Origin of the sequence: Salegentibacter sp. Hel_I_6 (assembly GCF_000745315.1) — a bacterium.
GTDB lineage: Bacteria > Bacteroidota > Bacteroidia > Flavobacteriales > Flavobacteriaceae > Salegentibacter.
The window spans coordinates 3,632,755-3,748,097 of the sequence record NZ_JQNQ01000001.1; the positions used below are offsets into that span (position 1 = coordinate 3,632,755).

At 35.1% G+C, this 115,343-nt stretch carries 93 protein-coding genes (2 of these 93 only partly in view); 71 read left to right on the forward strand and 22 right to left on the reverse strand.

The window, feature by feature from the left end; translation table 11 throughout:
- Nucleotides 1–537, reverse strand: partial view of an NRAMP family divalent metal transporter gene (locus FG27_RS16055; RefSeq protein ID WP_037320894.1) — the 5' end (the start) only. 732 nt of this gene lie to the left of the window's left edge; 537 of the gene's 1,269 nt are visible here — the first part of the coding sequence; its start codon is at nucleotides 535–537; its stop codon lies beyond the left edge, outside the window.
- Nucleotides 538–683: 146 nt separating this feature from the next.
- Nucleotides 684–1,322: an alpha/beta hydrolase gene (locus FG27_RS16060; RefSeq protein ID WP_037320896.1), complete on the reverse strand. Its 639-nt coding sequence runs from the start codon at nucleotides 1,320–1,322 to the stop codon at nucleotides 684–686.
- Between the two features lie 197 nt (nucleotides 1,323–1,519).
- Here FG27_RS16060 and FG27_RS18775 point away from each other — a divergent pair, with 197 nt between their 5' ends.
- The 6 genes from FG27_RS18775 (at nucleotide 1,520) to FG27_RS16090 (ending at nucleotide 8,563) form a co-directional block, all read left to right on the forward strand.
- Nucleotides 1,520–3,364 carry a hypothetical protein gene (locus FG27_RS18775; protein ID WP_051935896.1) on the forward strand — a complete coding sequence of 615 codons (1,845 nt, stop codon included), beginning with the start codon at nucleotides 1,520–1,522 and terminating at the stop codon, nucleotides 3,362–3,364.
- Nucleotides 3,365–3,647: 283 nt separating this feature from the next.
- A complete protein-coding gene (locus tag FG27_RS16070) occupies nucleotides 3,648–4,067 on the forward strand; it encodes a PaaI family thioesterase (protein ID WP_037322385.1) in 420 nt (139 codons plus the stop codon).
- Between the two features lie 3 nt (nucleotides 4,068–4,070).
- Entirely contained in the window at nucleotides 4,071–5,207 is a 1,137-nt protein-coding gene (locus tag FG27_RS16075) for a chorismate-binding protein (RefSeq protein WP_037320897.1), read from the forward strand.
- A 257-nt stretch (nucleotides 5,208–5,464) separates the two neighbouring features.
- Nucleotides 5,465–7,198 (forward strand): 2-succinyl-5-enolpyruvyl-6-hydroxy-3-cyclohexene-1-carboxylic-acid synthase, encoded by a 1,734-nt coding sequence (gene menD, locus FG27_RS16080; protein ID WP_037322386.1) that lies wholly within the window; start codon nucleotides 5,465–5,467, stop codon nucleotides 7,196–7,198.
- 68 nt (nucleotides 7,199–7,266) lie between these two features.
- Entirely contained in the window at nucleotides 7,267–7,611 is a 345-nt protein-coding gene (locus FG27_RS16085) for a DUF2853 family protein (RefSeq protein WP_037320900.1), read from the forward strand.
- 115 nt (nucleotides 7,612–7,726) lie between these two features.
- Entirely contained in the window at nucleotides 7,727–8,563 is an 837-nt protein-coding gene (locus tag FG27_RS16090; protein ID WP_037322388.1) for a S1 RNA-binding domain-containing protein, read from the forward strand.
- Here FG27_RS16090 and FG27_RS16095 read toward each other — a convergent pair.
- Nucleotides 8,560–9,054, reverse strand: coding sequence for a hypothetical protein (locus tag FG27_RS16095; protein WP_037320902.1), 495 nt, complete (start codon nucleotides 9,052–9,054; stop codon nucleotides 8,560–8,562). The genes FG27_RS16090 and FG27_RS16095 overlap by 4 nt on opposite strands.
- 106 nt (nucleotides 9,055–9,160) lie before the next feature.
- Here FG27_RS16095 and FG27_RS16100 point away from each other — a divergent pair, with 106 nt between their 5' ends.
- From FG27_RS16100 to FG27_RS16110, 3 genes are read left to right on the forward strand one after another with little or no spacing between them, the layout of a single operon-like run.
- Nucleotides 9,161–10,000, forward strand: coding sequence for a 1,4-dihydroxy-2-naphthoyl-CoA synthase (locus FG27_RS16100; RefSeq protein WP_037320904.1), 840 nt, complete (start codon nucleotides 9,161–9,163; stop codon nucleotides 9,998–10,000).
- Entirely contained in the window at nucleotides 9,988–10,515 is a 528-nt protein-coding gene (locus FG27_RS16105) for a PH domain-containing protein (protein WP_051935897.1), read from the forward strand. Before FG27_RS16100 ends, FG27_RS16105 begins: the two co-directional genes overlap by 13 nt.
- Nucleotides 10,505–12,022 (forward strand): PH domain-containing protein, encoded by a 1,518-nt coding sequence (locus tag FG27_RS16110; protein ID WP_037320906.1) that lies wholly within the window; start codon nucleotides 10,505–10,507, stop codon nucleotides 12,020–12,022. The genes FG27_RS16105 and FG27_RS16110 overlap by 11 nt, the downstream gene beginning before the upstream one ends.
- Before the next feature lie 76 nt (nucleotides 12,023–12,098).
- On the opposite strand, the gene FG27_RS16115 is transcribed toward FG27_RS16110, so the two are convergent.
- From FG27_RS16115 to uvrA, 4 genes are all read right to left on the reverse strand, one after another.
- Entirely contained in the window at nucleotides 12,099–14,504 is a 2,406-nt protein-coding gene (locus FG27_RS16115) for a thiamine pyrophosphate-dependent enzyme (protein ID WP_037320907.1), read from the reverse strand.
- Nucleotides 14,505–14,709: 205 nt separating this feature from the next.
- Nucleotides 14,710–17,523, reverse strand: a complete 2,814-nt coding sequence (locus FG27_RS16120; RefSeq protein ID WP_051935898.1) for a metalloprotease — start codon at nucleotides 17,521–17,523, stop codon at nucleotides 14,710–14,712.
- 73 nt (nucleotides 17,524–17,596) lie between these two features.
- Nucleotides 17,597–18,289, reverse strand: a complete 693-nt coding sequence (locus FG27_RS16125; RefSeq protein ID WP_037320909.1) for a TIGR00730 family Rossman fold protein — start codon at nucleotides 18,287–18,289, stop codon at nucleotides 17,597–17,599.
- A gap of 17 nt (nucleotides 18,290–18,306) precedes the next feature.
- A complete protein-coding gene (gene uvrA, locus FG27_RS16130) occupies nucleotides 18,307–21,138 on the reverse strand; it encodes an excinuclease ABC subunit UvrA (RefSeq protein ID WP_037320911.1) in 2,832 nt (943 codons plus the stop codon).
- A 505-nt stretch (nucleotides 21,139–21,643) separates the two neighbouring features.
- Between uvrA and FG27_RS16135 the strand changes: the two genes are divergently transcribed.
- The 5 genes from FG27_RS16135 (at nucleotide 21,644) to FG27_RS16155 (ending at nucleotide 28,519) form a co-directional block, all read left to right on the forward strand.
- A complete protein-coding gene (locus FG27_RS16135) occupies nucleotides 21,644–22,660 on the forward strand; it encodes a LuxR C-terminal-related transcriptional regulator (RefSeq protein WP_037320913.1) in 1,017 nt (338 codons plus the stop codon).
- A 233-nt stretch (nucleotides 22,661–22,893) separates the two neighbouring features.
- Nucleotides 22,894–24,255, forward strand: coding sequence for a hypothetical protein (locus FG27_RS16140; protein ID WP_037320915.1), 1,362 nt, complete (start codon nucleotides 22,894–22,896; stop codon nucleotides 24,253–24,255).
- 70 nt (nucleotides 24,256–24,325) lie between these two features.
- Nucleotides 24,326–25,339 carry a hypothetical protein gene (locus FG27_RS16145; protein ID WP_037320918.1) on the forward strand — a complete coding sequence of 338 codons (1,014 nt, stop codon included), beginning with the start codon at nucleotides 24,326–24,328 and terminating at the stop codon, nucleotides 25,337–25,339.
- 174 nt (nucleotides 25,340–25,513) lie between these two features.
- Nucleotides 25,514–27,082 carry a thrombospondin type 3 repeat-containing protein gene (locus tag FG27_RS19610; RefSeq protein ID WP_037320920.1) on the forward strand — a complete coding sequence of 523 codons (1,569 nt, stop codon included), beginning with the start codon at nucleotides 25,514–25,516 and terminating at the stop codon, nucleotides 27,080–27,082.
- Between the two features lie 414 nt (nucleotides 27,083–27,496).
- A complete protein-coding gene (locus tag FG27_RS16155) occupies nucleotides 27,497–28,519 on the forward strand; it encodes a M12 family metallopeptidase (RefSeq protein ID WP_037320923.1) in 1,023 nt (340 codons plus the stop codon).
- Nucleotides 28,520–28,651: 132 nt separating this feature from the next.
- Here the strand turns inward: FG27_RS16155 and FG27_RS16160 are convergent, their stop codons facing one another.
- Nucleotides 28,652–29,251, reverse strand: coding sequence for an ACP phosphodiesterase (locus FG27_RS16160; RefSeq protein ID WP_037320925.1), 600 nt, complete (start codon nucleotides 29,249–29,251; stop codon nucleotides 28,652–28,654).
- Between the two features lie 130 nt (nucleotides 29,252–29,381).
- Here FG27_RS16160 and glmM point away from each other — a divergent pair, with 130 nt between their 5' ends.
- Nucleotides 29,382–30,767, forward strand: coding sequence for a phosphoglucosamine mutase (gene glmM, locus FG27_RS16165; protein ID WP_037320927.1), 1,386 nt, complete (start codon nucleotides 29,382–29,384; stop codon nucleotides 30,765–30,767).
- On the opposite strand, the gene FG27_RS16170 is transcribed toward glmM, so the two are convergent.
- On the reverse strand, nucleotides 30,764–31,666 hold the full coding sequence (locus FG27_RS16170; protein WP_037320929.1) for a lysophospholipid acyltransferase family protein: 903 nt from the start codon (nucleotides 31,664–31,666) through the stop codon (nucleotides 30,764–30,766). The genes glmM and FG27_RS16170 overlap by 4 nt on opposite strands.
- A 52-nt stretch (nucleotides 31,667–31,718) precedes the next feature.
- On the opposite strand from FG27_RS16170, the gene FG27_RS16175 reads away from it, so the two are divergent.
- Nucleotides 31,719–32,366 carry a rhomboid family intramembrane serine protease gene (locus tag FG27_RS16175; RefSeq protein WP_037320931.1) on the forward strand — a complete coding sequence of 216 codons (648 nt, stop codon included), beginning with the start codon at nucleotides 31,719–31,721 and terminating at the stop codon, nucleotides 32,364–32,366.
- A gap of 48 nt (nucleotides 32,367–32,414) precedes the next feature.
- The gene (locus FG27_RS16180) at nucleotides 32,415–33,104 is read left to right on the forward strand and encodes an SIMPL domain-containing protein (protein WP_037320934.1); all 690 of its coding nucleotides are present in this window, start codon (nucleotides 32,415–32,417) and stop codon (nucleotides 33,102–33,104) included.
- Nucleotides 33,105–33,259: 155 nt separating this feature from the next.
- On the opposite strand, the gene FG27_RS16185 is transcribed toward FG27_RS16180, so the two are convergent.
- The gene (locus tag FG27_RS16185; protein ID WP_037320936.1) at nucleotides 33,260–34,378 is read right to left on the reverse strand and encodes a TlpA disulfide reductase family protein; all 1,119 of its coding nucleotides are present in this window, start codon (nucleotides 34,376–34,378) and stop codon (nucleotides 33,260–33,262) included.
- A gap of 135 nt (nucleotides 34,379–34,513) precedes the next feature.
- Here FG27_RS16185 and FG27_RS16190 point away from each other — a divergent pair, with 135 nt between their 5' ends.
- Nucleotides 34,514–36,883 carry a GAF domain-containing protein gene (locus FG27_RS16190; RefSeq protein ID WP_037320938.1) on the forward strand — a complete coding sequence of 790 codons (2,370 nt, stop codon included), beginning with the start codon at nucleotides 34,514–34,516 and terminating at the stop codon, nucleotides 36,881–36,883.
- Here the strand turns inward: FG27_RS16190 and FG27_RS16195 are convergent.
- Nucleotides 36,875–38,059, reverse strand: a complete 1,185-nt coding sequence (locus FG27_RS16195; RefSeq protein WP_037320940.1) for a Pycsar system effector family protein — start codon at nucleotides 38,057–38,059, stop codon at nucleotides 36,875–36,877. The genes FG27_RS16190 and FG27_RS16195 overlap by 9 nt on opposite strands.
- A gap of 54 nt (nucleotides 38,060–38,113) precedes the next feature.
- Between FG27_RS16195 and FG27_RS16200 the strand changes: the two genes are divergently transcribed.
- On the forward strand, nucleotides 38,114–41,833 hold the full coding sequence (locus FG27_RS16200) for a metallophosphoesterase (RefSeq protein WP_037320942.1): 3,720 nt from the start codon (nucleotides 38,114–38,116) through the stop codon (nucleotides 41,831–41,833).
- Between the two features lie 561 nt (nucleotides 41,834–42,394).
- On the opposite strand, the gene FG27_RS16205 is transcribed toward FG27_RS16200, so the two are convergent.
- From FG27_RS16205 to FG27_RS16220, 4 genes are all read right to left on the reverse strand, one after another.
- Nucleotides 42,395–43,276, reverse strand: a complete 882-nt coding sequence (locus tag FG27_RS16205; protein ID WP_037320945.1) for a mechanosensitive ion channel family protein — start codon at nucleotides 43,274–43,276, stop codon at nucleotides 42,395–42,397.
- Nucleotides 43,277–43,286: 10 nt separating this feature from the next.
- A complete protein-coding gene (locus tag FG27_RS16210) occupies nucleotides 43,287–43,778 on the reverse strand; it encodes a Dps family protein (RefSeq protein WP_037320948.1) in 492 nt (163 codons plus the stop codon).
- A gap of 98 nt (nucleotides 43,779–43,876) precedes the next feature.
- On the reverse strand, nucleotides 43,877–44,197 hold the full coding sequence (locus tag FG27_RS16215; protein WP_037320951.1) for a hypothetical protein: 321 nt from the start codon (nucleotides 44,195–44,197) through the stop codon (nucleotides 43,877–43,879).
- A gap of 341 nt (nucleotides 44,198–44,538) precedes the next feature.
- Nucleotides 44,539–45,006 (reverse strand): thiol-disulfide oxidoreductase DCC family protein, encoded by a 468-nt coding sequence (locus FG27_RS16220; RefSeq protein ID WP_037320954.1) that lies wholly within the window; start codon nucleotides 45,004–45,006, stop codon nucleotides 44,539–44,541.
- Between the two features lie 253 nt (nucleotides 45,007–45,259).
- On the opposite strand from FG27_RS16220, the gene FG27_RS16225 reads away from it, so the two are divergent.
- Nucleotides 45,260–46,267: a LacI family DNA-binding transcriptional regulator gene (locus FG27_RS16225; RefSeq protein WP_037320957.1), complete on the forward strand. Its 1,008-nt coding sequence runs from the start codon at nucleotides 45,260–45,262 to the stop codon at nucleotides 46,265–46,267.
- 48 nt (nucleotides 46,268–46,315) lie between these two features.
- Nucleotides 46,316–47,386, forward strand: a complete 1,071-nt coding sequence (gene rfbB, locus FG27_RS16230) for a dTDP-glucose 4,6-dehydratase (protein WP_037320959.1) — start codon at nucleotides 46,316–46,318, stop codon at nucleotides 47,384–47,386.
- Here rfbB and FG27_RS16235 read toward each other — a convergent pair.
- The gene (locus tag FG27_RS16235; protein ID WP_037320962.1) at nucleotides 47,383–48,378 is read right to left on the reverse strand and encodes a glycosyltransferase family 10 domain-containing protein; all 996 of its coding nucleotides are present in this window, start codon (nucleotides 48,376–48,378) and stop codon (nucleotides 47,383–47,385) included. The two genes, rfbB and FG27_RS16235, sit on opposite strands and share 4 nt — an antisense overlap.
- 121 nt (nucleotides 48,379–48,499) lie before the next feature.
- On the opposite strand from FG27_RS16235, the gene rfbA reads away from it, so the two are divergent.
- From rfbA to FG27_RS16370, 27 genes are all read left to right on the forward strand, one after another.
- The gene (gene rfbA / locus FG27_RS16240; protein ID WP_037320965.1) at nucleotides 48,500–49,372 is read left to right on the forward strand and encodes a glucose-1-phosphate thymidylyltransferase RfbA; all 873 of its coding nucleotides are present in this window, start codon (nucleotides 48,500–48,502) and stop codon (nucleotides 49,370–49,372) included.
- Nucleotides 49,373–49,652: 280 nt separating this feature from the next.
- A complete protein-coding gene (cysQ, locus tag FG27_RS16245) occupies nucleotides 49,653–50,474 on the forward strand; it encodes a 3'(2'),5'-bisphosphate nucleotidase CysQ (protein ID WP_051935899.1) in 822 nt (273 codons plus the stop codon).
- Between the two features lie 124 nt (nucleotides 50,475–50,598).
- Complete coding sequence (gene cysC, locus FG27_RS16250; protein ID WP_037320967.1) at nucleotides 50,599–51,201, forward strand: adenylyl-sulfate kinase; 603 nt, start codon at nucleotides 50,599–50,601, stop codon at nucleotides 51,199–51,201.
- A 1-nt stretch (nucleotide 51,202) separates the two neighbouring features.
- Nucleotides 51,203–52,108 (forward strand): sulfate adenylyltransferase subunit CysD, encoded by a 906-nt coding sequence (gene cysD / locus FG27_RS16255; protein WP_037320970.1) that lies wholly within the window; start codon nucleotides 51,203–51,205, stop codon nucleotides 52,106–52,108.
- Between the two features lie 76 nt (nucleotides 52,109–52,184).
- A complete protein-coding gene (locus tag FG27_RS16260) occupies nucleotides 52,185–53,441 on the forward strand; it encodes a sulfate adenylyltransferase subunit 1 (protein ID WP_037322395.1) in 1,257 nt (418 codons plus the stop codon).
- A 232-nt stretch (nucleotides 53,442–53,673) separates the two neighbouring features.
- Nucleotides 53,674–54,669: an SDR family oxidoreductase gene (locus FG27_RS16265; RefSeq protein WP_037320973.1), complete on the forward strand. Its 996-nt coding sequence runs from the start codon at nucleotides 53,674–53,676 to the stop codon at nucleotides 54,667–54,669.
- Nucleotides 54,670–54,687: 18 nt separating this feature from the next.
- Nucleotides 54,688–55,401 (forward strand): GNAT family N-acetyltransferase, encoded by a 714-nt coding sequence (locus FG27_RS18780; RefSeq protein WP_051935900.1) that lies wholly within the window; start codon nucleotides 54,688–54,690, stop codon nucleotides 55,399–55,401.
- Entirely contained in the window at nucleotides 55,402–56,556 is a 1,155-nt protein-coding gene (rffA, locus tag FG27_RS16275; protein WP_037320976.1) for a dTDP-4-amino-4,6-dideoxygalactose transaminase, read from the forward strand.
- A gap of 39 nt (nucleotides 56,557–56,595) precedes the next feature.
- Nucleotides 56,596–57,882, forward strand: a complete 1,287-nt coding sequence (locus FG27_RS16280) for a nucleotide sugar dehydrogenase (protein WP_037320979.1) — start codon at nucleotides 56,596–56,598, stop codon at nucleotides 57,880–57,882.
- 92 nt (nucleotides 57,883–57,974) lie between these two features.
- The gene (locus FG27_RS16285) at nucleotides 57,975–59,369 is read left to right on the forward strand and encodes a UDP-glucose 6-dehydrogenase (protein ID WP_037320982.1); all 1,395 of its coding nucleotides are present in this window, start codon (nucleotides 57,975–57,977) and stop codon (nucleotides 59,367–59,369) included.
- A gap of 25 nt (nucleotides 59,370–59,394) precedes the next feature.
- A complete protein-coding gene (pseB, locus tag FG27_RS16290) occupies nucleotides 59,395–60,405 on the forward strand; it encodes a UDP-N-acetylglucosamine 4,6-dehydratase (inverting) (RefSeq protein WP_037320984.1) in 1,011 nt (336 codons plus the stop codon).
- 3 nt (nucleotides 60,406–60,408) lie between these two features.
- Entirely contained in the window at nucleotides 60,409–61,623 is a 1,215-nt protein-coding gene (pseC, locus tag FG27_RS16295) for a UDP-4-amino-4,6-dideoxy-N-acetyl-beta-L-altrosamine transaminase (RefSeq protein WP_037320987.1), read from the forward strand.
- Complete coding sequence (locus tag FG27_RS16300; RefSeq protein WP_037320991.1) at nucleotides 61,613–62,449, forward strand: aldo/keto reductase; 837 nt, start codon at nucleotides 61,613–61,615, stop codon at nucleotides 62,447–62,449. The genes pseC and FG27_RS16300 overlap by 11 nt, the downstream gene beginning before the upstream one ends.
- Nucleotides 62,450–62,455: 6 nt before the next feature.
- Nucleotides 62,456–63,235 carry an SDR family oxidoreductase gene (locus FG27_RS16305; RefSeq protein ID WP_037320993.1) on the forward strand — a complete coding sequence of 260 codons (780 nt, stop codon included), beginning with the start codon at nucleotides 62,456–62,458 and terminating at the stop codon, nucleotides 63,233–63,235.
- A complete protein-coding gene (locus tag FG27_RS16310) occupies nucleotides 63,213–64,052 on the forward strand; it encodes a cytidylyltransferase domain-containing protein (RefSeq protein WP_051935901.1) in 840 nt (279 codons plus the stop codon). Before FG27_RS16305 ends, FG27_RS16310 begins: the two co-directional genes overlap by 23 nt.
- On the forward strand, nucleotides 64,045–65,049 hold the full coding sequence (locus tag FG27_RS19025; RefSeq protein ID WP_081912637.1) for a GNAT family N-acetyltransferase: 1,005 nt from the start codon (nucleotides 64,045–64,047) through the stop codon (nucleotides 65,047–65,049). The genes FG27_RS16310 and FG27_RS19025 overlap by 8 nt, the downstream gene beginning before the upstream one ends.
- Nucleotides 65,046–66,071, forward strand: a complete 1,026-nt coding sequence (gene pseI / locus FG27_RS16320; RefSeq protein WP_051935902.1) for a pseudaminic acid synthase — start codon at nucleotides 65,046–65,048, stop codon at nucleotides 66,069–66,071. Before FG27_RS19025 ends, pseI begins: the two co-directional genes overlap by 4 nt.
- Before the next feature lie 16 nt (nucleotides 66,072–66,087).
- The gene (locus FG27_RS16325; RefSeq protein WP_037320996.1) at nucleotides 66,088–67,197 is read left to right on the forward strand and encodes a hypothetical protein; all 1,110 of its coding nucleotides are present in this window, start codon (nucleotides 66,088–66,090) and stop codon (nucleotides 67,195–67,197) included.
- A gap of 238 nt (nucleotides 67,198–67,435) precedes the next feature.
- Nucleotides 67,436–68,881 (forward strand): lipopolysaccharide biosynthesis protein, encoded by a 1,446-nt coding sequence (locus FG27_RS16330; RefSeq protein WP_037320999.1) that lies wholly within the window; start codon nucleotides 67,436–67,438, stop codon nucleotides 68,879–68,881.
- Nucleotides 68,882–69,033: 152 nt separating this feature from the next.
- Nucleotides 69,034–69,876, forward strand: a complete 843-nt coding sequence (locus FG27_RS16335) for a polysaccharide deacetylase family protein (protein ID WP_037321003.1) — start codon at nucleotides 69,034–69,036, stop codon at nucleotides 69,874–69,876.
- Nucleotides 69,873–70,979 (forward strand): glycosyltransferase family 4 protein, encoded by a 1,107-nt coding sequence (locus tag FG27_RS16340; protein WP_037321006.1) that lies wholly within the window; start codon nucleotides 69,873–69,875, stop codon nucleotides 70,977–70,979. Before FG27_RS16335 ends, FG27_RS16340 begins: the two co-directional genes overlap by 4 nt.
- Entirely contained in the window at nucleotides 70,973–71,836 is an 864-nt protein-coding gene (locus FG27_RS18785; protein ID WP_051935903.1) for a GNAT family N-acetyltransferase, read from the forward strand. Before FG27_RS16340 ends, FG27_RS18785 begins: the two co-directional genes overlap by 7 nt.
- Nucleotides 71,837–71,843: 7 nt before the next feature.
- Complete coding sequence (locus FG27_RS16350; protein WP_037321009.1) at nucleotides 71,844–72,920, forward strand: glycosyltransferase; 1,077 nt, start codon at nucleotides 71,844–71,846, stop codon at nucleotides 72,918–72,920.
- Between the two features lie 89 nt (nucleotides 72,921–73,009).
- Nucleotides 73,010–74,116 (forward strand): glycosyltransferase, encoded by a 1,107-nt coding sequence (locus tag FG27_RS16355; protein WP_037321013.1) that lies wholly within the window; start codon nucleotides 73,010–73,012, stop codon nucleotides 74,114–74,116.
- Between the two features lie 458 nt (nucleotides 74,117–74,574).
- Nucleotides 74,575–75,498: a GNAT family N-acetyltransferase gene (locus tag FG27_RS16360; protein WP_037321015.1), complete on the forward strand. Its 924-nt coding sequence runs from the start codon at nucleotides 74,575–74,577 to the stop codon at nucleotides 75,496–75,498.
- Nucleotides 75,499–76,701, forward strand: a complete 1,203-nt coding sequence (locus FG27_RS16365) for a hypothetical protein (protein ID WP_037321017.1) — start codon at nucleotides 75,499–75,501, stop codon at nucleotides 76,699–76,701. It begins immediately after the preceding gene.
- 481 nt (nucleotides 76,702–77,182) lie between these two features.
- A complete protein-coding gene (locus FG27_RS16370; RefSeq protein WP_037321020.1) occupies nucleotides 77,183–78,157 on the forward strand; it encodes a polysaccharide deacetylase family protein in 975 nt (324 codons plus the stop codon).
- Here FG27_RS16370 and FG27_RS16375 read toward each other — a convergent pair.
- The gene (locus FG27_RS16375) at nucleotides 78,125–79,084 is read right to left on the reverse strand and encodes a glycosyltransferase (RefSeq protein WP_051935904.1); all 960 of its coding nucleotides are present in this window, start codon (nucleotides 79,082–79,084) and stop codon (nucleotides 78,125–78,127) included. The genes FG27_RS16370 and FG27_RS16375 overlap by 33 nt on opposite strands.
- A 217-nt stretch (nucleotides 79,085–79,301) precedes the next feature.
- Here FG27_RS16375 and FG27_RS16380 point away from each other — a divergent pair, with 217 nt between their 5' ends.
- The 13 genes from FG27_RS16380 to FG27_RS16440 all read left to right on the forward strand — a co-directional run bounded on the left by FG27_RS16380 (nucleotide 79,302) and on the right by FG27_RS16440 (nucleotide 94,612).
- Nucleotides 79,302–81,014: an ABC transporter ATP-binding protein gene (locus FG27_RS16380; protein ID WP_231563341.1), complete on the forward strand. Its 1,713-nt coding sequence runs from the start codon at nucleotides 79,302–79,304 to the stop codon at nucleotides 81,012–81,014.
- Between the two features lie 108 nt (nucleotides 81,015–81,122).
- The gene (locus FG27_RS16385) at nucleotides 81,123–82,646 is read left to right on the forward strand and encodes an aldolase catalytic domain-containing protein (RefSeq protein ID WP_037321024.1); all 1,524 of its coding nucleotides are present in this window, start codon (nucleotides 81,123–81,125) and stop codon (nucleotides 82,644–82,646) included.
- Nucleotides 82,646–83,332, forward strand: coding sequence for a cytidylyltransferase domain-containing protein (locus tag FG27_RS16390; RefSeq protein WP_037321026.1), 687 nt, complete (start codon nucleotides 82,646–82,648; stop codon nucleotides 83,330–83,332). The genes FG27_RS16385 and FG27_RS16390 overlap by 1 nt, the downstream gene beginning before the upstream one ends.
- Nucleotides 83,313–83,936, forward strand: a complete 624-nt coding sequence (locus FG27_RS16395; protein ID WP_037321029.1) for an HAD family hydrolase — start codon at nucleotides 83,313–83,315, stop codon at nucleotides 83,934–83,936. The genes FG27_RS16390 and FG27_RS16395 overlap by 20 nt, the downstream gene beginning before the upstream one ends.
- Nucleotides 83,933–84,652 carry a glycosyltransferase family 29 protein gene (locus tag FG27_RS16400; protein ID WP_037321032.1) on the forward strand — a complete coding sequence of 240 codons (720 nt, stop codon included), beginning with the start codon at nucleotides 83,933–83,935 and terminating at the stop codon, nucleotides 84,650–84,652. Before FG27_RS16395 ends, FG27_RS16400 begins: the two co-directional genes overlap by 4 nt.
- Nucleotides 84,653–84,665: 13 nt before the next feature.
- Nucleotides 84,666–85,826, forward strand: a complete 1,161-nt coding sequence (locus FG27_RS16405; RefSeq protein WP_037321035.1) for a glycosyltransferase family 4 protein — start codon at nucleotides 84,666–84,668, stop codon at nucleotides 85,824–85,826.
- Between the two features lie 26 nt (nucleotides 85,827–85,852).
- On the forward strand, nucleotides 85,853–87,016 hold the full coding sequence (locus FG27_RS16410) for a glycosyltransferase family 4 protein (protein WP_037321037.1): 1,164 nt from the start codon (nucleotides 85,853–85,855) through the stop codon (nucleotides 87,014–87,016).
- A 45-nt stretch (nucleotides 87,017–87,061) separates the two neighbouring features.
- Complete coding sequence (locus FG27_RS16415; RefSeq protein ID WP_037321040.1) at nucleotides 87,062–87,667, forward strand: sugar transferase; 606 nt, start codon at nucleotides 87,062–87,064, stop codon at nucleotides 87,665–87,667.
- 2 nt (nucleotides 87,668–87,669) lie between these two features.
- On the forward strand, nucleotides 87,670–88,272 hold the full coding sequence (locus FG27_RS16420; protein ID WP_037321042.1) for an acetyltransferase: 603 nt from the start codon (nucleotides 87,670–87,672) through the stop codon (nucleotides 88,270–88,272).
- Complete coding sequence (locus FG27_RS16425; RefSeq protein WP_037321044.1) at nucleotides 88,265–89,419, forward strand: DegT/DnrJ/EryC1/StrS aminotransferase family protein; 1,155 nt, start codon at nucleotides 88,265–88,267, stop codon at nucleotides 89,417–89,419. Before FG27_RS16420 ends, FG27_RS16425 begins: the two co-directional genes overlap by 8 nt.
- Before the next feature lie 14 nt (nucleotides 89,420–89,433).
- Complete coding sequence (locus FG27_RS16430; RefSeq protein ID WP_037321046.1) at nucleotides 89,434–91,410, forward strand: nucleoside-diphosphate sugar epimerase/dehydratase; 1,977 nt, start codon at nucleotides 89,434–89,436, stop codon at nucleotides 91,408–91,410.
- Between the two features lie 10 nt (nucleotides 91,411–91,420).
- The gene (locus FG27_RS16435) at nucleotides 91,421–92,206 is read left to right on the forward strand and encodes a polysaccharide biosynthesis/export family protein (protein WP_037322404.1); all 786 of its coding nucleotides are present in this window, start codon (nucleotides 91,421–91,423) and stop codon (nucleotides 92,204–92,206) included.
- Nucleotides 92,207–94,612, forward strand: a complete 2,406-nt coding sequence (locus tag FG27_RS16440) for a tyrosine-protein kinase family protein (RefSeq protein WP_037321048.1) — start codon at nucleotides 92,207–92,209, stop codon at nucleotides 94,610–94,612. It begins immediately after the preceding gene.
- 40 nt (nucleotides 94,613–94,652) lie between these two features.
- On the opposite strand, the gene FG27_RS16445 is transcribed toward FG27_RS16440, so the two are convergent.
- Nucleotides 94,653–95,384 (reverse strand): tyrosine-protein phosphatase, encoded by a 732-nt coding sequence (locus tag FG27_RS16445; protein ID WP_037321050.1) that lies wholly within the window; start codon nucleotides 95,382–95,384, stop codon nucleotides 94,653–94,655.
- Between the two features lie 172 nt (nucleotides 95,385–95,556).
- Between FG27_RS16445 and FG27_RS16450 the strand changes: the two genes are divergently transcribed.
- Genes FG27_RS16450 through FG27_RS16470 form a run of 4 tightly spaced genes read left to right on the forward strand, consistent with a single transcriptional unit; the run spans nucleotide 95,557 to nucleotide 101,260 of the window.
- A complete protein-coding gene (locus FG27_RS16450; protein WP_231563343.1) occupies nucleotides 95,557–96,819 on the forward strand; it encodes a capsule assembly Wzi family protein in 1,263 nt (420 codons plus the stop codon).
- 28 nt (nucleotides 96,820–96,847) lie between these two features.
- On the forward strand, nucleotides 96,848–99,019 hold the full coding sequence (locus FG27_RS18790; RefSeq protein ID WP_051935905.1) for a PAS domain S-box protein: 2,172 nt from the start codon (nucleotides 96,848–96,850) through the stop codon (nucleotides 99,017–99,019).
- A gap of 52 nt (nucleotides 99,020–99,071) precedes the next feature.
- Nucleotides 99,072–100,826 (forward strand): PAS domain S-box protein, encoded by a 1,755-nt coding sequence (locus FG27_RS18795; protein ID WP_051935906.1) that lies wholly within the window; start codon nucleotides 99,072–99,074, stop codon nucleotides 100,824–100,826.
- Nucleotides 100,827–100,849: 23 nt separating this feature from the next.
- Nucleotides 100,850–101,260: a response regulator gene (locus tag FG27_RS16470; protein WP_037321054.1), complete on the forward strand. Its 411-nt coding sequence runs from the start codon at nucleotides 100,850–100,852 to the stop codon at nucleotides 101,258–101,260.
- Here FG27_RS16470 and FG27_RS16475 read toward each other — a convergent pair.
- Together FG27_RS16475 and FG27_RS16480 are read right to left on the reverse strand one after the other, a co-directional pair.
- Complete coding sequence (locus tag FG27_RS16475; protein WP_037321055.1) at nucleotides 101,257–102,333, reverse strand: endonuclease/exonuclease/phosphatase family protein; 1,077 nt, start codon at nucleotides 102,331–102,333, stop codon at nucleotides 101,257–101,259. The two genes, FG27_RS16470 and FG27_RS16475, sit on opposite strands and share 4 nt — an antisense overlap.
- Nucleotides 102,334–102,344: 11 nt before the next feature.
- Nucleotides 102,345–103,160: a phosphatase PAP2 family protein gene (locus FG27_RS16480; protein WP_037321056.1), complete on the reverse strand. Its 816-nt coding sequence runs from the start codon at nucleotides 103,158–103,160 to the stop codon at nucleotides 102,345–102,347.
- A 185-nt stretch (nucleotides 103,161–103,345) separates the two neighbouring features.
- On the opposite strand from FG27_RS16480, the gene FG27_RS16485 reads away from it, so the two are divergent.
- The 5 genes from FG27_RS16485 to thrC all read left to right on the forward strand — a co-directional run bounded on the left by FG27_RS16485 (nucleotide 103,346) and on the right by thrC (nucleotide 111,220).
- Nucleotides 103,346–104,476 (forward strand): VWA domain-containing protein, encoded by a 1,131-nt coding sequence (locus tag FG27_RS16485; RefSeq protein WP_037321058.1) that lies wholly within the window; start codon nucleotides 103,346–103,348, stop codon nucleotides 104,474–104,476.
- 186 nt (nucleotides 104,477–104,662) lie between these two features.
- Entirely contained in the window at nucleotides 104,663–106,126 is a 1,464-nt protein-coding gene (locus FG27_RS16490) for a magnesium chelatase (RefSeq protein ID WP_037321060.1), read from the forward strand.
- A 332-nt stretch (nucleotides 106,127–106,458) separates the two neighbouring features.
- Nucleotides 106,459–108,906, forward strand: coding sequence for a bifunctional aspartate kinase/homoserine dehydrogenase I (gene thrA, locus FG27_RS16495; RefSeq protein WP_037321061.1), 2,448 nt, complete (start codon nucleotides 106,459–106,461; stop codon nucleotides 108,904–108,906).
- Nucleotides 108,907–108,909: 3 nt separating this feature from the next.
- The gene (locus FG27_RS16500; protein ID WP_037321063.1) at nucleotides 108,910–109,833 is read left to right on the forward strand and encodes a homoserine kinase; all 924 of its coding nucleotides are present in this window, start codon (nucleotides 108,910–108,912) and stop codon (nucleotides 109,831–109,833) included.
- Between the two features lie 91 nt (nucleotides 109,834–109,924).
- Complete coding sequence (thrC, locus tag FG27_RS16505) at nucleotides 109,925–111,220, forward strand: threonine synthase (RefSeq protein WP_037321065.1); 1,296 nt, start codon at nucleotides 109,925–109,927, stop codon at nucleotides 111,218–111,220.
- A 141-nt stretch (nucleotides 111,221–111,361) separates the two neighbouring features.
- Here thrC and FG27_RS16510 read toward each other — a convergent pair whose 3' ends face one another.
- Both FG27_RS16510 and FG27_RS16515 read right to left on the reverse strand, forming a co-directional pair.
- Nucleotides 111,362–112,846 (reverse strand): S10 family peptidase, encoded by a 1,485-nt coding sequence (locus FG27_RS16510; RefSeq protein ID WP_037321067.1) that lies wholly within the window; start codon nucleotides 112,844–112,846, stop codon nucleotides 111,362–111,364.
- 57 nt (nucleotides 112,847–112,903) lie between these two features.
- Nucleotides 112,904–114,574 carry an AarF/ABC1/UbiB kinase family protein gene (locus tag FG27_RS16515; protein WP_037321070.1) on the reverse strand — a complete coding sequence of 557 codons (1,671 nt, stop codon included), beginning with the start codon at nucleotides 114,572–114,574 and terminating at the stop codon, nucleotides 112,904–112,906.
- Between the two features lie 189 nt (nucleotides 114,575–114,763).
- On the opposite strand from FG27_RS16515, the gene FG27_RS16520 reads away from it, so the two are divergent.
- Nucleotides 114,764–115,343, forward strand: partial view of a bifunctional SulP family inorganic anion transporter/carbonic anhydrase gene (locus FG27_RS16520; protein WP_051935907.1) — the 5' portion only. Its footprint extends 1,652 nt past the window's final position; 580 of the gene's 2,232 nt are visible here — the first part of the coding sequence; it begins with the start codon at nucleotides 114,764–114,766; its stop codon lies off the right edge, out of view.

The window sequence follows — 115,343 nt, forward strand, 5'->3', positions numbered from 1 at the left end:
GGTAACTGCATCTTTTACCGTTCCCGCACCAAAAGCCATAATTACTGCAGCAAGTGTAGCCAACGTCAATAAAGTAACGATGACTTTCATACTTTTATCCAGGCCGGGATATTTTCCTATTAAAAGCAAAGCGATACAGGCAATGAGGATGATGCCACTCCATAGAAACGGGGACCACCCAAAATTGAATAGTCGCTCGGCTAAACCAGCGGTAACAATAGTCACTGCGGCCTGGATAATAAACATACTGCCTAAAGTGATTAAAATATAGATCCAATAAGGAAATTTACCCAGTTTTTTATAGCCGGTAATGAGGTGATTGCCGGTACCTGCGGCAAACCTGGGGCCAAATTCCAAAAAAGGATATTTTGAAATACAAGCCACGATTAAAACCCAAATTAAGATAAATCCATAATCGGCACCGGCACGTGTTGCCTGTACTAAATGAGAAACTCCAATGGCTGCTCCAGCCAGTAAAAATCCGGGGCCAATACTTTTTAAAATGGATTTTTTAGAAGAAGTAATTTTTTGTTTCATTCTAAAGTTTGGACTTTTTAAAAACTTGTTACATCGAGCCTAGTCGAAAAGTCAATTTATGCAAATTACCTAACAGCAGGCCAACGAGACATTAAAATGGGTAAATTTTTAGATTTTGCGATAAGCCTTGTAGCATTAAAACTCGATTATCGAGCAAATTCAGCAATAAGGTCGGTATTAACCTCGTGGCCGCCTTTATAGGTTTTGATTTTAAAGTTCTTTGGAAATAAATCTTTCAATCGCATTTCTTCTACTTTAATAATTCCATTTTTCAGGTATTCATCTTCAGTCCCGTAAATAAAAGTAAAGTTTGTGTTTTCTAGAAACTGAAAATCCTCAGTCTTTAATTCCGCAGGTACTTTTCCCGAATGCATAATCAATTCATCACACTTAATTCTTCGTTTGGCAATCCATCTAGTTGCAACCGAAACTCCTTGCGAATATCCTAAAATAATTAGTTTTGGTGCATTTTTGAGATTTTCGGCTTTGTAAACTTCATCTAAATACTTGAGTACATTTTCGATTTCCTCCTCGGTGCGTTCTTTGGTAAGCCAGGAAGCGCCTACGTGTTTATATTCGTTATTTAGGTAATATTTAGACTGAGCCTGCGGAGCGATAATATAGTTTTCTTTTGAATCTAAGTGATTGAAATGTCTCAGGAAATACCGGCTTAAATAACCAATTCCGTGGCAAACCAGCCAAACGGTTTTTGTTTTTTCAGTAAAATCGTTTAAAACGCTATAGGTGTTGCTGATTCGGTAAGAAAGCTGCTTTTCGGTACTCATTTAATCTAATATTTGTGGTTTAGGTGTTTGGTTTTGAAGGGATTTCCCTTATGGGATTTATGGAAATTTACTTGTAATTTGCTAACATCTTCGAAGATAATAATTATTAGACGAAATCTATTTATTGCAACTACCTGCCTCATTCATTTGCAATAAAATAATACCTACTAACTACCAAACTAATCAAATTTTAAATTATGAAAATTTTTAAAAGAATTTTATTCTTATCAGTTTTGATGAGTCTCTTCTTCATTTCTTGTAGTGAAGATGAGAATCCTGGAGTTGGGCAACAAGTTTCAGATGGTGTAGCAGAGCTTTACTTAGGTCCTGTACTTGATGCTGAGATAAGAAAAGCTCTCCAAAAACAGGAGGCTGACCTTCCTGAATGTTCAGAAGATGCGCCAGCTTATGCACAAATTTCATTGGTATATGGTGATGCTGATACTCCTGTAGATGTTATTGTTCCCATTATAATTGATGGAAATGATTTGTTTACGGACTATGATGAAGCTCTGGAAATTCCTGTAGCTTCCGGCGAAACAACAGTTTCCGTTACCTTAAACGATTTTCTTGTATGGAATGATGATGGCGGTGCTCCAGGAGAAGTAATATGGGCAGCTCCCAAGGCTGGAAGCGATTTTGCTGGTATCGTTTCTCAATCTCTTCCTTTTAGCTGGGATTTAAGAGCGGGATCTAAAACTTATACCGATGTTGAGGTATTATGCTTTGATGACCGAGATGTGAATCTTTACGGCTATCAATTCTTTGATATTATACCTGTAGAAATTTATGAATTCTGCGTATTTGCTAATTACTGTAACGATGCAGGAAGACATTTTACCGCTAATTATACATTTGATATAACTTATATAGGTGATGATAACAATATACCTTTATATACCGGTGAAATGCCAATGACAGGGAATACAGAAGATGACGATTCTGGCGACTGGTATGCCGATCCTTTATGTTTAGCTATTCCAGCTCCTATATATGGAGAGGGACCCGATACTGATTATATTAGGGTTACTGCTACCCTGGTCAATTGGGATGCTAATTATCCTGCACCCGGAGCTGTAGCTCCTATTTCTGAAGATTTAAGCTGGAACGAGGTACAGAGTTTCTTTGTAGATGATGATAACATGAATTACTGGCATATATTCTTTAATTGCGAAGATGATGATGGTGGGCAAAACGGCTCAGACGATGATGGGGATGGTGTGCCTAATGATATTGACGAATGTCCAGATACAGATCCCGGCGTAGAAGTGGATGAATTTGGTTGTGAAAGTATCACCGTTCCTGGACGAGATATAGTGGTTTTGAATGACGCCAATATATTTGATGATCAGGCTATGCAGGATCCTGATAATATTAGATTTGTTCAAAACCTGGTTAATTTCACAACTAGTGGGATTCGTAACAGCGGAACTACTTTTATGTTTGATACAGGGCGGAATACAGCCTGTGCACAATGTATTGGAATTTGGGGAGATATGAGATCAGTAATTACTAATGAAGGTTACAGTATTATGGATATATCTTCTCCATCAGATGATTTAACTAACATACCTTCAGATGTGAAAATTATTATGCTTGTAATGCCAATGTTTCAATATACGGTTGAAGAAATAAACTCTTTAAAGCTATTTGCCGCTCAAGGTGGGAGAATAATTTTTATGGGAGAGTGGGATGATTATTACGGATCTGGAATTGATTTGGAAAATCAATTCCTGCTAAATATGGGAGCAGTATTGAAGAATACTGGAGGTGCCTTAGATTGTAATGCATATTTCCAGGCACCGCCAAATACGGATGTAATACATCCTATAATGGAAGGAGTTGGGGAAATCTCGATAGCTTGCGCCTCTGTAATTGAACCGGGAGAGGGAGATTTTGCTCTTTTCTATGACACTACCAATACTTCCGTATTAGGAGGGGTTGCTAAAATTGATACTACTCCAATTTCTGAATTAAAACAACAGAATCGAAATCAGAAATGGCAGCAAACTTCAAATTCCAGTTCTTTAATAGGAAATTAAGAAGCTAATATTATTAATTACGAAAGGAGTTGCTTAAACGGCAACTCCTTTTTTATTGAAATCACAAAATTAATTAAGACAAACGCAATTCAATTCTATAAAACGGTATTAGTTTTTCGTAAAGTCTCTTAAGAAAACTACTTTTTCTGAGGCTGTTTTGTATTTTTACTCCGTAATCGAGATTTAAATAATCCGAAGCTTACATCGAAATAAAAATTTTTCTTTTTAAAGTGTCTCTCGGAATTCTCTGGAGATGGTTTACAAAGAAACTAATCTTATTGATATGACCCAGGAAGAACTGCTGGAGCTTTCCAAAAAAGTGTGTAAAAACACCCTTATGGAAACGCTGGAAATTGAATTTACTGAAGTTGGAGATGATTATTTGATAGCTAAAATGCCGGTAACTCCTAGAGTGCATCAGCCAGACGGTGTTTTACATGGGGGAGCAAGCGTGGCTTTGGCTGAAAGTGTTGGTAGTTTGGCTAGTTATGTTTTTTTGGATACTGAGGAGTTTTTTATCCGTGGAATTGAAATTTCCGCCAATCATTTAAAAAGTATTGCTGAAGGTTTTGTGTTTGCGCGCGCTTCGTTTATTCATAAAGGGCGCACTACCCAACTTTGGGAGATTAGGATTACCGATGAATTTGAAAACCTGATTTCTATCGTAAAACTCACCACCATAGCATTACCTAAAAAGAAGTAGAAGATGAATTTTGAAGATTTTTTCTCAAGATTAGAAACACAAATTCAAGGCGGAAATCCTTTTGTGGCCTATAGAAATCCCAACATAAATAATGTAAAAGCTTTACTCCAGAATGATTCTAAAACATATAAAAATTTAGAATTCAGCGAAAGTGGATTTATTTTCGCCCCTTTTAAAAATGAAAAAAATACGCTAATTATTCCTTCAGAAAATGCTGTAAATATTTCTGCGGAATATACTGCCGAAAATTCTTCTGAAATTAAAAAGGAAAGTCAGGAATTTCCGCCTGTATTTACCAATAGTGAAGCAAAAATACAGCATGAAGAACTTATTCAAAAGGGACTTGAAGCTATTCATCGGAATGAGTTTAAGAAAGTAGTACTTTCCAGGAAGGAAAGTGTTGCAACACAACTTAAGGCTATAGAGATTTTTAAGAATTTGCTTAAAAATTATAAATCGGCTTTTGTGTATTACTGGTTTCATCCTGAAACCGGAATTTGGCTGGGTGCAACTCCGGAAACTCTTTTAAATGTAGAGCGCGATAAGTTTAAAACCATGTCTCTAGCTGGGACCCAGTCTTTTCAAGGCACAAGCAATGTGAATTGGGGAGAAAAAGAAATTGAGGAACAGCAAATAGTCACCGATTCGATTTTAGAAAATTTGAAAGACAAAGTTTCCGGTGCTATTCATAAATCTGAACCATACACCACCAGGGCTGGGAATTTATTGCACTTGCAAACCGATATCCAGGGAATGCTGAATACGAAATCCAGGCTTAAAAACTTACTTTTAGCCTTACACCCAACGCCAGCGGTTTGTGGGCTTCCAAAGGAAAAAGCCAAAAAATTCATTTTAGAAAATGAAAATTACGATCGCGAATTTTATTCTGGATTTTTAGGCGAATTGAATATGAAAAAGGAGATAAAGCGAAATAGCAATCCTAGAAATCAGGAGAATCAGGCCTACGCCAGTATTCTTAAACAAACTTCTTTATTCGTAAACCTACGTTGCATGAAACTGGAAGCGGGAAAAGCCTCCTTATTTATCGGCGGCGGAATTACCAAAGATTCAAATGCGGCAGATGAATGGCAGGAAACCGTAAATAAATCACAGACTATAAAAGCGGTACTTGTTAAATAAGGGCAAAACCTGGGCTGGATATACTTTTGAAATTGTAATTTTGAGTTGATTAAAAATTAACTAATAAGGTCGTAAAATCTACTAATTCTAATTTGAGATTTCACTTAATTCTGTCCCTATCTTTCGGGATTAATTCAGAATATACGTTGTTATCCAGTTTAGAACCTGAAACAAATTCAGGTTGACGTGATTAAAAATAAAGACTTTGAAGATTTTTAAAATCTATGAGGTCTGGTTACCACTACAAAATAAACTTTGTGAAATACTCTAAAATACCTGTTGCTCGATCTATTGTTGCACTTTGCGTTGCTAAAAATATAAATCACGTGGTGATTTCTCCCGGTTCGAGGAACGCACCGTTAACCATTGGGTTTACACATGTCCCCGATATTCGGGCTTATAGCATCGTAGACGAGCGTTGCGCGGCCTTTTACGCATTGGGAATGGCACAGCAATTACAAAAACCGGTGGCGCTAGTTTGTACTTCGGGATCGGCCTTGTTAAATTACTATCCGGCGATTGCTGAAGCTTTTTACAGTGATATCCCATTGGTGATCATTTCTGCTGACCGGCCGATAGAGCGTATTGATATAGGAGACGGACAAACCATTAGGCAGAAAAACGTTTTTGAGAACCATATTTTATATTCGGCGAATTTACACTCTGAATTAGTTTTGGATACTGCGGCTACCGATAAAAAGCTTCAGCAAAAACAATTTGAATCACAAAAACATAACGAGCGGGAAGTAAATCTTGCTTTAAATAAAGCGATAGAAGGAAAAGGACCTGTGCATATAAATGTTCCGTTTTATGAACCTTTGTATGATCTCGTGGAGAATGTTGAGGTAAATCCGTTGCAGATCTTGCCAGAAATTAAAGAACGCATTTATACCAAAAACCAGTTAAATAGCTATGCTGATCTTTGGAATAAAGCAAAGCGTAAAATGGTAATTGTTGGAGTGGCGCAACCTAATGTGGTTGAGCATGAATTCCTGGAGAAACTCGCCCAGGATGAGTCCGTTATAGTTTTGACGGAAACCACTTCAAATTTAAACCATCCCGAATTTTTTACAAGGATAGATACTTTAATTGGTCCTATTGAAAAAGATGAAAATAGCGACGAATTATTTAAAAAGCTTCAGCCAGAAATTCTACTCACTTTTGGAGGAATGATCGTCTCAAAAAAGATCAAGGCTTTTTTAAGAAACTACCAACCGCAACAACACTGGCATATTGACCCTAAAAAAGCGTACAACACTTTCTTCTGTTTAAATAAGCATTTTGAAACCACGGTGAATTCGTTCTTCAGTCATTTCTTTCCACTTGTGGAAAATGGTAAAAGTGATTATGAAATCTATTGGAAAGAAGTTAAAAGCAAACGGCAAATTCGTCATGAAGAATATATGGACGAAATCCCGTATTCTGATCTGAAAGCGATGCAGGAAATTGTTCCCACAGTTCCTGAAAATTATATTGTTCACCTGGGAAATAGTTCAACAATTAGGTATGCACAATTATTTAAATGGAAAGAAAGTTTACGTATTTTTTGTAATCGTGGTACCAGCGGAATTGATGGCAGTATTTCAACCGCAGTGGGAGCAGCTTGTGTAAATGGTGAACCTACACTAATGATTTCGGGAGATTTAAGTTTCTTTTACGATAGCAATGCGCTTTGGAATAACTATATCCCGAAGAATTTCAGAATAATAATTTTGAATAATAATGGTGGCGGAATTTTTAGAATTCTACCTGGGAATAAAAACACAGAGAATTTTGAAACTTATTTTGAAACTACACATCAACTCCAGGCGAAATCCTTAAGCGAAATGTACGGATTTCAGTATTATGCAGCTAAAACTTCAGAAGAGATAAAAAGTAATTTAAAAGAATTCTTCGATGACTCTAAAAGTCCAAAGGTATTAGAGATTTTTACACCAAGAAAAGTGAATGATGAAGTGCTGCTGGAATATTTTAATTTTATGAAATCTTAAGATTTTAAATTCGTAAAAAAACACTCATTTAAGTAACTTGGTAGGAAATAAACCAAAAAACTTGAATTATGAGTACAAAAACCGATGAAAAAGTAGGGAAATACATCCAGGATGTGAAAGATAAAACAGGCGAGGAACCCGATGTAGATTTGCTTAGAAAAGTAACTGAATCTTGCGGCCCAAGTATTTTTAGAAGCGATGCTGAAACTGTTTCCAGTTCCTCTAAATCAGAGATTGAAACCGTAAAGCGTAATTTTCTTATCAAAAAATTAGGTTTAAAAGATGATGAAAAGCTAGATGTTGGATTGAATGCGGTTATGGAAAAATACGGAAAATCTAATCGCAATAAATATCGTGCTGTAGTATATTATCTACTCACTAAATATTTTAAAAAGGAAAGTGTTTTCAAATAAGCTTTGATTTTTAATACTATACATAAATCCGTTTTTCAAGTATGGAAAACGGATTTTTTTGTTTTATAGAAAAGCCGTAAAATATAAAGTATCTTTGCACCTCAAAATAAAGATTATGCTTAGAATTGGCGAAAATCATACCCTTAATATTGTAAGGGAAACCGAACCTGGACTTTTTTTAACAGATGCTGAAGGAAATGAAGTTTTGCTTCCAAATAAATATATTCCGGAGACTTTTGAAATTGGAGATGAGATAGATGTTTTTGTATATCTTGATCACGAAGAAAGACCGGTTTCAACAACCTTAGAGCCTCTTGTGAAACTTGATGAATTCGCTTTCCTAAAATGTGCAGAAACCACTGAATTTGGTGCTTTTTTAGATTGGGGACTTGAAAAACATTTATTTGTCCCGTTTAAAGAGCAGGCATATCCCATGAAAAAGGGTGGGCGTTACCTAATTTTTTGCTATTTAGATGAAGAAACCGATAGGTTGGTGGCTTCAAGTAAAGTGCATGCATTCTTAGATAATTCTGAGTTAACCATAGAACCTTTTGAAGAGGTAGATCTTATTATCAGTAATAAAAGTGATCTAGGTTATAATGTGATTATTAATCAGTTGCATTTAGGCTTAATCTATCATGACGATGTTTTCCAGGAAATAAATGTAGGCGATGAAATGCGCGGATTTATTACTAAAACCCGTCCCGATGGAAAAATTGACGTGAGTTTACAAAGACCCGGGTACCGAAGTATTGAGCCTAATGCTGAATTAATTTTGGATAAATTAAAGAAAAATGAAGGTTACCTAAACCTTACCGATAAATCGTCTCCAGAAGCAATTCACAGCCAGTTAGGAATTAGTAAAAAGAGTTTTAAACGTGCTGCCGGTAATCTATATAAGCAGAGAAAAATAGATATTAAAGACGACGGCCTTTACCTAAAAGTAGATTAGTAGAAATAGTTCCCTCGCGGTGTATAATAGGAAGAACCGTAGTACATTCTGCGTTGGGTTTGCCTATGAAGCGCATTTTGATAAATTCGCTGATTTTGATAATAAGGGTTTGAATTAAGAGCGTCGTTATAGACGTCATCACTATCTCTTAATCTATAGTTATCAGAAATTTCGAATGCTTTCTTTTTCTGTTGTGTGGTTGTTGGTAGTGGAGTGCCAATGTCTACAGTACGTTTTTTCATATTGCGTTGGCTTTCAAGAATTCCAATCATATCTACGCTGGCGCGTTTCCCATTGTCAACATTTATAAATTCACCACTTGGGAGATCAAAATTACCTTTAAAGAATTGTTGTCCAAAACTAAGATCACTCCAGGCAGGTTCAATGCTGTAATTGCTAATTTCAAAATCTTCAATATCCCAATATTCCTGGGCAGAAACCGAAGAAATTCCGAACAAAAACAAACTAAGAAAGAGGAAGCTAAATTTCATTTTTTGGGCTTTTGTCTTTAATATAGCAAAAACAATGCAAATCTATTTGAAGCACAAAGATATTAAGATAAATTGAAAAGCTTATTTTTGGATAAAATAACTACTTATGAGTGAAATTAACTGGAAAACTGTAAAAGAATACGAAGATATAACTTATAAAAAATCGGGAGGTGTGGCAAGAATAGCTTTTAATCGTCCCGATGTTAGGAATGCCTTTAGACCTAAAACTACTTCAGAACTTTTAGATGCATTTCATAATGCCCATGAAGATACCGAAATTGGTTGTGTTTTACTCTCTGCTGAAGGGCCCTCATCAAAAGACGGTAAATGGGCGTTTTGTAGCGGTGGCGATCAAAAAGCACGTGGTCACCAGGGTTACGTGGGAGAAGATGGTTACCATAGATTAAATATTTTAGAAGTTCAAAGATTAATACGATTTATGCCGAAGGCCGTTATTTGTGTGGTTCCCGGCTGGGCTGTAGGAGGTGGGCATAGTTTGCACGTAGTTTGCGATCTCACGCTTGCCAGTAAGGAACACGCTATTTTTAAACAAACCGATGCCGATGTAACGAGTTTTGATGCCGGTTATGGTTCAGCGTATTTAGCAAAAATGGTAGGGCAGAAGAAAGCGCGTGAAATCTTTTTCCTCGGAAGAAATTATTCAGCGCAAGAAGCTTATGAAATGGGAATGGTAAATGCGGTAATTCCGCACGATGAGCTTGAAGATACTGCTTATGAATGGGCACAGGAAATTATGGCAAAATCACCAACTTCTATCAAAATGCTGAAATTCGCCATGAATATGACTGATGACGGGATGGTAGGCCAGCAGGTTTTTGCGGGGGAAGTAACCCGACTCGCTTATATGACCGATGAAGCTAAAGAAGGTAGGGATGCATTTCTGGAAAAAAGAAAACCTAATTTTGATAAAAAATGGATCCCATAGCTGAGCATTTCCAAAACGAACAGATTGATATATCTACTTTACCAAAATTGGAATCGGTAGATTTTTCTTCAGTTTCGCCTCAATACCTTATAAAAATGAATATTCAGACGGGTGTTTTTATGCTCGTCTTGCTTATTTTTCTTGGTGGGTTTTGGTTCTTTCAGCTTAATCATTTGCAATCAGGACTTATTTTCTCAGGCCTCTTAATTGCTTTTATATTTAGATTTTGGAATAACTTTAAATTATTAAAAAGTCTTGGATATGCGCTTCGGGAGAAAGACATCATTTATAAAAGGGGCTTTATTTTTTCTAAAACCACAGTTATTCCATTTAATAGAGTGCAACACGCCTCAATATCACGAGGAGTTTGGGATAAAATTTTAGGAATTTCCAGTCTTAATGTTTTTACCGCAGGCGGCAGCGGCAGCGATATCGCTATTCCCGGTTTAGAGCCAGGACAGGCGCTTCAGTTAAAAGAAGCCATTGCGGTTAAGATTTCTAAAGATGAAGCCTAATACATATAATGCCGCCCAACGCCAATCTATAGCTGGTGTTCTTCTTATTTTCTTTTCCAGCCTCTATAAATTATTTAGAATGTTTTGGGCACTTGGCGCTTATCTGCTTTTCAGCGGGCCAAGTAAGACTACTTTGATTTATACAGCAATAGGCTTATTTGTAGTAACAGGGTTAACTTTAATCTATAGTTATTTATATTACCGAAAGTTCATTTTTTATATCGATTATGACCGAGAAGAATTCGTGTTGGAAAAAGGAATTTTTTCTACAGAAAATACGGCTATTCCTTTTGATAAAATTCAGCAGGTTTATTTTAAGCGCTCTATCCTTCAGCGAGTGATCAATGTTTACAGCCTGGTAGTAGACACTGCTGGAAGCAATGAAAAAGAAGTAGAGATAAAAGCAATTTCAGAAGAAGATGCCAATAGACTTTCAGAAATTCTCTTGAGAGTTAAGTCAGAAAAAATAGAAAAAGAACACCCAGAGCAAGATGATTTAGTAGAAGAAAGTAAAGAAGTCTGGACTCATAAAGTTGGTATTCTTACCCTGCTAAAAATTGGGATTAGCACCAACTATCTTCGCGGACTTTCTCTAGTCTTTGCTTTTATAATGACGGTTTATAACAGAATTAATACATATTTTAAAGATAGAATTGATGATTTTGAAAACTATTTTAGTCAGTTTTCAGGAGTTTTACAATCTTTTGGCTACCTCGCTATAATTTTTGGGTTGCTGCTGCTTTTGAGTATAAGTATTACCATTATTGAAGTATTTATAAAATATTACGGACTAAAAATCAAGCAGAATAATGATAAGCTGGAAGTAGAAATGGGTTTAAAGACCAATACCAAGGTTTCACTGCAACCCAGAAGGCTTCAATTAATGCGAATTAAGACGAATCCTATTCAACAACGAATTAATCTTTATGAAGCGCAAATTTCTCTGGCAAGCAGTGAAAATGAGCTTCAGAAGAATAAAATAAAAATTCCAGGATTAGGAAAAGAGATCGTAAAAAAGATAAAATCTTTTCTCTATAGCGAAGATTCAAAATCTCGATTTAGAACCACCTTTAGGCCTGATAAATTGTTGTTATTTAGAAAGCTGTCTTTTGCACTGATACCAATTTTAATCTTTCTTAGTTTTTGGAATTTCACCGAAATTATAAACTTTCAGGTTTGGTTAATTGTACTACTGCTAAGCTTATACTTTATTACCGCGTTAACTTTACAAATACTTTCCTTTAAAGCCCGGAAATTAATAATTACCGAAGAATTTCTACAGAAGAAAAAAGGCTTCTGGAATAAGACCGAAGAAACCCTAGAGTTGTTTAAGATTCAATCTATAAGTGTAAAGCAACCTATTTGGTACCGAAGAAAAAACCTGGTTAATTTAGTTTTTCATACTGCCGGGGGAGACCTTAGATTTTACGCAGTAAATAATGATATTTTGCAGTATATAAATTATGTGCTATATAAAGCGGAAGTTACTTCTAAGAATTGGATGTAGAAGAATTGTGTTGTTTAAAAATAATCCCCAATCTAAAGTAAGATCGGGGATTATTTCAATTAAAAATTAACAAAATTTATCTTATCGCAGGATATTCTTCAGGGTTTACTTCATTGAAGATGGCGTAAACTTTTTCAAAAATATCTTCTGCTGATGGCTTACTGAAATAATCACCATCGGTGCCATAAGCAGGACGGTGTTCTTTAGCGGTAAGCGTTTGCGGCTTACTGTCTAGGTATCTCCACGCATTTTGTTCGTTTAATACTTTATCCAAAATATAGGCTGAAGCTCCTCCCGGAACATCTTCGTCTATGATGAGAAGTCGGTTTGTTTTTTCTACACTCTTTACAATATCGTGATCTAAATCGAAAGGAAGTAAAGATTGCGCATCAATCACTTCGGCATTAATTCCAAATTCGCTTAGCTCCTCTGCAGTTTGAGCTACAATTCTTAAAGTAGAACCGTAAGAAACTAAAGTAATATCATTACCCTCTCTAAATGTTTCCACTTTACCGATAGGAGTTCTAAGTTCAGCCAGGTTTGTAGGTTTCTTCTCTTTAAGACGGTAACCGTTTAAACATTCAACCAGTAGGGCGGGAGTATCCTGCTCCAGCAAGGTGTTGTAAAAACCAGCTGCTTTGGTCATATTTCTTGGTACGAGTACGTGCATACCACGCACCAGGTTTAAGATGCCACCCATTTGCGAACCACTATGCCAAATACCTTCTAAACGGTGGCCACGGGTTCTTATAATTAGCGGTGCTTTTTGTTTTCCTTTAGTTCGGTATTGTAAAGTAGCGAGATCATCGCTCATTCCCTGTAATGCATACATTACATAATCCAGGTATTGAATTTCGGCAATAGGTCTCAAGCCTCTCATCGCCATTCCAATTCCCTGGCCTAAAATGGTGGCTTCACGAATACCTACATCGGCTACGCGAAGCTTTCCGTATTTAGCCTGGAGCCCTTCCAATCCCTGATTAACATCTCCAATTTCTCCGGCATCCTCACCAAAGATTAAAGTTTCTGGCTTGTTGCCAAAGATTTGATCGAAGTTATCCCGAAGAATAATTCGCCCATCAACTTCAGTCGAGTCATCGTCGTATTCAGGTAAAACTTCAGTTTGAAGTGTAGCATTAGATTCTATAAATAAATGACTGTTATAATCAGCAGCAGCAGATTTATCAAAATCTTTTAGCCAATCGAGAAGCTTAGATTTTTCTTCAGAATTTTCTTTCCTAATTAGTCTTAAAGTCTTTCTCGCAGTAACCGCAAGATCTTTTTTAAGCGGTTCTTTATTTCCGTTTAAGTCTTTAGCCAATTTTATTACTTCTTCCTTTTCGTCAGTATTTTTGGCTAATTTAGAAAGTACGGCAAGTAATTCTTTTTGCTTTGTTTTTGTAGGCTCCAGGTAATTATTCCAGGCAGCTTTTTTGCCTTCTCTTACCTCACGTTTAATTTCTTTTTCAATATCCTGTAGCTCTTCATCTGTACTAATATTGTTCTCCAGAATCCATTCCCTTAACTTAACGTTGCAATCAAACTCTCGTTCCCAGGATAAACGTTGCTCATTCTTATATCGTTCGTGCGAGCCAGAAGTAGAGTGACCTTGCGGTTGTGTAAGTTCTACCACGTGAATAAGGACCGGGCAATGTTCTTCCCTGGCAATTTTCTCAGCTTTTTCGTAGGCTTCGGTAAGGGCTACATAGTCCCAACCATTAACCACAATAATTTCGTATCCTTTATTATTTTCATCCCTTTGGAAACCTTTTACAATTTCAGAGATACTTTCTTTTGTAGTTTGATGTCTTGCATGTACCGAAATTCCGTATTCGTCATCCCAAACACTCAATACCATAGGTACTTGCAGTACACCGGCGGCGTTTAAGGTTTCCCAAAAATGACCTTCACTGGTACTGGCATTACCAATAGTTCCCCAGGCAATTTCATTCCCATTTTCAGAAAAATTCTCTGAGGCTATACCTTCTACATTCCTATATATTTTCGAGGCCTGTGCAAGACCTAAAAGTCTTGGCATTTGGCCGGCGGTAGGGGATATATCGGAACTGGAATTTTTTTGTTCTGTAAGGTTTCTCCAGGTTCCATCTTCGTTGAGACTGTGGGTGGTAAAATGTCCTCCCATTTGTCTTCCACCAGACATAGGTTCATTTTCCAAATTGGTATCGGCGTATAAACCGGCAAAAAACTGTTCTATGCTAAATTGATTGATGGCCATCATAAAGGTTTGATCACGATAGTAACCAGACCTAAAATCGCCATTCTTAAAAGCTTTAGCCATGGCGAGCTGTGGTACTTCTTTCCCATCTCCAAAAATTCCGAATTTAGCTTTTCCTGTAAGAACTTCTCGTCTTCCTAAAAGGCTGCATTCCCGGCTGGTAACAGCAATCTTGTAATCTGCCAATACCTGTACCTTAAAATCTTCAAATGAAATTGAATCTTTAATTTCTGTTTCGCTTTGCATGAACGTTGTTTATGAATAATAACAAATGTAACGAAAACTTAGATTGTACACAATTCATTAAAATCAAAATATTTTAAGAAAAGTGTATTTTAAAGTATTTTTATTGTATTTACTGGAATGAAATCATAAAAATTATAAAAAATGCTGAGTTTAATGTAATTCAAATGAAGATTGCTAAGAATTAGTTATTGGAATTAAATGTTTGTTAATACCAACGGCGTGTGAAAAGTCTTATTAAAGTATTGAGATCCAGGGAAACGATAAATCGAATTTTTTCATCATAGTTCTCCTGGGCTACTTCCCAACCCAAATTTGAATATACAGGGAAGAATAACTCAAAATAATCATCTACTAAACTCAGCCTAACCCCAGAATCATATAAAAATTGAGCATTTTCGTGCTGATTCTTTACCAAACCTACATCGCCATAAATAAAGAACCATTTATAGAGATTTGTACTTCCGTTTAAAGTAGTTATCCATTGGTTTGCGTATTCGGGTTGAAGTTGAGATTTGAAACCACCTTCAGCAACAATGATTTGCTGACTGAATAGACCAGATCCCTGGCTTCTTCCGTAGTAATTATAATCAAAAAGATAATCTGTAGGACGGTCTAAGGCGAAACTGAAATAATCTGACTCCATATTATCGCTGTATAAAAACGTTCCGGTGAAGAACCTAAGATTGATCTGCCTGTTATTTCTAAATAATTTTCGATATTCCAGGCTCATAGAAATCTTACTGAATTTCTCTGCTAATTGAAAGTCGAACGAAGCCGAATAATAATCTACCAAATGTGGTTTACTGTAGCGATAATTAATGTTAAATACATTGTAATTGGGTTCTTCTACAGCTTCGGCAGGATCAATATCTCGTCTAACATTTATATTTCTTATTAGAAGATTTTGCCGCTCATTGTCTCTTAAATATTTATTTCTGAAAGAAAAATTCAAAAACGGGGTGTATTTCTCATAGAAAAGGTTGTAGCCATAAGAATAGCGTGTACCTCCCAATCCGTAAGAAATGGAGTAAAGCTCTTTGTTTTCAAATTGATGTACATTGCTAAATGAAGCCGAACCAACTATGGTTTCACTGTTAAATCCATATTTTGGAGAAATATTAAAATTGAAAGTTTTTGACAGCACTGTTTTATTATACAATTTTGGACCAATAGAAATCCCATCGTATAAGTTATAATTGAATTCAGGCATAAAAAATAACTGCGAGTATCGAGGATCTTCAATATCCTGAAGTAGTCTAAATTGTAGCGGTTTATTGAAGAGTTTAGTAACGGCTTTGTAATTATCACGCTGGTTGAATTCTGGGATCTTTTGCTCATAATTTAAAGCAAGTCTATCTACTCCCTGTCTCGCAATTTCAATAGTTTTTGTCTTGTCAATATTTTCTACCCATTTTTTGAAGACAATTTCACCATCTTTTAGACCATATAAAGAAACCGGAAAGTCAGTTCTTCTTTTATTCTTAATAGTTACACTTAATGAATCTTTAGTTTTACGGAGATTCTGAATAGTGAAATCTATCTTTTTATTGGAATCTACATAATCATTAAAAAACCAGGAAATATCTTTGGTAGCATGCTTTTGTAGAATTTGTTCAAAATCTTCTGCTGAAGTTGGACGCATATTATGATTACTGTAAAATTCTTTAACGGCGTCTTTAACCGTACCATTCCCCAGGTAATCTTCAACATATTTAAGTCCTACACCTGCTTTATATGAATTGGCTATATTTTTATTGAATTTAACCAGTGAATCCTGAGCTGAACTTAACGGCTGATCTAAATTCATCCTAGCCATATTCATGTAAAGGAATTGATATTGATCGTTAAACTCTAAATCGGCAGCGTGAAACCAGCGTACACCAATAATATTGCTTAGATTACCCAGTAATTTCATATTTGGGTAATGCTCATTCACATAATCAATCATTAAAGAAACCAAAATAGCATCGTGTACCCATTGTTCCTTTCTGGGATTAATATGTATTGAGTTTTTCAGCAAATAATTAGTAATGGTTTTAAACTGTTTGATGTCGTACTGAAATCCGTCGGGAAAAGGCCGAATAAATCCAGGTAATTGATTTAAACCATAGATAGGATTAATTAAATAATCATCACGCGTTATAAAAATATTGCGATGAGGATATTCACCAACTCTTTCGTTGTAATACTTTAAAATACGATTTAGAAGAATTCTTTTAATTTCCGGCTGGAGATCATCATCATCTACATTGGTAAGTATTTCGTGATTTTCGGTCTGTATAGATTCAAAAATAAAGGATTTAGCAAGGTAAAGTTTGGTATCTAATTGGTCTTTTCCTGTAAGCTTTACAGTTTTAAAACCATTATTTGTACTTACACTTTTAAAATTAAGTGGAGAGCCTACATAATACTGTGGGGGAGTGGTGAGTTGTATCTCTATATCGTGAAGGGCGTTGTATTGATCTCCCAGGTTTTTATGGCTAAAAACTTCCCAATTTCCGTTTTTATACACCCCCGGGGTAATGTACCAGTATCTAAGCTTGTAATTGTTTTCTGAATCTACCCCGTATCGTGTAAATTTATCTATAGGAATTTTCACCTGGTAATCTAAGTTCAACGTGACACTTTTATCTGGTAATAAGGGTTTGTAGAGTTTAACTTTAATTAAATCCTGAGCTTCTTCAGGCCGCTCCCATATAAATCTCTCATCTTCAGCATTAGTGATTTCACTTATATAAGTACCACCCCGCTCTTCATCTTTTGCAAATCTAAAACGGCGTGCAAATTCTTCGGCAAATCGTTTTGCCAGTGGAGTGTTCTTTGCGCTAAAAGCATTCGCCCAATCATTGAGAAAAATATAGTTTAGTGTATCACTACTTGTGTTAGTATAAACTAATTCCTGCTCAATAGAAAAAGTGTGGGTAATATCGTTTAATTGAGCGTTTAATGAGATAGAGTTTTGCGCAAAACTCCATCCAATTCCCACGAAAAAAAGTAATAAAATAAAATAAAATCTCAAGGGGAATATTTTTAGCGTAATACAGAATTCGATCTAAATATAATCAAAGTTTTTATCCCTGCTTAAGATTTGTTTAAAAGTTAGGACTAAGGTTATATTCTCCATAGAATTCGTTTAATATATCGATAACTTCGTCTTCGGTATCTACTACCTGAACCAAATCCATATCTGGCGCACTTATATTCTGAAAGTCATCTAAAAGAGCTTTTTGAATCCAATCTACCAAACCACCCCAAAAATCTCTTCCCACTAGAATAATAGGAAATTTATCTATTTTATGAGTCTGAATAAGCGTAATTGCTTCAAAAAGTTCATCTAAAGTTCCAAAACCACCAGGCATAACTACGAAGCCCTGTGAATATTTAACAAACATTACTTTTCTAACGAAGAAATAATCAAAATCCAGGCTTTTATCATTATCAATATATGGGTTGTCGTGTTGTTCAAAAGGAAGATCAATATTTAAACCTACAGAAGTACCGCCGCCAAGGTGTGCGCCTTTATTTCCGGCTTCCATAATTCCGGGACCACCGCCGGTAATAACTCCATAGCCGTTTTCGACAATTTTTTTCGCTATTTTTTCTGCGAGTTTATAATATTTTTGATCGGGTTTGGTTCGGGCTGAACCAAATATAGAGACACAAGGACCAATTTGACTTAGCTTTTCGTAGCCATTTACAAATTCGCCCATAATTTTAAAAATAGCCCAGGAATCGTTTGTTTTTATCTCATTCCAGGCTTTATTCTTAAGGTTGTTATTCTTCATATTATTAGTTAGTATTTTTAATGTAATTCTTTTTTAAGGAATTCAGCTGTATAGCTTTTTTTCGATTTTGCCACTTCTTCGGGTGTGCCTTTGGCGATTACTTTTCCACCATTTTTTCCACCTTCAGGACCAATATCAAATATATAATCGGCCATTTTTATAACGTCCATATTATGTTCTATAATAAGGACGGTGTTTCCTTTATTGGTTAATTCATTTAAAACATCCATCAACACACGAATGTCTTCAAAATGTAGGCCTGTGGTTGGTTCGTCTAATATATAAAAAGTATTGCCGGTATCTCTTTTAGAAAGCTCGGTAGCCAGTTTTATTCGCTGCGCCTCCCCACCAGAAAGGGTGGTACTTTGCTGGCCCAAGGTAATATATCCCAAACCAACATCTTTAATAGTTTTTAGTTTTCGATATATTTTGGGAATGGGTTCAAAAAAACTTGTTGCTTCATTAATAGTCATTTCCAAAACATCAGCGATCGATTTTCCTTTATATCGAATTTCTAAAGTTTCACGATTAAAACGTTTTCCCTGGCAGGTTTCGCATTCTACGTAAACATCTGGTAGGAAATTCATTTCAATAACTCTTAATCCGCCACCTCTACAGGTTTCACATCGTCCACCTTTTACGTTAAAACTGAATCTTCCTGGTTTATACCCACGAATAAGCGACTCAGGTGTTTTCGCAAAAAGACTCCTAATTTCTGAAAATACCCCGGTATAGGTAGCCGGGTTAGATCTTGGAGTTCTACCAATTGGTGTTTGGTTAATATCAATAACCTTATCGGCATTATCTAGGCCTTTAATGGTTTTATAAGATTTTGGTTCTTTTACCCCATTAAAATAATGAGCATTCATAATAGGGTAGAGGGTCTCGTTTATTAAAGTAGATTTTCCACTTCCTGAAACCCCGGTAACCGCGATCATTTTCCCTAAAGGAATTTTAATAGAAACGTTTTTAAGATTATTTCCGGTAGCTCCTTTTAGCTCAATATTTTTTCCGTTTCCTTTTCGTCTTTCCTTGGGAATTTCAATTTCTTTCTTTCCGTTTAAATAGGAAGCGGTAAGAGTATCGTGTTTTCTTAATTCTGAAGGAGTACCCTCACTAATTATTTCTCCACCGTATTTACCAGCTCTTGGGCCAATATCTATAACATAATCGGCACGTTCTATCATATCTTTATCATGTTCAACCACAATAACAGAATTGCCGATATCGCGTAAAGAGATTAAAGAATTGATAAGTTTCTCATTATCCCGCTGATGTAAACCAATACTGGGCTCATCTAAAATATAAAGTACACCCACCAATTGCGAACCAATTTGTGTAGCCAGCCGAATTCGTTGCGCTTCGCCACCCGAAAGGGATTTTGAACCACGATTGAGCGAAAGATAGGTAAGGCCAACATCTACTAGGAAACCTATTCTTGTTCTAATTTCTTTGATAACCTCAGCGGCAATTTGGTTTTGTTTCTCGCTGAGTTTCTTTTCTAATCCTTTGAACCATTTCGCCAAATCCTCAATGTCCATGGAAGAAAGTTCGGCTATATTTTTATCATTAATTCTAAAATAAAGCGATTCCTTTCTAAGTCTGCTACTCTGGCAATCGGGACAATCTACTTTGTCCATATATTCTTTTGCCCAGCGCCTTAGTGAAGTAGAGTCGTTATTATTAAAAGTGGTTTCAATAAAAGTGGCTACACCTTCAAAATTGATCTTAAACTCACGGTTTACTCCCAGGCTTTTAGACTCTTTAGTAAATGTTTCTTTCCCGCCGTGAAGAATAAACTTCATTGCAGCTTCGGGAATTTTAGAAACAGGATCTGTTAGTTTAAAATCCCATCTTTCTGCAATTAATTCTAGTTGAGAAAATACCCAGTTTTTCTTTTGAGGTCCGTGAGGAGCCAAAGCTCCATTTTTAATCGACTTGGAATGATCTGGAATAATTTTATCCAGGTTTACCTGGTATAAAGTTCCTATTCCATTACAGCTAGGGCAAGCTCCTTTAGGGGAGTTAAATGAAAAGGTATTTGGCTCAGGGTTGGGGTAGGAAATACCGGTAGTAGGACACATTAAATTTCTACTGAAGTAACGTACTTTTTCGGTTTCCTGATCCAGGATCATAAGAGTATCGCTCCCATGATACATAGCCGTTTTGATACTTTCATCTAAACGTTTTTGGGCATCGGTCTTATCGTCAATTTTTAAGCGGTCAATTACAATTTCAATATCATGGGTTTTGTACCGGTCCAGTTTCATTCCTTTCACCAGGTCCCGAACTTCCCCATCTACCCTTGCTTTTATAAAACCCTGCTTAGCAATTTGCTCAAATAACTCTCTATAATGGCCTTTTCTGGATTTAATTACCGGTGCGAGTACACTAACCTTTTGACCCTGGAAATCTTTTAAAATAAGGTCTTTAATCTGGCTATCGGTATAGCTTACCATTTTCTCGCCGGTTTTATAACTGTAAGCATCTCCAGCACGCGCAAAAAGTAAACGAAGAAAGTCATAAATCTCGGTAATAGTCCCAACCGTACTACGAGGATTTTTACTGGTAGTTTTTTGCTCAATAGCAATAACTGGCGATAGACCTTCAATTTTATCTACATCTGGCCGCTCCAGGCCACCAAGAAATTGCCGGGCGTAAGCTGAAAATGTTTCTATATATCTTCGTTGTCCCTCAGCATAAATAGTATCGAAAGCAAGAGAGGATTTTCCCGAACCTGAAAGTCCTGTAATCACCACTAGTTTTTCTCTAGGGATTTTAACATCAATATTTTTAAGATTATGGACGCGAGCCCCTAATACTTCTATATTATCTTCGGTTTTAGCCATATTTTTTATCAAGGGGGTAAAGGTACTTAAAGTGTTGCTAACTAAAAAGAAAGGAAGATTCTGCTAATGTTAATTAAGCTGTAAAGTTTTTTTAATAAAATAAAATCAGGATCAAAATATTCTTTCTAAGATTATTAAGTCTTTTCTTACAAACTTGATTAAAAACTAAATTTGACGTTATTGCGCTAACTTTTAACCGGGGTTTAGTTCGCTGTATGTCAGTATAATATTACTTTGTTTTTTGCAAAAATTAAGGTTAATCCCCTATATTTGAAATACCAAATCTACTCGACTAATTTCTCTCCCCCCGAAGAATAAAATTAATTCTACTTTATAGGTGAACTATAAGGCCCCTATCAATTTTGCCCCTTTTGTTTTTTTAAATTACTGAATTGATTTTAGAAATTCTGGATGTATAATCTAGAGATTTTCAACTTTCAATTTCTTGATGTGATTTAGCCCTAGTTTTTATTAACTGGCGTAATAGCCATTAAATTGTTGCACTATGATAACAAACAAAAAACAGTTGTTGCTTATTACGAACAAGCAAAGTATGGTAGATTGTGTTCAGGAAGGGGTTAGTATGCAATTTGAGTTAGCTCATGCTAATTCTTTGCATACCGGTTTTAACATTGCACTAAACTTATTGCCAGATGTAATTCTATTAGATTATTCATCTTTTAGATCAGGCAGGAATTTTAAGAATATTGCTAATTTCAAATCAAATCATTTTCTTACAAAGGCGTGGCTTGTTGTGTATGCTGAAGAGCGTTTTAGGGCAGAGGCAGAGAGTAGGTTTAGAAAAGTAGTAGATGAGTTTGTTTATTCTCCTACTATAGAAGCGCTTTGTGGTAAAATTATTAAAATGGTTTATACTAACCGTTCACTTTCAAATTTTTGGAAAGATGCCTTTATGGGAATGTTTAATCTTATTTCAAAACCTGTATTGCTGCTGGACCAAAATGAAATTATAGCCATGAATGATGCTTTTAAGCAAAGCTTCAGAACATCAGAAACTAAGGGTTTAAAACTCACAGATTTTGTAAAATGTGAGAATGTTCAAAAAGTAAAAGATAGTTTAAGAAATTTTGCACGCGGAAAACACATAAAGGCATCTACGAAAACTACACTACTATTGAGGAATGAAAAGGTAAGAAATGCTCGTATCAATTTTTCAAAATTGAATAAAAACTTTGGGCATCAGTTCGTTATGTTCATAGATTTTGTTGAAGAAAATGAAGTTCTTAATAATGAAATTGGTTCGGCTTCTAAAGATGTTGAGCAATGTTTTGAAGAGAATAGCAAATTAACCGAGTTTAAATTCACCAATAGAGAGAAGGAAATTATAGAGCTACTTATTAAAGGATATAAAACTAAAGATATATCTGAAGCTTTATTCATTTCTCCTAAAACGATAGAAAAGCATCGTTCAAATATTATAAAGAGAACCAATTCTGATACGATCCTGGAAAGTATTATTTATGCTATTAGTCATGACCTTATAGATTACCAAAAAGTTTAGTTATTGACCTTTTTAGGTGAAATAGGAGAGAAAACCCCTATAGCCTCGTAGGTGAGAAAAGAATTACATTTATCCTATTAAATTAGTAGTCACCCCACTTCACTACTTACAAGTAAACCTATAATTTTTAGCCCCCCACAGTAATATTGATATATCAAGATGCTCTTAATCGAGTCATATTATATATATGTTTTAACCATTCTAAATATTTATTAACCAAAAACTTTAGCGTTATGAAAAACCTAAAAATTTACTATGCATGTATCGCAATTGTAGCGATGCTATTTACTTCCTGTACTCAGGAAGAATCAACACCTAGAGCAGGTGAAGATGGCGATGTAGCAAGTATTTCCCTTGGAGCAGTTTTAAGCGATCTCGATAGGCAGGGATTATTGAAACAGGCAATTCCTGAATGTTCGGAAGATGCTCCGGCTTACGCCAGAATAGTGTTAACCCACGATTTAGGAGCAGTAGATGTAGTAATTCCTATTAATTTTGATGGAACTACATTCTTTACAGATTATGATGATGAACTGGAGATTCCAATTCCGGCTGGGGAAACAACTACCTCCGTTAGCCTAACTGATTTCTGGGTATATGCAGAAGAACCAGGTGAAACTACAATGCCTATTTGGGTAGCTCCAAAAGAAGGAAGTGATTATGAAAACTTTGTTAATGATGCATTACCACTTAATTTCGAACTTCGAGCAGGTTCAAAGAAATATGTAGATGTGGAAGTTTTATGCTTTGATGATAGAGACGTAAACCTATATGGCTATCAATTCTTTGACCTTATACCAGTTCCACTAATTAAATTCTGTTTATTTGGAAACTTCTGTCCTTCAGAAGATGGTAGACACTATGTTGCTGGCTACAGCGTGACCGTATGGGAAGGTGATGCTCCAGAAGGAGATCCAATTTATACCGATGTAACCAATGATGTAAGCATGGATGAAGGAACCGGAGATTACTACTCTGATCCATTATGTTTCTTCCTTCCTGATACTGAAGGTACAGATACTTACTATTTTGAAATCAGTATTGCGAGCACCGATGAATACGAAGCTGACAATGCAGGAGAAGTTATTCTTGAAGGTTCGATTACCGATGATGAAATTAAATTGTTCTACAACGAGGAAACTGGAGCGATGGATTATTACCACTTCAGCTATGGATGTGGGGACGATAACCCACCACCATTTACCGATCCTAATGATACCGTAGAAAGGTATAAGGCTTGTTTAAAGGAGATTGGTGATTCCGATGCCTTTGGATTCTCTTACCTAAGTTTAATTGGAAATGAATTCACCGCTCAAACCTGGGTGCCTTTTATGGAACCTAACGCTACCACACCACAACATATCCATGAAAATGCAAGTTGTGACGATGCCGGAGGAGTTGTTTGGCCACTTGATCTAGAAGGTGGTGGTTACCCTGTATCTGATGGAAGTGGTTCACTTTTTTATTCAAGGACCTGGACACTAACAGCAGCTCAGATAGCCACTCTGGGTAATCTGGAAAACCGAACTATTAATTTACACGAAGATGCCGAGGGATTACCGGTAATTTCCTGTGGAGAGTATGACAGTTATTAAATAAACGGAAAGGTGTCCCACTTAAATGGGGCACCTTTTTTTAACTATCCAGTATCAAAAAATATAAATTATGAAGACATTAATTAAATATTCAATAGCATCATTAACTCTTGTTCTTTTTCTTTTTACCTCGTGTTCCCAGGATGAACCAGTTGGAAAAGAAGTACTTGATCAAAATATGGCGGTAATAGAAATCGCCCCACTTTTAAATGACTTCTTGAACCGGCAGGCCTTGGGTGATATTCCAGCCTGCTCAGATGAAACTCCTGCATATGCCCATATTATGTTAACTCACGAAATGGGTAGTGTTGATGTAGTGGTTCCTATTCTCAGTGATGAGTCTGGTTTATTCACCGATTATGATGATGAACTTGAAATCCCTATTCCGGATGGAGAAACCACGACGGAGGTTAGCCTGACAGATTTCATGGTTTATGCAGAAGAGCCTGGAGATGATACCATGCCGATTTGGGTAGCACCAAAAGAAGGTAGTGATTTTGAAAACTTTGTTAGTGATCCACTACCGATTGTATTCGATCTACGTGCGGGTTCAAAAAAATACGTTGCAGTTGAAGTGCTTTGCTTTGAAGACAGAGAGGTGAACCAATATGGATATCAATTCTTTGACCTAATTCCAACGGCGCTTTATGAATTCTGTGTATTTGCGAATTATTGTACAGATGAAGGAAGACACTACACCGCAAATTACCAATTAGATATTGATTATCTATTGGATGATGAAGTTATTAGCTTGTATACAGGTATGTCTCCCTCAACCGGAAACACGGAAGAGGATAACTCAGGGGACTGGTATGCAGATCCACTATGTTTAGCTATTCCTGCTCCTATGTACGATGAGGCTGAATCAGATATCTATCTACGTGTTACTGTTACTTTAACTGACTGGGATGATAACTACGGTGATCCAGAAGGTGAGTATTCTGAGGTTGTCTACTTAAGCTGGAATGATGTTGAAGCCTATTTCGGTGATGATGATACTATAGACTACGAGCATATTTTCTTCAATTGTGGGGACGACGATGACGACAACGATGATGATGACGATAATGATGATGAGGTCTAAATGAAAGGATAGGAAAATAATGCCTTTACCTTAAAAAAGTTCCAAGTGTGGCTTTAATATTTTTGAATCTTCAGGCACACTGGAAAGATGAGGTTTCAAGCTACCAGGATCTGTAAAAAATCCTGGTAGTTTTTCGATAAGCATTTTAAAAAATTAAAACCAAAAATTCTAATTATGAAAGCATTAAAAAGATATATGGCATTTATTGCTGTGTTCTCACTTCTTTTTACCTCGTGTAGCGAAGAGGAGAATACTATTGTAGATGATACCATTGCTGAAAATTTCGCTGAACTCAGTTTAGGTGCGAGCCTTAACGATTTTGTGAATAGAGCGGTAACTAAACAAAGCCTTCCTGAGTGCTCATCAGACGCACCAGCTTATGCTCACGTTGAACTAACCCATAATATGGGTACAGTCCTGGAAGGAACTATTGAAATAAATGTTCCTATTTTAGAGGATGACGGAAATTATTATACCGACTATGATGAAAGTTTGAAAATACCGGTGGCAAACAGTGAATCTAATATAGCAACAGTTTCTTTAACCTCATTTTTAGTATTTGATGGGGATCCGGATGATGAAGGTTCAAGCTTGATTTGGGCAACACCTACCACCGCAAGTGATTATGGTGGCCTGGTAACAAATAGCCTGCCTTTTGATTTTACAATTCGAGCAGGTTCAAAAAAATATGTTGATATAGAGGTGTTATGCTTTGATGATCGCGATGTAAATTTATATGGATATCAATTCTTTGATTTAGTCCCAGAAGTACTTCATAAGGTTTGTATTTTTGCAAACTACTGTGATGAAAATGGAAGACATTTCACGGCTAATTATAATCTTGAGGTTGTTTATACTGGAGGAAGTGAAGATATGGTTTTATATGAAACGATGAATCTTCCCGAAGATAATTATGGTTTTGATGCTGATACCGATGATTATTATGCAGATCCATTTTGTTTTGCTGTACCAGCTCCAATGTTCGGAGAAGCTACCACTACAGATTATATTAGAATCACAGCAACATTAGCTGATTGGGAGGGCAATTATCCAGATCCGGCCGATAAAGAGATCATACTTGATCTTTCCTGGGCAGATATTATGGAAAGCGTTCAGGAAGATGGAACTATCGATTACTTCCATTTATTTTTTAACTGTGTAGAAGGTGATCCTGGAAATGGTAACGGTGAAGAATGTGATCCTAATAATCCTAATGACGATTGTGATGGTGATGGTATTCTAAATGGAGTAGATAATTGCCCAACTATACCTAATGCTAACCAGGCTGACTTAGATGAAGATGGAGTAGGTGATGTTTGTGATCCAGATATTGATGGTGATGGTATCTTAAATGTTGATGAACCTGAAGGATGTGTAAGAAATCCAGATCCAGACTGTGGAGAAACTATTATAGATCCTTGTTTACCATCTGCAACCGGTGATTGTGAATCTACAGAAGTTACAAATATCAACCTAAATAATGCAGGTCCCCTCGTAACAAATGTATTGTACGGAGATTGGACAGTTCAATTGGTTGAGGGAGGACTATTTGTTGGTGTTACGCCAATAATTCCTTATGAAATTTCAGATATTGAAGTTGTTGTATTACAAAGTGCAACTTGTGGTACAGCTGTTCCTGATGAAGGAGGATCTGTAACTATTGCTGGAATTACAGAAGCTGATTTACCGCTTTCAATAAATGTAAGGGCAAATATCTGTGATGTTTCTGGAGAACCACAATAGGGATAAAACAAAAGAAACTCAGCTAATTATAACCGGGGGGTGACTAAGAAGCTGAGTAGTTTTTATTTCTCTCCAACCTTGGTAGAGATATAAAAGGAGGCTGTGCGAAACTATCGCACAGCTTTTTTTAATTGGATTGTTTACTACTGCCTATATGACTTTCAAATCTACATAAATATTTCTGAATCAAACTTCACGGAATAAGATAAAAAAAGGAGCTTTTTAAAATAAAAGGGTTACTCATAGTTAGTCAAAAATGTTTCATAAAGGGCTTATTTAATTTAATCTTTTTAATTTTTGTAGGAATCTGACTATTAAAATTTTAGCTACTTTATTTTAGCTTTTTTTGGAATGACCTTTGTAAATCCAGATTGAAATTTTAACTAAATATTTTTAAAAAAGAAACCCCTACTTATGAGAAAAAGTAAATTTTTGTTACTACCTGTTCTGGCGATTCTGGCTTGTAGTAAAGATCCAATTTCAGAAGATGTAGAATCAGAAACGCAATTAAAACCTGAGGAAATTTTAGAACAACAAACAGAAGTTGCCTATCCCGATCAATCAGGTGCCGTCTCAGAGATATATTATGCAGGCCAAAAAATGCCTGTAGAATCACAAGACGGTAATTATGTCTACCAGGGGGATATCCTGATCCCGGTAAATCAAACCAGCAAATCGCCCCAGGACCTTATTTTAGATAAGGATGAAACTCCTCAAAAGAGTACCGGGAGAACAAAAGGTATGTGGCCCGATAATACTGTTTATTATGCTATAGATAGTAAATTATCTAACAAAGGTCGCGTACATGATGCGATAGAGCACTGGGAATCCAATACCTCCCTTAAATTTGTGCAAAGATCCGGTCAATCCAATTATATTTATTTCACTTCTGGATCTGGATGCTCTTCTTACGTTGGTATGATAGGAGGACGCCAGAACATTACGCTGGCAGGAGCCTGTACAACCGGTAATACGATCCACGAGATCGGACACGCGGTTGGCCTCTGGCACGAACAGAGCAGGGTAGACCGTAATAATTATATCGATGTTAACTTCGAAAATGTTCAAAGTGGTACTGAACATAATTTCCATACCTATGAAGCAAGTGGGTTTGACGGCGATGAGTATACCAGTAGTTTAGACTTTGGATCAATAATGATGTATGGTGCTTATTCCTTCTCCAAGAATGGAAAGCCTACCATCACCAGGGCTAATGGCAGTACTTATCAAATTCAAAGAAATGAGCTTTCTTCCGGAGACATCCAGGGAATTAAAAGTATGTATCCTGACGGCGGTGGTACTCCCACTTATACTAATGGTGAATATTACACGATCAGTGGGGTTACAGTGCTTAGAGCTAACGATCTTTGGTACTTCTGGACGAAATACGGATTTAAAAGGGTCGAATTAAAGAATGACCGTTGGTACTGGATTTAATCCCCCATTTTTGTACAAGTTTGAAAAACCCAGGCAATTTGGTCTGGGTTTATTTATGGGGAAAAATTGGGAAAAATTTATCTACACCTTGTGGAGAACTTTCACATAACATTAACTGAAAAGGAAAGGAGATTATTCCTCTTGTTTTTTCTTTAAATTAAGCTCAACTTTAACATAAACCCGTAGTTCCTCAAAAAACATCCTAAATTCATTTTCAAATTCCTCATAAAACTCACGTAATTCCTCTACAGCTAAATGCATTTTAGCACGAAATTTAATTCTTCGGTTCATTTGAAAAAGAATTTTCTCTATACCGTCAATTTTTCGATAATTATAGAGCCAATTATCGGCAATCATATAAGGAAGAAAATTTTGAACTGGTTTTGGGAGTACTTTAAAATTTTCCTGGAGTAAACTATAGAATTCTTCAGTATAATTTTTCAAAGGGATTTCACTGTAATCCTTCCAGTTGGCTGCCAGAAAATGGTCATATAGAATATCTACTATAACCCGGCTATAATGCCCGTATCGCTCAAATAATCTTTGTACACTTTTACTAACTATGGGATGAGTATCGGTAAAAGTATCTATTGCGCGATGCAGCACTATTCCTTTTTGAATTTCGTCTGGAAAATTCAGGTATTGCTTTCCCTTAACAGAATCAGCGATAAAATTGCCGATTTTTAATTCATCACTATCGCCAGAAAGATATATATGTGCAAGGAAATTCATCTGTGAAAGTTACGTAAATCCGCTAGTTTCCTGTTTAATTTTTGTTAAGTTTTAGCGCTAGCTATATACACCATGTATATTTGTTAAAATTTAATTTTCAAGAACGATTTATTCAATATAAAATAAACTTATGAGTCTAATTAAATCAATTTCAGGAATTCGCGGAACTATTGGTGGGCGAACCGGAGACAACTTAACTCCAATAGATACGGTTAAATTTGCCGCCGCTTATGGTACCTGGTTAAAAAATAATTTAGAAGATAAGAAATTAACAGTAGTGGTAGGCCGTGATGCAAGAATTTCAGGCAAAATGGTTCAGGACTTAACTATGAATACCTTAACCGGATTAGGGATAAATGTTATAGATATAGATCTTTCTACTACACCAACTGTAGAAATTGCCGTGCCTTTAGAAAATGCCGATGGTGGAATTATCCTTACTGCAAGCCATAATCCAAAGCAATGGAATGCTCTCAAATTATTAAATAGTAAAGGCGAATTTTTAGATGCGGCAGAGGGTGCTAAAATTTTAGAGTATGCAGAGAAGGACAATTTTGATTTCTCTGAAGTTGATGATCTTGGTATTATTACCAGGAAAGATAATTATATGGATCTTCATATAGAAGAAGTTTTGAAACTTAAACTCGTGGACGCCGAGAAAATTAAAAAAGCCGGTTTTAAAGTTGTAGTAGATGCTGTAAATTCTACCGGCGGAATTGTAATTCCTGCATTATTAAAAAAATTAGGAGTTGAGGTAATAGAATTGTATTGTGAACCCAATGGTCACTTTCCACATAATCCAGAACCGCTTAAAGAGCACCTTAAAGATATTTGCGAATTGGTGAAGAAAGAAAATGCCGATTTTGGTATTGTGGTAGATCCAGATGTAGACCGTTTGGCTTTTATTGATGAAAACGGTGAAATGTTTGGAGAGGAATATACACTTGTAGCTTGCGCCGATTACGTGCTTTCTAAAACCTCAGGAAATACAGTTAGTAATTTATCTTCTTCCCGGGCACTTAGTGATGTGACCAAAAAACACGGTGGCGAATATAATGCGAGTGCGGTAGGTGAGGTGAATGTAGTGCAACTTATGAAAGATTCTAATGCGGTAATTGGAGGTGAAGGAAACGGCGGAATTATCTATCCTGAATCTCATTATGGACGCGACAGTTTAGTGGGAGTGGGATTGTTTTTAACACATTTAGCCGAAAAAAATATAAGTGTTTCTCAATTGCGAAAAGAATACACGGCTTATTATATGAGTAAGAATAAAATCCAGTTGACGCCAGAAATTAATGTTGATGAGATTTTAAAAACAATGGAAGAGAAATATCAAAATGAAGAAATCTCAACCGTTGACGGAGTGAAAATAGATTTTCCGGAAAATTGGGTGCATTTAAGAAAGTCGAATACGGAACCTATTATTAGAATTTACACCGAAGCAAAAAGTCAGGAAAAAGCAGATCAACTTGCCCAGGAGATGATAGCGGAAATTAAAAAGATTGTAGGTTAACGTACTACAGCATTTTTAGGAATTTCTTTTCCCATGTGCTTCCAGCGTTTGTGTGTCCAGAGATAAAGCTCTGGTTTTTCACGAATTTGTTTTTCTAAAAGCTTAATGTAAGTTAGGGTAATTTCATTGCCTTCAGTTTCAGCGGGATTATCAGCAATATTAATTAAAGAGGCCTTATAATGGCCTCTTTTTACTTTTTCTACGTACAGGTAAAGGACTACCATATCAAATTCCTTAGCCATTCTTTCTGATCCTGTATAAAAAGGAACTTTCTTTCCCATAAAATCGGTCCAGAATTTATAATTCGCAGTTTTAGGAGATTGATCGGCTATCATTGCGTAGGCACCTCGCAGTCCTGCATTTTCATTTCGAGTAATTCGCAAATTAGCTTTAGAATTCTGGATTAGCTCTGCACCAAATCTTTTTCTAATGTCATTTATTAATTTGTCAAATCCGGGATTTCTAATTTTCTTATAAATTCCGAAAGCGCCATGTTTTAAATCGTGGAGCTGAAGTGCAAAAAGCCATTCAAAACTGGCATAATGACCACACATAAGCATGATGCTTTTATCTAATTTTTCAATTCGTCTTATTTCTTCAATGTTTTTATATACAAATCGCTTTTTCAGTTCTTCTTCAGAAATAGAAATACTTTTTATCATTTCAAGAAACATATCGCACATATGCGAGTAGAATTTCTTTCTAATTTTAATGATTTCTGCTGAAGATTTTTCAGGAAACACTAGTTTAAGATTATTGGTCACCGTTTTTTTCCGGTAACCAATCAAGTGGTAAACTATAAAATAAACCACCTCTGAAACCATGTAAAAAAGAGGAAATGGGAGGATAGAAATGAGCCAAAGCAACGGATAAATCAACCAAAAAACTACAGACTGCATAAAATAAATTTCAGCAAATATATGGTATATTTGGCACTAAACTAAAGTAGATATGGGAGAATTAGACCTGGTTACCCTTATAATTATTGGCGTAAACGTATTGGTTTCATTCAAAGGATTTAAAGACGATTCTTTTTTTCAAAAATATAAATTCAATATTGCCGATATAAATCGCGGTGCCAAATATCAAATTCTTACTTCAGGATTTTTGCACGTTAATACCACACACCTTTTGGTGAATATGCTTACGCTTTATTTTTTTGCAAATTCTGTAATTTACTTTCTGGGAACCATAGGTTTTGTTTTGGTGTACCTCGCCAGTTTGGTTCTGGGAAATCTTCTATCTTATTATTTTCATAAAAAAGATATGCATTATACCGCCGTAGGAGCTAGTGGTGCCGTAATGGGCGTACTTTATTCTGCAATTTTATTAAGACCAGACATGATGCTTGGTTTGTTTTTTATTATTCCCATACCGGCATATATATTTGGTATAGGTTACCTGTTTTACACCATTTACGGAATGAAGCGCCAACTGGGCAATATTGGGCATGATGCCCATTTTGGAGGAGCAGTAGGTGGATATTTGCTCACACTTCTGCTGGCTAGTTGGGTTTTTGAAGAACATTTGCTAATGGTGATTTTACTGGCGCTACCAATTGTTTTTTTATTTGTTCTTCAAAAAATGGGAAAAATCTAAATTGGTACTCTTATTGTTTATAGCTTTCCCAAACATAAAAACAGAATTATGAAAAAATTAATTTTACTTATAGCTTTAACTGCCGGTTTCGGTATGATGGCGCAAAACAATGCTAATAATCAGGGGATTCACGTTACCGGAAAAGGTATAGTTAAAGTGGCGCCAGATAAAGTTACCGTTAGGTCACAAATTGAACACGAGGGCCAAAGTGCCACCTCGGTAAAATCTCAGAATGATGAGGTGGTTGATAAAGTGATTAAATATTTGAAATCTGAAGGGATTGCTGAAAAAAATATCAATACCGATTATATCAACCTAAATAAACGCTATAACTATAACGATAAAACCTATACTTATGTAGCGAACCAGGCAATTTCCATTACGCTAGAGAACATTAGCAAATATGAAGAAATAATGAAAGGCTTATTGGAAAATGGTTTAAACGGAATAAATGGCGTTCAATTTGAATCTTCTGATATTGAAAAACATAAAGCTGAGGCCAGAACTAAAGCTGTGCTCAATGCAAAAGAAAAAGCTGAAGCTCTAGCAGCGCCGTTAAACCAGCAGGTTGGAAGCGCTTTTATGATTTCCGAAGGGAATAATAATAACCACCAGCCAGTTTATAGAGTAATGGAAATGAAAGCTAGTGATAGTTCTGGAAATCAAGAGACTATTGCTCCTGGAGAAATGGAAGTAAGTGTAGAAGTGAATGTAGCTTTTATACTTTTGATGGAGTAAACAAAATTAGGGGAGTTGGGAATTATTTTATCAATTCAAACTGAATTCAGTTTAAAATTTCGAAATAATAAATTAAAGTTTTTGATTAGAAAATTTAATAACAGAGAAGTAAAGAGTTGAGCAAGGAGCGGGCTTAAATTTAGATGATTAAAATATTACTTGTTAAGTAATTCTCCAATTTTCCTATCCAAAGCATCACCTCTAAGATCTCGGGCTACAATGGTACCATTTTCATCTAAAACAAAGGCAGCAGGAATTGCTTTAATATCATAAAGTTGAGCCACGGGCTCCTGCCAAAATTTAAGGTTAGAAACCTGGTGCCAGGGTAAACCATCTTGTTCTATAGCTTCCAGCCAACGATCTTTTTGGCCGGGACGGTCTAAAGAAACTCCAATAACACTTAAGCCATCGTCTTTGTATTTGTTATAAGTTTTAACCAAATTGGGGTTTTCGACACGGCATGGTTTACACCATGCCGCCCAAAAATCTATTATTGTTACTTTTCCCATCACATCTTTTAGGGCAAGTTTATCACCCTCTGGAGTGGGAGCTGTGAAGTTTGGCGCTTTACTGCCTACAGCCACTTTATCATTATTTTCAAGACTTTTAGCAATCTGTTTCCCAATTGCTGTGTTTTTTACTTCTTCTGAAAGAGAATCAAACATCTCCTGGATCTCATTTATAGGATAAGATTGCATTCTTAGCATGTCGCTTATTACCATTATGGAAACAAAAGAATCTGGATTTTCTTCAACGACCTTTTTCTTAAAGACTTTATCGTTGTCCATAAGTTCTTTTTCATTTTCCTGAAGTGTGGCAAGTTTTGTGCTATCCTGTGCCTGATAAGCAGAACGCATAGAATTTCTGCCTTCCATTACTTTCTCGTTTACTTCTTTCAAATGGCCTAAATAATCGTAGAGTAACTTATTTTCCTTTCCTCCTTTTACTTCAGAAGTACGTAAACTATCCTTGTAAATTTTAAAGTTTATTTTTTCATTTTCAGAAATAAAAATTACGTTTCCATTAGTATTTTCGAATTCTAGAAAGCTTAAATTAGGACTTTCCACATCTTCCATATCAAATTCAAAACGACCATCTTCAATAGTAGTAGAATCTACTCTGCTTGGCCGGTTGGTATTTTCGTCAATTTCTGAAACATATACCATGTTTCCATCTTCCATTTCTGAGGCATCTCCAGAGATAAAATAACCTTTGTCTTCCTGGCAGGAAGTGAATGCTGCCGCAATGGCAAGCATAACTATTTTTTTACGCATAAACTTGTTTTGTTTAAGACAAAAATAAGCATCTGGGGTGGTAATACCGGCCTAATTTTATAAAAAATTGTTAATTTAAACGGTGTAAATTTGTAAGCCTTGCGGAATATGTAATTTTAACTGATATTACTTTTTATGAAAGAACAAAGAGAAGATTTACCGTTTGAGATTCAAATTAGTTTTCATAAAGTTGTTGAGCAATATAAGAAACAACTGGAGCATGAAGAAAGCGAAGTTGCCAGCAATTATATTAAAAGTATTCTTGAACATGTAAAATCTTTTCCAGCCCTAATTAATGGTATTGCGAACTTTGATGAGCTTAAAAAATATAGAGAACCAATAAGGGTTTTGCTAGATGATCTTTTTCCCAGCGTACTTACCAATAATGAAATAAAAGCCGCGTCAATTCCATTTGAAAACTTCCTGTTTAATAGATCCAGGCGCTTAAGAAAAATAATGGAGAATGCGCCAGATGATTTTGAACTTGAAATAAGAAACCTGGATAATAAAACTATTTATGTACAGGAATGTATAAATATCCTTAACGACTATTACGGTTACAAAATAGATTACTCCAGGCCTTTATATTTTGATATTCCAGATGAACAAGGTATAATAAGAAGATACCGTATTGCTTTAAATGGAGATTTTATTGATATTTTCCCAAAGGATAAAGCCAGGAAAATTACCGATGACGATGTAGATGAATTGCTGCAAAATGTAGAAAACATTGATTTATGGAAAGAAAAATTCCCTCCTCAAAGTTGGGTTTTTAAAGGTTTTACCATTGTAAACCTTACCGATGTAACTATAGATGACGCTATATCTGAACTTAAAACAGCCTTACTTTTTGAAAAATCTTCAGAAAAAGATGAACTGCTAAAACTGGAAGAAATATTTAGATCTATCTATAAAATTCCAGATTTGCGAGTTGGTTTTACGGTGTATAATCCGCAGGATGAGATTTTCGAAAAAATGGAATATAGAGAGGCAAACAGTTATATTCTAAACGAAGAGTTGGTGAGTGAATGTAGAAAAGGGGTTTGTGAAGAAGGTTTCAACAATATTTTTAAAGAACATAGTTTTTTTAGTATTGCCAATGTAGATGAATATGCAAAAAAGACTAAGAACAATATACTTTCCCGGCGTTTAAAGGAGAGCAATGTAAAAAGTTGTATTCTGGCTCCAGTGGTGAAAAATAATAGATTACTGGGTGTCTTGGAATTGGTAGCTTTAAGAAAGAATGAACTTAATAGTATAAACACTATTAAGCTGGATGAAATCTTACCTTACATTGCCACTGCAGTAGATAGAAACCGAAGTGATTTTGAGAATAGGGTTAAGGCGGTAATTCAAAGTGAATGTACCTCTATTCATCCCAGTGTTTTATGGGTTTTTGAAAAGGAAGCGAAAAAATATATAAGAGATTATGATGATGACGGCCTGGCTTCATTTAAGGATATTGTTTTTAAAGATATTTATCCGCTTTACGGCCAGATTGACGTAGTTGCTTCTTCTGATGCTCGAAATGAAGCTATTCAAAAAGATTTACTGCATCAATTACAAGAAATTCAATCTATAATTGATAAAGCTTATGAAATAGACGAACTTCCTATTTACGAACAGGTAAAGTTTCGAATTTCCGATTTTATGGAAGATCTGGAAAGTAGCTTAAATGCTTCTAGCGAGCAAAAAGTTTTTAATTTGCTTCAGAAGGAAGTAAATCCTATCATGAGTCATTTAAGTAAACAGTCTTCAGAATTAAAGAAATTGGTAGAGGAGTACCAGGATCAACTTAATCCTGAAACAGGCATAATTTATAATCATCGCAAGCATTATGATGAAACGGTTCAACAAATAAACCGCACCATGTCCAGATTTCTTGACAGAAAGCAAATCGCTGCTCAAAAGATCTATCCACATTACTTTGAACGTTACAAAACCGATGGCGTAGATCACAATATTTATATAGGCGCCTCTATGGTTAAAGATCGGCCTTTTAATAAAGTGTATTTATATAATTTGAGGCTTTGGCAGCTGAGTACCATGTGTGAAATGGAGAATAAGTTTTACCAATTACAGCAAACCACGCCAATTAAACTTGATGCCGCTTCGCTAATATTGGTCTATAATTCTACAATGTCTATTAGATACAGAATGGACGAGAAAAAATTTGATGTAGATGGAACTTATAATGCTCGTTATGAGATAATTAAAAAAAGAATAGATAAGTCTTTTATTAAAGGAACCGAAGAACGCATTACCCAAAAAGGGAAAATTGCCATAGTTTATAGTCAACGGGCAGACGAAAAGGAATATCTAAGATATATTAAATACTTACAAACAAAGAAATATGTGGGTGAAGAGGTTGAATTATTAGAACTGGAAGATGTTCAGGGAGTAATAGGGCTCAAGGCTATTCGAGTAAAAGTGTTATACACTCCAGATAGCAATGAACCCGACAGAACTATTACTTATGAAAATCTTATGGAAGAATTACATTAGGTAAAAAGCCCCCACAAAAGCAATTACTGAAACAATAATACCTATCATAAAAACGGTATAGGTAATTCTAAGTATTTTGTATTTTCTATGTAAGACTTTTCCCAGCAAGTGAAGATCTAGCATCAGGGATTCGTAAACATAATCTTTATCCTTTATAATTTCTTTCATTCCCCATTTAAACTGCTCAAATGGCATTTTGTGGCTGTTACCAAAGAAAAGTAGGTTAACTTCTCTATTCTTAACCTGCTCTTTTGTGAATTCACCACTTGTAACTTGAGGTCGTGTAGATAAAACCGAAAGTATAATTGATGCGACGCTAAAGAGAATAAGGATCAAAGTAGGAATTAGTAAGTGTTTATTGCTTGCCGCATCTAATTTAGGAATCATATTAGCAAGAGCCAGGGAAATAATTATCGCATTTACCGAAAGTAAAATATTGGCCTTGGTATCGGCAATATCACTAAGCTTTATGTGGTTTCTAAGCGTTACCCTAAAAAGGGTCTGAATACTTCTCTCTGGGTTGTCATTTTTATAACGCGCCTTCATTCGCGCTTTGGCTTCTTCTTTTTTTAGCTTTTTAGCTTGTTTATTCTTTGCTGCAATAAGCTCAAGCAGGTTTTCTTCTTTTTTCGCACTCCATTCTTGAGCAGCATAATTTGTGTAAAATTTATGTTTTTCCGTAAAAACCCTTATATTTTCCTGAACCCATTCTCCTGCAGTGAAATTTTTAATATTGTGCAATTCGAGCTCCTGACGTAAAAGTTCGCTGGTTTCTTCGAAATAATCTTTGGCAAAATGAGAAGAGTCAGCATCTTTTATAATTTTTTCAGGAAGGCTTTCCGGGATTGAATCAAACTTTGTTGCTTCAATATTATTTAACACGTCTTTAATTAATTCAGGGGTCGCATTATTTTGTTCTAAAAACTCTTCTGCAATTTTCTTGCTTTCATCTTCATGCCCTTTAAATGTTCGGGTATAGCCGGTATCGTGAAGCCATGCGGCGAGCAATAGCGCTTCTTCTTGTTTAACATTAATTTCAGAATTGGTAATTAATTCTTTAGTACTTTTAACCACCCGTTCTGTATGCTTGTAATTATGGTATATATACGTGTTCGGTAATTTTTCTTTGAAAAGATTCAAAACAAAATCATCTGCTTTCTCAATGAGATTATTCATATATTTTTAGCTGTTTTTGTTAAGCCAAAGTACAAAAAATGTTCAATACCCCTTATGAAAAAAACTAACATCTTTATATCACTAGCAGCCCTGTTAGTGATTTTTTCTTGTGTCTCATCAGACCCCAAATACCTCGAAGGAGAACTTACTTCTAATTTTGGATATCCAGCAGATAAGGAAATAGAAAAATCATTTTACTTATTAGGCGATGGTGGCTATTCCCCAATGGGCGGAAGCTCTAAAGGGCTAATAGCTTTTAAAAGTTATTTAGATTCGGTAAAACAATCAGATAACTATACCATCTTTTTAGGCGATAATATTTATCCCGATGGAATGCCAGATAAAGATGCGCCAGATAGAGAAGCGGCTGAATATAGAATTGACGCACAGCTTGATGCCATAGAAGGTTACGATGGGAATGTGCTTTTTATCCCCGGGAATCATGACTGGTATAACGAGCGTATTCCTGGCCTGGAAAGAGAAGAAGAATATTTAAAAGAGAAGTTTGGCGATGATCTTATTTGGAGCCCAAAAACCGGCTGCGGATTGGAAATTATGGATATTGGGGAAGAAATTACTTTAATTGTTATCGACTCCCAGTGGTATCTTGAAGATTGGAATAAAAGCCCGACAATAAACGACGACTGTGCAGAAATAAAAACCCGTGAGGCTTTGCTTTTGGAAATAGAAACCGAATTCAAAAAAAGCCAGAACAAGACAATTATTGTAGCCATGCACCATCCTTTATTTACAAATGGAATTCACGGTGGGCAATACAATTTTAACCGACACATTTATCCAACACAGAAAAAAATACCTGTACCTATTTTAGGCTCTTTAGCTACCTTAATTAGAACAACCGGTGGAGTTTCTATCCAGGATGCGCAAAATGAGCGTTATAAATCTATGGTAAAACGCCTGGAAACTTTAGGTCAAAAATCAGATAGGCTAATTTTTGTAAGTGGTCATGAGCATTCATTACAATTAATAAAACATGGGAAGATTAATCAAATTGTTTCCGGTTCTACTTCAAAAGCTACCTATGCTACTTTAAGCAACGATGGAATTTTCGCTTATCCTGAACAGGGATTTGTAGTTTATGATGTGTTTAAAGATGGTTCCTCCTGGGCGAGTTTTTATGGAAATGAGAACAATAAACCTAAACTTTTATTTCAGAAAGAGATTTTTGAAGCACCCAGAGAATTTGATGTATCTGAATTTCCGGATGAATTTGATGAAACTATTACCACCTCGGTATATCCAAAAGAAGAAACCGATAAAGGTTCTGTTCATAGAACAGTTTGGGGCCAGAGGTACCGTGAACTTTACGGAACTGAAATAGATGTGGAAATAGCAGATCTTAATAAGTTATATGGCGGCTTAACGCCTATGCGAAAAGGGGGCGGCCACCAAACGATTTCTATTAGAATGAAAGATAGTATGGATCGTGAGTATAACTTTAGAAGGTTAAAAAAGAAAGCCGTTCAGTTCTTGCAAACCGTTGCTTTTAAAGATACACCTATAGAGACCCAGTTGGAGAATACTGTGGCCGAAGACATTATTTCAGATTTTTATACTGCGGCGCATCCTTATGCATTTTTGGCTATTCCAACTATGGCAGATGCAGTTGGAGTTTTTCATACTAATCCTGAGATATATTATCTACCCAAACAACCAAAGTTGGGGAAATATAATGATGAGCATGGGGACGCTATTTATATGATAGAAGAACGGCCTGAAGATCACTGGTTAGGTGCAGAGAGTTTTGGTTCTCCAAATCACGATATACAGAGTACCGCAGGAATGTTTGATCGTTTAAGAAGAGATGAAAAATATTCTTTAGATGAAGAAGCTTATGTAAAAGCGAGAATATTTGATATGCTTATTGGCGACTGGGACAGGCACCAGGACCAATGGCGTTGGGCTGAAATTGAAGATGAAGAAGGGAATCGTGTTTTTAAACCTATTCCCAGGGATAGAGACCAGGTATTTTCAAATTTTGATGGTGCTTTTTTCGGAACCTTGCGAGCTTTAACCGGTTTTGCATCTCAATTTGCTGTTTATGGTGAAGACATTAATGATGTAGAATGGTTTAATGTATCGGCAACAGGTCTGGATAGATCTTTACTTCAAAATGTAGGAAAAGAGACCTGGAAAGCTCAGGCAGAATTCATCCAGGAAAATATGACTGATGAAGTTATTGAAGAAGCTTTCAAAAAACTTCCAAAAGAAACTTACAATCAAACCACCAAAGATTTAATAGAAAAAGTTAAAGCTAGGAGAGACAATATTCTAGATATTTCAATGCGCTATTACGATCATCTTGCTGAACTTGCCATAGTAACCGGCACAGATAAAGACGATTTTGTAGATGTTACCCGAATGAAAGATGGAAAAACCAGGATTAAAATTTCAAGAAATAAAGGTGGTGAGCGTGCAGAAGTTTTAAGTGATAAGGTTTATCATAAAGACGAGACCAATGAGATCTGGCTTTATGCTTTAGATGATGATGATGAAATTTTAGTTGAAGGTGACGGAGACGACAACATTTTTCTAAGAATAATTGGAGGGCAAAATAATGACATTTATACCATTAAGAATAGTAAGCGTCTTAAAATTTACGATCATAAATCTAAACCCAATACGGTTAAGGAAGATGGTGGCGCTAAATTTAGATTTAGAGATGATTATGAAATAAATACCTACGATAAAGATAAAAAGACCTTTACCGCAGGTGCTATTTTGCCAGGATTCGGATTTAATCCTGATGATGGTTTTAAAGTAGGTCTTGAGGTAGTAAATACTATCAACGGATTTAAACGAAACCCCTTTACGGCGCAGCATACCTTTGGTGGTGGATATTATTTTGCGACTAATGGTTTTGATCTTTATTATGAAGGAGAATTTGCCAATATTTTAGGGAATTACAATCTAAAAGTAGGTGCAGATTATACCAGCCCAAATTTTGCGAGAAACTTTTTTGGCTTCGGAAATCAGACACCAAATTTTGACGATGATCTAGACTTCGACTATAACCGGGTTAAAATTAGCAGATTTAGTGCTAAAGCAGGTTTTGAAAACAAAACTCCGTTTGGTAGTATGTTTAGGTTTATGGCCAATTTTGAAGGAAATAAAGTTGAAGCAACAGAGGGAAGATTTATTACTGAAGATTTTGAAACCGATGATCCAGATTTTTTCAGTAGAAAATATTTTGCTGGCTTAGATGCATTATATCGTTACGAAAGTTATGATAATAATCTGAATCCTACCAGGGGAATGAAGTTTGAACTTAATCTTGGAGGGCAAATGAATACTGCTAATACAAGCCAGGCTTATGGATACTTTAAACCATATTGGGGCTTTTATAATTCACTTACCAGGAATAGAAAGCTGGTTTTAAAGACCAAAGCACAGGCTCAATTAAATATGGGAGATGATTATGAATTTTACCAGGCGGCACAACTTGGAGGTAATACCGGCCTGAGAGGTTATCGTTTACAGCGTTTCACTGGTAAAAGCTCTTTCGCCACCGGTGGTGATCTTAGATATAGCTTTGACCAATTTACCACTAAATTTTTACCATTACAAATTGGTGTTTTTGGTGGCTATGACTTAGGTAGGGTATGGAACGATTTTGAAGACAGTAATCAATGGCATGATAGTTATGGTGTAGGTTTCTGGGTAACCAGCGCTGAAGCCATAAATGGAACTTTTAGCCTATTTAGAAGTGATGACGGGTACCGATTTTCATTCGGGTTTGGATTCCAGTTCTAAAGTTAACTACAGTATAGCATTAAGAACCGCCGAGAAACTAATTTCCCGGCGGTTTTTTTGTGGGTAAATTTGAAAAACTCATCATATAATTTCCAGACTTTTTCTTGATTTTATTCTAGGAGGATAAATTCCCCGAGGCACGCCTCGTTAGTAAATGTTATAAAGTTTGAAAACGTGTTCTAATAAAATGCATCGTGGGCTTGCCGCGATGAAATTTGCTAACGCTAAAATATGATTTATTTATATCCTTATAGTGAATAATCTTTCTTTAGAATGGATAGAGTAATTAGCCTTAAACTCAATTCATACTTAAGAAATCGAAGACCCTAGAAAAGTAGAAAATATAGCTTCGAAATTTTATTTTTAAAGCCAGATAAAAGTTCTTTAAAATAGCCTCTAAATTCGATTTAGGATAACAGGGAAGAAGCTTTTTTGATTGGTTATCAAGTATTGATTTCAGCTCAACATCTAAGCAAGAGAACTGAAACAACAGTAATTGACATAACCTTGAAAATTGACTACTACAAAAGACTTAGCCAATAGAAAAAACTCAGGAATTTATTATTCCGGTTTCTTCATATTTAAAGTATTGGAGAAATCGATAGTTCGAATTGGGAATGGGATGTTGATACCATTTTTATCGAAAGTTTTCTTGATTTCAATAATAGCAGTATCCCTGGCTATTAAAAGATCCCTATTTTTAGTAGCATCGGTCCAGAAACGAACAACGAAGTTAATTGAGCTGTCCCCAAATTCGGTAAACATAAACTCAACCTGTTCATTTCCGCGAGAAGGGAAATGTTCAGCAATGGTTTCTATAGTAATTTCTTTAACTTTTTCAAGGGGAGAAGAGTATCCCACTCCGCAGTTTAGCATAACTCGAGAGCGGTTGGTTCTTGAAAAGTTTTTAAAGGGTTCTTCCACAATTTTAGAATTAGGAATTACCACATAATTATTATCGGCTTGTTTAATTACAATATTCCGAAGATTAATTTCGGTGACCTCACCGGCATAGGAATTTGTTTCTATCCAATCTCCAATTTGAAGTTCGGGTAAAAAACTTAAAATAATCCCTGAAAATGTATTATTTAAGGTGCCCTGTAAGGCTAAACCAATTGCTAAACCTACAACACCGGCACCGGCTAGAACCGAGGTAAGAATTTTGTTGAGATCAAGAATACCAAGGGCAATAAAAAAACCGATAAGGATCACAATTGCCTTGCTCACCTTAACGGTTATTTGTCTAATGGAATCTTGTTTAACCCTATTTCCCAGTATTTTATGTAGTAACTGACCAACGTATTTGGCAAGAAATACAAATAATATAAAAACTAGAATTGCTAATAAGAAGTTTGGTAGATTCAGTATTAGTGCATCTAGCCAGCTTATTAATTTTCCGGTAATTCCTTCCAGGGAATCTTTAAGGTTAAATTCTTCTTCCAAGATCTATTTCTTAACTGGATTTATGAGAATCTGTAGTTTTCATTTTCCAGGCATCTAACATCCAGCTTGTCTTTTCAAGTTCTCTAATGTAAGCTCCAATAAGATCTATGGTACCTTCATCACCTGCTTTATCTGCTGTCTCTACAACAGAACGCATTTGCTTCAGTAAAATTCCGTGATCTTTTAGCAGGGTTTCAATCATTTCATAATCGGTTAAATCTGCTTTAGATTCTTTGATACTTGAAGCTTCAAGATAATCGGTTAAATTACTAATTGGGGTATATCTTAAAGTAAGAATACGCTCCGCAATTTCATCAACCTTTAATTTTGCTTCATCATAAAGCTCTTCAAATTTTTCATGAAGATCAAAAAAGTTCTTTCCAATTACGTTCCAGTGAAAATTTCTAAGTTTCTGGTAGTACAAGTGATAGTCTGCAAGAAGAACATTTAGCTCATCTACAGTAGTTTTTGTTTTTTCTTTATCGAGTCCTAAATAGCTCATAGTTTTAATTTATTATTTTTTAAAATTCAATACAAAAATATAATAGTTGGTGTGTTCCACAAATAATTTCGGCTGGTTTAATAGAAGTTTAACGACACCTAATTAATTGGACGATTATCTTTCAAATCGAGTTTCTTAATCATTTCTTTCGAAACCTGACCGCTAGAAATTCCGTAGCCATCAACTAAAACTCCCTTATAGCCTTCCGAAGTGGTAATAGCGTAGAGAATTGCATTATCATCTGGATTGCTCATTCCTTCAAAGCGGAGTACTTTATCAACATCAAAATCTTCAACTCCAAAGGTTTCATCTTTAGATTTAAGTTCTATTTCTTCATCAAGAAGGTTGAAATCGTGTTCGTAACCTTCTTCCAGTTTTAATTTGTTTATCGCTTGAGAAAGCGTTCCGTAATCTTTCATCTTAATTTATTTGACTGATTTATAATGTTAAATTACGTTGACAAGCCCTGATATGCAAATATTGAAACTTGTTTAGGATAAGTTTAACTCCTTAAGAAGCCTTATTTTAAAAGGCCTGGGGAGATTTTTAGAAATTTCAGTCCAGAAGTTAATCCTTCTTATTATTATTGTTTCTGAAATTGAAAAGACCCAATGGAAAAACCAGTAAAAAGAAAACATACCATCCAGTTACGAGGCCTATAATGGTAATAATGCCCGCAATTATATAAAACCAATAAGATTTTTGAAATTTCATACTTTACACCTGAAGTTGGTAAACAAATGTACTAATATGAAGCTCTCTAAAAAACGATAATCAATAAAAGAAAAATTATAGCAAGATAAATTAGCCAGAAAGGCTTAAGGTTTTTTGGATTACTACCAAAACAGATCTTTGTCAGTTTGAAATAAAAACTGCGGTTTTTGGCGATATGGTTATAACCGTTTTTGCTAATAATTTTAAACCAGGTATACTTATTAAAGTGTAGATGCCATTTTTTATTTCCGGAATGATATAAACTCCTGTATGCAGAGTCTGGGCCGCTATACACTTTACCGTCAGGTTCAATTAACCTGCTGGCTTTTTTAAATTCTTTGAGAGGAATATCAGGAAAATTTTGTGCCTTCTCCTGGTAGGTTTCAAAAAATACTTTTCCCCGGGTTTTACTTTCCCAATTAGTTTTCCAAAATTTACAAAAACCGCAAGTTCCATCCCAGATTAGCGTTGGTCTTTTTGGCGGGTTTTCGGTTCTTTTAATTTCAGTGTACATGTAAAACTAATTGATCTTTTTTATATTTGAACGTGTAAGCTTCTGGAGACATTTAGTATGCCGAAGTCTATTAACTCGATAATTTATTAGATATTTGCAAATTAGCAATTTCAGTAAAATAAAATAAGTGAAAAGCATTCAATTATTAAGAATTCGGCAGGCGTCATACGTTCACCATTTTGAGAAAATTAATGCTATCTCGGTTGGTTATTTGTAACCCGGGATTAATTATTTAGGGATTAAACGATAAAATATGAAAAACAAAATCACTTTAAAGGAACTTGCAAAATTGCTTAATGTTTCAGTTTCTACGGTTTCCAAAGCATTGCACGATAGTCCTGAAATTAGTCCCAAAACTGTTGAGCGGGTTAAAGAACTTGCAAAACTTCATAATTATCGGCCAAATCCGGTAGCGGTAAATTTAAAAAGCAGTAAAAGCGGCACAATAGGAGTGATTATTCCCAATATTTCGAATACTTTTTTTGCTAATGTATTATCTGGAATTGAAGCTACAGCGCAAAAAGCCGGTTTGCAGGTAATCACTTATATTTCTAATGAAAGCTTAGAACGGGAACAACAAATTGCCGAGATGTTAACTTCCGGTTTTGTAGATGGTGTACTTATCGCTATTTCTGAAGAAACACAACGTAAGAAAGAATATGACCATTTGTTTAACCTGGTAGATTATGATATTCCTGTGGTTTTATATGACAGGATTAACATTGATCTTCCAGTGGATAAAATTGGAGTAGATGATGAACATAGTTTTGAAGAAGCTACTCGGTTATTGCAAGCCCGCGGAATTAAGAAAATTGGAATCGCAACTTCTATCCATCATTTAGGAGTTGGGAAATTGAGAATTGCCGGTTATAGAAATGCTTTAAAAAACGAAAAAGATTTTTATATAGCAAACTCCTCTAAACCCGATACTTTAAGAGAGAAAACCAAAAAGTTATTAGTAGAAGATAAAGTTGAAGCTATACTTTGCAGCGATTTTGAAAGTACCATGTTGGTTTATAGAATGGCCTATGAGAATAAAATAAATATTCCGAAAGATTTAAAAGTTATCGGATTTATAAATGGAGATGTGGCGCGCTATTTAACTCCGTCAATTAGCTATGTGGAACAATTTCCCGGCGAGATAGGGCAGCAGGCTGTAGATTTATTAGTAGACCGGATAGAGAATCGTGTTGCTGGAAAACTACCATTAAATAAGACTATACACACTAAACTTATGCAGTTGGAATCTACGGCGTTTTAAAAAAGATTCCAGGTTTTTAAATTTAATTATCAATTAGAGAAATTTTAGATGAAAGAGAAATATTCAGAAAAGAAAATTCTGATTACCGGTGGTGCGGGTTTTATAGGTTCTCACGTAATCCGACTTTTTGTAACTAAATATCCAAATTATCAAATCTTTAATTTAGATGCCCTAACCTATGCAGGCAATCTTGAAAATATTAAAGATATTGAGAATGCCGAAAATTATCATTTTCTAAAAGCTGATATTACTGATGCTGGTTTAATAAAGGCTTTATTTCAAAAACATCAATTTGATCATATAATTCACTTAGCTGCAGAATCACATGTAGATCGTTCTATTTCTAATCCTAAAATTTTTGTAGATACCAACGTTACCGGAACGCTTAATTTAATGGAAGCGGCCCTTGAAATATGGCAGGGTAATTTTGAGAATAAATTATTCTACCATATTAGTACAGATGAAGTTTATGGAACTTTAGGGGAAACAGGGTTATTTACCGAAACCACCGCATATTCTCCTAACTCACCCTATTCGGCTTCAAAGGCGGCATCAGACCATTTTGTGCGGGCCTATGGCGAAACCTATGATTTGCCTTATGTAATTTCAAATTGTTCAAATAACTACGGTCCTAACCAATTTCCTGAGAAATTAATTCCTTTATTTATCAATAATATAATTGAAGGTAAAACTTTACCGGTTTATGGCGATGGAAAATATAATCGCGATTGGCTGTATGTGTTAGATCATGCGAAGGCCATAGATTTAGTATTTCATAAAGGGAAAAATAAATCGACTTACAACATCGGCGGATTTAATGAGTGGCAAAATATAGATTTAATTAAGTTGCTCTGTAAAATAATGGATAAAAAACTCGCTAGGAAAGAAGGCAAATCTGAAGCGCTCATCACCTTCATTAAAGACCGCCCGGGCCATGATAAACGCTATGCGATAGATGCTAGTAAAATCAATGCGGAACTTGGCTGGAAACCATCGGTAACTTTTGAAGAAGGTTTGAAAAAAACTGTAGATTGGTATTTACAGAATCCCGGTTGGATAGAAGCCGTGGTTTCCGGAAGTTATAAAGAATATTATAAAGAGCAGTATAATGGAATTTAATTGAATCTTTTTTTTAAATTATGTTTTATAATTTGAAGTCTACTCTTTCTAAAATTTAAGTTAAAAAGTTTTTTTTCAAATCTTTCTATATAACCGTATTTAGGTCTTCTGAATGCTTCTTCTTTTTTCTGATTAAAGATAACCTTAAAAAAGTCAAGTAGTTTGTTTTGAGATAAATGATAAGGAATAGTGTTATCTATTAATGCAGGAGCGTTCAACATGTCTAGATATAGAGTATCGTTATTATCTAACTCTTTCACTCGCTTTAGAATGTCTTCAAGTGATTTATAGTCGTGACAATTAATAAATGAGTTTGGATTAAAATCTTTGGTTACTTCAGGATTACCCCAGTAAATAGGAATTGTATTAGAAATAAAGGCATGTAAAATTTTCTCAGTGGTATAGCCTGGACAAAATGAATTTTCAAAGGCAATTGTGAATTTACATTTTGATTGAAAATCCAGTTTAGAGTACATCCAATCTTTTGTATATCTACCCCCCACATCAAATTCATAATTTCTAAGATGAGTCCCTACAGAGTGTACCATTTTATACTCATTTAGAAAATGATAAAAATTATCCCGAAAAGGATTGGCGTTGGCATTAGAATAGATATAATTACAAAAAAAAGATTTTTCTTTTAGGGTTTCTATTGTATTTGTGCGGGATAGCAAAACCTCTTTAAACTGGTCTTCCATTATAGCAAATAGAGGAAATCTTAGATATCTATCATTAAAATCCAAAAAATGAAAACCAATCCCGTAATCACATAAATTAAAATCAGGGAGCACATTTTCGCCTGAATAATATATTCTTATAGCATCTTTGTAATTTAAGAAATCGTAACCAAATGAAGAAAAAATAAGATAATCGGGATTATTTTCATCAAAGATTAATTTATAATCTTTGCTAAGAAGTATTGTTAAGTAATTATTTTTGGGATTTATATCGTTGGTGAAATCTGAAAACCAAATCTTAATCTCTTTTTTCATAGTACAGCTTAATTTTCAAAGGTATAAAATTCATTAGAATTATCGTTTTAATTTCTTATACCTAAATTCTGCGGAAGTTAATTATATTAGCACTTAAGGTTATTTAAATATTTTTTATTAAATGAAAGGAATAATTCTAGCCGGTGGCACTGGCTCCCGTTTATATCCACTTACCAGGAGTGTTTCGAAACAATTACTGGCGGTTTATGACAAACCTATGATCTATTATCCGCTATCTGTTTTAATGTTAGCTGGGATAAGGGAGATTCTAATTATTTCAACCCCTAAAGATCTTCCTAATTTTCAAAAATTATTGGGCGATGGAGAAGCCTGGGGATTAAATTTGTCTTATGCTGAACAACCTAAACCCAACGGACTTGCCGAAGCTTTTATTATAGGGGAAGATTTTATTAAAAATGATGATGTATGCCTGGTGTTGGGAGATAATATTTTCTATGGTCAGGGTTTTAGTAATTTACTTGAAAGTGCAGTAAGGAATTGTAAGAATAGTAACGAAGCTACTGTATTTGGCTATTATGTAAATGAACCAAAACGTTATGGAGTTGTAGATTTTGATGAAAGTGGAAACGCATTGAGTATAGAAGAGAAACCGGAAAAACCTAAAAGTCACTATGCAGTGACCGGACTTTACTTTTATCCAAATTCAGTAATTGAAATTGCTAAAAACTGTAGACCTAGTGCAAGGGGAGAGTTGGAAATAACCAGTATTAACCAGGAATATTTAATTAAAAAACAGTTAAAAGTGGAAATTATGGGACGTGGTTATGCCTGGTTGGATACCGGCACGCACGATTCTATGTTGGAGGCTTCTAATTTTGTACAAACCATAGAGAAAAGACAGGGGTTAAAAATCGCCTGTCCTGAAGAGATAGCTTTTCGGAAAAATTATATTCAGAAAGATCAATTACAAAAATTAGCTACTGATTTAGAAAAAAGTGAGTATGGAAAGTATTTGATGAATTTGATTAGATAAATAGTATTTCTTTTTAATTACTGTTTTTTTTGTAGTCATTTCTTCATATATATAAGTGTCATCTATTTCTTAAGGTTTCTAAATTACCTTTCAGGAATTTTTTTAGAATATTCTTAATTTCTTTTGTTCTCGAAGCTAATTCTAGCACATTTTATAAAAAAAGTTAATCTCCTTTAACAACCTCAAAAAACTAACATATTAATACCCTATTAATTCGATAGACTAATAGGAAATATTATATTTGCCAAGTATCTCTATATTGTCAAAAATTGAAAATTGTATGGAAAATGAAATTCAGAATAAAATTCAGCAAGATTACCTGGTGGCAATACAAGCATCGGTTGAGGCGGGTTTAGAGATTTTAAGAATCTACGAAAATGGAGATTTTCAGGTAGAATTAAAGGAGGATGATTCGCCGGTAACGCTGGCAGATAAAATGGCAAATAAAATCATTATAAACTATCTACAGCCTACCGGAATCCCAATTATTAGTGAAGAAAATATAGAAATTGAATATTCTGAAAGAAAAAAATGGGGTTCCTGTTGGATTGTTGATCCTCTGGATGGTACTAAAGAATTTATAAAAAAAAGTGGTGAGTTTACAGTGAATATTGCCCTCGTAAAAAATAATAAGCCAATTTTCGGGGTTATCTATATTCCTGTGAGTAAAGAGCTGTATTTTGGTGATGTAATGGAGGGTAAGTCTTTTAAAATCATCGTTGATAATAAAATTGATGAAGGGGATTTATTAAAGAATGCAGAAGAGATATTTCCAGGGAATGTTGGTAGAATAATACATATTGCAGGTAGTCGCTCGCATATTAATGAACAAACCCTCAGATTTATAGAGGGAATCAAGGAAAAATACTCTCAAGAGGTGAAAGTCATTCCAAAGGGAAGTTCTCTCAAATTTTGCCTCATGGCAGAAGGGTGCATTGATGTATATCCAAGGCTGGGACCAACTATGGAGTGGGACACCGCTGCAGGTCATGCTATTTGTAAAGCCGTTGGGTTGAAAGTAATGGATAAGGAAACCAAAAGTGAAATAGTTTATAACAGAAGAAACTTGTTAAACAACTCTTTTGTTGTTTCTAATCTTTAGTGATTTAATTAGCATTACCTTACAACATAGGGCTTGAGATAAGGAAAACTTGGTTTATTTAAAGTTGTAACAAAATTGGGTTTATATTATATTCTTGAAAATATATTAAAATTCAATCTAATAAATGAGTCAAATAGATAATATCACAACATTTAATTTTTCCCTGGGAAGGGAAGAACGAAATAAATTAAATGCACATAGCTCATTTGTAGTGTGGTTTACCGGCCTATCGGGTTCGGGGAAATCCAGTCTCGCAAATATGGTAGAGAAATTACTTTATGAGCAAAAAGTTAGAACCTTTGTTTTAGATGGTGATAGTTTAAGGAAGGGCCTAAACAAAGAATTAACTTTTAGCCTTAAAGAGAGAGAAGAGAATTTAAGAGTAGCTGCAGAAGTTGCAAAGATTTTGATTTCATCAGGCTCCGTGGTATTGGCTTCTTTTATTTCTCCGAAGCAGGCCAATAGGAATATGGTGAGAAAAATCATCGGAGAGCAGGATTTTATTGAAGTTTTTGTAAATACCAGTCTGGAGACTTGTGAAAAAAGGGATGTCAAAGGTTTATATAAAAAAGTAAGAGCTGGGGAGATTAAAAATTTTACGGGAATTGATTCACCTTACGAAAAACCAATTAATCCAGATATTGAAATAGAAACTGAAAAAGAAAATTTAGAAGAAGCAGCTAGCAGAATTTTAAAACTGCTTCAAAAGAAACTTGAATTAAAGTAAAATGAGCAAGTATTATTTAAATTATTTGGACGAATTAGAATCGGAAGCGATCTATATTTTACGTGAAGTATGGGCGCAATTCGAGAATCCTGTGATTCTTTTTTCAGGAGGGAAAGATTCTATTCTGGTAACCCATTTAGCGAAGAAAGCGTTTTATCCCAGTAAAATACCGTTTGCGCTAATGCACGTAGATACTGGTCATAATTTCCCGGAAACTATTCATTTCAGAAATGATTTAGTTGAGCAACTTGGTGTAAAATTAATTGTAGGTTCAGTGCAGGAATCTATAGATAATGGCCGTGTGGCCGAGGAGAAAGGGAAGAATGCTACCAGAAATGCTTTACAAATTACCACGCTTCTTGATGCGATTGAAACAAATAAAATAGATTGTGCTATTGGCGGCGGAAGAAGGGATGAAGAAAAGGCCCGGGCCAAAGAACGCTTCTTTAGCCATCGTGATGATTTTGGGCAATGGGATCCTAAAAATCAACGACCGGAGTTGTGGAACATTTTAAACGGAAAACATTTTGAGGGAGAGCATTTTAGAGCATTTCCAATAAGTAACTGGACCGAAATGGATGTTTGGAATTATATTAAAAGAGAAAATTTAAGTATTCCTTCTCTTTATTTTGCTCACGAGAGAGAGGTTGTTTTTCGTAGTAATTCCTGGATACCGGTTTCAGAATACCTAAAACTAGAAGAAGGAGAAGAAGTTCAGAATAAAAAAATAAGATTCAGAACCTTAGGGGATATTACCATCACCGGTGGTATAGAATCTGAAGCAGATTCTTTAGCGAAAATAGTCAAAGAAGTTGCGGCAATGCGTAAAACCGAAAGGGGAGATCGCTCTGATGATAAGCGAAGTGAAACTGCGATGGAAGATCGTAAGAAGCAAGGCTACTTCTAGAGAACGTCATCCTGAACCTGTTTCAGGATCTAACACGAAAACAAGTTTGATGTGGCTTCCACAAACAAAATTCAATATGGAAATAACTAACAACCAACTACTAAGATTTACCACCGCCGGGAGTGTAGATGATGGGAAAAGTACTTTAATAGGAAGACTTTTATATGATTCGAAATCTATTTTTGAAGATCAATTAGATTCGGTGAGTAAAACCAGTGAAAAGAAGGGACACAACGGCGTAGATTTGGCTCTTTTTACCGATGGTTTAAAGGACGAACGAGAGCAGGGCATTACTATTGATGTGGCATATCGCTATTTTACCACGCCTAAGCGTAAATTTATAATTGCCGATACACCAGGCCATATTCAGTACACTAGGAATATGGTTACCGGAGCTTCTACGGCCAATGCCGCGGTTATTTTAATCGATGCCCGTCACGGAGTTATTGAGCAAACAAAAAGGCATTCGTTTATAGCTTCTTTACTAAACATTCCTCATCTAATTGTTTGTATTAACAAAATGGACCTGGTAGATTTTTCAGAAGAAGTGTATAACAATATTGTAACCCAGTTTGAAGAATTCTCTTCTAAACTTTTGATGAAAGATGTTCGGTTTATTCCTATAAGCGCTCTTCTTGGAGACAATGTGGTAAATCGTTCAAAAAATACAGATTGGTACCAGGATGGGACTTTATTAAGTACGTTGGAAACCTTACATATTAGTAGCGACATTAATAAGATAGATGCCCGTTTTGCTGTGCAAACCGTTTTACGACCTCAGAGCAAGGAATTTAGAGATTACCGCGGTTATGCCGGGAGAATTGCCAGTGGAATTTATCGGGTAGGGGATGAGGTGGCTGTTTTACCCTCCGGTTTTCAGTCTAAGATCAAGTCGATCAATACCGGGGAGCAGGAAGTCCAGGAAGCTTATGCGCCAATGAGCATTTCAATAACGCTTGAAGATGATATTGATGTAAGCAGGGGAAATATGATTGTGCGGAAAAACAATCAGCCTGAAATGGAACAGGAGTTTGACGTAATGTTATGCTGGTTGGCGAATGAAGCTGCTAAACCCAGAGCCAAATATACAGTTGTGCATACTTCCCATGAGGAGCGCGCCATAATTAAGGAAGTGGTTTATAAAATGGACATCAATACTTTTGAAAGAGACAGCGAAGATTCTAGTTTAAGTATGAATGATATCGCCAGGGTGAAAATAAGAACCACACGACGGATGATGTTAGACGCTTATAGGGATAACCGTAATACCGGTAGTATTATCCTTATAGACGAAAATACAAATGAAACCGTGGCAGCAGGGATGGTGGTGTAATTAAGCCATAAGCAGTAGGTTTAAGCTTTAAGCTAAAAGCCTACTGCTTAAAGCTTAAACCTATCCCTACGGTATACAGGTTCAATCTACAACCTATTGACAATCGCCTATATCAAAACCGTCTTTCAAATAATTTTTAACGTTTTTTCAAGCTTTTAAGCTTTCTTTAGCAATAGGCTCATAAAGAAATTCTATCTTTGCCGCCGATAAAAAGTTGAATTAAAATTCTCAAATGACTGAATTTCAGCAGAAATTAGAAAATAAAAAAATACTTGTTACCGGAGGTGCCGGGTTTATTGGTTCCAATTTATGTGAAACCTTAATTAATTTAAAAGCGAAAGTTGTATGTCTGGATAATTTTGCTACCGGTCATAAACATAACCTAGCTGCGATTATTAATCATGAGAATTTTCACTTAATAGAGGGAGATATTCGAGACCTGGATACCTGTCATAAAGCTTGTGAGAATGTAGATTATGTTTTACACGAGGCAGCTTTAGGTTCTGTGCCAAGATCTTTAGCTGATCCTATTACCAGTAACGAAGTTAATATTTCCGGATTTTTAAATATGCTTGTTGCAGCGCGTGACGCTGGAGTAAAACGATTTGTTTATGCGGCAAGTTCATCTACTTATGGAGATTCTGAAAAACTTCCAAAAGTTGAAGATGAAATCGGAAAGCCTCTTTCTCCCTATGCAATTACGAAATATGTAAATGAATTATATGCAGATATTTTTCAGGATGCCTATAAATTAGATACTATTGGATTAAGATATTTTAATGTTTTTGGAAGAAAGCAGGATCCAAATGGAGCTTATGCTGCAGTTATTCCGAAATTCGTTATGCAGTTTATGAAGCACGAAAATCCTTTGATTAATGGGGATGGTACTTATTCTCGCGATTTCACCTATATCGATAATGTTATTCAAATGAATCTGCGGGCAATAACTTCTGAAAATGAAAAAGCCGTAAATGAAGTTTATAATACAGCTGTTGGGGATAGAACCAATTTAGTAGAGCTTACTCAATTACTGAAAAAACATCTCTCTGATTTTGACCCTGAGATTGCCAATGTAGAAGTGAAACACGGGCCAAATAGAGCAGGGGATATACCACATTCTTTAGCCTCTGTTGATAAAGCAAAGAATTTACTAGGATATAAACCAAGTCATAGAATTGATAATGGTTTAAAAGAGGCTGTGGCCTGGTATTGGGAAAATCTTCAATAATTAGATATTTTGGAGATTATGAAAGATTTTGAAGTTTTAGATTGGGATTCTGATTTTTTTGGGGTCAAAGTAGCAAAAATAGATCCTAAATTAAAAATTGAGAATTATAACAAGCTAATCCAAAACCTGGATAAAGAAAATATAGAATTGGCTTATTTTAATTCTGATTTTGTTTTACCATCATCCGATTTATATGAAGTAATAAAGTTAGATAATAAAATAGCCTTATCTAAGAAATTGGGTACAAGAAAAGACTTTCATCCCGGAATTAGATTCTATACAAATTCTACCCCAACACCAGAAATGTTTCAGTTATCTAAAAGGATAGCAAGAAGGAGTAAATTTTACGATGATGCTAATATTTCGAAGAAGAAAGTTTACGAACTTTATGAACTTTGGCTAGATAAATCGGTTAAAGGAATACTCGCAGATGCGGTTATTGTTTATGAAGAAAATGGTGTGATTTTAGGCCTGGTAAGTATTAAGATTAACGAAAAAAATGAAGGTATCATACCGCTTTTAGGAGTAGATGCAAAGCACGAAGGTAAAAGTATATCTTTTTATTTAATGGCTGCGGTGGAGACCTACCTACTTGAAAATAATTGTGAAGTTTTAATAAGCAGTACCCAGGCGCAAAATTTAAAGGCCTTAAAGGTTTATGAAAGATTCGGAGTGCATTGCGAAAAGGGTCTTTATATTAATCACTTGTGGAGAAAACCTATAGCGAATTAGATGGAAATACCTTTTAACCTGCCATATCTTACCGGTAAAGAAACGACCTATATGGCCGAAGCTTTGGCTTCCGGTAAGCATGCCGGTAACTATAGTTTCAATAGTCGGGTAAAAGATTTAATGGAACGTAAATATAACCTGAAAGGTGTTTTTCTTACTCCTTCCTGTACTGCAGCTTTGGAAATGGGAGCTTTACTTGCTAATATTCAGCCGGGTGACGAGGTTATTATGCCTTCTTTTACCTTTAGTTCTACTGCTAATGCTGTGGTAATATTTGGTGCGAAGCCGATCTTCTGTGAAGTTAGAGCTTCAGATATGAATATTGATCCAGGTAAGATAGAGGGGTTAATTACTCCTAAAACCAAAATGATTATTCCTATAGATTATGCGGGAGTGCCTTGTGATATAGATGAAATAATGCAGATAGCTGAAAAATATAATCTTACTGTGATGCAGGATTGTGCTCAATCCTATGGTTCTTTATACAAGAAGGAGATAAGCGGAAAAAAAGCGCATTTAGCCTGCTATAGCTTTCACGACACAAAAAATTATAGCTGCGGGGAAGGTGGTGCAATTGCAGTAAATAAGGCTGAATACCGGGAAAGAGCTAGTTTTATAATGGAAAAAGGTACCGATCGCAACAGAGTTGTGAAGGGTTTGCAAAATAAGTATTCCTGGATAGAAAAAGGGTCAAGTTACCTACTTTCCGATATTTTAGCCGGAATGTTACTGGCTCAGTTAGAAGGTGAAGATGAAATTAAGGCAAAGAGAAAATCAATTTATAATTATTATTTTCATCATTTAAAGGACTTCGTAGACAGGGGTTGTGTAAAAATTCAGGAAACTGACACTTTCAAAATCTCTAACTACCATTGTTTTTGGTTGATTTTCAATTCAAACAAGCAAAGGGAGTTTTTTATACAAGAAATGGAAAATAAGGGTATCGCGGCTTATACAAGTTATATCCCATTGCATTCTTCTAAAATGGGTTTGAAATTCGGCTATAATAAAGAAGATCTACCCGTAACAGAAGATTTGGCGTCCCGTTTGGTTCGTCTGCCTCTATACCCAGATTTAACTTTGAAAGAAGTGGAATTCGTAATTCAATCAATTAAAGAAATTTTTAAGAAAAAATTTAAGCTCAGTAATCTATAAACTATTTAATAAAATTAGTTTGCATTTTAAATTATAAAGATGAATAATAAAAAGATAGCCGTAATTGGTTTAGGGTATGTAGGTTTGCCTTTAGCAAGATTATTTGCTACTAAATATCCGGTAATAGGTTTTGATATAAACCAGGCGAGAATTAAAGAACTGATGTCTGGTCATGATTCAACCTTAGAGGTAGAAGATGATATATTACAGTCGGCTTTGGTTCAAAAGGAGGAATTGCAAAATGTTAATGGTTTATTTTGTTCAGCTGATCTTGAGGATATTGAGGATTGTAATTATTATATTATTACTGTTCCTACCCCGGTAGACAAAAATAATAGACCTGATCTTACACCATTATATAAAAGCAGCGAAACCGTAGCAAAAGTTCTTAAAAAGGGAGATGTCGTTGTTTATGAATCCACGGTTTATCCTGGCGTGACAGAAGATGAGTGCGTTCCTGTTTTGGAGAAACATAGCGGACTTAAATTCAATGAAGATTTCTTTGTGGGGTATTCACCTGAAAGGATTAATCCGGGAGATAAAGAGCATACGGTAGATAAGATTCTAAAAGTTACGGCTGGTTCTACACCTGAAATCGGGAAGAAGGTAGATGAGCTTTATGCTGAAGTAATTACCGCAGGTACTCACCTGGCGCCGACTATTAAGGTAGCTGAGGCTGCAAAAGTTATTGAAAATTCACAAAGAGACATAAATATTGCATTCGTAAATGAACTTGCTAAAATATTCAACATGATGGGTATTGATACGCAGGATGTTTTAGAGGCTGCGGGTACCAAGTGGAATTTCCTTCCCTTCAAACCCGGTCTCGTAGGTGGGCATTGTATTGGGGTAGATCCTTATTACCTGGCGCAAAAAGCACAGGAAATAGGGTATCATCCTGAAATCATCCTTGCCGGACGAAGAATGAATGATTCTATGGGACAGTATGTAGCTTCTGAAGTTGTTAAACTGATGTTGCAAAATGACCAAAAAGTAAAAGGTGCTAATATTCTGGTTTTAGGAATTACCTTTAAAGAGAATTGCCCGGATGTTAGGAATACGAAAGTAGTAGACGTAATTAGAAATCTGACAGAATTCGGAACTAATGTTACTATTTACGATCCGCTGGCCAACCCAGCAGAAGTAAATCACGAATACGGACTAACAACTGTAAAAGAACTTCCAAAAGAAAAATATGATGCTGTGGTGTTAGCAGTGGCTCATAAAGAATTCCTGGAAATGGATCTTGATCAGTTAAAAAACGGAAATACCGTTGTTTATGACGTGAAAGGTGTTCTTGGAGATAGATGTGATAAGAAACTTTAAATTAAAGTATAATCAATTTAAAACCTGAAACTAGCTCAGGGTGAATAATTATTTGTTAAATCCATACGGATTGACATCGAAGTTAAATTAATATGAAAATAAAAAATATTTGCTGTATAGGTGCAGGTTATGTAGGAGGACCAACAATGGCGGTAATTGCCCAAAAATGTCCTGAAATAAACGTAACCGTGGTGGATATAAATGAGGAAAGGATAAAAGCCTGGAATGATCAAGATGTAGAAAATATTCCAATTTATGAACCTGGTTTGTCGAATGTGGTAAAAGAAGCTCGTAATAGAAATTTATTTTTTTCTACGGACGTTGATGCAGCAATCGATAAGGCCGATATGATCTTTATTTCGGTTAATACACCAACCAAAACTTACGGAATTGGAAAAGGGATGGCCGCCGATCTAAAGTACATTGAACTTTGTGCTCGCCAGATAGCGAGGGTTTCAAAAACCGATAAAATTGTTGTTGAAAAATCTACCTTACCGGTTCGTACCGCCGAGGCTTTAAAGAATATTCTTGATAATACAGGGAACGGTGTAAATTATCAAATTCTTTCCAATCCTGAATTTTTAGCGGAGGGAACTGCGATTGATGACCTTATGACTCCTGATCGCGTTTTGATTGGAGGAGATATCGATACTCCTGAAGGGAAAGAAGCGGTTCAGGCTTTAGTTGACGTATATGCACATTGGGTGCCAAGAGAGCGACTACTAACCACCAATGTATGGTCTTCAGAACTCTCTAAGCTTACAGCAAACGCCTTTCTGGCACAGCGCGTTTCGAGCATTAATGCAATGAGTGAGCTTTGTGAAAAATCTGGTGCCGATGTTAAGGAAGTTTCTAAGGCCATAGGCATGGATTCCAGAATTGGTCCTAAATTTTTACAAGCTTCAGTTGGTTTTGGTGGGTCTTGTTTTCAAAAGGATATCCTGAACCTGGTTTATATCTCTAAATCTTTTGGTCTGCACGAAGTAGCCGATTATTGGGAGCAGGTAATTATAATGAACGACCATCAGAAAAAACGTTTTGCTTACAAAATTGTGCAAACTCTTTTTAATACTGTTTCGGGAAAGAAAATTGCGTTACTGGGTTGGGCCTTTAAAAAAGACACCAACGATACCCGGGAATCGGCAGCTATTTATGTTGCAGACTATTTATTGAACGAACAGGCCGAGATCGTAGTGTATGATCCAAAAGTAAAAAAAGAACAAATTTTTGCAGATTTAGACTATTTGAATACTCGTTTTTCTGAAGAAAATCGCTCTCGGGTTACGGTAGTAAATACGCCTTATGAAGCCACTGAAGATGCTCATGCTGTGGCAGTCTTAACCGAATGGGATGAGTTTAAAGACCTGGATTGGGAAAGGATTTATAATGAAATGCTTAAACCTGCATTTCTTTTTGACGGTCGTAGGTTATTGGAAAGAGCCACTAAAGAAAAAATGGGATTTGAGTTTTATGCAATTGGGAGTTAAAATTAGCTTTTAAAAAATAAATAGTATGTTAGAAAATAAATCGATTTTAATAACTGGAGGCACAGGTTCTTTAGGACAAGCCTTAACCTCTCATATCCTCAAGAAATACCCTGGAGTAAGAAGACTTGTAATATTCTCGCGAGATGAGCAGAAACAGTTCCAAATGGCTCAGGAGTTTCCTGCCAATAATTTTCCTCAATTGCGTTTTTTTATAGGAGACGTAAGGGATGAAGCCAGGGTAAAAAGAGCTTTAAAAGGAATAGACTATGTAATTCACGCGGCAGCGATGAAACATGTCCCTATTGCGGAGTATAACCCTATGGAGTGCGTGAAAACCAATATTATGGGGGCTGAGAATATTATAAATGCCTGTCTGGAAACCGATGTCTCACGAGTAGTAGCTCTTTCAACAGATAAAGCTGCTGCTCCTATTAATTTATACGGAGCAACTAAATTAGCTTCAGATAAATTATTTGTAGCTGCTAATAATATTACCGGTTGGAATCCAATTAAATTTTCAGTGGTACGTTATGGTAATGTTATGGGTTCAAATGGTTCTGTAATTCCATTTTTTCTCAAAAAGAAAAAAGAAGGAGTATTGCCTATTACAGATCCAACTATGACTCGATTTAATATTTCCCTTCAGGGAGGTGTAGATATGGTGATGCATGCTTTGGAAAACGCCTGGGGAGGGGAAATTTTTGTACCTAAAATTCCTTCTTATAAAATTACCGATATAGCCGAAGCCATAGGGCCAGATTGTGAGAAGCCTGTAGTAGGCATTCGCCCCGGGGAGAAAATTCACGAAGAAATGATCACCGATTCTGATTCTTATTACACTTATGATTTAGGAAAATACTACACTATTTTGCCGGCTACCCATAAGTGGAAGTTAGAAGATTTTGTTGAAAAATTTAATGCTAAGAAAGTAGCGCCTGGTTTTCAATATAATTCAGGAGAAAATGAAGAATGGGAAACAGTTGAAAATCTTAGAACTTTAATTAAAGAACACGTTGATCCAACCTTTGAAGTATAATTTATGAACAATCCTATTCCATACGGAAGGCAAAATATCACAGAAGAAGATATTGAAGTGGTGGTGTCCACTTTAAAATCAGATTACCTTACACAGGGGCCTAAAATTGCTGAGTTTGAAGAAGCTTTCGCAAATTATGTTGATTCTAAATTCGCTGTTGCGGTTTCAAATGGCACTGCAGCACTCCATTTATGTGCTCTTGCATTAAATGTGAAACAAGGAGATAAGGTAATAACTACACCAATTACCTTTGCTGCGTCAGCCAATTGTGTACGTTATTGTGGAGGGGAAGTTGTATTTGCAGATATAGACCCGGAAACTTACCTTCTCGATATAAATAATGTGCGCAAACTTTTGGAAGCTGAACCTAAAGGGGCTTATAAGGGGATTATTCCTGTTGACTTTGCCGGAAGAGCGGTAGACCTGGAAGCTTTTAGAAACCTTGCCGATGAATACGGGCTTTGGATTATTGAAGATTCCTGCCATGCACCGGGAGGATTTTTTAATGATGCTAAAGACGATAAACAACTTTGTGGTAACGGAAAATTCGCCGATTTAGCTATTTTTTCCTTTCATCCGGTAAAACATATCGCCAGTGGAGAAGGTGGGATGATCACCACCAATAACAAAGACCTTTACGAGAAACTTCTGCAACTAAGAACTCATGGCATCGTAAAAGATGATAGTAAATACCAAAATTCAGTTGCATTTGCTTCAGGTGTAAACGAATCCCTAATCCCTAATCCCCAATTAACCGATTACCCAACCTGGTATATGGAAATGCAGGAATTAGGTTATAATTATAGGATAACAGATTTCCAGGCAGCGTTAGGTGAAAGCCAATTAAAAAGAGCCAATGACGGCTTAAAACGTCGTCGGGAAATAGCAGAAACGTATTTTGAAGCTTTTAAGGGAAAAGATTACATAAAAGGCCAATCTGGAGTGATTGGTGGTCACGCTTATCATTTATATATTCTCGAAGTAGAAGACCGTTTAGGATTATACAATTATTTACGAGATCAAAACATTTTTGCACAAATTCATTATATCCCCTGTCATTTAATGCCTTATTATCGAGAGTTGGGTTGGAAAGAAGGAGATTTGCCCAATGCGGAAGATTATTACAGACATTGTATAAGTTTGCCAATGTTTCCAACATTAACTAATGAAGAACAGGATTTTGTGATTGATAAAGTAAATTCATTTTATGAAGGGTAGTGAAAAACTAGGATTGGGAACTGTTCAATTCGGACTTCCTTATGGTATTTCAAATAAGAACGGGCAAACTTCAACAACTGAAGTTGCTAAAATTCTTGCGACTGCGAAATCTTATGAAATTGAGGTATTGGATTCGGCAAGTGCTTATGGCAATAGTGAAGAAGTCTTGGGAAAAGAAGATTTATCTTCATTTAAAGTAATTTCGAAGTTTATGCCAGAATCAAATAGAAAGCCTATTTTTAAACAACTGAAAAAGAGTTTAGAAAGTTTAGGCTTAAATTTTCTATATGGCTATCTTGCCCATAGACCAATGTCACTATTAGAACAACCTGGTCAATGGGAACAATTAATTAAGTTTCAGAAAGAAAGAAAAATAAAAAAAATAGGATTTTCGCTCAATGAACCAGAGGAATTACATAAACTATTAGATAAAGGTTATATACCAGAAATAGTTCAAGTTCCCTTTAATTATTTTGATAATAGATTTGAAGATTCACTTATTTTACTAAAAAAAATGAATTGTGAAATTCATACACGATCAACATTCTTACAAGGCCTATTCTTTATAGAACCAGATAAGCTTAGTTCTTATTTTAATGAGATTAAAAGTAATCTTAGGGAATTACAATCATCGCATGAAAATCTTTCTGCTTCATTGCTTAATTTCGTTTTAAATAAAGACTTTATAGATAAAGTAATTGTCGGTGTTGAAAACACTAATCAATTACGTGAAAACATTGAAGGTCTAAATAATGCAAAGGATTTACCTCCAAATACTGATAAAGTTTCAAATAACATTCTTAACCCTTCGCTTTGGAAAAAATAAAATTTAATGATTTATAATTTCGATCTTAGTAAAAATACAATATTGGTTACTGGTGGTTATGGATACCTTGGTAAAGCGGTTACTGAAAATCTTTTGTTTCATAAAGCTAGAGTAATTGTTTTGGGTAGAAATAAAGAAAAATTTAAAGAAACTTTTAAAGATAATGAGTTCCTCGGCAATACACTTTCATTTCATTACTGTGACGTTTCAGAAACGCAGAGTATAAAAAATGCTTTTCTAGAGATTTCAAAGAATTACTCTATATCAGTATTAATTAATAACGCCTTTTATTCTTCGGGGCAATCTCCAGAGAATATGAAAGATGATGATTGGGAAAATGGTATAGACGGGACATTGAATTCAGTATTTAGGGCTATTAGAGAGATTATTCCTTATTTTAAAAGTAATGGCGGGAAAATTATTAATGTATCTTCTATGTATGGATTAGTAGCACCAGAATTTTCGGTTTATCAGAACTCCCCCAGTTCATTAAATCCACCACATTATGGTGCGGCTAAGGCCGGAGTGATTCAATTAACTAAATATTATGCTTCCTATTTAGGACAATATAATATAAATGTAAATGCTGTAACACCGGGTCCTTTTCCTTCAGAGTCAGTGCAAAAAGACAAAGATTTTATTAAAGCGTTGGCTAATAAAACATGTTTAGGAAGAATAGGAAAGCCAGATGATTTAGGTGGAGTTTTTACCTTCTTGTCATCAGATGCTTCTAATTTTATAACTGGACAAAACTTTATTGTAGATGGCGGTTGGACTTCAAAATAAAAAAATTGTTTTCATAATTCAGGCTCGTATGGGATCTACTCGTTTACCTGGGAAGATTTTGATGCCCTTACCGCTTGGATCGGATAAGTGCTTATTAAATTGGATTACCGATAGTTTAAAAACTTCAGGTTTTAACCACAGTATTTTTATTGCGACTTCATTGAGTTCCAAGAATGATCTTCTGAAAAAATTTTGCAGTAAGAATGATATTGAGTGTTATAGAGGAAGCGAAGAGAATGTTCTTAGTAGATTTATAGATATAGCTAATACTAATGAATTTGATCTTGTGGTGCGCTTTACGGGAGATAACCCATTTATTGATGTGAATTTACTTGATAAAAGCATTGCATATCATCTTGAAGAACAAGCAGACTATACGACAACTGGTGGTTTACCTTTGGGTATGAATTTTGAAATAATTGATGCGAAAGCTTTTGTGGGATTAGATAAAAAGCATCTTTCTACTTCAGAAAAGGAACATGTTACAATGCATTTTAGAGAATCTGGAGATTATAAAACGAACACTTTTTATCCTATTAAAGAAGATTTGAGTAGCTTAAGACTTACTGTGGACTATCCTTCAGACTACCTTTTAGTATCAGCTATTTTTTCAATCGCTGAAAAAAGAAATGTCAATCCAGACATTCATCTAATTAAATATTGTTTGAAAGAATATGCATGGATTTTTGAAACTAATCAAGATAACATCCAAAAAAATGCTTCTAAAACCATTGAGCAAGAAATAGCAAAAGCAAAACCTATACTTAATAAATATGGTTTTAAGAAATTAATAGCAGTTATTGAGAAAAATGAATAAGTACAAAGCTCTAAAAAATCAAATTTTTGAGTGCGGTGAATTTTCTATAGTTCCAATCCGGGCACAAGATCGTTATGACATAATGAAATGGCGTAATGAGCAGCAATATCACTTACGTCAAAATGAAGTTTTAACAAAGGAAAAACAGGATTTCTATTTTAATACTATTATTGCAAAACTATTCGAGGAAGACAAACCAGAACAGCTTTTATTTTCATACTTAAAAGATGGTAAATGTATTGGTTATGGAGGTCTTGTACATATTAATTGGATAGATAGGCATGCAGAGGTGTCTTATATTATGGAAACCTCCCTGGAAGAAGAATTTTTTGGCTTCAATTGGACTAAATTCTTAAATTTAATTGAGCAGGTAGCGACGGAATTAGGTTTACATAAAATTTTCACTTATGCTTTTGACTTAAGGCCTCATTTATATTCAGCTTTGGAAAGTAATAATTACCGCAGGGAAGCACTTTTAAAAGAACATTGTTTTTTTGAAGGACAATATATAGATGTACTAATCCATTCTAAAATTTTTGAAAGGACTAGCTTGAGAAGAATCAACAAAAAAGATATAGATATAACCTTTCAATGGGTAAATGATTCTAATATTAGAAGCTTTTCGTTTAATAGAGATAAAGTGGAAAGGAAAAACCATAACCAGTGGTTTTATTCAAAACTGAATAGTACAGACTGCGAGTATTATATTTTAGACTTCAAGGGAGAACCAGCAGGTTCTATACGTTTTGATATTGATGCAATGAACGAGGCCAAAATAAATTATTTAATCGACCCAAAATTCACCGGTAGAGGATTAGGAACAGAGATTTTAAAGAAAGGTATTACTCTATTAAAAGACAATAAGCCAAATATAAAAAAAGTTTTTGGTTATGTATTAGAATCAAATAGAGCTTCTGTTCGAATTTTTGAAAAATTAAATTTCGATTTTATTGAAGAAAATGGAGTAGAATTGAAATACGAAAAAGAAATTAAATGAAAATAGAAGATTATAAAATTGGAACAGATTCATCAGTATTTATAATTGCTGAACTGTCTGCCAATCATAATGGAAGTTTAGAAACAGCATTAGAAACAGTTAAAGCCGCCAAAAGAGCGGGTGCAGATTGTATTAAACTGCAAACCTATACTGCAGATACTATTACCATTGATAGCGATAAGGACGATTTTAAAATAAAAGGAACTATCTGGGAGGGGAAGAATTTATATAAATTATATCAAGAGGCCTATACACCCTGGGAATGGCACAAAGAGATAATGGAAGTCGCCAAAAATGAAGGCTTATTATGTTTTTCATCACCTTTTGATAAAACAGCCGTAGATTTTCTGGAAGATTTGGAGGTACCGGCCTATAAAATTGCTTCTTTTGAAATTACAGATATTCCTTTAATAGAATATGTAGCATCAAAGGGGAAACCGGTTATTATTTCTACAGGAATTGCCGAAAAGGAAGATATAGAATTGGCTTTAGATGCCTGCCATCGTATGGGAAATAAGGATATTGTAATTTTAAAATGCACATCTTCCTATCCTGCTCCAATAGAAGAAGCTAATATGATTATGATAAGAGATATAGCCGAACGATATGGTGTGTTTTCAGGTTTGTCAGATCATACCTTGGGTACTACTGTGCCTGTTGTAGCCACCGCTTTTGGAGCAAAAATTATTGAAAAACATTTTATACTCAATAAAAGTGTAGGTGGTCCCGACGCCTCCTTTTCTTTGGATGAAAAAGAATTTTCTGAAATGGTTAAAGCTGTAAGAGAGGCAGAAAAAGCTATTGGAAAAGTTGATTATACTTTAACTGAAAAACAAATAAAAGGAAAAGATTTTAGCCGTTCTTTATATGTTGTAGATGACATTAAAGCCGGAGAAGTAATTACTGAAGAAAATGTGAAAAGTATACGTCCGGGATTTGGTATGCATCCCAAATATTTAAAGAATTTTTTAGGGAAAAAGGCAGATAGAAACTGGGAAAAAGGTGATCGGTTTTTAGATTAATTTGATAACTTAATTTATGATTGATTCAGTTTTTATAGATAATGCCTACGCTGCGATGGAGAGAGGTTTTCCAAAGTTTCGTAAAAGAAAAAAAAAGATGGCAAAACGATCAGTAATAAAAAATTTATGGAGCATATTATTTATTAGACCTGAGAAAAATAACGAAAACTTTTTTTTACTATATCCTAAGCCAGAAATTGAAAGAATATTTTCAAACATTCAACAGTTAAATTTTAATCATTCATCGTTTTTGAAGAGATCTTTATTTTTTCTTCAACTTGGATATATATCTTCAAACAGTAAAATTCGTGTTTGGGCCGCGAAAAAAGGATATCGTTATTTGCAGCAATATTTTGTTTCAGATAATATTACAATTTTAAACTGTGGTCCCTCTATATTAAGTCCTTTTTTGGCAAAATTATGTGAGGATAAGAATGACGAAAGTAAATTTTACATTATTCAGCACGGATTGTACCAAATTGACTACATGCCTTATCGTTTCGAATTTGCTTCAAAAGCTTGTATTTCTATTATCTGGAGTAATCTTCTTGCAAAGCATTATTTATCTCTAGGTATGGATGCCAAAAATATTATGGTGCTTCCTACATATTTATTTAGCCAAATAAAAAAATTAAATACTTCTAAAAAAGTTTTAATTATTGGCGAGTCCATAAATAAAATAAATTCAAATTTTGACAGAGAATACCAAGATAAAGTTACTAATGTAATATCATATTTAAAGGCCAATACGCATTATAGCGAATTTAAGTTTAAAAAGCATCCGCGAGCATTGCCTTCACCTGAATTAGATAAAGCATTAGAGGAGAATCAAATAGAATCAATAAGTGAAATTAAGTTAAACGATTTTGGTTTGGTTATTGGCGCCGTTTCCACTTTGATGATTGAAGCCTTAGCTGAAGGTTGTCGTGTACTACAACTTGCAATGGACGAATTTGAAATATCTGTGGGAGACTATTCGTTATACACTAGCATCGCATATCTGGAAGATATGAAGAACATAAAAGAAAAAATTGATATATTAAATAATATAAATAATAATTTTATTAAAAGTGAATTTTTAAGGGTAGAAGATAATTATGAATTTCACTATAAACTATTATTATAGTTAAAACTGGTGTATAGGTTGAAAAATTATAATTGAAATGTCAGTTTTCTTAATTATATAATTTGGGTTCTGATAAATAATACAAAGATATTTGAAAGACGTTCTCAAATAACAGGAAAGTGCAAGTTTTGGTTATTTAAAATATTTAATGAACGTTCTGAATTTCGATCTCTTGCTATTTTTTTTCTTTAAAATTAGAAAGATCCTCTTCACTACTTTTTAAAAATCTTTATTGGTTATGTCTAATTTAAAATCGCAAGCAATACTTGGTTTAGTTTGGACTTTTATTCAACAATTTGGTAATCAACTTATAAGTTTTGTGGTTTCCATTATTCTTGCTCGATTGTTGTTGCCTGCAGAATTTGGTCTAATTGGGATGATTGCGGTTTTTATTCATATTGGAGATGCGCTGTTAAAGTCTGGACTTAGTCAATCATTAATTAGAAATACCAATAACGAACAAGACGATTATGCTACTGTGTTTTATTATAATCTTATTGCAAGTATTATTCTCTACTTTATTGCCTATTTTGCATCACCGTTTATCGCCGACTTCTATGAAGAACCGCTTTTATCACCTTTGGTCCAGGTGTACTGTTTGGTGTTTATAATTTCTGCTTTTACCGCAGTGCAACAAACCAGGATGACCATTGAAATGGATTTTAAAAAACAAACCATTATCTCAATCCCTTCTGTGGTTATTGGAGGTATAACTGGAATTGTGTTGGCATTGAAGGGTTTCGGCGTATGGAGCTTGGTTTGGAATCAATTAGTTACAGCTTTTGTAAGGAGTTTACAGTTTTGGATTTATTCAGATTGGCAACCTACGTGGGAGTTTAATAAAGCAAAGTTTAAAGATCATTTTAGTTTTGGATATAAAATAACCCTATCCACGCTCATCCAGCGAATATTCGCAAATTTATATATTTTGGTAATTGGTAAATTTTTCACTGCTGCACAAGTTGGGTTTTACACACGTGCCGATACCATGAAAAATTTACCCGTAACCAACCTAACTACGGCATTGTCTAAGGTTACTTATCCACTGTTTTCAAAAATTCAAAACGATGAGGAAAAGTTAAAAAGAGCTTATCAAAAAGTTATTATGATGGTGATATTTATTATCGCTCCCCTAATGTTAATTCTTGGGGTATTGGCAGAACCAATCTTTCGATTTCTATTTACCGAAAAATGGCTTCCGGCAGTTCCATATTTTCAAATATTATGCATCTCAGGTATATTCTATCCTTTGCATATCTATAATTCCAATGTATTTATGGTAAAAGGGAGAAGCGATCTTTTTTTGAAGCTGACTACTATAAAACAAGGGTTATTAGTATTAGGTATAATCGCAGGCATATCTTTTGGCGTCAAGGGGTTATTATGGTCACAAGTAATTGTATCCATAGTTTCATTCTATATTATTGGTCATTATACAGGTAAGATGATTAGTTATTCAGCTTGGAAACAAACTTTAGATATTTTACCTATGCTTGGAGTCTCCATAATCGTTGCCGTGGCAATGTATTTTTTGGATTCTTTTGTAAAAGAAACTTCCGATGTTGTAAGGATTATGACCGGCACTACAATCAGCGTACTTCTTTATTTAGGCTTAAGTTATTTATTTAAATTTAAATCGCTGCTAGATTTAAAAGATTTATTGCCAGTGAGAAAGAGAAAATAAAAAGAAAGAGGAGAATGAGATTTTGTTGATCTATGTTACCAATAGATCTTATCTATTTAATTTCGACCGAATATGGAAGCAATATGACTTTATTTTGAGCCCAAAATTAGTATTTTTGTCAGTTCTATAGTTCTTAGCTAATAAAAATTAATTTGAATAATAAATCTTTACACGTTTTAGCATATCACACTGTACGTGATAGCACTAATTTTGAGATACATCTTTCTTATCTTAAAAAAAATTATTCTGTGATTTCTGTTGATCAATTACTTGAATGGTATAAAAGCAATATAAAGCTTCCCAAAAAGCCAATGCTTATTACTTTTGATGATGGTGATTTAAGTGTTTATCAAAATGCTTTGCCGCTATTAAAAAAATATAGTCTTCCTGCCATTCTGTTTATTGTTACTAACTTAATAAATACCGAAAAACCTTTTTGGTGGGATGAAATTGAATATTATTTGGGTAAGGAAGAGGGTAATAAAAAAGTTTGGGAAGTAAAAACCTGGCCTAATAGTAAACGGGAAGCTTTTTTAGAGGAACTACGAAATAATTCTTCTAAACCACTTTTAAAATATAAGCAACTCACTACAGCCCAACTTAAGGAAATGCAGGGGGCTGATATTATGATAGCTAATCATTCACATACCCATCCCATGTTTGATCAATGTACTCAGGAAGAACTCGAATCCGAAATAAAAAGTTCTATTGAAATACTCAAAGATTTAGGATTTACTCCTGATGTTTTTGCATATCCTAATGGAAATTATTCCCCTGATGCTGAGAATGTATTAAAAAAATATGGGGCTGATAAAGCTTATTTATTTGATCATAAAATTAATAAAAAAGAAATAAATCATCTTAGGATATCCCGCTTAGTTGTCAATGATACTACTCCTTTATGGAAGTTTAAATTAATTTTGAGCGGCTGGCATACACGCATTTTACCATTTACCCGCTTTGCTGGGAAATTAAAAGCAATACTTAAGAAATGAAGATTTTAATAATAATAGATAGCCTGGGATCAGGCGGAGCTGAACGTTCTACTGCTGTGATGGCAGACTATTTAGCAGAAAAAAATATTGCTTTTACTATCCTTTGCCTTGAAAAAAAGGAAATTGGCGTACAGCAACAATTGCAGGAAAAGGCGTATGACATTAAGTTTATACAAAGTGTAGGTTTTTACAAGCAAACCAGGGAAATTGCGACTGTTATAAAAAAGGGAAAATTTTGTGTTGTGCACAGCATATTATTTCGAAGTAATTTAAGAACCCGTTTTGCTAAATTATTCACCAGATTTATTCATTTAGAAAGCCTAGTTAATACAACCTACTCATCTGCCCGGTTTAATGACAAAAGAGTCAACGCTAAAGTACTAAGTGTTTATAAAAAGATAGACCAAATCACGGCAAAGAAATTTGTAGATCACTTCCATAGTATTACTCATACTGTTAAAGATCATTATATCGAAGAACTGGGATTGGACAAAAAAAAATTTAGCGTGATATACCGTGGGCGCCAAGCTTTGCTTCAGGATTATACCCCTGAATTGATTAATAAAACTCCCAGGTTAATCAATGTAGGGAGACATGAATTTCAAAAAGGACAATTATATTTGTTGGAAGCGACAAAACTTTTAAAAGAGAAAGGATATCGTTTTACTCTTGATATTTATGGAAGAGAAGGGAAAGTAACACCTGAATTGAAATCATATATAAAACAACATAAACTGGAGGGTTTAGTTAATTTACGCGGCTTTAGCCATGAAGTACCCAAAGAACTTTTAAGGTCAGATATCTTTGTTTTTCCTTCCCTTTACGAAGGTCTTGGTGGCGCATTAATTGAGGCTCAGTCTGCCGCGTTGCCAATTGCCTGTAATGATATTCCTGTATTAAGAGAAGTGGTTAATGAAAATAAGAATGCTCGACTCTTTGATGTTGAGAATGTAGAAAGCATGGTCGCTGCTATTAGTTACTTCCTTAATGATCCTAACAAGCAAATAGAATACGGACAGAAAAGCCTTCAAAATTTTAAGGAAAAATTCCTTGAAACAGAAAACAATGAACGTATGCTGAAATTATATAAGCTATTATGTTAGATTTTCGAGAGATAGATTATCAAAAAGATATATCAGAAGTAGTGAAACTAATCAAGAGAGGACTTGATAAAGGTTATACTGAAGAGTTTTTTCGTTGGAAGCATTTGAAAAATCCTTTTGGAAAGTCATATGGTTTGATGGCCATTGATAATGGAAAGATCATAGGGCTAAGAATGTTTATGTTTTGGAAATTCAGTAATGTAAATGTAAATAAGAATCTAATAGCAATAAGACCCGTAGATACTGTTGTAGATGAAGACTATAGAGGAAAGGGTCTTTTTAAAGAGCTTACCCTTCGGGGTCTGGAGGAGTGTAAAGGAAAATATGATCTAGTTTTTAATACCCCGAACGAAAATAGTTTACCGGGTTATTTAAAAATGGGTTGGGAAAAAGTTCCCGAGAATAGTTTTAAACTAGGACTTTTTAATTGTTTTTTCTATGGGGGTAAAACTTTAGAATTAACACAATTGCCTGTAAGTTTAATTTCAAAATCAGAAGGATGGCAAACCTTTAAAAGTGGATCATTTTTAAAGTGGAGGTATGAAGATCCAAAATATAAATCAGCCAGTTTAAAAACAGCTATTGTAATTTACTCTATAAATGATCTTGGTTTTTTTAAACAAATTGTGGTCCAGGAGTTATTTGGAGAAGTGAATGATATACGAGATATAATAAAAGCTGTGTGCAAAAAGCACGTAACTGTCTTTGTTTATTATTACTCTAATCTTCAAACAAAAGGTTTAAAGCCATTTTATAAGCAGGCCAGGAAAGAAGCTATAGTAGTTGCCAGGGGTGATGTTAATAAAGTAGCAAGTAATATTAATTTCTCTTTGGGAGATTTGGAAGGTAAATTATAACCGAAGTATGAAAATCTTACATCTTATTCAAAAGCCTCAGCATAGGGGAGCAGAAACCTTTACCTGTCAATTAGCGAATCATCAAAAAATATCCGGGTTAGAGGTTAAAATTGCCAGTATTTTCGAAGGGGATTCAGATTTAGATTGGGAAGAAGAAATTATTAATTTGGAAGGCGATACTAATTCTCGGTTTTTTAATTTAAAAGCATGGAAAAAATTAAATTTTCTCATAAAAGAATTTCAACCTGATATAATTCAAGCCAATGCGGGGGATACACTAAAATATGCTGTTTTTTCAAAAAAAGTATTTGGTTGGAAAACTCCGATATTTTTCAGAAATGCCAGTGAAGTAGGGAGGTATTTAAAGTCAACTTTGCAGAAAAAGCTCAATTTATATTTATACAAAAATGTGGCGGGAGTAGCGTCCGTATCAAAAGCCTCAAAAAAAGATCTTTTAAATCATTTTCCTTTTCTAGAATATAAAACCCGGGTTATACCAATTGGCCTTGAAAAGAAAGCAATTAATAATTTATTTAAATTCCAACCTGCTTACCAAAAACATATAGTGCACGTTGGAGGATTTAGCTTTGAGAAAAATCATAAAGGATTAATTCAAATATTTCGAAATGTCGTTTCTTCTAATCCAAATGTTATTTTACATTTAGTAGGAGATGGCCCATTGCGTTCAGAAATTGAGGTTTTGGTTAAAGAAGAAGGTCTTGATAGGAATGTAAAGTTTTATGGTTTTGTAAACAATCCTCTTGACTATATAGCAGCTGCTGATGTTTTAGTATTGCCAAGTATTATAGAGGGCTTACCGGGAGTTTTATTAGAAGCAATGTATTGCAAAACTCCTGTGGTTGCATATAATGTTGGCGGAATTGGCGAAATTGTTAATAAAAGTACCGGTATTTTAATAGAAAAGAGAAATGAAATAGATTTTGCCAGAAGAGTTTTAGACTGTATAGAGAAACCAAATAAACTTCAAATAGAGAATGCTCATAATATGGTTAGTACAAATTATATGAATACTAAAATTGCCGATGAATTTTTGAGGTTTTATCAGAAAAATATTAAAGAGTAGAACGGATTTTCATTTCTATTATCTATTTCTTTTTAATATTTCTCTATACCTATACTTTCTAATGGGTTACCTTTATTTTTTTAAATATTATGTCAAAAATTAAAATACTTCATATTATAAAATCCCTTGGTAGAGGTGGGGCTGAGATGCTTTTACCTGAAACACTTAAATTGCACGACAAGAATAAATTTGAATTTCATTATATCTATTTTCTTCCCTGGAAGGACCAGATGGTGGAAGCAATTGAAAATGCAGGCGGAAAGGTAAACTGCTTTGAAGCTAAGGATAATATCCGTTTGTTGCTTCAATATAAGAAGATAGTTGACTATTGTGAAAAATTGCACATTGATCTAATTCATTGTCACTTGCCCTGGGCCGGTTTTGTAGGAAGATTGGTTCATAAAAAAACGGGAATTCCTGTGGTCTATACCGAGCATAATATGCAGGAGCGTTATCATATCGCCACCAAAACGATTAATAAAATCAGTTTTAATTCTCAGTCTTTAGCTCTTGGAGTTTCTGAAGATGTAACCAATTCTATTCTAAAAAATATAGCTCCAAAAATATCTGTGAAAACCTTGTTGAACGGTGTAAATACAGAGTCATTTATGAGATCAGGAAATTCTCAAATAAAAGAAGATTTGGGGGTGTCAGAGAATGCAATAGTAATTGGAAATGTGGCAGTGTTTAGATTTCAAAAGCGTTTACTAGAATGGTTACAACTTATAAAGAAACTCCGTTCCAAAAATTCTAATATTTATGGAATAATTGTTGGAGCAGGGCCCCTGGAGGATGAAATTAAAGAGGAATGGAGACGTCTGGGCTTAGAGGATACAGTTTTCTTTCCAGGCTTGAAAACCGACGTAAAACCTTATTTCGAAGCCATGGATATTTTTATGATGAGTTCCTTATTTGAAGGCTTGCCCATTGCACTTCTGGAGGCCATGAGTATGGAGTGTGCTGTGGTATCGACAGATGCAGGTGGTATAAAAGAAGTTATAAGAAATAAGGAAGATGGATTGATTGTTCCAGTCGATGAGTGGCAGGAGCTTTCAGGTAAAGTTCAAAGCCTGATAGATGAACCGGCGGAATTAAGCAGGCATAAATTAGCAGCCAGAAAAAGAGTAATTGAAGCGTTTAGCCTAAAGAGGATGGTTGGGGAGCTGGAAGAAATTTATAGCTCGTATTCGAATTAAAGTTCAACTTTAGTATATTTATTTTAGAACGTTTAGGGTATGGTGTTCATAGTTTGGTTAATTATTTAATTCGGTTGTCAGTTCTTTGTTGTCAGTTTTTATTTTGTTTAAGAAAACAATAGATTGCCACACTCCTTCGTATCTCGCAATGACGGTTGACTGAGTTATCTAATTCGGGTTCTCTGTTGTCGTAATGGTTTTATTTTTAATGGAGTGATCATGGGACTAGCTTAAGAAGTTACGGGGGTGATGTTTCAATGTTCGAGCACTGACTTCGAATGTTTTTTCTGAAAGGAAAAATATCTCGACAAGTACTTTAATGTAATGTATATGTTTAGATATCTGTCCCGCGAAGGATCAATTTGGAGGCTTAGGAACGGGATTATGATAATAACACCTAATTAAGGCGTGAATTCATTCGATTATATTAGTTTAGTAAATAGAAGAAAAAGTTTAAAATGCAAATAAGGGAAGCTGATCATTCTGATATTCCGGGGATTTTAAGGACACTAAAAGCCAGTTTGGGGGAAACCTCTTCTGAAAAAACAGAAGAGGTTTGGAGGTATAAGCATATAGCTAATCCCTTTGGGGAGTCTTTGGTGCTGGTGGCGGAAGAGGAGAATGAAATTATTGGAGTACGGGCTTTTATGCGATGGAAATGGCAAAAGGGGGAGCAGGTTTACTCAGCCTTTAGGGCTGTGGATACCGCGACGCATCCTAATCACCAGGGTAAAGGAATTTTTAAGAAACTTACTTTAAGGGCGCTTGAAATAGGAAAAGAAAGAGGAGACCACTTTGTTTTTAATACCCCCAATTCCCGGAGTAAACCGGGCTATCTCAAAATGGGATGGGAAGAAGTGGATAAGCTAAAAATACAGTTGCGTCCCCTGAATCTATTACAGCTTAAAAAGAAAGAATTCGATTACGAAACTATAGGTAATGAAGATGCTATTGAAGAGCTTTTAAGTTCTTATTTCAATAAATTAAAAGCCGCTGACCGACTTTTTACCCCAAAATATATGGCTTATTTAAAATGGCGTTACCTGAATAATCCACTACAGGATTATATAGTGATTTTTGCAAAAGAATATTTTATTGCCGGTTACGTTAAAGAACATAAAAAATTTAATGAGTTTAGGGTTTCGGAAGCTATTATTTCTAAGTCCGGAAAAAAAACTGCTAAATCAGCAATATTGAAAATGGCAAAAGAATCGGGAGCAAAAGTTTTAAGTATATCTCCGGATGCCGGATTTTATTTTAAAAGTGGTATTACCGGGAATGTTGGACCGGTTCTTACTTATAAGCCTATTAACCTTGATCAGCCTGACTTTTTAACTCTGAAAACCTGGGCTTATAGTTTAGGTGATCTTGAATTATTTTAGATGATTGGAGCCTTAATCTTAATATTATTGCTACTCCTTATCAATCAGGGACTGTTTAATTCTTACGCTAAGAAGCATAAATGGTTTTCAAAGAAGTTGATGAATTCTTTATTTATTTATCATCTCTTCTTTTTTTTGGTATATTATACATATGCCACCTTTAATCGATCTGATTCAAAATTATATTTTGAACGACCTCAATGGGGCAATTCTTGGGGCGAATATTTCGGAACAAGTACTACTTTTGTAGATTTTATATCCTGGCCCTTCATTAATATACTCGGGTTTAATTACGAGATGATGATGGTGATGTTTTCGTGGTTTGGATATGTTGGTTTTGTATATGCTTATCTATTCTTTCGGGAAAATATTCCAATAAAGATTAAGGTTTTCAATTTAGACTTTCTCACCCTTATTCTTTTTCTTCCAAATATGCATTTTTGGACCGCCTCTTTGGGAAAAGGAGCTCCTATTTTCATGAGTCTAATGATGTTCGCCTATGGAATTAACCAACCAAAATCTAGATGGGGTATTATTTTACTAGCTTCTATTATTACCTATCATATTCGCCCTCACGTTTTCCTATTTGTTGCTGCTGGTACCGTATTGGGATATATGACAGGCAAAGAGAAAATCTCTCTTTGGAAAAAGGTCTTGATATACTGTGCGATGATTGGTAGTTTAATTATAGTACAAGATACCATTTTGGGGGTAGCAGGACTAAATGAGTCTGAAGATCTGGTAGAAGGATTTGATCAATTTTCTACTGAAAGAGCAAACTCTTTAAGTAACTCTGGTTCTGGTGTGGCTATGGCAAATTATCCTTTGCCATTGAAATTATTCACTTTCTGGTTTAGGCCTTTATTTTTTGATGCCCCGGGAATTCTAGGTCTAATTGTTTCAGCTGAGAACTTAATTTATCTTTTATTATTTTTTAAAGTTCTAAAATTAGATTTCATTAAGTTTATAAAAAAATCACCTATTAGTGTAAAAATGAGTTTAACTACATTTTTTCTTGCATCACTGGCTATGGCTTTTGTAATGTCTAACCTTGGGATTATTATGAGACAAAAATCTATGGTAATGTATTTTCTGTTTTTTGTGATTTATTATTATCTGGCGCAGAAGAAGTACGACAAGATTATTAAGTTGAAGCGAAGGAAGCAGGCGACTGAAAGGGCGAAATTGGAAATTGAAAGTTAGTGCGCAGTGTCAAATGGAAGTAAGCGGCTTATTTTATTTATCATTAATTCGGTTCTAGATTGTAAGTTTTTGGTTTGTTGTTTAAGTATTGTGATAATTGTATAGCAGTCATGGCCAACTATTCAGTTCGCGGTTATGGATTTTCGGTTTTGAGTCGTGTGTAGAGCTTAGCCCGAACATAGAAAAGCCTGTAGAGATTCAGACGAATGATAGAAACTTTTTCAAGTATGTTTATGGTTAGCGTTTGGGGTTCGTTGTTTTGGTCATTAAGAGCAAGGAAGGAGCGCAACAATCTTTGTTGGATTAGTTCTCTGTGCTTGGTTGTGAGTTATAAGTTTGGTGTTTGTTTTATAGTGAAACCTATTCCAATTAATTACAAATCACATCGATGTCATACTGATTCTAGAAGTTCATCTTAACTTTGTCAATTACCTAATTAAAAATTCCCGAATTAACGGGTTAACCAATTAACCAAATTAACATGAATAATGGAACTTTAGTAATTTCCCTGGATTTTGAACTTTTGTGGGGGGTATTTGATAAAGTAAATTGGAGAGATAAGACAGCGTATTTTGAAAGAACTCGTAAACTCATTCCAGAACTCCTTCAGCTTTTTCACAAATACGATATTCATTGTACCTGGGCCACAGTAGGTATGCTTTTTAATGAAAACTGGGATGAGTGGAATGCAAATATTCCCGAATGTTTGCCAGACTATGAGAATAAAAATCTTTCTGCATATAAATACGGGAAGAGTATTCAATCTAAAGAAACTGAAAAATTGTGTTTTGCACCCAACCTGGTAAAACTTATTACTGAGTCTAAGGGCCAGGAATTGGGGTCACACACTTATTCACATTATTACTGCCTTGAGCCTGGGCAGGATTCTCTGGCATTCAAATCAGACTTAGAAAAGTCTTCGGAACTGGCTTCTAATCATGGAGTAGAATTGAAATCTTTGGTATTTCCCAGAAACCAATACAATTCAGATTACCTCGAGATCTGCGGAAAAGCAGGAATAGAAGCAGTTAGAACTAATCCTAATAATTGGTACTGGAAAAATACCCAGAAAGATAGCCTTATTCAAAAAATTTTTAGAACGGGAGATGCTTATTTCGGTCTTTTAGATAAATCCTATAGTTCTTCGCAGATCCAGAATTTCACTAAAAATATTACCGGCCAGAAAGCGAGTAGGCTACTAAGACCATACTCTGGAAGGAAAATCCTCAATAGCTTAAAAACCAAAAGGATTTACAGGGAAATGGAATACGCTGCAAAAATGGGGCAGTATTATCATTTATGGTGGCATCCCCATAATTTTGGGAATAACCCCAATGAAAATTTAAGAGAACTGGAGAGCATACTTATTTTTTATAGAAAACTAAAAAATAAGTATGCTATGCAATCCTTAAACATGAACGAATTAAAAACTGATCATTTTGAGATAAAATCTTAAGAATTTAAAAAGAGCTATAAACCTTCCGGCTTTAATGTAATTGGAGAAAACCATTTTGGCATAGGCATTTGCGCGATCTTTAAAATAATTTGAGAGTTCTAACCGGGAAGAAGCTTTGTAATATTTGGATAAAAGAATGTAAGTATTGAATTTAGATTTTAATTGTATAGATCTTTCTATGCTACTCCACATTGCCCTGGAGTGTATGCGGTAAAGACTTGGTTCAATTTCCTTTAAGAACTTGCCTTTACCGTAATTTCCCAATAAACTTATCCAAAAATTATCTCCATTAAAAATTTTCGTGAATTCCACAGGGATATCCTGAATTAAATTTCTAAAACACCAGGTAGATATAGGCGGTTGAATATATGCTCGCTGCAGTTCTAAAGCACTAAAATCCCTTTCGCTTAATGAAATTTCCTCATTTTTTAAAATTGGAACATCATTTTCATCTATCAAGTTTACTTTGTGGTAGGTTAAGCTAGTGTCAGGATTGGCAAATAAATAGTCTACTTGTTTCTGTAGTTTATATTTGTCGGTCCACATATCGTCACCATCGCAATAGGCTATAAACTGCCCATTACTGGAGAATAAGTTATATACAGAATTGAAAATCCCCGTAGGTTTAGAGGCTATACTAATATTATTTTCTCTGTGGTGTAGGAATAACCTTATTTTATCAGGAAATAACCTGGCATATTTTAAACATATTTCTCTGGTTCCATCTGTAGAAAAATCTTCCCCTAATAAAATTTCAAATTCAAAATTGGTTTTTTGGTTGAGTATATTATCTAGGCACTTTTCAATGTATTCAGCTTGATTATAGGTTTGTACACAAACACTTAGTAAAGATGATGCGCTACATTGGTTTGTTACCTCCTCGACTTTCCTTTTTTCAAAATTATTCTTAAATGTACTAAAGTCCATTTACGGGGAATTTTCTAATGAATTGTTTAATAATAGGGATAAAGATATTCTAAAATTATACTTTTGTCATTAGGCATTGAGCTTATTTAAATTTTTTTTAAAGAAGTAGTCCCGCTTTCAAGATTAGTTATATATGAATTTAAAATATCAGATCGAAAATAGACTTTATTATTTTCGTTTTTTTTATTCCTACTTAACCTGGAGGATATATGTTGGAATGTTCTTAAGTTTACTAACCGGCGTCTTGGATGGATTAGGATTGGCTCTATTTATACCATTACTTCAAATAGTTTTTAAGGATACCGCTGAAAGGGTTCCAAAGGATCAAACAGATGCGCTAAGTTCCTTTTTATTAGAGAATTTTAATGTAGAGTTTACTCTAACCGGGGTATTTATAGTTATACTTATATTATTTAGTATCAAAGGGGCAGTAAAATTTTTGGAAGGCTATTTAGGGGTGTTATGGCAACAAAAAATGATGAAAGCAATTAGGTTTAATAATATAGATTTACTCTCGCAATTTAAATATCCGGCATTTGTGAATACAGATGCGGGAAAAATTCAGAATACACTAGGAGGAGAGGTTTCTAAAATAAGCCTCGCTCATAAATACTATTTTAAAACAATTCAATTTGGAGTATTGGTGTTTGTTTATTTTGCGCTTTCCATGAGGGTTGATTGGAAATTTACACTTCTTGTTATAATTGGGGGGATATTCATTAATCTTTTATCTAAATTTCTATATAAAAGAACTAAATATTTTTCGAGGAAATTAGTAACAGAGAATCATCGCTATCATAAATTACTTCTGGAAAAGATTAACTTATTCAAGTATCTGAAAGCAACAGGTTTGATTGAAAATTATGCTAAAAAGCTAAAATCTAGTATTCTTAGTATGGAAGAGGTACAACGGCGTTTAGGGATGGTGAATGCAGCATTATTTGGGATAAGAGAACCTCTTGTTATATTGGTTATCTTTGGCGCTATATTCTTTTATTCCCAGGTGTTTGGTGGCTTGGTAAGTAGTATTCTTCTAAGCTTATTATTAATATACAGGGCATTTAATTATTTTATGGCTTCCCAGGAACAATGGAATTTGTTTTTAGGTAATTCCGGAAGTCTAAATAACCTTCAAAATTTCACTTCGGAATTAGAAAAGAATAGAGAACCACAGGCGGGAGGGAAGCCAATTTATAAATTTGAAAAAGAAATTCTCTTAAAAAATGTTAGCTTTGGGTATGGAAAGGACATTATATTAAAGAATATAAATCTTAAGGTTAAAAAAAATGAAAGTCTTGCAATTGTAGGTTCCAGCGGTTCTGGCAAAAGCACTTTAATGAATTTATTGTCTGGAATTTTAGTCCCTAACAGTGGGGAAGTTTTAATTGATGAAATTCCAATGGATAAATTAGATATGCAATCATTCAAAAAGCGCATAGGATATATTGTGCAGGATGCTACAATCTTCAACGATACCATATTTAATAATATTAGTTTTTGGCAACCTAAAAATAAGGATAATATTAAGAGATTTAATAATGCGATTAAGAAGGCAAAAATCGATGATTTTATTAATAATCTGGAGAAGAAAGAAGATAATTTGCTAGGGGTAAATGGAATTAATGTTAGTGGTGGGCAAAAGCAGCGAATTTCTATAGCAAGAGAACTTTATAAAGATATTGATATTTTGTTCCTTGACGAAGCAACCTCTTCGCTTGATACAGAGACTGAATTTGAAATTCAGAAAAACATTGATGAACTAAAAGGTCAGTATACATTTATTATCATTGCCCATCGATTAGCCACAATTAAAAATGCAGACAGAATTATCCTTTTGGAAAATGGCCAAATACAAGGCATTGGAACTTACAGGGAACTATTGGCAAATTCCCTGAGTTTTCAAAAGATGGTACAGCTTCAAGAGGTATAGTAAAATATCCCCGTTATTTAAAAGGGATATTCAGAAAAATGATTTCGGGATAGGCCTTGGATTGTTTAAATCTCGATTATTGAGTAAACTTTATAAATTAAATATTTTATGTCAAATTCACGTCAATTTAAAATACTGGACTGTAGCTTAAGAGATGGTGGGTACTATACTAACTGGGATTTTGAAGAAGAATTGGTGGATACTTATTTAAAGGCTATGAATAATTTGCCTATAGATATTATTGAAATAGGATATAGATCTCCTACCAAAGAGAATTATGCCGGGGGGCATTTCTATTTACCCGATTTCCTTATTGATAGAATTAAAAAGCAAACCGATAAAAATCTGGCAATAATTCTAAATGAGAAGGATGTAGAAGCCAGTATTGCAGCGGAACTTATTAGTCCCTGTATAAATAAAATTAAATTGGTTCGGCTGGCTGTAGCTCCCCAAAATTTTGAACGGGGGATTGACCTTGCGACTAAAATAAAGGAGCTTGGCTTTGAGGTTGCCTTTAATTTGATGTATGCCAGTAAATGGGAGGAGGGATTTCCAAATATATCACAAATCAAATCCCTTAATAAAGTTTGTGATTATTTTTATGTAGTAGATTCTTATGGAGGCCTTTTCCCAGAGGATGTAAATAGGATTTTTAATTACATAAAAGCAGAACTTAAAATAGCTCTGGGTTTTCACGGTCATAATAACCTCGAGATGGCTCTGGTTAATACTTTAGAAGCGGCTAAATGCGGGGCAGATATACTTGATGCTACTATAGACGGGATGGGGAGGGGTGCAGGAAATTTAAAAACCGAGTTATTACTAAGTGTGCTTTACGAAAGAAGAATAGTAGATGTAAATTTTGATATTTTAAATGAGGTTCGTGAAACCTTTTTAAAACTTAAGCCTAAGTATAATTGGGGAACTAATCTCCCTTATATGGTTTCTGGAAGTTTTTCGCTACCACAAAATGAGGTGATGGAGCAAGTAAATAAAAGATATTTCTCATTAAATAATATTATCGATAAAGTAACTTTAAAGAAACCTACCAGGAAGTTTAATTTAAGTGCTTTTAAACCTTCAAATAAAACTCCAGAGGTATTAGTAGTTGGAGGGGGAAACTCGGTAGAGGTACATAAAACTGCTATAAGGGAATTTCTTCAGGCTAATCCTTCAATGCCCGTTATATTGGCAAGTTCTAAAAATTCTAATGTATTTGAGTATTTAAATAACCCGAATATACACTTAATTCCTGGAAAAGAATTGCAAAGGCTAAGGGATAAAATAAGTCAGGAGGAATTCAAAAAAAAGATTCTTATTGTTCCACCGGGGTTTAAATCTCCTGAGTATATTGAAAATATGAGTTTTTTTAGCTTACCGGAAGAAACAACCTATCATTTTCCAGATTCGGTTACTGAATATTGTTTAATAGTTGCAGAATTTTTTAAAGCTAAAAAAATTTTTCTTTCAGGTTATGACGGTTATGGTAATTTAATTAATAAAGCACAGCAGGAATTATTTGAGGAAAATGAGAGAGTTTTTAGCTTTTATAAAAGAGATAACTTAGAATTAATAGCATTAACCCCGAGCGAATATAGTGTCGAAAAATCTTCTATTTATTCATTCCTTTAATGAAGTATTCAATTTTTATACCGGTAAGAAGTGGTAGCCAAAGGGTGATCAAAAAGAATACTCGTGATTTTGCAGGAATAGAAGGTGGTCTTCTAAGCTTAAAATTAGCTCAGCTCACAAAGTTGCCGGAAAATTTTGAAATTGTAATTTCTACCAACGATGCTAAATGTTTTGAAATTACTAAGTCGTTTCAGGATAAGCTAAAAAATTTGAAACTTATTAAAAGATCGGATGAATTATGCAGATCTTCAACACCATTAATTGAATTGATTAAACATGCAGGGACGGTTTGTGCCGGAGACTTTATTCTATGGTCGCATGTAACTTCGCCATTTTGTGATACGGAAAACTATAAGACCGCAATTAATCAATATGAAAAAAGTTTGTCTGAAAATTATGATTCCCTGGTTTCCGGAAGGGATTATAAAGAGTTCCTTTTCGATAAAAATTCCGGAAAAATAGTAAATAATACAACCGGTTTAGATTGGCCGCGCACTCAGGATCTTCCCGATTGGTTTGAAATTAATAATGCAATATTCTTAACTTCGCGCCAAAATTTTCTTGAAGGAAATAGGATCGGAACCCACCCAATGCTACTTTCTCAAAATAAAATAGTTTCTTTCGATATAGATTATGAGGAGGATTTTACAATAGCAGAAGCGATATATGATAGGTTTTATAGGTAAATCGGTAATACTATGGGATTTTGATGGGGTGATCTTAGACTCTATGCCCGTACGTGAATATGGTTTTAAGAAAGTGCTTGAAAAATACCCACAAGAACAGGTAGAAGAGCTTTTAAATTATCATAATAAAAATGGAGGCTTATCCCGTTATGTGAAATTTCGCTATTTTTTTGAGCAGATTAGAAAGGAAGAATTGAAAGATGGCCAACTAAAGACCTTTACAGATTATTATTCTGAAATAATGCGAGAAAGATTGGTTTCCAAGAAAAATCTAATTTCAGAAAGTTTAGAATTTATCAAAAGAAATCTTGAGAAATATAATATGCACATCGTCTCTGGTTCTGATCGGGAAGAATTAAGGTTTCTCTGTAATAGCTTAGGAATTTCTGAATATTTTAAAACGATAAGTGGTTCACCAACTCCTAAAATTGAACTGGTAGCTGATTTATTGATAAAATATAATTATAATCTGAAAGAGGTTTGTTTAATTGGGGATTCTAAAAATGATTTCGAAGCGGCTAGACAAAACAAAATAGATTTTTATGGCTATAACAATACTGCATTGAGGGGTTTGGGAACAAAATATATAAAGGCTTTTACTTGAAACTAATAAAAACTTTTTATGCGCTAATTTTAATGTTATTATCCTTACGGATATTTAATAGTGAAAAGTATTTTAAGAATAAGCGGATAGCCATAGTTGGAGCCGCTGATTCTATTTTTGATGAGAAAAACGGAGATTTTATAGATTCCTACGATATTGTAATTAGAATTAATAAAGCTGCTCAGGTTTGGGAAGAAGAAAAAAGGGATTACTTAGGCTCGAAATTTACCTATCTATTTCATAGTTTTTATGAAAATAGTTATAGTGGAGGAGGGCCAATTGATTTTGATAAATTCAGTAATATGGGAATTGAAAAGTTGATCAACCCAAATTACACTTCAACAGGTCTAAAAACACATCTTAATTTTTATAAACGTCATTTAAAATCAAAAGAAACCTTCATTTTAGCTCCTCGTATAGCTCGAGAGATTAGAGAAAACATTCCAGTTTTTGTACCTACAGTGGGTTTTTCAGCTTTAATGGCCGTGTTGATGAGTGATTGTGAAGAAATATACATAACAGGTTTTACTTTTTTTAAAACTCCATACGCCAAAGGCTATCGGGAGGAATTAACCGATCCAAAAAAAAATGAAGCACATCTAAAGAAACAGGGAATTCACGATCCCGATCTTGAATTTAAGGCCTTTAAAAGGCAACTAAAGCTCACATCCTGTGAGAATGTGAAGATGGACAGAGCTTTAGAATCATTGATTTAGACTTGATCAAGTTATGAGGTTATTATATTATACTACATCTTATTATGCCAATCACGGGGGTAGCATTCAATCCATTGAATTCTATAAGCAATTGGATAATATACCAATGATAAAGGAAAAGGCTATTTTTCCACCAAAAGTAAAAAAAGAATTTAGGGTTGAGAATGAGAGTGGTGAAGGTTTAAAAAATAAACTTAAAGCAGTCTCACTATTTCAGGTTATTTTCTTCTTTCGAAGGAGTGAATTTTATATGAAAGCTTTGGAAGACAAAATTAGAAAGTTTGAGCCAGATGTTTTATTTATGCAAATTGACTCTAATTTTCTGCAGATTCATAAAATAAAAAATAATTTTCCCGATTTAAAAATATGTACCCAAATTAATGGATCGCCATTTGATGAACCTTTTAGGAATATAGCTTTTAAAAATAAATTTCAGAAACTACAACGTAAAGCTTATATAGAAGCCGATTTGAATATCTTTATATCAGATTATTCTCGAAGCTCCATAATGGGTGATAAATTAGATAAAATAAGGGATATCGTAATTCACAATGGAACTGATACCGAAAAATTTTTTCCGTTAAACAAAAAACAGAAATTAAGAAAAGAGCTTAATTATAATAAAGAATCTTTTATTATTGGATATATAGGTACTTTAGATCATCATAAAAAACTAGAAATTTTAATTCAGTCTTTCGCAGATCTAAAAACCCAATTTACCGATCTACAACTTGTTATTATTGGTGATGGCCCCGCAATGTCTAAATTACTATCCAAAGTATCTCAACTAAATTTGGAAGATAGTATTGAATTTCGTGGATGGATAAAACATGATGAGATTAACAAACATCTAAATTCCTTTGATCTTGCAGTGCATCATTATGCGAATACATATATGAATCCTTTAAAAATCTTTGAATATTTGTCAGCGGGTCTTCCGGTTATCGCTCCTAGAATTCCTTCGGTTGAAAAAATGTTCAAGGATGGAGAAGATTTATTGTTGACCTCACCTGATGAGAAAGAATTAAAGAAGCATTTATTCAACTTAATTACTGATGAGGATTTAAGAAAGAAACTTAGTAATAAACAACATTTAATTGCATCTATGGAAAGCAATTTTACCTGGAAAAAATACACCGAAAGAATTGTTGAGGCTATGGCGAATATTAAATAAATCTAGTACTCGTAGAAATAATTTTAATGAAAAAACTCATCCGCATAACTACCATTCCCTTATCACTTGAAAAACTCCTGGAAGGTCAGCTTACTTATATGAACCAGCATTACCAGGTAACTGCGATAGCTGCGGAAAAAGAACGTCTTGAAAAATATGGGGAAAATAATAAGGTAAATACTTTTTGGGTTGAAATGACCCGGGCGATTACTCCGGTACAGGATCTTAAAGCGGTTTGGAAACTCTACAATTTTTTTAAAAGAGAAAAACCTGAGATTGTTCATACGCATACTCCGAAAGCTGGAATTGTAGGAATGCTGGCGGCAAAAATGGCAGGAGTGCCTATTAGGTTACATACTGTTGCCGGTTTACCGCTCATGGAAACCACTGGGAATAAGCGAAAGATTTTAGATCAGGTTGAAAAATTCACCTATAAATTAGCCACCAAAGTTTACCCTAATTCCAGGGGCTTAAGGGATATTATTTTAAAAGAAGGTTTTGCAAAAGAAGATAAACTAAAAGTGCTTGGAAAAGGAAGTTCAAACGGAATTGATACTAAATATTTTGATCCTTTCCAGTTTGACGAAACCCAAAAGAAAAATAAAAGACAATCCCTTGGCATTCCTGAGGAAGATTTTATATTCATCTTTATAGGCCGCCTGGTTAGTGAAAAAGGTATAAATGAATTAGTAGATGCTTTTAAAAAGTTAAAAGAGCAACATCAAAATATTTCTCTTCTTTTAGTGGGGCCCTTTGAAAAAGAGTTGGATCCTTTAAAAGAAGAAACGTTTAAGGAAATTCAGCAAAATGAGAAAATATTGATAACCGGCTATCAGGAAGATGTCAGGCCTTATTTTGCGATTTCCGATGCGCTGGCATTTCCAAGTTATCGTGAAGGTTTTCCTAACGTGGTAATGCAAGCCGGGGCTATGAATTTACCGGCAATTGTTAGCGATATTAATGGTTGTAATGAAATTATTGTAGAAGGTGTGAATGGAGTCATTATTCCAGTGAAAAATACTTCAAAATTATTTAATGCTATGGAGTTATTTGTTGCTAACGAAAGTTACCTCGAAAGACTTTCGGCAAATTCGCGTGAGGAGATCTGTAAATACTATGAACGTAAGGAATTTTGGCAAATTTTGTTAAAGGAATACAAAAGCTTAGAAAAGGAATACATAAAGTCTTAATTTTGCAAAACCAAATTTGGCGTTCACAAATTCTCTAATTCCTCTATGTACAGGCACTTTTTAAAAAATTTACTGGATTTTTTTATTGCTTTTGCGGCATTATTAGTGCTTTGTCCGTTATTAATACCAATCACGGTTTTATTAGCTTTGGCCAATAAAGGGAAACCCTTTTTCTTTCAGAAAAGACCAGGGAAAAATGAACAGATTTTCAATATCATCAAGTTTAAAACAATGACTGATGAAAAAGACAAAGAAGGAAATTTGTTGCCTGACGATAAGCGTTTAACTGCTGTGGGAAAATTTGTTCGAAAAACATCTATAGATGAAATTCCTCAATTAGTAAATGTTTTAAAGGGTGACATGAGTTTAATAGGCCCCAGACCTTTACTACCACAATATTTATCTCTTTATTCTGAAAGACAAAAAAAACGTCACGAAGTGAAACCTGGAATTACCGGTTGGGCTCAGGTTAATGGCAGGAATGCGATTAGCTGGACCAGGAAATTTGAATATGATGTTTGGTATGTAGAAAATCTTTCTTTTGGCCTGGATTTAAGTATTATTTTCAAAACAATTAAAAAAGTTGTGATTTCTGAGGGAATAAATACCGCCAACATGGCTACCACAGAAGCTTTTAACGGAAAAAATTAAAGATGAATATTTACGGAGCCAGCGGTCATGGAAAAGTAGTTTTTGATATTCTAAAAAGTAGAAATATCAAGATAGATTCAATTTTTGATGATAATGATAAAATTGAAAAATTTCTTGGTTTTAAAGTTACTCACGAACCAAATAAAGAACAACTAAAAATACCTTCAGTTTTTGCAATTGGAAATAATGTGATTAGAAAGCAGGTGGCTTGTAGGTTTACCGGTTTGATTTCTGAAGCGGTAAGTCATTCTTCCGCAATTATTTCTGAAGATATTGAGTTTGGATTAGGTACGGTTATTATGCCAGGAGCTATTATTAATGCAGGAACTACAATTGGAAAACATTGTATTGTAAATTCCGGTGCGGTTGTTGAGCACGATGTGCAGCTTGAAGATTTTGTGCATATAGCACCAAATTCTGTGGTTACCGGGAACGTTAGTATAGGCGAAGGCACTCAGATAGGTGCAGGCGCTTCGGTTATACCCGGAATTAAAATTGGTAAATGGGCCTCGATTGGTGCAGGAGCCGTGATTGTAAAAGATATCCCAGATTTTGCCGTAGTGGTTGGAAATCCTGGAAAAATTATAAAATACCTGAATGAATAAAGATAAAATTTGGTTATCATCTCCACACATGGGCGGGAATGAGCAAAAATTCGTCAATGCAGCTTTCGAAGCGAACTGGGTGGCTCCTTTAGGACCTAATGTTAACGGGTTTGAAGAAGATATTAAAAAATATCTTTTTAAAAATTCATCAAATGAAGGCTCCGTTGCTGCTTTAAGTTCCGGGACTGCAGCCTTACATTTAGCTTTAATCATGTTAGGCGTTAAGCCGGGTGATGAGGTTTTATGCCAGAGTATGACCTTTGCGGCTTCAGCAAATCCGATAGCGTATTTGGGCGCAACACCTGTTTTTATAGATAGTGAGGAAAAAACTTTAAATCTATGCCCTAATCATTTGAAAAGAGCTATTGAGGATAGAATTTCAAAAGGAAAAAAACCAAAGGCAATTATCGCCGTACATTTATATGGGATGCCATATCAGGTAGATGAAATTAATAAAATTGCATCGGAGTTTGAAATTCCTGTTGTAGAAGATGCTGCAGAAGCGCTTGGTAGTACCTATAAAGGTAAGAATTGCGGGACTTTTGCTGAATATGCAATTCTTTCATTTAACGGGAACAAAATTATCACTACTTCTGGAGGTGGCGCATTGGTTAGTAAAACTCAGTCTGCAAAGGAAAAGGCTGTTTTCCTAGCAACGCAGGCTCGTGATGCTGCACCGCATTATCAACACAGTGAAATTGGATATAATTACCGTTTGAGTAATATTTCTGCAGGAATTGGACGTGGTCAGATGGAAGTTATTGATGACCGGGTGAATGCAAGGCGACAGATGCACAATTTTTATGTAGATTTGTTTTCTGAAATTGAAGGAGTTAAGGTCTATAGCGCCCCAAGTGATGATTATTTTTCTAATCATTGGTTAAGTGTTATAAGTCTTGATGAAAATGAGACAGGGGGAATAAATCGTGAAGATTTGCGTTTACATCTTGAAAAATTAAACATAGAGAGTAGGCCTTTGTGGAAACCTATGCATCTGCAACCGGTTTTTAAAAATGCTCCTTTTTACGGAAATGGAGTCGCAGAGAAATTGTTTGAAAATGGACTCTGCTTGCCTTCCGGTTCTAATTTGACTCAAGAAGAAAAATCCCGAATTAAAACCGGAATTCTTTCCTGTTTTAAAAAGTAGAATTTAATATAATTATGGGGAATAAAGTAAATAATGCATTGAGAAATATATTATCGGGTACCGATAATGCACTTGATCTAAGAAATATTAAATACCTTCCCAGGTGGGCCGTGTACTTAATAGATCTTTCTCTGGTAGCTATTTCTACCTTATTTACTGTTTTAATTGTTGTAGATCTAACGCCAAACTATTACACGGTGCTTAGTTTCTACGATAAAGCATTTATTATCATTGCGGTTCACGTTTTCTATTTTTATGTCTTCAAAACGTACGCAGGTATTATTCGCTACTCTTCTAATATAGATGCCTTAAAGCTTTTACTCGCCACGATTAGTTCTTTTATCACCTTGTTGATAATTAATTATATAGCGTTTTTCGTTATTGACCAAAAGTTATTTTTAGTTGGCGGGTTATTGATTAATTTATGTATTTCTTTTTCTTTACTCTTTCTATTTAGATTAGGAGTAAAGCAGATTTATGAATATTTTAAATTGGTAAGTAGGGACGAGGATATTCTAAATGCTGTTATTTTGGGATCTGATGAAAATGCAATTTCTATAGCAGGTGCCCTGGATATCGAAATTCCGCGAAGATTTAAGATCGTTGGATTTTTAACCAATGAGAGACATAATAAAAGTATTAGACTTCTGGATAAACCTGTTATTAATTATTCAGCTGAAATTCACAAAGCGGTAGAATCGGTAAACGCTGAAGCTGTCATCCTTTCGGAAAATAGCTTTACAGCCGAAGAAAAATTTAATTTCGTTAAGGACTGTCTAGAAAACGATATCAAAGTTTTTAATGCACCAATTATCTCTACCTGGGGAGAGGATACTCAACCTATTGCAAAGAAGGTGAAATCACTTCAAATTGAGGACCTTTTAGAGCGAGAGCCTATTAAACTCAATCCTGAAAATAAGATTGAACAATTAACCGGAAAATCTATTTTGGTCACGGGCGGGGCAGGCTCTATTGGTAGCGAGATTGTAAGACAGGTAGCACAATATAATCCGAAAAAGTTAATAATTCTTGACCAGGCTGAAACTCCATTACATTCTTTAAGCCTTGAGATCAATGCTAAATTCCCAGAGCTTAGCTGTAAATTTATAATTTGTGATGTTGGTAACTTTAAGCGATTAGAGCTCATGTTCCAAAATCAACAAATTGATGTAGTTTATCATGCCGCAGCATATAAGCACGTTCCTTTAATGGAAGAAAATCCGCACGAAGCTGTTTTTGTAAATATACAGGGAACAAAAAATCTAGCCGATCTTTCTTTAAAATATAAGGTTTCACATTTTGTAATGGTTTCGACCGATAAAGCTGTGAATCCAAGTAATGTGATGGGAGCCTCTAAAAGAGCTGCTGAAATGTATGTTCAGTCACTTTATCACTCAATGGTGAAGGATGATCAAAATACTACTAAATTTATCACTACCCGATTTGGAAATGTTCTTGGTTCTAATGGTTCTGTAGTGCCTTTATTCAAAAAGCAAATTGAAAAAGGTGGCCCGGTGACTATTACTCATCCAGATATTATAAGATATTTCATGACTATCCCTGAGGCCTGTCAGCTGGTATTAGAAGCAGGTGCTATGGGGAAAGGTGGAGAAATTTTTATTTTCGATATGGGAGAACCGGTAAAAATTATGGATTTGGCCATAAAAATGATTAAACTTGCCGGTTATGATCCAAATAAAAATATTAAAGTGAAAATAACGGGACTTAGACCCGGTGAAAAACTTTATGAGGAGTTGCTGAATGATGAGTGTAAAACGCTTCCTACACATCATAAAAAGATCATGATAGGCCAGGAAGTAGTTCGGGATCATGAATTGATTAAAGAAAGAATAGAAAAGATCATAAAATCTGCTAACTCATTAAAGGCAGATAAAATGGTTAGTAAACTAAAAGTACTTATTCCAGAATTTAAGAGTAATAATTCTCTATTTGAAAGTCTGGATAATAAAGAAGAAGTAATAAGTGAATAAAAATAACTGCATGTTCAAATTAATTGGGAGGCTGGGATGGTTTCTTGTTTTAAGTATTATTGTTTCCAGCTGTGCCACCAAAGATGATGTGGTCTATTTTGACAACGCAAATAGTCTTGAAGGCAAAGAAAATCTTTTAGATTATGAGCCGAGAATTGAGCGCAATGATGTATTAAGAATTAATGTTTCATCTTCTTCTGTCAACGAAGAAATTGTTGCTCCATTTCAAATGAACCAACAGGGCCAGCAAGGAAGTGGTGGAGGGGGTAATCAAAACCTTTCGCTCACGGGGTATTTGGTTAGTCCCCAAGGAACTATTAATTTTCCTGTTCTCGGTACAGTGGAAGTAGAAGGTTTAAGCCGAACAGAGATACAGCAAAAGCTACAGGAGCAAATTGCGGAATATGTGCGTAACCCTGTGGTGGATGTTAGGATTGTAAACTTTAGCGTTACTATTTTAGGGGAAGTAGGTTCTCCAGGGAGAGTTCAAATTACCGATGGACGTTTAACCATGCCGGAGCTTATTGCCATGAGTGGCGATATTACTTACAATGGAAGGCGTAAAAATATCAAGATAATTCGCGAAGTAGATGGTGTTAAAACTGTGGGATATATTGATATGACCGAATCAAATCTTTTTGATAGTCCGTTTTTCTATTTAAAGCAAAACGATTTAGTATATGTTGAGCCAACCTATAGAGCAGTTAAATCAGCCGGGTTTTTTACGAGTTATCAGGGTATAATTTCAGTAGGTACAACTATAATTAGTCTTTACTTTTTAATCAATAGTCTTTAAATGGAAGAATTAAACGACTTCACCGAAGAAAAAGGAGAATCTACCTTTGATTTAAAAGCAGAGATTTTTAAGTACCTGGCCTATTGGAAATGGATTATCCTGGGCTTTCTTATTGGAGGATTATTAGCTTACCTCTATAATAGATACACAATTCCTAAATACCATACCGAAGCTACAATGATGATTGTAGACGATCAGGAAAAAAATGCAATGAGTGCTACACCATCTGGAGGCGGAGCTATTTTTTCTTTGGAAGACGATGGTATTCAAAATCATATTGAAAAATTAAAATCCAAACAGCTTGTAGAAAGTGTAGTTAATGAATTAAATCATAATATTAGTTACTTTATAGAGGGAAATGTAATTACAATTGAAGCTTATAAATCGAGCCCAGTTTTAATTGAATTCATAACTTCCGATAGTATAATTCACGAGGTCTCCAAAAATTTAGTAGTTACTCCTACCTCAGATACCTCTTTTAGACTTGAAGATGAAGGCAGTCAGTATTCAGAAAAGCATAATATTGGGGAGTTAATTAATTTAGATAATATTCAGTTCACTATATTACCCAAATCGGGTGAGGAAGAAGGAACTTTTAGGAGAACTAGTTCTGTGCATATAAAAGTTCAGCCGGTAAGGACGGTAGCTGCAGAGTATATTTCAAAATTGCAAATTGCTCAAAAGGGACAGGCGAAAGATATTCTTACTTTAGGTCTTGTACAAGAAAACAGTGAGAAATCTGAAGACTTCCTAAATAAACTAATGGAACGTTTTAATGAGGAAGGTATTGTAGATAAACAGGAAGTCGCAGAGAATACTACAAAATTTATCCAGGATAGACTGGAAATGATTACCACCGAACTTGATTCTGTTGAAGTTGGGATTGCTGATTTCAAGAGACAGAATCGTTTAATGGATATTTCAAGTGGAGCTTCAGAGTTTCAATCAAAATTCTCAGCGGCAGAACAGGAAATATTCACTCTTGAAACAGAACTTTCTCTTTTAGAATCTATTGAAGAAGTGTTAAGAAATCAGGGAAACTATACGTTATTACCTGAAGTAGGTATAAATGAAGGTGGTGTTTCAGGGTTGATTAACTCTTATAATGCGCTAGTAATGGAGCGCAATATGTACCTGAAAGGAGGTACAGAGAAAAATCCATTAGTTGAGACAATTACAGAGCAACTTGATAGTTTACGTGAAAATTTATACGAAAATATCGAAAGTACGAGACGATCGATAAATGTAAGATTACGAGAACTCAATCAAAGAGAAAATGTTGCAGAAGGACAATTTAGTAATTTCCCAGGGCTTGAGAAGGGAATGCGTAGTATTCAACGACAACAGGAAATTAAGGAACAACTTTATTTGTTTCTTCTGCAAAGAAGAGAAGAAGCGGCTATTTCTTTTGCAGCTACTGCCTCTGTAGCTCGTGTAATTGACGCCGCATTTACAAACAATGCCCCGGTAGATCCAAAGCCCTGGCTTATATTAGTTGGTGGTTTTTTAATAGGTTTAATTATTCCAATTCTCATCATATTTCTTAAAAATATGATGGATACTAAAGTTCATCATAAAGGAGAATTGCAAAGTTTAATAAAACATGTGCCTTTTATTGGGGAAGTTCCAAGGATCAACAAAGATCAAAGCGAGCAGATTGAACTAAACGATCGTTCACCTTTAGCAGAATCTTTTCGAATTTTAAGAACCAACCTGGCTTATCTTATTCAGAATAAAGATAAGGAGCGTGGCGAAGTTATTTTTATTACCTCTACAATTAAAGGGGAGGGAAAGACTTTTGTTTCTTATAATATGGCCAGGACTTTAGCTAGTACTGGCAAAAAAGTTCTTTTAATTGGTGCTGATATTAGAAACCCGAAATTACATCGCTATGCTGATGTAACTGCTGGTGAAAAAGGCTTATCAGATTATTTATACGATTTTGAAGTAACCGAAGATAAAATTATTTCTAAAGAACAAAGTGGAAGTATTAAAATGGATATGGTACTTTCTGGGCCAATCCCACCCAACCCTGCTGAGTTATTGATGAACGATCGTATGGAGCAACTTATAAACTATGCCTCAAAAGCTTATGACTATGTTTTGGTAGATACCGCACCAACCATGATTGTGACTGATACGCTGCTCATTAGTCCACTGGCTGATACTACTTTGTATGTAGTTAGAGCAGAATTCACTGATAAGAAAATGCTAGATTTCCCTAAAGAACTAAAACAACAAGGGAAGGTTAAGAGTCCGGCGATTATTTTAAACGATGTGGATTATTCCAAATTCTCTTATGGAGCTAAATACGGTTATTCTTATGGCTATGGCTACGGCTATGGTGCAGATAAAGAATCTCGTTGGCAAAGAATTAAGAACAGTATGAGAGGTAAGAAAAATTAAATAGCTACTTTTTCTGAATTAAAAAATCCAAAGCTTTGTTTTAGATAAATAAAGCTTTGGATTTTTTAATTACTGGCTCAATTAATTGAAGCTGTTTTTTCTTCAGTTTTATATTTCCAATTTTCTCCAAATGTTCCAGTCGGTGAGCGTCGCTACTTATAAAATCTATCATTCCGTTTTCTAGAAGCTCATAGGCTTTCTTTTGCATTCCACTTCCATAGTGAGGGGTAAGGGATAGCATATTTAGTTGAAAACTACAGCCTCGCGCCTTTAGATCTTCATATTTATTAAGATTACTGCCGTGGTAAAAAGCGTAACGCTCGGGATGAGCCAATATGGGTTTCAGGTTCCTGTTTTGAATTTTAAATAATATTTCGGCTAGATTAATTGGCGCCTGGAAATAGGACATTTCTACCAGAACATAATTATCTACTACGTTTAATACATTTTCCTTTTCCAACTGATCTATTAAAAACTGGTCCATCATATACTCACCGGCTGCTTTAATAGTATTTCCGTCAGGTAAAACTTTCTTTACACTTTCTAAAGCTGGAATAATAGTCTCAGGAGTATTTGGGTAAAACTCACCCATTACGTGGGGGCTGGCGATGAAATTAGTAACCCCAAATTCATTAAATTTCCTAATCATTTCCACACTATCTTCTGTGCTTTTAGCTCCATCATCAATACCGGGCAATAAATGATTATGGAAATCGGTGAAACCTTCCAGTAAATCGGCTAAAAAAAATTTTTTCTGAAAAATGGATAGCATTTCTAAGTTTTAGATGCATAAAATTACATATTTTTAAATCGAATTAAGCATATTCCAATTGTCTTAACGCCTACTTATGAAACAATTTCTACTTTCAGTTTTATTTTTTTTGATATTTTTTTCTCTCAACGCTCAACAAATAGATTTTCGGGGGAATGTAAATACAACCGGTTTGATCTACAGCGAAGAAAATTCCCCTTTTTGGTTGCATACCAATCAAAGGGGGCGAATAGATGAGCTCACCAATTTTTCGGGACTAATTAGTGCTTCTGGAACTTACCACCTTTCTGAAACTTCTAATTTAGAAATTGGGTTAGGAGCTATTTACCAGGATGGTTATAGTAATAAACTTCAGTTAGATGAGGCTTACCTGGCTTTTAATAATTCCTGGTTGGGAATTGTTGCCGGTCGCAAACAACGCAAAGAATTATATCGTGGATTAAGTGCTACCAATCAAAGTGTTTTATGGTCTTTAAATGCAAGACCGCTTCCTGGAATTAGATTTTTCACTAAGCGTCCTATATTTTTTAAAGATAACCGCGGACTCGGTTTTGAAGCATCCCTTGAGGAATATTTTATGGACGATGAGCGATTTGTTGAGAACACACGTATTCATCATAAAAGCTTTCATTTAGTCTATAAATCTTCACCTCGTTTTCAAATTTCAGCGGGTTTAAGACATTTTGTACAATGGGGTGGTACACATCCTGATTTTGGTGATTTGCCTTCCGATTTTGAAGCCTATACTCGAGTGGTGACTGGGAGAGGCGTAGGAGAAGATACCGGGGATAATATTTCGGAACAGGAAATTAATGGTTTGGGGAACCACCTGGGGAGTTACGAGATAAACATTAAAACCATTTTAGCTAATTATAATGTTGAAATAATTTATAATCATTTATTTGAAGATGGATCAGGAAGTGTTCTTAGAAACACACCTGATGGTAGATATGGGTTATATATTGAAGATCCAATAGCTCCTGTAGATTCCTGGATTCAGGCGGTTATGTATGAGTTTTACTACACTAAAAATCAAAGTAAAAATACACCTACATCAGATGGGGAGGATAATTATTTTAATAATAACCTTTATCGCTCTGGCTGGACATACGAAAATAGAGTGCTTGGGCTCCCGTTTATCACGCTTGGGCCCGACAGATTTAGAATAACCAATAATAAAATTCTTGCCCATCATATAGGTTTGAACGGGATGGCTTTTAAGAAAGTTCCATATAGGTTCTTAGGTAGTTTCAGAAAAAATTATGGGGGTAAAGGCAGTAGCAATGTTAATGGAGATCAGGTAATTTCAACTTATCTGGATCTTAAACTTTTAAAGAATATAATTGATCTAAATCTTCAGTTGGGGGCTGATTTTAGTGAAATTGAAGGGCCTAATTTTGGTGCCGGAATTTCTCTTTCCAAATCATTTCTATAAAAAGTATTAGCAATTTTAAACTTCACTTATGAAGCAAATAGCTATCCCGATTTTAAAAATAGATTATAATTTTCAAATTTTAAGCTGGAACCCTTCAGCAGAAGACTTTTTAAAGGAAAATTTTGATATACAATTAAAATCAAAAATAAATATCGATACTGTTTTTCCTGAATCTCTTTCCAAAAACTTTAAAACCAATTTTAAAAACAATGAAGGTTTCTTTTATCGCACATTTACTTTCTCAAAAATAAGCAATATTGAAATATCTTGCAGTCCATCTTTAAATTCAGCTGGAGAAGTGACCGATTTCTCGATTTGTTTAAAATTAGTCACTATAAAAGAAACTGCTTCCCCAGAAAATATTATTCAATTAAGGAATATTCTTGAAAATTCCTCTCTAGCAATTTTTTTGTCTGATCCGAAAGGTTTTGTTATTGATGTGAATAAAGCAGCTTGCAATATGTTTGGTTACTCTTATAAAGAGTTTAAGAAATTAAAAAGAGAAGATATAATGCTTGACAATCCTGACTTAAAAAAAGCTGTGATTCAAAGAAACAAAACGGGGGAATTGCGAAGTGAATTAACGGGAATTAGAAAAAATGGTAAATTGTTCCCTTGTGAAGTACATTCGGTTATCTATACAAATAATTATGGTGAGAAAAGAACCAGTACGGCAATAGTTGATATTTCAAGTCGAAAAAAGCAGGAATTAATTGCCGAAAACAGCAAACTGGCTTTTCAATCTTTATTCGATCATAATCCATATCCTGTTTATTCCTTTGACCTAAAAGGAAATTTTACTAGCATAAATAGAAGCGCATTAAAACTTGGTGAGGGTTCACGTGAGGAAGCCTTGAGAACAAACTTTTTATCTTTGATTCCCTCTTATGATCAGGCAAGGGTTGGCGATTATTTCATGAAGGCAGTTTCAGGTCAGGTACAGCATTACCAAACCAAGTTTATTAGTCTTCAGGGCAATCAAAGAACAGTTCAGGTAACTAATTTTCCTATTTATATAAATAATGAAATAGTTGGTGTTTACGGGATTGCCAAAGATATTACCAAACAGGTAAACATTGAGCAAAAACTTAGGGAAGAACGAAATATGTTTCGTGCAATTATAGATTATATTCCCGATCATATCTTTGTGGTAAATGAGATGCATGAAACTATCCTCACTAATTTTAGTTTTTACAAAAATTATCTTGGAGTTAAGAATGAACAGGAGAGTTTGGGTTTAATTGCTTCCGATTATTTTCCGAAGCAGGAGGCTCAGAAAATTATGAAAGATAATACCCGGGTTATGGAAAAAGGAGTTCCGGTGATTAACCGGGGCGATATTGTGCAAAATTTTGACGGTAGAAAAGATTATACACTTCTAACCAAAGTGCCTTTTAAATTTGGAGATAATAAAAAAGGGCTGGTAGGTATTTCAAGAAATATTACGGAAATAAGGGAAAAAGAAGAAGCTTTAGAAAAGCTGAATAAGGAGCTTAAAAAACACGCCGAAGAACTCGCGCTGTCTAATAAGGAACTGGAACAGTTTGCATATATCGCTTCTCACGATCTTCAGGAACCACTTAGAATGGTGACTAGTTTTATTTTTCAGCTTAAGAAGAAATACGAAAGTCAGTTAGACGAAAAGGCGCAGCAATATATCTATTTCGCGCACGATGGGGCCACCAGAATGCGCCAAATAATATTAGACCTTTTAGAGTATTCAAGAGTAGGTAGAGCAGAATATAAGCTAAGCCTGGTTAACCTTACCAACCTGATTTCAGATGTTTTATTACTTCAAAAGAAATGTATAGAAGAAAAGAAAGCTGAAATTAAAGTTAATACACTTCCAAATTTAGAAGCCGAGGAGCCGCTTTTAAGACAATTATTTTCAAACCTAATTGGAAATGCTTTAAAATATGATTCAAAAGAGCGTAATCCCAAAATTGAAATTTCTGCTATTGAAAAAGAAGAATATTGGGAGTTTGAAATTAGCGATAATGGGATAGGTATAGAAGAGGAATTTAAAGATAAGATTTTTGAAATTTTCCAACGCTTACATCAGCGAAGTGAATATGAGGGTACCGGTATTGGTTTGGCAATATGTAAAAAGATTTTAGATAATTTTGGCGGTGAGATTTGGGTGCAGTCTAAATATGGAGTGGGTAGCAGTTTTTATTTTACGATCCCAAAACAATTTTAGTATATTTACTCGCGTAGAAACTAACAATAGTGCGTTTTTTAAAATAATTTAAATGAGAAAAAACTCCGGGGAATTAAAAGTCTTAGTTATTGAAGATAACCCTGGTGATTTTATGCTTATAGAAGATTATCTGTCTGAAGAACATAATGCGCTAGACCTCCAACGTGCCGATACTTTTAAATCGGCAAAATACATTCTCCAGTCCACCCGTAACTTTGATACTATTCTACTCGATTTATCGCTACCAGATATTAAAGATGCCGAGATACTTGTAAAAGAAATTTTAGTGCTTTCTAACGGGGCACCAGTAGTTGTACTAACCGGCTATACAAATAAAGATTATGGTATGAAAACCCTTTCCTGGGGAGTGTCTGACTATTTATTGAAGGATGAAATTAACGCTTCAAATCTTTCAAAAAGCATCCATTATAGTATGGAGCGGAAAAAGGTGCAGCGACAACTTTATGAATCTGAAGAAAAATACCGAACTCTTTTTGATTCCAGCCCTTTGCCTATGTGGGTTTTAGATCGGAACAGTCTTGAATTTTTAAGTGTAAATCAAGCTGCAATTGAATTGTATGGCTATTCCCAGGAAGAATTTTTAAAAATGACGGTTAGAGATCTATGGGCCGAGGATGAAGATAGAATTGAAAAAATTGTGGAAGACAATTTTCATGACTTTTTCAATGTTAAGGTTAAGCATTATACCAAAAACGGACAATCTCTTTTTATAGATGTTCAAAGTAATCCTATTATCTTTGGTGGGCGTGAAGCAAGGGTTACCCTGGCGCATAATATAACAGAAAGACTTAAGGCTGAAGAAAAATTAAGACACAGCCAGCAGCGTTTTAAAGCGTTGGTGCAGGATGGTAGTGACCTAATTAGTATTTTAGATGAAAATTTTCATTATGCTTATGTAAGTCCCAGTGCCAGAAATATTTTAGGTGTAAATCCTGAAAGACTTGAAGGTACAGATGCATTTCAGTTTATACATAGAGATGATCGTCATCTTATAGAGGATCAAATAGAGTTTATTGGTAAAGTTAAGTCACTGCAGTTGCCTTCTTATCGCTATAAAGACGGTAAAGGGAACTGGCGATGGCTGGAAACTATTATCAGTGATTTAAGAGACGATCCTTCTGTAAACGGATTGGTTGCAACGTCAAGGGATATTACCAGTTTCAAAATGCAGGAGAAAGAATTGCGTGAAAGTCTGGAACGCTACGATATAGTAGCGAAAGCTACCAGTGACTTAATCACCGATTATAATATTGAGCAGGATAATTTTCAGTTTAGCAACGCTATCTATGATATTTTTGGATATTCCCAGCAAGAATCTGGAGTTTCGAGAGATTGGTGGAAAGAAAAGATTCATTCAGAAGATCAATTTCGTGTACTTGAGGCTACTAAAGGAATTTACGATAGGAATCAAAAATTATTAAAGATAGAATACCGCTTCAAATGTGCTGATGGAAATTATAAATATATTCTGGATCGTAGTTATGTAATTACCGATGCCGCAGGGAAACCATCACGAATCATTGGTTCTGTACAGGATATTACCGAAAGGCGAAAATATATAAATGCCATAGAACGTAGTAATGAGCGGCTTAGAGAAATTGCCTGGACGCAATCTCACGTGGTTAGAGCGCCTTTAGCACGAATTATGGGTTTAATAGATTTACTGAAAACTCAAAGAAATAACCTTGATAATATTGATGATATTATAGATAATATCTTAAATTCGTCTGAAGAGCTTGATAAGGTAATTAGAAAAATTACCAACAAAACTGAAGAAGAGCTGTAAGCCTTTGCCCTAAATCTTTTAAAATGCTTGAAGTAATTATCGTAGACGACGATCAAATTGTGGTGTTTATTCAAAAGAAAATGATAACCAACCACGAGATTGCCTCAAACCCACTCAGTTTTAACCAAGCCTTCTCTGCCTTATCGTATATCATCCAGGAGCAACATCGAAAAAGAGAAAAGCATTTTTTAATTCTTTTAGATATCAATATGCCAGAAATGAATGGTTGGGATTTCCTAAATTCTTTGGAAAACCACGAAGAAAAATCTAACTATCACGTGATTATGGTAACTTCTTCTATAGATAGTAGTGACAAGCAGAAAGCCAGGAAATTTAGCACCGTTAGAGGCTTTATAGAAAAACCTATCTCGGCTACAGACTGTGAGAATATCAAAGAAATTTCAGAAATAAGTCATTTTTTCGAGCGGGTTTAAACCCCTTTCTCGCGCGGTTCAGCATCATCAATTTTTTCCTGTGCCCATTCTTTTTCTTCTTCCTCGGCTTCCGGTTTATTTTGTTCCAGTTCCGCTTTGCGTTCAAAATTTAGTTTAATATACATAGGAAAATGATCTGAACCAATATGTTTTTCGCGTGCAATATCAATAAGCGTGAAATCATTACTATGAAAAACATGATCCAATGGCCATCTAAAAAAGCGATAATCAGCATGGAAAGTATTAAAAAATCCTCTTCCAATTCTGGGATCTAATAATCCGCTCATTTGTTGAAATAATCTTGTAGTTCGAGACCATGCTACGTCATTTAAATCTCCAAAAACCAAAACACTATCATCCTGTTCCCGGACATCTCTTCCCAGCATCAGTAATTCAGCATCACGATTAGTAGAAGTATCAGCTTCAGAAGGGCTGGGAGGCCTGGGGTGCATACAATGAATTCTAACTCTTGTATTATCATCTAAACGTACGAAACCGTGAATAGATGGAATATCATTTCTTACTAAATACCTAATTTCAGTTTCCTCAAGCTTCAATTTGGAATATAAATGCATTCCGTAGAGATTATCCAGGGGCACTTTTACCGTGTATTTATAGTCTTCCTCTAATTCTTGCAGTGCATCTTCCCATTTTTTATCAGATTCCAGGGTAAGCAGGACATCTGGTTGTCTTCTTTTTACAATTTCAAGTAATTTATGATAATCTTTATTGGGCGTGAGTACATTACTTACCAGGATAGAAATATTATCTGTAGGATCCCCATCTTCGAACTTCATGACTTCTTTTTCTGCGAACCAGGTGTAAGGATATATTTTGTGAAGTTGAAAAATAAGCCCGATAATAAGTAATGCTATAGCGATATAATGGATTACAGCTGAAAAATCAAAAACAATAATTGCTGCAATAATCACTAAAGTAATAAGTATAGAAATTTGAATACGCGGAAAATCGAAAGCGCGTATCCACCATTGATCAAAACGAGTAGCAGATGCTAGGCTTGGGATTAAAAATATTCCGCAAACTATTAGCATTATTATTTCTGAAATTTCCATAGATATTCCGCTTAAAACTTATAAGAGAGAGCCAAACCTTTGGTATTAATCCCGGTTCCGTTTAAATTGTAAGTAGCCGTGGGGTAAAGATCTAATCTCTCGTTTCCTTTTTTGTGTAATTCAGGTATTAAAATTCCACTTGCTGCACCCACTACAAAACCGGCAATATTATCGGTTAAGAAGTGTTTACCCGCTTTTGTTCTTAAATATCCCATAAGTACTGAAATTCCTGTTGCTCCTCCCCAAACATATGGAATTGCTTTAGAATCTGGATGAAAATCATTAAATACCTTGGCCGCAAAAAAAGTTCCTGCCGTGGCAACTGCTGTGTGCCCAGCAATAAATGAACGTTGTGCGCCACCTTCAGCACGTTCCCCAAAAGGAAGGTTTTCATTATAAACTAAAGGCCTGCTCTTATCTATTAGACCTGCAGTCATAGTATAGAACACTCCGGTAACAGCCATCGTTTCTACAAAAAGAACACTAATTTGCCCGAAATTTTTTCTTTCCGCCTCACTAGGTAAGAAGACTAAGGGCATACCCAGGGCGGCATAAAATGGAATATAACTTATCGCATCAGCTTTTTCAGAATAGTTTCCTGCTGCCCAGCGATTAATTCCCGCAATGTCATTTTTATTTAGGGCCGCTACTTCGGCCTCTGTAAGTGCTTCTTTATTTTGAATAAATGTAAATCCAAGTACGTTTAAACCAACGGCACCGGTAATAATTGCTCCATCTTTCCAGGCACTTGTCTTATAGGGTGATTCCTGTGCGTAAGAGCTAAAAAACAGACTAATACAGAAAAAGCTGAGTAGTATTTTTTTCATCTATTGATATAATTTATTTAATCTTCAAATCTCTTAACTACTTTGTAAACATTGAAGTAATTAAGAAAAGTATAACAATATAAAGCGCAAATAGTAAATTGACAAATCTATAGATTAACATAAGTTTAATCCCTGTTCTAGGGCAGGATTTTCCAATTCTATATAAAATACCGTAATTTTAGAATATGAAGAAGAAAGATTATAGGCAGGGCAGTGGATTCGTCTTTAATAAATTTGAAGAACCTGATAAATCCCCGTTTGACAGGTTATTTGAAGTTTTTAAGGAACTAATTACGCATACCTCGGGAGACTTAGATGAAGCTCTAGACTGGTTAAAACAACTGGATGAAGAATATAAATTAACTACCGAATATTATACGTTAGATGATTTTGTAGAAGACCTTAAAAAGAAAGGCTACATCAAAGAAGAAACCGATGTAGACGGTGGCGGCATGGCGATTACCGCTAAAACTGAACGCGCTATTAGAAAACAGGCTTTAGATCAAATATTCGGAAAGCTAAAAAAAAGTGCTTCTGGAAGTCATAGAACCAATCACGTAGGTAGGGGAGACGAACATACTGGCGATTTCAGGAATTTTCAATTTGGAGATTCTCCAGATAAAATTTCTGTAACTGAAAGTTTGAGAAATGCCCAAATTAACCACGGAATTGGAAATTTCAATATGACTGAGGAGGATTTGGTGGTTGAAGAAACCCACTATAAATCCAGAATGAGTACGGTTTTAATGATAGACCTTAGCCATAGTATGATTCTATATGGTGAAGATCGCATAACCCCGGCAAAAAAAGTAGTCATGGCTCTTGCCGAATTGATCACTACTAGATACCCAAAAGACAGCCTTGATATCATAGTTTTTGGCGATGATGCCTGGCCGGTTTCTATAGCCGATCTACCTTATTTAAAAGTAGGTCCTTATCATACCAATACAGTTGCCGGTTTAAAACTGGCTATGGATATACTTCGAAGAAAACGAAGTACTAACCGTCAAATTTTTATGATAACCGATGGAAAACCGAGTTGTTTAAGAGAACGGGATGGTTCCTATTATAAAAATAGTATGGGGCTGGATCCTTATATTCTTGGTAAATGCTATACCATGGCGCGACAGGCCAGAAAATTACATATTCCCATAACTACATTTATGATTGCCCAGGACCCATATTTAATGCAGTTTGTAAGGGAGTTTACTTACGCGAACCAGGGGAAAGCCTTTTACACGGGCTTAAAAGGTTTGGGAGAAATGATTTTTGAAGATTACGAAACCAATAGAAAAAAGAGAATTAGGGGGAATTAAAGAAAAATTTTATCGTCATCCTGAACTTGTTTCAGGATCTAATATTTTGATAATTGTATCAGGTTAGAATCCCGAAACAAATTCGGGATAAAGTCTGAAACAATCCCGATTCTTCGGGGCAGCTTGAAGTAAATGATATTTTGAAAAAAGTATTCTGAATTTTAAATCAGAAATAAAAAAACAAACATGAAAATAGAAAATATAAACACACTTGGAGAACTTAAAAAATCTGGATATAAAAGTCGCGGAATTAAGGAGGAACTCAGGGAAAATTTAATAAAAAAGATCAGGAATAATGAACCCACTTTTCCCGGGATTCACGGTTATGAAGATAGCGTAATCCCTGAATTGGAAAGAGCAATTTTATCACGCCATAATATTAATTTACTTGGTCTAAGAGGTCAGGCTAAAACGAGATTAGCGCGTTTAATGATCAATTTATTAGATGAATACATGCCGGTGGTGCAGGGTTCAGAAATTAATGACGATCCTTTAAATCCAATTTCACGCTATGCGAGAGAATTGATAAAGGAGAAAGCAGATGAAACTCCAATTAACTGGGTACATAGGGAAGAGCGATTTTTTGAAAAACTTGCCACTCCAGATGTTACGGTAGCTGATCTTATTGGGGATGTAGACCCCATTAAAGCTGCGAATTTAAAATTGAGTTATGCTGATGATCGCGTTATTCATTTTGGGATGATTCCGCGCGCTAACCGCAGTATTTTTGTAATAAATGAATTACCCGATTTGCAAGCTAGAATCCAGGTAGCTTTATTCAATATCCTACAGGAAGGTGATATCCAAATTCGCGGATTCAAATTGAGGTTGCCTTTAGATCTTCAATTTGTATTTACAGCAAACCCTGAAGATTATACCAATCGCGGTAGTATTGTAACTCCTTTAAAAGACCGTATTGGTTCACAAATTCTAACCCATTATCCTGGAAGTATAGAAATTGCAAAAACAATTACCGCCCAGGAAGCAAAACTTGATAAAAGACAAAGCGAGCTGGTTCATGTTCCTGAACTCGCAAAAGATTTATTAGAACAAATTAGTTTCGAAGCCCGGGAAAGTGAATTTATAGATGAAAAAAGCGGAATTAGCGCAAGGCTGAGTATTACCGCGTATGAGAATTTACTTAGTACTGCAGAAAGGCGTTTATTGAAATCTGGAGATGATAAAACTTTATTGAGGTTTGGTGATTTTCTTGGTGTAGTACCTTCCATTACTGGAAAAGTGGAGTTGGTTTATGAAGGAGAAGAAGAAGGTGCAGCTAGTGTAGCGCTTCAGTTAATAGGAGATTCGGTAAAAACATTGTTTCCGCAGTATTTTCCCAAAATAGAAAAATTACAAAAACCAGATGAAACAACACCTTATGACGATCTGGTAGAATGGTTTTTCGAGCAAAGCGGATTTGAATTACCTGATGATCTTTCTGATACCGAATACAAAGAAAGCCTGGATTCTGTAAAACCTTTAAATGAATTAATTAAAAAGTACCAACCCAAGATTTCAGAAGATGATAAATACTTTTTAAAGGAGTTTTTATTGTGGGCTTTGGTAGAATATAAGAAGCTTAGCAAACATCGTTTTGCCAAAGGCGTTCAATTTAAAGATCTTTATGGAAGTTATATAAGTGATCTTTAAGCGATTATTAAAATAAATTGAAAAAATACCCGGTTAAATTATTAATCGGGTATTTTTTTTATCTTATAAAAAGAAATTCATAATTCTTCCTCGAAAACCTCTTTTTAGTTTTTTAAACCTCTAAAAATATATACATTTATCACCAGAATAATGTCAAAAATGAGGATTCAGAAAAATATTAATTTCAGCACTTCTACGAGCACTCTCGGCTTGCGCTTTTCTGGCATGACTATTATTCGTATTACCCCTTTTGGGGTATAATTCTACATAGCACCTGCGTACACACCTGTTTTTTTTTAAACAAAATCATTCTAATTTTAATTAATTGACTTATGAAAGTCCTAAAATTCGGAGGTACCTCTTTGGCATCTCCAGAGCTTATAAAACTCGTAGCTAAAACTGTTCAAAAACATCTAAAAGAAGACAAAACCCTGGTGGTTTTTTCAGCCTTCGGGGGTGTTACTAACGATTTGTTGGAAATGGCAGATCTTGCCTCCCGCGAAGATCTTACTTATAAAGATATTCTTATAAAAAATGAAAAAAGACACCTGGAAGCTGTTCGGGAATTAATTCCGGTGAACGCTCAAAGTGGGATTTTAAGCAAAGTAAAAACTGAACTTAATCGTTTGGAAACTTTATATGAAGGCGTTTATTTACTTAACGAGCTTTCTAACAAAACCCGCCACGTAGTTTCAGGTTTTGGTGAAGTTTTATCTTCCCTAATTATTGCTGAATATTTCAAAAATCTTGGTATTAATTCTCAATATGTAGATTCTCGCGAACTTATCGTTTGCAAAAATACCAATGAAAAAGTTCAGGTGAATTACCCGTTAACTAATAAAAATATCGAGAAGTATTTTGCTGAAAAAGATGCGAGTCTTTATATCGCTCCCGGTTTTGTTTCACGAAACGAGCAAGGCGTACCAAGCACACTGGGGCGCGGTGGTTCAGATTTTACAGCTGCATTATACGGTGCCGCTTTAGATGTAAAAGAAGTGCTTATTTATACCGATGTGAATGGGATGTACACTGCAAATCCGCAAATTGTACCCCACGCTTATCCGCTAAAAGATATTTCTTACCAGGAAGCAATGGAATTGTCGCATTTTGGTGCGAAAGTGCTTTATCCGCCAACGTTGCAACCTTTGTTAGATAAACAGATTAGCATACTTATAAAAAACACCTTCAAACCTGATGAAGAAGGAACTTTAATTTCAAAATCTTCCGATAAGAATTTTCGTTGGGTTACAGGGATTACTCATATAGATTCTATAAAACTCCTGAATATTGAAGGCAGTGGAATGGTGGGTATTCCTGGTTTTTCCAAAAGATTTTTTGAAGTACTTTTTCAGGAAAACATCAATGTAGTTTTAATCACACAGGCTTCTTCAGAACATAGTATTTGTATCGCTGTGAAAGATGATGAAGCTGAACTGGCTAAAGAAGCGCTAGATGAAGCCTTTGAAGTCGAAATTCAGTATAAGAAGATCAAACCTGTAGAGATCGAAGACAATGTAGCTATTGTGGCCCTCGTTGGAGACAGGATGAAAAGTCATCACGGTTTAAGCGGAAAAATGTTTAGTGCGCTTGGGAATAACAATATCAATATTCGCGCAATTGCCCAGGGTTCTTCAGAGCGGAATATTTCTGCGGTGATTGCGAAAAAAGATGTGAAGAAAGCGCTCAATACTTTACATGAGCAATTTTTTGAAGTGCCTTCTAAAGAGCTAAACCTTTTTATTACCGGCGTTGGGAATGTTGGAAGCAAACTGCTGAATCAATTAAAAAAACAGGAAAAGTTTCTTCTTGAAAATTTAAGACTGAAAGTTCGCGTTCACGGACTTTCTAACTCAAGGAAAATGCTTTTTGATGAAAACGGAATAGATCTTCAAAACTGGGAAGCAGCTTTGGATAAAGGAGAAAAAGCCGATAAAGCTGAATTTTTTAAAAAGGTGGATGCATTCAACCTGCGAAATAGCATTTTTGTTGATAATACAGCAAGTGCCGATATTTCTGCCTGGTATAGGGAATATCTTGCGAACTCGGTTTCTGTGGTCACCTGTAATAAAATTGCATGTGCCGATAGTTTTGAAAATTACCAGGAATTGCAAAATCTGGCCAGGGAATATGGGGCTTCATTTTTATATGAAACCAATGTAGGAGCCGGTTTACCAATTATAGATACCCTTAAGAATTTAGTGGCTTCGGGAGATAGAATCACTAAAATTCAGGCGGTACTCTCGGGGAGTCTAAATTTCGTATTTAATACCTATAAAGGAGAAGATCCATTTTATAAAACCGTTGAAATGGCAATGGAAGAAGGTTATACCGAACCCGATCCAAAAATAGACCTTAGTGGGGTAGACGTAGCACGAAAAATACTAATCCTAGCCCGGGAAAGTGGTCATAGAATGGAACTTGAAGATATTGAAAGTGAAGATTTCTTATCAAAAGAAAGTTTGGCCACCACCAATAATGAAGACTTTTTTGAAATATTGAAGAAAGACGAACCTAAATTCCAGGAGATATATAAATCGGCTGAAGCCGAAGGGAAACAATTAAAATACGTAGCGCAATTGGAAAATGGAAAAGCTGTGGTTGGATTGCAGGCGGTAGATGCGCAACATCCATTTTACAATCTTAGCGGGAGCGATAACATTGTATTGTTCTTTACGGAACGTTATCCCGAACAACCTTTAATTGTAAAAGGAGCCGGTGCGGGAGCCGAAGTTACTGCTTCAGGTATTTTCGCCGATGTGATACGAATAGGAAAAAAATAGGCTATGGATAAAATAAAACTATTTGCCCCGGCCACAGTCGCCAATCTTTCCTGCGGATTTGATGTTTTAGGTTGTTGCCTGGAAAATGTAGGTGACGAAATGTTAATTAGTAAAAATGCCGAAAACAAGCTTAGAATCACTAAAATCACCGGGCAGGATTTACCAAGGAGTATTGAAGAAAATGTAGCTGGGGTTTCAGCAAAAATGATGTTAACCACCCTGGGGGAAAACCAGGGTTTTGATATTGAAATTAAAAAAAATATTAAAGCTGGAAGCGGAATTGGAAGCAGTGCTGCCAGTGCTGCGGGAGCTGTTTTTGGAATCAATAAATTACTTGGTGAGCCTTTTTCGGCAAATCAATTAATAAAATTTGCGATGGAAGGCGAGCGGCTTGCCAGCGGCAATGCCCATGCCGATAATGTTGCTCCTGCACTTTTGGGCGACTTTAGCCTTGTAAAGAGTTATGAACCCCTGGAAATACTTAGTTTACCGAGCCTTCCGGAATTAAGAATGTTAATTCTTCATCCTTTAATCGAGCTTAAAACCCGGGATTCACGATCAATTATCAGGCAAAATGTGGAATTGAAAAAAGCGATTAGTCAATGGGGAAATCTGGCAGCTTTGGTTAGCGCGCTTTATACCCAGAATTATGAACTTTTAGGGAGAAGTTTAAAAGATGAAATTATTGAACCCGTGCGTTCTATTTTAATTCCTTATTTCGATGAGCTTAAAGCTTTAGCTTCAGCAAACGGAGCCTTAGGTTTCGGGATTTCTGGATCTGGACCTTCGGTTTTTGCTTTGTGTAAAGGGGATACTGTAGCCGAAAAAGTGAAAGCAGAATTCCAGGAATTTTATCAAGATAAAAATATAGATTTCGACCTGCATTTATCGAAAATAAATTCAGAAGGAATAAAAATAATCAACTAATGAAACCAGCATGCTGGACGCAAATAATTGTCAGCAGGCTTATAATTATATGTTTGTGATGAACTCCCCTTTTTGGGATTAAATTTAGTAGATGAAATATTTTAGTTTAAACGATAAGAATCATAAAGTTTCCTTTGAAGATGCGGTAGTTAGAGGCCTTGCTCCCGGAAAAGCCCTATACTTTCCTGAAGAAATTCCGAAGCTCTCCCAGGATTTTTTTCAAAATCTGAATAAATATTCAAACGAAGAAATCGCTTACGAAGCCATCAAGGAATTTGTAGGGGACGAAATTGATAAAACCAGCCTCCAGGAAATTCTGAAAAAAACGCTGGATTTTGAGTTTCCGGTAGTTCCTATTTCAGATAATATTGGAACGCTAGAGTTATTTCACGGTCCAACATTAGCGTTTAAAGATGTAGGAGCGGGATTTATGGCGGGTTGCCTGGGACATTTTGTAAAAAAAGGAAACCTGGGTAAAATTACAGTATTGGTAGCTACATCGGGAGATACCGGTGGTGCTGTTGCAAATGGCTTTTTAGGAGTAGAGGGCATAGATGTGGTGATCCTATATCCTAAAGGAAAAGTGAGTGAAATACAGGAAAAGCAGCTGACTACTTTGGGACAAAATATTACGGCCCTTGAAGTCAATGGCAATTTTGATGATTGCCAGGATATGGTCAAAAAAGCATTTTCTGATGTAGAAATTGGCGAAAAACTACAATTAACTTCAGCTAATTCTATTAATGTAGCGAGATGGTTGCCGCAAATGTTTTATTACTACTTTGCTTATAAGCAATTAGCTGAAAGAGAACGAAAACTTGCTTTCTCAGTCCCAAGCGGGAACTTTGGGAATATTTGTGCCGGTATGCTCGCAAAAAAGATGGGACTTCCAATAGATCATTTTATTGCTTCAAACAACGAAAACAACGTAGTTACTCGTTACCTGGAAACTGAAAAATATACTCCGAAAAAAAGTGTGCAAACTATTTCAAATGCTATGGACGTGGGAAATCCGAGTAATTTTGTGAGGATTATGGAGCTCTTTCAAAATGAATTTAAACCCTTAGCAAAACAACTATCTTCCTATAGTTATTCAGATGAAGAAACCAGGAAAGCCATAAAAGAAGTAAAGAAAAAGCACAATTACATTATGGATCCTCACGGCGCGGTTGGATACTTGGGTCTTCAGGACTTTTTAGCTGAAAACCCTGATTATTACGGTACTTTTCTGGAAACCGCTCATCCGGTTAAATTTTTAGAAACAGTAGAGAAGGTGATAGGGGAAAAGGTAGAAATTCCAGCCTCAATTAGAGATGCGATGGATAAAGAAAAAAAATCCTTCGAAATTTCAGATTATTCTGAATTGAAGGATTTTTTGATGCAGTAATTTAGAAATAAAAGTTTGGGAAGGATTGTTCTTTTAACGTCACCCTGAACTCGTTTCAGGGTCTAATATCTACTTCAAATCAGATTCTGAAATAAATTCAGAATGACGAAATTTAGATAACCCTTCCCAAACATCTATCAATTAATACTTAGCAGGAGCACCTTCTTCAGGCAGACTATTTTCTATAAACTCCCTAATATCTTCATTAGCATTTTTAAGGTCATCAGCTCTTAGATACATCATATGGCCGCTTTCGTAGCCTTTGAAACTTAGACGATCTTTTAACTTTCCGCTTTGGTCTAATTGCCACATCGTGTATTTTGCATTGAAATAAGTGGTTGCACCATCAAAATAGCCCGATTGTATCATCACGTCTAAATTTGGATTTTGTGCCATGGCCTGTCTTAAATTTTCACCGGTATTATCACCACTTCTATCCCATGGATGCACCGGACCGAACATAAAGTACTTAAGATCTGTTTTAAAATTAAGGTCGTTACGTAAATAATGGTTAATTGCCGGGGTAAAAGAATGCAACCAGGAAGTAAGTTCCGCATTGTAATCGGGGGAATCTCCAGATTCTTTGGCGTCGATACCAAGATATCTTGAGTCCAGTCGCCCTATTGTGGTGCCTTCTTTCCGTTTTAATTCTTTCCAGAAAAAACGATAATCCACATCAAGATTATTTTGAAGGATCACTTCCTTAGAAATCCCGGAATAGTAAGCCATTTTTTCAGCTGCGGCTTCCTTTTTAGAAATTTCAGTAAAACCTCCTTTTACAAGAACCGGCGTAAGTTCATTAATGGTATACTCTTCAACTTCTTCCAGTAAAACTTCTAATTCTTTATTTTGAAGTTCAGCCGGTAAAGCATCGTGATACCAGGCAGCGGCAGCAAAATAAGGTAATCTATTAGCAATGCCCACCGGGCCGTCGCGTTCAATACCAATTTCAGTAGGAGAAACTAAGATAACTCCGTTAAGATACATCCATTGGCTATTTTGTAATTCTAACGCAAGTCCTGAAACACGAGTTGTTCCGTAGCTTTCACCAATAAGATATTTAGGCGATAACCAACGGTCGTTTCTGCTTACAAAAGTATTTAACCATTCGGCTAAATATTTAATATCGGCTTGTACCCCAAAGAATTTTTCTTTGGCTACTTTTCCTTCTTCATCAGGAATTGGGCGGGAATAACCTGTATTAACAGGATTTACATAAACAATATCAGCTACATCTAAAATAGAATGCGGATTTTCCTTAATTCCGTAAGGCTGAATAGGAAATCCTTCATCGTCAATTTTTAGAACCCTTGGGCCGGTATATGCGATATGCATCCATACGGAAGCCGAACCGGGACCACCATTGAAGGAAATTACCAGGGGACGATTTTCTGTATTTTTAACATCACTACGTTTGTAATACGTATAAAATAAACTGGCAATAGGTTCACCATCGTTGTTCCATAAAGATTGCATTCCCGTGGTTGCGGTATAATCTATATTTTCTGAATTAATAGTTACCGAATGTTTTGTGATAACAGTGGTATCAACAGGAATTTCAACTTTTTGGCTCCACGCCGTGGCTATAAAAACAAATAAAAATAATGGGGTAAAAATATTTTTCATGTGATCTGATTTTTTGGAACTGAAAAATACACTGAAATACACAATTCCCCAAGCGCGTTAATCTTTATTATTTAAATTTTCGTCCCTAAAAATAATGATATAACTAAGAATAATTCCCCCAACAGCGGCTAGAAGGAAAAATATCATCGCAAGACCGGGATAGCCTAAAATTGTAAAATCTGAAGGCACCTGCATCAACATTGAGGCGCCTATAATCATTGCGGCTATAATTAAACCTAAGGTAATGCGGTTCGCTACTTTTTGAAAACCATCGGTAACACGTTTTTCATCAAAAGCTTTGATTTTAATTTCAAACTCATTTTCAGAAAGGTTTTTTGAAATTGTATTTAAGCGATCGGGTAAATATTCGAGGAATTTTTTAGACGCGAGTATTGAAGAAAAAAAGTTTTCAGGCTTTAGTTCTTCATACATTTTATCGCGCATTATTTTATTGGAATGCCTTTTTATTGCATCCCGAAGATCGAAATCCGGATCTAAAACGGCAATAATTTGATCCATATTTAGAAGAATCTTACCAAGAATATTTACCTCTACCGGAAGATGTATTCCGCTTTCTGCAGCTAGTCGATTTAATTGAATAAGTAGCCGGCCGGTTTGCATATCTTTAGCCGTGCTGTGCTCACTATCCATAATAATATCGCTGATAGTCTTCTTGAAAAATTTTAGATTAGCTTCCTCAGTAACCTCACTCATACTTAGCAAAACACGGGCGGTTTCTTCGCCATTATTATTGCTAATTGCCATTAAGAGTTCTAAAATATATTGCTTGATACCGGGTGAGAACTTAGCCACCATTCCAAGATCTATAAGCGCAATTTTATCGTTTTTTGTAAATTGAATATTCCCGGGATGAGGGTCGGCGTGTACAAAACCATCATTAATTACTTGCTGTAAATAGGCCTTTACCAACTGGTCTACCAAAGGAGAATAATCTACTTCAATTTGTTTAAGCGGTGATATTGAAGTGATTTTTCGGCCTTCAATATATTCCATAGTAAGTACCTTTCCAGAAGAATAATCCAGAATTGGCTGTGGAATAATAAGATCCTTAAAGTCTTTTAAGTTTTTCCCGAGGGTGATTAAATTTTGAGCTTCCTTATGGTAATCCAGTTCCTGTAACAAAATACGTCTTAATTCTGCTAAAACATCGTCGAAAGCATATTTTTGGGCGGTAACACTATGTTTAACCGCCAACTCTGCCAGTTCTTTTAATGTATCTAAATCTGAAAGAAATTGTTTTTTAATTCCCGGTCTTTGAATTTTCACCGCCACCGGTTTTCCCGATCGCAGGGTAGCTTTATGTACCTGCCCAATAGAAGCACTGGCCAGGGGCTCTTTATCAAAACTTTCAAAAGCTTTTGAAATCCTGGTTCCTATTTCCTCTTCCACAATTCTGTGTACTTCCTCGTAGGGAATCGCCGGCACATCGTCTTGCAGAGTGGCCAAAGCCTTGAGGTAAGCATCTGGTAGGAGATCTGGTCTTGTTGAGAGTAACTGCCCCATTTTAATATAGGTAGGCCCCATATTTTTAAGGTCTTCAACCAGTTCATCGGGAGTTTGATCGTAAGCATCCTGAGCATTATCTTTATCTGAAGTTTCGTCCATCGCCTGGGAAGCGGTGTTGGCAAACAAATCGCTATTCCAGTATTTTAGCATAAAACCTATAAATTTCTGGTAACGCAAAAGATTGTCGGGAAGTACAGACATAAGTTAATTGGTTGTTAGGTTGTTTAATTTTTAAAGATATCTAATTATAATTATAACACCAATAAGAGTAGATTAGACCGATCTATTTTTCGTATTATTTAAGAAATCTTTTGAATGTTTTATAGAAATTAGGTTTTAACCTCGTAATTTTTCTATTTTAAACCAATAATTTTAATCTCAAAATAATTAGTGGGTAAGAATAACAATTTTAGCAGTCTAAAAGAAAAAGTAGATCAATCTACCTTGCGTAAGCCCTTATTCTCCAGAATGGATAAGGATATTCCCGCCAGTATTGTTGTTTTCCTGGTAGCATTACCCTTGTGCCTAGGGATAGCCCTTGCTAGTGGTGCGCCCTTGGTTTCTGGTCTTATTTCCGGAATTATTGGTGGAATTGTAATAGGGAGTGTTAGCCATTCTTCAGTAAGTGTAAGCGGACCTGCTGCCAGTTTAACTGCGGTGGTTTTAGCCTCAATAGCCTCCCTGGGAAGTTTTGATGTTTTTCTATTGGCAGTGGTTTTAGGTGGAATTTTTCAGTTTATCCTTGGAATTCTAAAAGCCGGGCTTATTGCCGATTATATGCCTTCAAATATTATAAAAGGTTTATTGGCAGCAATTGGAATTATTCTCATAATTGCACAATTACCCTACGCGGTTGGGTTTGAAGAAAATCCTGCTGGTTATTTTACAACTAGTGGTAATTTGTTGGAGCAGGCATCAGGAATGTTTAGTGGTTTTTTCTATTCGCTACATCCCGGGGCGGTGGTTTTAT

Excerpts from the sequence above, each read along its gene's own strand:
- FG27_RS16060 (WP_037320896.1), bottom strand. The coding sequence starts at position 1,322 with ATGAGTACCGAAAAGCAGCTTTCTTACCGAATCAGCAACACCTATAGC.
- FG27_RS18775 (WP_051935896.1), top strand. The coding sequence starts at position 1,520 with ATGAAAATTTTTAAAAGAATTTTATTCTTATCAGTTTTGATGAGTCTC.
- FG27_RS16070 (WP_037322385.1), top strand. The coding sequence starts at position 3,648 with ATGACCCAGGAAGAACTGCTGGAGCTTTCCAAAAAAGTGTGTAAAAAC.
- FG27_RS16075 (WP_037320897.1), top strand. The coding sequence starts at position 4,071 with ATGAATTTTGAAGATTTTTTCTCAAGATTAGAAACACAAATTCAAGGC.
- FG27_RS16085 (WP_037320900.1), top strand. The coding sequence starts at position 7,267 with ATGAGTACAAAAACCGATGAAAAAGTAGGGAAATACATCCAGGATGTG.
- FG27_RS16090 (WP_037322388.1), top strand. The coding sequence starts at position 7,727 with ATGCTTAGAATTGGCGAAAATCATACCCTTAATATTGTAAGGGAAACC.
- FG27_RS16095 (WP_037320902.1), bottom strand. The coding sequence starts at position 9,054 with ATGAAATTTAGCTTCCTCTTTCTTAGTTTGTTTTTGTTCGGAATTTCT.
- FG27_RS16100 (WP_037320904.1), top strand. The coding sequence starts at position 9,161 with ATGAGTGAAATTAACTGGAAAACTGTAAAAGAATACGAAGATATAACT.
- FG27_RS16105 (WP_051935897.1), top strand. The coding sequence starts at position 9,988 with ATGGATCCCATAGCTGAGCATTTCCAAAACGAACAGATTGATATATCT.
- FG27_RS16110 (WP_037320906.1), top strand. The coding sequence starts at position 10,505 with ATGAAGCCTAATACATATAATGCCGCCCAACGCCAATCTATAGCTGGT.
- FG27_RS16115 (WP_037320907.1), bottom strand. The coding sequence starts at position 14,504 with ATGCAAAGCGAAACAGAAATTAAAGATTCAATTTCATTTGAAGATTTT.
- FG27_RS16125 (WP_037320909.1), bottom strand. The coding sequence starts at position 18,289 with ATGAAGAATAACAACCTTAAGAATAAAGCCTGGAATGAGATAAAAACA.
- uvrA (WP_037320911.1), bottom strand. The coding sequence starts at position 21,138 with ATGGCTAAAACCGAAGATAATATAGAAGTATTAGGGGCTCGCGTCCAT.
- FG27_RS16135 (WP_037320913.1), top strand. The coding sequence starts at position 21,644 with ATGATAACAAACAAAAAACAGTTGTTGCTTATTACGAACAAGCAAAGT.
- FG27_RS16140 (WP_037320915.1), top strand. The coding sequence starts at position 22,894 with ATGAAAAACCTAAAAATTTACTATGCATGTATCGCAATTGTAGCGATG.
- FG27_RS16145 (WP_037320918.1), top strand. The coding sequence starts at position 24,326 with ATGAAGACATTAATTAAATATTCAATAGCATCATTAACTCTTGTTCTT.
- FG27_RS19610 (WP_037320920.1), top strand. The coding sequence starts at position 25,514 with ATGAAAGCATTAAAAAGATATATGGCATTTATTGCTGTGTTCTCACTT.
- FG27_RS16155 (WP_037320923.1), top strand. The coding sequence starts at position 27,497 with ATGAGAAAAAGTAAATTTTTGTTACTACCTGTTCTGGCGATTCTGGCT.
- FG27_RS16160 (WP_037320925.1), bottom strand. The coding sequence starts at position 29,251 with ATGAATTTCCTTGCACATATATATCTTTCTGGCGATAGTGATGAATTA.
- glmM (WP_037320927.1), top strand. The coding sequence starts at position 29,382 with ATGAGTCTAATTAAATCAATTTCAGGAATTCGCGGAACTATTGGTGGG.
- FG27_RS16170 (WP_037320929.1), bottom strand. The coding sequence starts at position 31,666 with ATGCAGTCTGTAGTTTTTTGGTTGATTTATCCGTTGCTTTGGCTCATT.
- FG27_RS16175 (WP_037320931.1), top strand. The coding sequence starts at position 31,719 with ATGGGAGAATTAGACCTGGTTACCCTTATAATTATTGGCGTAAACGTA.
- FG27_RS16180 (WP_037320934.1), top strand. The coding sequence starts at position 32,415 with ATGAAAAAATTAATTTTACTTATAGCTTTAACTGCCGGTTTCGGTATG.
- FG27_RS16185 (WP_037320936.1), bottom strand. The coding sequence starts at position 34,378 with ATGCGTAAAAAAATAGTTATGCTTGCCATTGCGGCAGCATTCACTTCC.
- FG27_RS16190 (WP_037320938.1), top strand. The coding sequence starts at position 34,514 with ATGAAAGAACAAAGAGAAGATTTACCGTTTGAGATTCAAATTAGTTTT.
- FG27_RS16195 (WP_037320940.1), bottom strand. The coding sequence starts at position 38,059 with ATGAATAATCTCATTGAGAAAGCAGATGATTTTGTTTTGAATCTTTTC.
- FG27_RS16200 (WP_037320942.1), top strand. The coding sequence starts at position 38,114 with ATGAAAAAAACTAACATCTTTATATCACTAGCAGCCCTGTTAGTGATT.
- FG27_RS16210 (WP_037320948.1), bottom strand. The coding sequence starts at position 43,778 with ATGAGCTATTTAGGACTCGATAAAGAAAAAACAAAAACTACTGTAGAT.
- FG27_RS16215 (WP_037320951.1), bottom strand. The coding sequence starts at position 44,197 with ATGAAAGATTACGGAACGCTTTCTCAAGCGATAAACAAATTAAAACTG.
- FG27_RS16220 (WP_037320954.1), bottom strand. The coding sequence starts at position 45,006 with ATGTACACTGAAATTAAAAGAACCGAAAACCCGCCAAAAAGACCAACG.
- FG27_RS16225 (WP_037320957.1), top strand. The coding sequence starts at position 45,260 with ATGAAAAACAAAATCACTTTAAAGGAACTTGCAAAATTGCTTAATGTT.
- rfbB (WP_037320959.1), top strand. The coding sequence starts at position 46,316 with ATGAAAGAGAAATATTCAGAAAAGAAAATTCTGATTACCGGTGGTGCG.
- FG27_RS16235 (WP_037320962.1), bottom strand. The coding sequence starts at position 48,378 with ATGAAAAAAGAGATTAAGATTTGGTTTTCAGATTTCACCAACGATATA.
- rfbA (WP_037320965.1), top strand. The coding sequence starts at position 48,500 with ATGAAAGGAATAATTCTAGCCGGTGGCACTGGCTCCCGTTTATATCCA.
- cysQ (WP_051935899.1), top strand. The coding sequence starts at position 49,653 with ATGGAAAATGAAATTCAGAATAAAATTCAGCAAGATTACCTGGTGGCA.
- cysC (WP_037320967.1), top strand. The coding sequence starts at position 50,599 with ATGAGTCAAATAGATAATATCACAACATTTAATTTTTCCCTGGGAAGG.
- cysD (WP_037320970.1), top strand. The coding sequence starts at position 51,203 with ATGAGCAAGTATTATTTAAATTATTTGGACGAATTAGAATCGGAAGCG.
- FG27_RS16260 (WP_037322395.1), top strand. The coding sequence starts at position 52,185 with ATGGAAATAACTAACAACCAACTACTAAGATTTACCACCGCCGGGAGT.
- FG27_RS16265 (WP_037320973.1), top strand. The coding sequence starts at position 53,674 with ATGACTGAATTTCAGCAGAAATTAGAAAATAAAAAAATACTTGTTACC.
- FG27_RS18780 (WP_051935900.1), top strand. The coding sequence starts at position 54,688 with ATGAAAGATTTTGAAGTTTTAGATTGGGATTCTGATTTTTTTGGGGTC.
- rffA (WP_037320976.1), top strand. The coding sequence starts at position 55,402 with ATGGAAATACCTTTTAACCTGCCATATCTTACCGGTAAAGAAACGACC.
- FG27_RS16280 (WP_037320979.1), top strand. The coding sequence starts at position 56,596 with ATGAATAATAAAAAGATAGCCGTAATTGGTTTAGGGTATGTAGGTTTG.
- FG27_RS16285 (WP_037320982.1), top strand. The coding sequence starts at position 57,975 with ATGAAAATAAAAAATATTTGCTGTATAGGTGCAGGTTATGTAGGAGGA.
- pseB (WP_037320984.1), top strand. The coding sequence starts at position 59,395 with ATGTTAGAAAATAAATCGATTTTAATAACTGGAGGCACAGGTTCTTTA.
- pseC (WP_037320987.1), top strand. The coding sequence starts at position 60,409 with ATGAACAATCCTATTCCATACGGAAGGCAAAATATCACAGAAGAAGAT.
- FG27_RS16300 (WP_037320991.1), top strand. The coding sequence starts at position 61,613 with ATGAAGGGTAGTGAAAAACTAGGATTGGGAACTGTTCAATTCGGACTT.
- FG27_RS16305 (WP_037320993.1), top strand. The coding sequence starts at position 62,456 with ATGATTTATAATTTCGATCTTAGTAAAAATACAATATTGGTTACTGGT.
- FG27_RS16310 (WP_051935901.1), top strand. The coding sequence starts at position 63,213 with ATGGCGGTTGGACTTCAAAATAAAAAAATTGTTTTCATAATTCAGGCT.
- FG27_RS19025 (WP_081912637.1), top strand. The coding sequence starts at position 64,045 with ATGAATAAGTACAAAGCTCTAAAAAATCAAATTTTTGAGTGCGGTGAA.
- pseI (WP_051935902.1), top strand. The coding sequence starts at position 65,046 with ATGAAAATAGAAGATTATAAAATTGGAACAGATTCATCAGTATTTATA.
- FG27_RS16325 (WP_037320996.1), top strand. The coding sequence starts at position 66,088 with ATGATTGATTCAGTTTTTATAGATAATGCCTACGCTGCGATGGAGAGA.
- FG27_RS16330 (WP_037320999.1), top strand. The coding sequence starts at position 67,436 with ATGTCTAATTTAAAATCGCAAGCAATACTTGGTTTAGTTTGGACTTTT.
- FG27_RS16340 (WP_037321006.1), top strand. The coding sequence starts at position 69,873 with ATGAAGATTTTAATAATAATAGATAGCCTGGGATCAGGCGGAGCTGAA.
- FG27_RS18785 (WP_051935903.1), top strand. The coding sequence starts at position 70,973 with ATGTTAGATTTTCGAGAGATAGATTATCAAAAAGATATATCAGAAGTA.
- FG27_RS16350 (WP_037321009.1), top strand. The coding sequence starts at position 71,844 with ATGAAAATCTTACATCTTATTCAAAAGCCTCAGCATAGGGGAGCAGAA.
- FG27_RS16355 (WP_037321013.1), top strand. The coding sequence starts at position 73,010 with ATGTCAAAAATTAAAATACTTCATATTATAAAATCCCTTGGTAGAGGT.
- FG27_RS16360 (WP_037321015.1), top strand. The coding sequence starts at position 74,575 with ATGCAAATAAGGGAAGCTGATCATTCTGATATTCCGGGGATTTTAAGG.
- FG27_RS16365 (WP_037321017.1), top strand. The coding sequence starts at position 75,499 with ATGATTGGAGCCTTAATCTTAATATTATTGCTACTCCTTATCAATCAG.
- FG27_RS16370 (WP_037321020.1), top strand. The coding sequence starts at position 77,183 with ATGAATAATGGAACTTTAGTAATTTCCCTGGATTTTGAACTTTTGTGG.
- FG27_RS16375 (WP_051935904.1), bottom strand. The coding sequence starts at position 79,084 with ATGGACTTTAGTACATTTAAGAATAATTTTGAAAAAAGGAAAGTCGAG.
- FG27_RS16380 (WP_231563341.1), top strand. The coding sequence starts at position 79,302 with ATGTTCTTAAGTTTACTAACCGGCGTCTTGGATGGATTAGGATTGGCT.
- FG27_RS16385 (WP_037321024.1), top strand. The coding sequence starts at position 81,123 with ATGTCAAATTCACGTCAATTTAAAATACTGGACTGTAGCTTAAGAGAT.
- FG27_RS16390 (WP_037321026.1), top strand. The coding sequence starts at position 82,646 with ATGAAGTATTCAATTTTTATACCGGTAAGAAGTGGTAGCCAAAGGGTG.
- FG27_RS16395 (WP_037321029.1), top strand. The coding sequence starts at position 83,313 with ATGATAGGTTTTATAGGTAAATCGGTAATACTATGGGATTTTGATGGG.
- FG27_RS16405 (WP_037321035.1), top strand. The coding sequence starts at position 84,666 with ATGAGGTTATTATATTATACTACATCTTATTATGCCAATCACGGGGGT.
- FG27_RS16410 (WP_037321037.1), top strand. The coding sequence starts at position 85,853 with ATGAAAAAACTCATCCGCATAACTACCATTCCCTTATCACTTGAAAAA.
- FG27_RS16415 (WP_037321040.1), top strand. The coding sequence starts at position 87,062 with ATGTACAGGCACTTTTTAAAAAATTTACTGGATTTTTTTATTGCTTTT.
- FG27_RS16420 (WP_037321042.1), top strand. The coding sequence starts at position 87,670 with ATGAATATTTACGGAGCCAGCGGTCATGGAAAAGTAGTTTTTGATATT.
- FG27_RS16425 (WP_037321044.1), top strand. The coding sequence starts at position 88,265 with ATGAATAAAGATAAAATTTGGTTATCATCTCCACACATGGGCGGGAAT.
- FG27_RS16430 (WP_037321046.1), top strand. The coding sequence starts at position 89,434 with ATGGGGAATAAAGTAAATAATGCATTGAGAAATATATTATCGGGTACC.
- FG27_RS16435 (WP_037322404.1), top strand. The coding sequence starts at position 91,421 with ATGTTCAAATTAATTGGGAGGCTGGGATGGTTTCTTGTTTTAAGTATT.
- FG27_RS16440 (WP_037321048.1), top strand. The coding sequence starts at position 92,207 with ATGGAAGAATTAAACGACTTCACCGAAGAAAAAGGAGAATCTACCTTT.
- FG27_RS16445 (WP_037321050.1), bottom strand. The coding sequence starts at position 95,384 with ATGCTATCCATTTTTCAGAAAAAATTTTTTTTAGCCGATTTACTGGAA.
- FG27_RS18790 (WP_051935905.1), top strand. The coding sequence starts at position 96,848 with ATGAAGCAAATAGCTATCCCGATTTTAAAAATAGATTATAATTTTCAA.
- FG27_RS18795 (WP_051935906.1), top strand. The coding sequence starts at position 99,072 with ATGAGAAAAAACTCCGGGGAATTAAAAGTCTTAGTTATTGAAGATAAC.
- FG27_RS16470 (WP_037321054.1), top strand. The coding sequence starts at position 100,850 with ATGCTTGAAGTAATTATCGTAGACGACGATCAAATTGTGGTGTTTATT.
- FG27_RS16475 (WP_037321055.1), bottom strand. The coding sequence starts at position 102,333 with ATGGAAATTTCAGAAATAATAATGCTAATAGTTTGCGGAATATTTTTA.
- FG27_RS16480 (WP_037321056.1), bottom strand. The coding sequence starts at position 103,160 with ATGAAAAAAATACTACTCAGCTTTTTCTGTATTAGTCTGTTTTTTAGC.
- FG27_RS16485 (WP_037321058.1), top strand. The coding sequence starts at position 103,346 with ATGAAGAAGAAAGATTATAGGCAGGGCAGTGGATTCGTCTTTAATAAA.
- FG27_RS16490 (WP_037321060.1), top strand. The coding sequence starts at position 104,663 with ATGAAAATAGAAAATATAAACACACTTGGAGAACTTAAAAAATCTGGA.
- thrA (WP_037321061.1), top strand. The coding sequence starts at position 106,459 with ATGAAAGTCCTAAAATTCGGAGGTACCTCTTTGGCATCTCCAGAGCTT.
- FG27_RS16500 (WP_037321063.1), top strand. The coding sequence starts at position 108,910 with ATGGATAAAATAAAACTATTTGCCCCGGCCACAGTCGCCAATCTTTCC.
- thrC (WP_037321065.1), top strand. The coding sequence starts at position 109,925 with ATGAAATATTTTAGTTTAAACGATAAGAATCATAAAGTTTCCTTTGAA.
- FG27_RS16510 (WP_037321067.1), bottom strand. The coding sequence starts at position 112,846 with ATGAAAAATATTTTTACCCCATTATTTTTATTTGTTTTTATAGCCACG.
- FG27_RS16515 (WP_037321070.1), bottom strand. The coding sequence starts at position 114,574 with ATGTCTGTACTTCCCGACAATCTTTTGCGTTACCAGAAATTTATAGGT.